The sequence below is a fragment of the Paenarthrobacter nicotinovorans genome, assembly GCF_007670255.1.
In the GTDB taxonomy this organism is placed as follows: Bacteria; Actinomycetota; Actinomycetes; order Actinomycetales; family Micrococcaceae; genus Arthrobacter; species Arthrobacter nicotinovorans_B.
The window spans coordinates 456,543-538,137 of the sequence record NZ_SZVS01000002.1 but is presented as its reverse complement, the minus strand read 5'-3'; the positions used below and the strand labels follow the sequence as shown (position 1 = coordinate 538,137).

Below are 81,595 nucleotides of genomic sequence, written 5' to 3'. Positions count from 1 at the left end.
CGGCCGCCCACCTCGCGCGAGGTGGGCGGCCGCCGTCGTTATTGCCGTACTAGTTGGCCGGGTAGTTGCGCTCCGGCTCCCCTGTGTAGAGCTGCCGCGGGCGGCCGATCTTGGTCTGCGGATCGTTGATCATTTCGCGCCACTGGGCAATCCAGCCCGGGAGGCGGCCGATGGCGAAGAGAACGGTGAACATCTTCTCCGGGAAGCCCATCGCCTTGTAGATGAGGCCGGTGTAGAAGTCGACGTTCGGGTACAGCTTGCGCTGGATGAAGTAGTCGTCCGCAAGAGCCTTCTCTTCAAGGCGCATGGCGATGTCCAGCAGTTCGTCGTTGCCGCCGAGCTTGCCCAGGACCTCGTGGGCCGTGGCCTTGATGATCTTGGCACGGGGATCGTAGTTCTTGTAGACGCGGTGTCCGAAGCCCATGAGGCGGACGCCGTCTTCCTTGTTCTTGACCTTCTCCATGTAGTCCTCGGGCTTGATGCCGTCGGCCTGGATCTGGCGGAGCATCTTGAGTACGGCCTCGTTGGCGCCACCGTGGGCGGGACCAAACAGGGCATTGATGCCAGCCGAAACCGAGGCGAAGAGGTTCGCGTTGGAAGAGCCCACCAGGCGAACGGTGGACGTCGAACAGTTCTGCTCGTGGTCTGCGTGCAGGATGAGCAGGAGGTCCAGTGCCTTGACGACTACCGGGTCCATTTCGTACTGCTCGGCCGGAAGGCCGAAGCTCAGGCGCAGGAAGTTCTCCACCAGGTTCATGGAGTTGTCCGGGTACAGCATGGGCTGGCCGATGGACTTCTTGTGCGCGTACGCCGCGATGACGGGCAGCTTGGCCATCAGGCGGATGGTGGAAACTTCCACGTGCTCTGCATTGAAGGGATCCAGCGAGTCCTGGTAGAACGTGGACAGGGCCGAGACGGCAGAAGAAAGAACCGGCATCGGGTGGGCATCGCGCGGGAAGCCTCCGAAGAAGCCCTTGAGTTCCTCGTGCAGGAGTGTGTGGCGGCGGATGCGCTGATCGAACTCTTCGAGCTCCGTGGGAGTGGGAAGGTTGCCGTAGATCAGCAGGTAGGAAACTTCGAGGAAGCTCGAGTGCTGTGCGAGCTGCTCGATGGGGTAACCGCGGTAGCGCAGGATGCCTGCGTCGCCGTCGATGTAGGTAATGGCCGAGGTGGTGGCCGCTGTGTTCATGAAGCCGGGGTCATAGGCAACGGCGCCCGTCTGCTTCAGCAGCTTGGAAACGTCGTAACCTTCGTTTCCTTCTACAACCTTGATGCGCGGCAGTTCGAGTTCGCCGCCGGCATGGCGCAGTGTCGCGCTGGTGGTCTCAGTCATGGAGTCCCCTTCATGAGGCCTTTGGGCCTCTATCGAACGCTTGTCCAACCACCTTCTGGTGCCGCCGTTGCAAGGCCTGCTGTTGCAGGGCTCCAACGCCCGGAGTGCATTCTTAGAGAAGGCCACCATTGATAGTCAGTTAAAAGCTACCGCCAGTAACCCTGCGGAACTAATCCGTAGCCTCCGGTTACTGGCGGAATGGCGCCATAAGTGGCGCAAGTCACAGCATTGTTATGCGTTGGCGACAAGCCTCTCCACAGCGGCACCGATACGCTCGTCGGTGCCGGTCAGTGCGACGCGGATGAACCCATTGCCGGCGTCTCCGTAGAAGACGCCAGGGCCAACCACGATGCCGAGGTCAGCGAAGCGCGCAACCGTGTCCCAGGTGGCTTCGCCTGCCGTGGACCACAGGTAAAGCCCGGCCTTCGACTCATGGATCTGAAGCCCGAACTGCTCCAATGCCGGAACAAGACGCTCGCGTCGGCCCCTGTACAGCTCCTTCTGGGCCAGGACGTGGCCGGCGTCGCCCAGAGCGACGCGCATGGCTTCCTGGATCGGGTACGGAACGATCATGCCCGCATGCTTGCGGCTGTTGACCATGTTGGCGATGATCGCCGAATCACCGGCAGCGAAGGCCGCACGGTAGCCGGCCAGATTGGATTGCTTGCTCAGGGAATAGACACTGAGCAGGCCATCGGTGGAGCCACCGGTAACCCGGGGATCCAGGATGCTGGGGACGGCTTCTCCTCCGCGCTGGGCATCCCATTCGCCCCAGCCCAGTTCCGCGTAGCATTCGTCCGAAGCGACCACTGCACCAACCTCGCGGGCCTGGCCTACGATCCGGCGCAGGGATTCGACGTCGCGGACACTTCCGGTGGGGTTGCCCGGTGAGTTGATCCAGATCAAGCGGACCTTCGCGCGGGTGGCCGGATCAAGCTCGTCCAGGTCATCGGCGGCAACCGCGGTAGCCCCGGCGAGGGAGGCCCCGATGTCGTACGTCGGGTAGGCAACGGTGGGGCGGACCACAACATCGCCGGCGCCCAGCCCGAGCAGGAACGGCAGCCAGGCCACAAGTTCCTTGGAGCCGACCGTCGGCAGCACATCCTTGGGATCGAGGCCCGGCACCCCGCGACGGCTGGCAAACCAGTCCACGACGGCTTGGCGCAATGGCTCGGTGCCGTGGACTGTCGGGTAGCCGTGGGCGTCCGATGCTGCCGCCAGGGCGTCACGGATGAGTCCCGGCGTCGGGTCCACAGGAGTTCCGATGGAGAGGTTCACTGCCCCGCCCGGGTGCTTGGACGCCGTCGCAACGTACGGAGCCATGGCCTCCCACGGGTAGTCGGGCAGGTTAAGGCCAAAGGCGGGGGCCGCGGAAATCAAGGATGCAACCGCCCTTAGTGGTCTTGGTTCTGCGGGGGAAGGGCGGCAATGAACGGGTGGTCCTTGCCGGTGTTGCCGATCTTCGCTGCGCCACCCGGGGAACCGAGGTCGTCAAAGAACTCGACGTTGGCCTTGTAGTAGTCGGCCCATTCTTCCGGGGTGTCATCTTCGTAGTAGATGGCCTCCACAGGGCACACAGGTTCGCAGGCACCACAGTCGACGCACTCGTCGGGGTGGATGTAGAGGGAACGCTCACCTTCGTAAATGCAGTCGACAGGGCATTCTTCAATACATGCCTTGTCCTTGACATCCACACACGGCTGCGCGATTACGTACGTCACGTCCCAGACCTCTCCACGGTTTGTCCCGGCGATGGCCGGGTAATACTGCCGGCTTCATGCCGGGCACTCAACTTCCGAGCCTATTATCCAACAGTGCGATCACGCCAACCTAGCCCGCGTCTTAGTATGAAACGGTGAATCCGCCACATTTGCCTCCACGCCAATTCCTGCTCAACGCAACGCCGGGCATACGGGTGGTGGTGCGGTACCGGATCGACGACGGGCTCACCGACGCACTGGGCTACCTGCTGGCCAGCAACGACACCGCATGTACCGTACGGACCCGCACCACCGACGTCGAAATTCCCTTGTCGATGGTCATCGCCGCGAAGGAGGTACCGCCGCCACCGCCGCGGCGGCAGGCCCGGTAGATCGGAGCCGACTGGCGACTACGAGCATGACCAGCGTCACTGCGCCGATACCGTAAATCCACACTGTTCCCGGCGTATCGCCGAGCACCAGCTGCTTCCCTGATCCAGCGGACGACAAAACGCCGACGGCGGCATAGGCCACCACGCCTGCCACCGCCGTCGGGAGGATGGAGCGGGACCACGCCGCCAGCCACAGCTGCACTGAGGCGAGCAGCAGCAGCGCGGCGGCAACTCCCCAGAAAATTTCGACGCCGAACCAGAGACCCGACTGCCGGTGCAGCGCCGTACCTGCCGCAGCAACGAAAAGAGCCGCCGGTACGGCCGCAGCAATACCACGGACCGTACCGGCGACTCCCCTCTTCATGAAGCTGTTCCGGGCTGGTTCAGAACCAGTTAGGACTAGGCCTTGGCGCGGGCGCGGTTGGCCTTGGCGCGCTCGTTGGAGTCGAGGATGACCTTGCGGATACGGATATCTTCCGGGGTCACCTCAACGCACTCGTCTTCGCGGGCGAATTCGAGGGACTCTTCGAGGGTCAGCTCGCGCGGCGGCGTCAGGTTCTCGAAGGAGTCGGAGGAAGCAGCACGCATGTTGGTGAGCTTCTTTTCCTTGGTGATGTTGACGTCCATGTCGTCAGCGCGGGAGTTCTCGCCAACGATCATGCCTTCGTAGACCTCGGACGTGGGCTTCACGAAGAAGGAACCGCGTTCCTGGAGGTTGATCATGGCGAACGGCGTCACGACACCGGCACGGTCGGCAACCATCGAACCGTTGGTGCGGTATTCGATGGGACCGGCCCACGGCTCGTAGCCTTCGGAGATGGAGGCTGCGATACCGGCGCCACGGGTGTCCGTGAGGAACCGCGTGCGGAAACCGATCAGGCCACGGGCAGGAACGATGAATTCCATGCGGCACCAGCCGGTACCGTGGTTGGCCATGTTGGTCATGCGGCCCTTGCGGGCTGCCATGAGCTGGGTGACGGCGCCGAGGTACTCTTCCGGAACGTCGATGGTCATGTGTTCCATCGGCTCGTGGAGCTTGCCGTCGATGGTCTTGGTAACAACCTGGGGCTTGCCGACGGTCAGCTCGAAGCCTTCGCGACGCATCTGCTCAACGAGGATGGCCAGGGCGAGCTCGCCACGACCCTGGACTTCCCAGGCGTCAGGACGCTCGGTGGGGAGCACCTTGATGGAGACGTTACCGATCAGTTCCTTGTCCAGGCGGTCCTTCACCTGGCGGGCGGTGACCTTGGCGCCCTTGACCTTGCCGGCCAGCGGGGAGGTGTTGATACCGATGGTCATGGAGATCGCGGGATCGTCCACCGTGATCAGCGGCAGCGGCTGCGGGTTCTCGGCATCCGTGAGGGTTTCACCAATGGTGATGTCCTCAATACCGGCGACTGCCACGATTTCACCGGGGCCGGCTTCTTCGGCAGGCACACGGGTCAGCGCCTTGGTGGCCAGCAGTTCAGTGATCTTGACGTTCTTGACTTCGCCGTTGGCGCGCGCCCAGGCAACCGTCTGGCCCTTGCGGAGGGTGCCGTTGTAGATGCGGAGCAGGGCGAGGCGGCCAAGGAACGGCGATGCGTCGAGGTTGGTCACGTGTGCCTGCAGCACGCCGTCCGGGTTGTACGTGGGAGCAGGGATGTGCTCGATGATGGTCTTGAAGAGGGGCTCGAGGTCCTCGTTCTCCGGCGCCGAGCCGTTGGCCGGCTGCTCCAGGGACGCTCGGCCAACCTTGGCGGCGGCGTAAACCACGGGAACTTCGAGGACCTTGTCCAGGTCGAGGTCCGGAACTTCGTCCGCGAGGTCCGAGGCGAGGCCCAGGAGCAGGTCCATGGACTCGTGGACGACCTCGTCGATGCGGGCATCGGGACGGTCGGTCTTGTTGACCAGGAGGATAACGGGCAGGTGCGCAGCAAGGGCCTTGCGGAGCACGAAGCGGGTCTGCGGCAGGGGGCCCTCGGAAGAGTCGACCAGCAGCACAACGCCGTCAACCATGGACAGGCCGCGCTCCACCTCGCCACCGAAGTCGGCGTGGCCGGGAGTGTCGATCACGTTGATGGTGATGGTCTCGCCGTTGGAGGACGGGCCGTTGTAGGCAACCGTGGTGTTCTTCGCGAGGATGGTGATGCCCTTTTCGCGCTCCAGGTCACCGGAGTCCATGACGCGGTCCTCAACCTCACCGTGGGAAGCGAAGGAGTTGGTCTGCTTGAGCATGGCGTCGACCAGGGTGGTCTTGCCGTGGTCAACGTGTGCGACGATCGCGACGTTGCGCAGATCGCTCCGCGACGCAGTGTTGGTGATGGTTTCAGACATGCGTTTATGACTCGTTTCAGTGGTGAAGTCAGCTGTTTGTATCCGCGCGCATACCTGATCGACTTGATCGGAACACACAGCGAAAAGACCCCGGGACACAGGGCACCTGCATCCAGTCTAAACGCAGATGCATTTATGAGCCTAAAAAGCAAGCTATTGGCCTCCGGATTGTGGCATCAGTCACAGGAGGTCACGTGTTCGTAAACACAAGTCAAGATGCTGGATTTTCCTGAGCCGGTGCTTGATGATTGCAGCAGAACCAGTGCCCCACGGAGACCAATCAATGCGCCAATCTTCGGCCGTGTTCCGCATGATCGCACCGTTGATCGCCGTCGGCGTCCTCGCGGTCGGTTGCGGACCAGCGCCAACCAGTGCCCCTGCTCCATCCGTCGCGCCCGCGCCTGCCCGGACGGCGGCCTCCGACAAACCGCTGAGGGTTGCCCCGGAACCCAGTGCGATGAACCTCCCCGCCGGTTCCCTTTATAAGAATCCAGCGAACAACCGCAATGAACTCGTGCTGGCTGACATCCGCCACACAGCGGTGCTGATCGGAGATTCACAGGCCATGCCTGCAGGGTCCTGGCCCCAGCAAGGCATCGCAGCCCTGGGGTACAAGCTGCATGTTGTAGGCATGGGTGGCACCGGATACGTGGCAACCAACGGCAAGACGGGCAACTACATCGACGCCCTCCAACGCGGCGACTGGGTGCTCCCCTACGGCGAGCCACCTCTGATTGTGGTGGAAGGCGGCGGGAACGACGCCACGCAGCGCGCTACGGATGCCCAAATCACGAGCAATGCCGAACGTTTGCTCGCCGCGCTGAAAACCCGCTACCCCGGTTCGCGCCTGGCCATGATCGGTACCCTGGCACGCGGTGTCAGCAACGGAGGCGGACGCCGGACTGAAGTGGACGCCCTCCTGGGGCGGATCGCGGCCAAACATGGCATCCCGTTCGTCAGTGCGGGCGATTGGTTGACCCGTTACGACGCCATCGGTGACCTCCAAGACGGCGTTCATCTGAAGCCGACCGGGCACGCAAAGCTCGGCGTAGCACTGGCCCGCGAACTCACCGCCCTGGGCCTCACGGCCCGCCCGGACAGTTCTCCGGCAGCCAAGTAGGCTGACCTCGGTTAAGTAGGCAAGAGCCGGTGGTTCCCTTTGAATGGAACCACCGGCTCTTGCTTTGAAATTACGACGCCGGTCAGGCCACCGCGGGCGGCAGGAGCAGCGAACCACCGGGAATCGCGTCCAGGAGGGCCTGGGTGTAGGCCTCGCGGGGATTCTCGAAGACGTCATCGGTGCTGCCCGTTTCCACGAGCTTGCCCTTTTCCATGACGCACACGTGGTCCGCGATCTGCCGGACCACAGCGAGGTCGTGGGTGATGAACAGGTAGGTCAACCCGAGGTTGTCCTGAAGGTCGGCCAGCAAGTTCAGTACCTGCGCCTGGACCAGGACATCGAGCGCGGACACGGCCTCGTCACAGATGATGACCTCAGGGTCCAAGGCTAAGGCGCGTGCGATTGCAATGCGCTGACGCTGGCCACCGGAGAGTTCGTTCGGGTACCGCTGCATCATGGACTGCGGCAAAGCCACCTGGTCCAGCAGCTCGCGTACCTTCTTTTCGCGACTGGCGGCGTTCCCGATCTTGTGGACGCGCAACGGCTCTTCAATGGTCCTGAAGATGTTGTACATCGGGTCCAAGGAACCGTAGGGGTCCTGGAAGATGGGCTGCACGCGGCGGCGGAACTTGAAGAGTTCCTTGCCCTTCAACCCTGCTGTGTCCACACCGTCGAAGATGATCTGGCCCTCTGTAGGCTTTTCAAGCTGGAGCACCATTTTGGCAACGGTGGACTTGCCCGAACCGGACTCCCCCACAATTGCCGTGGTGGTACCGCGCTTCACAGCGAAGCTGACATCATCCACTGCTGCGAAGTCCGTCGCCTGGCCCAGGCCCTGGCGCAGCTTGTAAATTTTGCGCAGATTCTTGATCTGCAGGACGTCATCGGTTGCCCGTTCCTCGACCGCGGCCACAGGAGCAAGCAGGTCTCCCGCTTCCACTCCCTGTTCCTTGGCAACCTGGATGCGGCGCGAGGCCAATGACGGTGCAGACTCGACAAGGCGTCGGGTGTAGGGGTGTTGCGGATTGCGGAGCAATTCCAGGGAAGGCCCTGCCTCCACCACGTTGCCCTGGTACATCACGATGACCTTGTCCGCACGCTCTGCAGCGAGTCCGAGGTCGTGGGTGATAAGCAGCACCGACGTACCAAGTTCGGTGGTCATCTTGTCCAAGTGGTCCAGGATTTTCCGCTGAACCGTGACATCCAAAGCTGAAGTCGGTTCATCGGCGATCAGCAGCTTGGGCTGGCAGCTCAGGCCAATGGCGATGAGCGCGCGTTGGCGCATACCGCCGGAGAATTCGTGCGGGTACTGCTTTGCACGCCGGGCAGCATCCGGAAGACCGGCCTCTGCGAGGACGCGGGCAACATCTTCTGGGCCATCCGGCCGGCCATTGGCCTTAAGGGTTTCCCTGACCTGATATCCGATCTTCCACACGGGGTTGAGGTTGGACATGGGGTCCTGCGGAACCATGCCGATGTGGCTGCCACGCAGTTCGATCATGCGCTTCTCCGGCGCATGGGCGATGTCTTCGCCGTCGAGCAGTATCTGCCCACCCGAGACGCGTCCGTTGGTGGGCAACAAGCCGATGGCGGCCAGCGCCGTCGTCGATTTTCCTGAACCCGATTCACCCACGATGGCGACCGTCTCGCCCGGCATGATGGTCAAGTGCGCGTTCTTTACTGCCTTGACCTCTCCGGAACCGGTCTTGAAGGTGATGGCCAGGTCCTTGATTTCCAGGATTGGCCGCACTGGTGCAGTGGCTTCATCAATTCTGATGTTGGCAGAAGTCATGGTCGCCTCCTTAGCGCTGACGGCTCTTGGGATCAAGAGCATCGCGGACGGCGTCGCCAAGCATGATGAAGCTCAGGACGGTGATGGACAGGGCGGCTGCCGGGTAAAGCAGGATGGACGGGTTGGTCCGGATGGATGCCTGCGCTCCTGCGATGTCGTTACCCCAGGACATGATGCCTGGGGGCAGTCCGATACCCAGGAAGGACAGCGTTGCTTCGGCGACGATGAAAACACCGAGTTCCAGCGTTGCCAGCACGATGACCGGTGCCAAGGCGTTGGGCAATGCGTGGCGAACGAGTGCACCAAACTTGGACACGCCCAGCGAACGGGCAGCTGTCACGAAGTCGGCATTACGTACCTCAATGACCGCGCCACGGGTAATTCTCGCCATTTGTGGCCATGCCAAGAGCGATATCACCAAAACCACGGTCCATACGCTCCGGTTTTCCCGGAACAACGGCAGCTGCGTGATGACGAGTGCACCCAGAATGAGCGGAAGCGCAAAGAAGATGTCACCCAACCGCGCCAGGACGGCATCCAACCAGCCGCCGTAGTACCCGGCCAGAGCACCCAACGTCACGCCGATAACCAGCACGCACAGCACCGAAAGCACGCCTACGGACAACGAGGCCTGAGTACCATGAACCACCCGGGAGAAAACATCACAACCCTGAAGGGTGAAACCAAACGGGTGACCAGCAGTGGGGCCGCCCTCGGAGTTGGCGAGCTGGCAGTCATTGTTGGGAGCAACGTTGGTGAAAACACCGGGGAAGATCGCGACAAAAGTCAGAAAAAGGATGAGCAATGCCGAAACGATAAACATTGGCCGGCGGCGCAGCTTGCGCCATGCGTCAGCCCACAGGCTCAAAGGAGCTTCGTCCACCTTGACAGAGTCGGTGGCCTGAAGAGGGGTTTCGTCGACGGGAGCGACAAAATGTTCTGGGTTACTGGTCATAGCGGATCCTCGGGTCAAGCCAGGCGTACAGGAGGTCTACAAGCAAGTTGGCCGCCACGAAGACGAGCACCAGAACGCTGACGATCGCCACGACCGTAGGTCCTTCGCCTCGCAGAACGGCTTGATACAGCTTGTTGCCAATGCCGGGAACGTTGAAGATGCCCTCGGTGACAATTGCTCCGCCCATGAGCCCGCCAAGGTTGGCACCAAGATAGGTGACCACGGGAATCATCGAGTTGCGGAGGATATGTGCCATCACAACGCGGGGCCGGGACAGGCCCTTGGCAGTGGCAGTGCGAACGTAGTCGGCATTCATGTTTTCGATGACCGAGGCCCGGGTCAGGCGCAGCACGTAGGCAAAGGAGACCAACCCGAGGACGATGGCCGGAAGAAGCAGGTTGCCCCAATCGGCGTTGCCACCGACTGTTGGCTTGGCCCAGCCGAGCTGGACACCGAAGACGAGCTGGAACACGAAGCCGAGCACAAAGGTAGGCACGGCAATGACGATCAGGGACGTCACCAGAACTGTGGAGTCAAACAGCTTGCCCTTGCGGAGCCCCGCGAAAACACCAAACGCCACCCCAAAGACGGCCTGGATAATGATTGCTTCAATCGCGAGCATGGCGGTGACGGGGAATGCCCTGGCCAGCGCTGCTGCGATGGGTTGCTGGGTGAAGTCGACGCCAAGATTGAACGTGAACAGGTTCTTGAGGAAGATCCCGTATTGGACCCAGAACGGTTGGTCCAGGTTGTATTGAGCACGCAAGGCGTCGATCACGCTTTGCGGTGGCTGGCGATCACCAAACAGTGCAGCGATGGGGTCGCCCGGAAGTGCGAAGACCATGTAGTACACAAGGAGGGTGGTCCCCAGGAAGACTGGGATTACCTGAAGCAGCCTCCGAAGAATGTAGCGAACCACAGGGTCACCTCTTTCCGTTGGTTATTCGATGGGGTGTCATTTCTACCTTCCTGCCGCAGCAGGCGAATGGGGGCCCGGCTTCCAAGCCGGACCCCCATTGCCTTACGGCAAGCTCAGATCCTGCGGATTACTTCGCTTCGATGTTGAAGTAGCGAATGCCACCGTTCCAGCCGGTTTCGGCCGAGATGACGTTGTTGCTCCACACGATCGCACGGGCCTGGTCCCACAGGGGCAGACCGGGAAGGTCCTGGAACAGGACTTCCTGTGCTTGGTTGAACTTTGCGTTTGCTTCCTCAGTGGACTTGGCCGCCAGGCCTTCCTTGAGGAGCTTGTCGAACTCAGGGTTCGAGTACTTCTCGTAGTTGGACGAAGCGTTGGTGGCCCACACCGGTCCCAGGAAGTTGTACAGGGACGGGTAGTCACCCTGCCAGCCAGCGCGGGTCAGACCCGGGAGGGACTGCGACTTGCGCAGGTCCAGGACTTCGGCGAACTTCGCGAACGGCTGGATTTCAGCCTCGATGCCGAGGTTGTTCTTGAAACCGTTTGCCACGGCTTCGATCCATTCCTTGTTGCCACCGTCAGTGTTGGAGGCGATGAGCAACGGCTTGGATCCGTCGTAAGGCTTGATCTTCTCAGCCTGGGCCCAGAGGTCCTTGGCCTTGGCAGCGTCGAACTTGAGCACTTCGCTGCCCTTGAGGTCAGCCTTGAAACCATCGATGACCGGCGGAGCGAAGGCCTTGGCGGCAGTACGCGTACCGCTGAAGACAACCTTCGCGATCTCTTCGCGGTTGATCGCGTAGGACAGCGCCTGGCGGCGAAGCTTTCCGGCTTCACCCTGGAAGTTCGGGTTGTACGGCGGGATGTTCAGCGTGGAGTCGGTAGCCACCGGCTTGGTGGAGTTCCGGTCCGGGAAGTCCGTGGTGTAGGTCTTCAGGGCGTTGGACGGGATGACGTCAGTGATGTCAAGGTTGTCGGCCTGCAGGTCCGTGTATGCGGGGCCCGGGTCGGTGTAGAACTTGAAGGTCACGCCGCCGTTCTTCGCAGCACGGGGGCCGCTGTAGTCGGGGTTCTTGACCAGGGAGATGGACTGGTCGTGTACCCAGGCACCTTCCTTCGCCATCTTGTACGGGCCGTTACCGATCGGGTTCTCGCCGAACTTCTTGGAGTCCTTGAGTGCCTCGGAGGGAAGCGGGAAGAACGCCGAGTAGCCCAGACGCAGCGACCAGTCGGCCTCAGGCTGCGCGAGCTTCACGGTAATCGTGGAGTCGTCTTTGGCTACAAGGCCGGACATGGTCTGTGCCTTGGGAGCCGGAGTCGAGGTCTTCTTGCCATCGGCGCCCGTGGTCTCGTTGACTGCGCTGACATCGGCGTAGCCCTCGATGGACTCGAAGAAGAAGCCGTTGTTCTGGAGGTTGGTGCTCAGGGCAGCGAAGTTCCACGAGTCGACAAACGTCTTGGCCGTAATTGCCTCGCCGTTGGTGAACTTGGAACCGGACTTGACCTTGATGGTCCAGTTCTGCGAGTCGGTGGTGTCGATGGACTCAGCCAACGCGTTGACCGGCTTGCCGTCGGCGTCGTACGTGCGAAGGCCCTCGAACAGCAGTTCGACCACGCGGCCGCCATACACCTCGTTGGTGTTGGCGGGAAGCAGCGGGTTCTGCGGTTCGTTGCTGTACGCAGTGATTACTTTGTTCGGATCGACTGCGGCTGAGCTGTTGTTGCTGGTACCGGAGCCGCCGCCGCAGCCGGTCACTGCGAGGGCGATGATCGCCGCTACGCCTAGAGCTTTGGAAGTGCGCGAGAAACGCATTCCGCCTCCTATTAGTCAGGGAGTTGAGCAGGGGAAGTTTCGTGGTTTCCCCCAGCACGGCACAGTTTCCTACTGTGACGTTGCCTACATGTGAGTGTAAGCCTACCCACATTGCGTCCGGATGTTGGAACATGCTGGCCAAACTGTAACCGTTCCGCAACCTCTAGATGCCTAAAACGCCGGGAATTTCAAGTCAAACGTTACTCGGTGGTAGCATACGCTGTCTGACAGCAGGACAGGAAAGTTTTTTGGCAAGAAGGGCCGCGGTTTCGCACCCATGCGGTTAGACAGGCCCGGAACTCGGTAAATGGGAACTAGGTAATTGAGCGGATGAGATTCTGGATCGTTGGCAAGTCGGCGACAAGGGTGTCCCAGACCGCGTCATAGTCCGTGCCCTCATAGTGATGCGCGAGGCGATCCCGCATCCGCTTGATCAGCGACCACGGAACCTCGGGGTGCGAATTGGTCGCGTGAACACTCAAACGTGCTACGTTTTCGCCGATTTTGATAATCAACGATTCAGCCGCCAGCCCAGGAACATTGTCAGCATCGCCGATGTACCAAGCGCGGCCACGCCTGACGAGGGCCGCCGCGACGTCACACAAACGAACGATCTCCCCTAGTGCGGCTGCGTCCCTTTGATTCATAGGGCGACGGCGGTAGTCAGGATTTCGTGATCTTCACGCAATCCGCCGTCGGTGACGACGTCAACTTCCACCCCCAGCAAGTCACTTGCTTCCGCGGCAAACGCCGCGACAGTCAACAATCCAACCCCGGGCGATCGTGTGACCAGGATGTCAAGGTCGCTGCCTGGGCGGTCGGTGCCCCGAATGACTGAGCCGAAGACCCGCGGATTGCTAAGACCGAAGCGACCGGCCAGGCTTGCCAATTCCCGGCGGTGGACTTCGAGGGCTTCATGCGGGAGGGGGCGGGCGGCGGCACGCAGACGCTCAACCATCTGCGCAGATGCCCTACGCCGACCAGCTTCGTAGGCTGCAATGTTGGGCTGAGCCACGCCGGACCGGGATGCCAGCTCTGCCTGGCTGAGTCCGGCCGCTTCCCGAAGTTCCCGCACGACATTGGTCACTCCAAAATGATATCGCGTGATATGTACAACCGGCATGACGGAAGTCAAGTTCTCGCTCATCCGATCAGATACACCATTCCGCGCCCAGTTGTCACAAGGTTCGAGACAAAGCCCTTCGCCTGCTCCAGGTAATGAGCTGCATAGCTCACCTCAGATTCTTGGTCGGCGCGTGGTACAGCGGGTAGCCGCTGCCTCAGATCGTTCTCAGAGATGCGTTTCAGGTCCTGGGACACCGCCGCCATTTCCCCCGGCGTGAGAACGCGCAACCAGGAGTCCCATCCGTCGTGATGCATTGTTACTTGGCCTTCAAACATGCGAAATGCAGGTCTCACCTCCATCCCAGGTGCGGGAGGCGCGGTGCACGCTTGCAGCTGCCGCCACGCCTTATCCAGATAGAGCATGTCGCACTCAGGCACGGACTGTTTGAACGTGGCGATCGTGACCCCGTCCACACATTCAAGGCCCCAAGCGTCGGCTAATGGATCCGACGATAGAAAACGTCTCGGATCGGCAAGCGCAAGGTCGGTGACCTCGCCGTCGAAGGCATAAGCGTAGTATCTGATTCCCATATGCCAAGTGTGCTCAGCCGGATGGTGGAAAGGGACAGCTCAAAAGGCGTATGTGAATAACTCTCACCTGGGCGGCCTCCCGCGAACCGACCCCACTATGCTTGGGCCATGTCCACAGACGAAGAAAAAGATCCCCCGGTTCCTGCCGACGTCGAGGGAAAGATCCCGAAAAAGGTCCACGACGTCCCCGAGCCTGACGCGAAAACAACCGCCGAGGAAGAGCGCGAAAACTCCTAGGAATAACGTCCATCGGCCCCCACCCAACAGCAAAGGCCGCAGGGCATGAAGTGGTGAGACTCCATGACCTGCGGCCCTGTTGAGACGTCGGCGCCGAAATGGCCCCGGTCCTGACTAGACGTTGAAGCGGAACTCCACCACGTCGCCGTCGGCCATTACATACTCTTTGCCTTCGATGCGGACCTTGCCGCGGGACTTCGCCTCGGCCATGGAGCCGGCCTCGATGAGGTCATCGAAGGAGACAACTTCGGCCTTGATGAAGCCGCGCTGGAAGTCGGAGTGGATCACGCCGGCCGCCTGGGGCGCCGTGTCGCCCTGCCGGATGGTCCAGGCACGGGTTTCCTTGGGGCCGGCCGTGAGGTAGGTCTGCAGGCCGAGGGTGTGGAAGCCGACGCGCGCCAGCTGATCCAGGCCGGACTCGGACTGGCCGTTCATTTCCAGCATCTCGCGGGCTTCTTCCTCGTCGAGCTCAACGAGGTCGGACTCGAGTTTGGCGTCAAGGAAGACGGCATCTGCGGGGGCCACCAGGGCACGCAGTTCCTCCTGCTTGGCAGGATCTCCGAGGATGCCTTCGTCGGCGTTGAAGACGTAGATGAACGGCTTGGCCGTCAGGAGACCGAGCTCCTTGAGGTGGCCCATTTCGAGCTTGTCGCTCTTGATGGAGGAGAAGATGGTGTCGCCACGTTCCAGCACAACCTGGGCGGCCTTGATGGCGGCCAGTTCCGCGGCATCGCGCTTCTTGATTTTGACTTCTTTTTCGATGCGCGGGATCGCGTTTTCGATGGTCTGAAGGTCAGCGAGGATCAGCTCGGTGTTGATGGTCTCCATGTCGGAGCGCGGGTCGACCTTGCCATCGACGTGGATGACATCGGGATCGTCGAACACACGGACCACCTGTGCGATGGCCTCAGCCTCGCGGATGTTGGCCAGGAACTTGTTGCCCAGGCCTTCACCTTCGGACGCGCCCTTGACGATGCCCGCGATGTCCACGAAGGAAACCGGCGCCGGCAGCAAACGCTGGGAGCCGAAGATTTCGGCCAGCTTCGCCAGACGGGGGTCGGGCAGGTTCACGACGCCGACGTTCGGTTCGATCGTTGCGAACGGATAGTTCGCAGCGAGCACCTGGTTACGGGTCAGTGCGTTGAAAAGGGTTGATTTGCCGACGTTGGGCAGTCCGACGATGCCAATAGTAAGAGCCACGAGCATTGATTCTACCCGTTGGAGCGGTGTCTCCGCTTGTCGATGCCTGCCAACGGCCCTCCAACCGGGCGCCTCGCTAGAACTGTCGTACCCCTGTGACAGGGTTGCCTCATGGATGGATTTGGATTGGTTTTGGCCCTGCTGATGCTGCTGATCGGCGCCGCGGTCGGTCTCGCTGCCGGTTATGTTGTTTTCCGACGCCGGGGCGCAGGTTTGGAAGAGGACTTCGACGCCGTTTCGTCGCGGCTTTCCGAGGTGACGGCACAGTTGGCAGCGGCCGACGCCGAGCGGCGGCTCTTGTTCACGCAGAACCGCGAGTTGAGCGCGGCCAGGAACTCCGACGGCAGTGTTTTGCGGGCACTGGCTCCAGTCGCTGAGAAGCTGACAGCGGTCCAACAGCAGGTCTCGCTGCTGGAACGCGACCGTGTGGAGCAATACGGGCAACTTGCCCAACAGCTCCAGGATGCCCGCCTTTCCGATGAACAACTATTGAGGTCAACGCATGCCCTGGCCTCCGCACTGCGCTCCAACAGCGCACGCGGTCAGTGGGGCGAAGTCCAACTGCGCCGGGTGGTGGAGGCATCTGGAATGCTGCGGCACGTGGACTTCCACGAACAGGTCCATTCCGGCAAAACCGAGACCACTTTGAGGCCCGACCTCGTGGTTCAGCTTCCCGGAGGCAAGCAGCTGGTGGTGGACGCCAAGGTCCCTCTGGCCTCCTACCTCGCCGCCCAGGAGCAGTTGCACGGAGCTGGCTCCTTGGGAGAATCCGTCACGGCTGCCAGCGGCCAGGACTCCAGAGCTCTCCTGGCACAGCACGCGAAGGCGCTGAAGGCCCACATCGACGCCTTGGCTTCCAAAAAGTACTGGGACATCCCCGGCAACTCCCCCGAACTCGTGATCTGTTTCCTGCCGGCAGAGTCCATCCTGGCCTCCGCACTCGAGGCCGACCCTGCTTTGCTGGAGCACGCCCTGTCCCGGAACGTCGTCCTGGCCTCGCCCGGAACACTGCTGGCGGTCCTGAAATCAGTTGCTTTCACCTGGCGCCAGGATGTGCTCACCGACAGCGCCCACGAACTCTTCGAACTCGCCAAACAGCTCTACGAGCGCATGGGCACACTCGGAGAGAATGTCAGCAAGCTGGGGAGCTCCCTCAAGACCTCCGTGGACCGCTATAACGCCATGGTGGGGACCTTGGAGGCGCGCGTCCTCCCGACAGCCCGCAAGCTCAACACCATGGACGACGCCGGGCTCACAGCCCCGCCGTCTGTCGAAGCAGTCCCCCGGGCCCTGGCAGCCCCGGAACTCCTTGAGGACCGGGAAGACCACGAGTCGGCTGCCTGAACAAAACCGTCTGAACGAAAGACACCCGCAGCGCGCCGCCATGATGGCTGGCCCGCTGCGGGTCTCTTTTCAGCTTCGGGTTGGCCCGGATCCCACCGCTACGACGTCGGCCGGTTCCCACGTCCGCCGAGTGCACGGGAGACGTCGCCGGCCTTCTTCAAGGTGGCGCGCAACTCCTTGGGCAGCGAGAAGAGAAGGTCTTCCTCTGCCGTCACAACCTCTTGGACCTCGCCGTATCCGTACTCGGCGAGCAGTCGCAGAACGTCCTGCACCAGCACCTCCGGTACAGATGCCCCGGACGTCACGCCCACGGTGGCCACGCCCTCGAACCAGGCCTCGTCCACCTCGTTCGCGAAGTCCACCCGGTAGGAGCTCTTGGCCCCGTATTCAAGGGCCACTTCGACCAAGCGGACCGAGTTGGAAGAGTTTGCCGAGCCAACCACAATCACCAGGTCAGCCTGTGGAGCAATCTTCTTGATGGCCACTTGGCGGTTGGTGGTGGCGTAGCAGATGTCGTCGCTGGGCGGATCCTGAAGCGTGGGAAAGCGCTCCTTGAGCAGGCGGACCGTCTCCATGGTCTCGTCGACACTCAGTGTCGTCTGTGAAAGCCAGATGGTCTTCTCAGGATCACGGACGGTGACCTTGTCGACCTCGTGGGGGCCGTTGATGATCTGGATGTGTTCAGGGGCCTCACCTGCGGTCCCCTCGACCTCTTCGTGGCCTTCGTGGCCGATCAGCAGGATGTCGTAGTCGTCCTTAGCAAACCGGACAGCTTCACGGTGGACCTTGGTGACCAAGGGGCACGTGGCATCAATGGTGCGCAGGCCGCGGTCCTCGGCAGATTGGACCACAGCCGGCGAGACGCCGTGCGCCGAAAAAATCACCAATGCGCCCTCGGGAACCTCGTCGGTTTCCTCAACGAAGATGGCGCCCTGTTCTTCAAGGGAGCTGACCACGTGAACGTTGTGGACGATCTGCTTCCGCACGTAAACCGGCGGCCCATAGTGCTCCAACGCCTTTTCAACGGCGATGACAGCCCGGTCGACACCGGCGCAGTAGCCGCGCGGAGCAGCCAGCAAGACCTTCTTGGGACCCACAACCGGGGCCGCCGCCTGTACCTCTTCCGGAGATCGCCGTCTGCGGGGCACCGTTGGCATAGGAATGGAAACTGCTGTGCTGGTCATGCCTCCATGCTACCGGCACGGCCTTTAGCTGCGGGCAGAACGTGACCGTTGTCGCCCTGACACCACAGCAGCTATGACACCGACCACAACAAGTGCGCCGGAGACGACCACCGAGGTACCCACCCATTGGCCGAATCCTGCCCGCGCTGCCGTGAGGAATTCATCCTTGAACAACTCCGCCACGCTGTTGGCGCTGTCGAGGTTCCCCACCACTGACCCGGCGAGATCCGCTCCTGCAGTCCAAAGGGCCGCAAGTGCCAGACCACCGAGGCCAAGGAACACCAACACCAGCGATCGCCGTCGTGCCGCAACGATCGCCAAGAGAGCTGAAACAGCGGCGCCGAGGGTCGCCACCCACCACAAGGGCGCGAAGGCAGCTACGCGTTCGACGAGTTGGCGGTGGGTTGGCTGCCCCAGCGACACGAGGCTTTCGGCCGGAACGTCAATGCGGATAGTTGTGGCCTCGGCGAAGTGGTCCCGGATCAGCCTGACCATGGGAGCGATATCGAGAACCAAAGCGGTACTTGCGCGGTTTTCCTCCGGCTGGTCCACTGTGCCGAAATTGTGCCTGTGGCTGTTCCTGACCGTGTCCTGCCACGCCTGTGGATAGTCACTCCACGATTGCATTCCCGAGGTAGCTTTCCGGAGGGCATCGGACGCAACGGACTGGATGGGCTCAGGCAGATCAACTGAGGACTCAAAGGTTCCTACAGCCGCCGCGGCCAGCCGGCTCTGGAATTCGGGATCGTTGCCCAGGGAGCCAGCCAGGCGGACAAAGCCATCTTCCTTGACGATGTTCTGGTCCACCCACGCTGTGGGAACGGCGACGGCCGTAAGGAGCACGGCGAGGACCACTCCAACTACTGAGACAAAAGTTCGCAAAATCATCCTCGGAGTCGGGGGCAGTGCCACCATCCTAGGTCTGTCCACATGATAGGAAAAATGTCGGTGCCGGGGATCAAGCTATGGATAGAGTTGGAAGGCGGCCGCGATCCAAGGGCGCACCCCTGAACGAGGACCATGAACATGCAGCCACGAACGCAGCGACCGGGACAGGCACGGACCAGCCATGTCCGCTGAAGCCATGCCGGAATCAACCCTCCCCGGAACTGCTGCCGAAACAAGCCCGGACAACCCCTGGCCACTGCAGCTGCTCTCCCGCAAGCTCAAGGCCCACATCGAACGTGCTCCCGCAGCGTGGATCGAGGGCCAGGTCATTGAAATGAACCGCAGGGGCGGCAACGCTTTCCTCACCCTGAGGGATGTGGATGCGGAGATTTCGCTGCCCGCATCTGTGTGGTCCACAGTCTTGGACCGGCAAAAGATACCGCTGGAACGCGGTTCGCGGGTGGTGGCATTGGTCAAGGCGGACTTCTGGGTGAAAACCGGTCGCCTGAACATGTCGGTCAAGGACATCCGTCCGGTAGGCCTCGGTGACCTGCTGGTGAGGATCGAAAGGCTTCGCCAGGCATTGGCCGCCGAAGGCCTGTTTGCCGATTCCCGGAAGCGCAAGCTGCCGCTGCTCCCCCACCGCATCGGGCTGATCACGGGCAGGGATTCGGACGCTAAGAAGGACGTCATGCGCAATGCCGCCCTGCGCTGGCCCGCAGTGGAATTCGACGTTCGGGAAGTGGCCGTCCAGGGCAACACCGCCGTCGCCCAGATCATCGCTGCATTGAAGAAACTGGATGCCGATCCACACGTTGACGTCATCGTGCTCGCCCGCGGCGGAGGCGCCTTGGAAGACCTCCTGCCGTTCAGCAACGAGGACCTCATCCGGGCAGTCTCTGCTGCCACCACGCCGGTGGTCAGTGCCATCGGGCACGAGGCGGACCGACCCATCCTGGACGATGTAGCGGACCTGCGCGCCTCCACGCCCACGGACGCCGCCAAGCGGATTGTTCCGGACGTGGCAGAAGAATTGGCGATGGTCCGCCAAGCAAGGGATCACCTTCGTCGTGGGATCAGCCGACTCGTGGACCGCGAGACGGACAGGCTCCAGTCCTTGAAGTCCAGGCCGGTCCTGGCATCACCGGCCTCCATGGTGGACGCCCGGGCGGACGATATCCACCGTCTGCAGCGCAGGACACATTCGGCCGTCAGCACGGCCGTTGTGCGGGCCCTGGACCAGGTGCACCACTTGCGGGCCCAGGTCCGCGCACTGTCGCCGCAAAAAACCCTGGACCGCGGTTACGCCGTCGTCCAACTCATCGGGGAAGACGAGGCCGGACACCACGTAGTCAGCAGTCCCGAAGAGGCACCGGACGGGACAGCATTGGCCGTCCGGGTCGCTCACGGAAGATTCAAGGCAGCCTCCACAGGCCATGCTGAACGCCTGGACCCCTGAAGCCACTGAACACCGACGTAAGGACATCATGACTGAGAACAACGCAGCATCCCCTGGGCCCGGGTCCCTGGACAGCCTGAGTTACGAAGAAGCACGCGAACAACTTGTGGCCGTCGTCAGCCGCCTTGAGGCAGGTGGCGCCAGCCTTGAGGAATCCCTCGCCCTCTGGGAGCGGGGCGAAGCCCTCGCCAAGCGCTGCGAGGACTGGCTGGAGGGCGCCCGGAAGCGCCTGGCAACGGCCCGGGACGCAGGGAACGACGGCGGTACGTCAGCGGGCGCCGACCAGCAGCAGTAGTCCCTAGGACTTCTCGACGAGCGCCCGCTCCGCCGCGACGTCGAAATCGGCCTTGGGCCAGTCCAAATCCAGGCTTTCCAAGGCCTCCAGCAGCAGCTGTTGAACGGCGATCCGGGCGTACCACTTCTTGTTGGCCGGTACGACGTGCCAAGGCGCGACATCCGTTGAGGTCTTCTCAAAGGCGATGCTGTAGGCGGCCATGTAGTCGTCCCAATAGGCGCGTTCGGCGAGGTCGCCCCGGCTGTACTTCCAGTGCTTGGCGGGATCGTCCAAGCGGGCAATCAGGCGCTCTTTTTGTTCGTCCTTGCTGATGTTCAGCATGACCTTAACTATGGTGGTGCCCTGTTCGGCCAGGCGCGCCTCGAAATCGTTAATGGCCGCATAGCGGCGTTCGAGTTCCTCGGCGTCGGCCCAGCCATGGACACGGTGGATCAGTACGTCCTCGTAGTGGGACCGGTCGAACACCCCGACCATGCCGACTGCCGGGACTTCCTTCTCGATCCGCCACAGGAAGTCATGCGACTTTTCCTCGTCCGTGGGAGCCTTGAAGGCGGCCAGGTGCACACCCTGCGGGTCCATGGCGCCCACCACATGGCTCACGATTCCGCCCTTGCCCGCAGTGTCCATGGCCTGCAGGATCAGCAAGAGCCTCTTGGAGCTGCCGAACTTGCCCTCGGCGAAGAGCTGCTCCTGCAGTTCTGCCAGCCGGTCGTCCTGGGCCTCGAGCAAAGCCTTGCCGTCCGCCTTGGTCCCCGCATAGCCGGGGGTGGACTGAGGGTCGACGCCTGCCAACGAAAATCCGGGCCCGACCTTCAGAACTTCGGCTGGACTCTTGGCGAACTCAACTACAGCAGCCATGTGGCGCCCCCTTCTTCCCCGACCGCGCCCCGATGACGCGGCTGTGAACCTCAGGCTAGTTGCCCGGGTACCTCGACAGGAAGTCCGCCATGCGCCCAATCGCCTCTTCAATGTCCTTCACGTTGGGCAAGGTCACCATGCGGAAGTGGTCAGGGCGAACCCAGTTGAACGCACGTCCGTGGGAGACGAGGATCTTCTGCTCCTTCAGCAGGTCAAGGACAAACTTCTCGTCATCCCTGATGTGGTAGACCTCCGGGTCCAGCTTCGGGAACAAGTACAGGGCACCCCTCGCCTGCTGGGTGCTGACCCCGGGAATGGCGTTGAGGAGGTCGTAAGCCTTGTTGCGCTGTTCCAGGAGCCTGCCACCGGGAAGGATGAGATCGTTGATGCTCTGGTAGCCACCAAGCGCGGTCTGGATGGCATGCTGGGCAGGAACGTTGGCGCACAAGCGCATGTTGGCCAGGAGGTTGATGCCCTCCAGGTAATCCGCGGCGTCCTTCTTGGGCCCGGAAATGGCCATCCAACCGGCACGGTAACCGCAGACCCGGTAGGCCTTGGACAGCCCGCTGAACGTCAGGCAGAGCACGTCGTCCCCGGTCAGTCCGGCGAGGTTGGTGTGGACGGCGTCTTCGTACAGGATTTTTTCGTAGATCTCATCGGCGAACAGCACCAGGCCATGCTTTTCGGCCAGGGCCACAATCCGCCTGAGGGTCTCCTCCGGGTAGACAGCACCGGTGGGATTGTTGGGATTGATCACCACGATGCCCTTGGTCCGGGGGGTAATCTTCGATTCCATGTCATCAAGGTCAGGCTGCCAGCCTGAATCTTCATCGCAGAGGTAGTGCACGGGACGGCCGCCGGCCAGCGCGACAGATGCTGTCCACAGGGGGTAGTCCGGGGTGGGAATGAGGACCTCGTCGCCATCCTCGAGCAACGCCATGAGGGACATGGTGATGAGTTCGCTGACACCATTTCCGAGGTAGATGTCATCGACGTGGATGTTTTGGATACCGCGGGTCTGGTAGTACTGGGAAACAGCGGTCCTTGCCGAGAAAATCCCGCGCGAATCGCTGTAACCCTGGGCATTGGGCAGGTGGCGGATCATGTCCACCAAAATGGCGTCAGGCGCTTCAAAGCCGAAGGGGGCCGGGTTTCCGATGTTCAGTTTGAGGATCCTGTGACCCTCCGCCTCCATTTGCTGGGCGGCCTGAAGGATCGGTCCACGGATGTCGTAGAGGACATTATGAAGCTTGGTGGACTGCTTGAAATTCGCCATTCCTCAAATATGCCACACGGGTGATGTAGTTCAGTTGAGACTTGACTCACATATACGACGACGGCGGTGACAGTCCCGCGCGGGTCCGTCACCGCCGTCGTACGCGGTTTTGTTGTGGGGCTACTTGACGATGCCCTTGTCCTTCAGCCAGGCGGCTGCGGCGTCCTTGGGCGACTGCTTCTGGTCTCCGCTGACGGCCCTGTTCAAGTTGATGAGGTCTTCAGTGGTGAGGATCTTGGACACGTTGTTGAGCGCGTCCTTGGCCTTGTCCGTCATCTTGGACTTGTTGTAGAGCGGCAGGACCTGCTGGGCCTTGAAGTTGTTCTTGGGGTCCTCAAGGACTACGAGGTCGTTGTCGACGATCGACGGCGTGGTGGTGTAGATGTCAGCCACCTGGACCTTGTCCTCCAGCAACGCCTGCAGCGTCAGGTTGCCACCGCCGTCGCTGAACGGCTGCAGGCCCTTGAGCTCGCAGTTGTAGTTCTTCTTCAGGCCCGGGAAGCCGTACGAGCGGGTCTCGAAGGTGGCCGGAGCCGCCATGGTGAAGTCCTTGCAGACCTTGGCCAGGTCCTCAATGGACTTCAACTGGTACTTCTCGGCCGTGGCCTTGGTGACCACCATGGCGTCCTTGTCCTCGGCCTTGGAGGCGTCCAGGACACCCAGCCCTTCAGGCAGCTTGCCGGGCAGGGCCTTGTACACGTCATCGGCCGAAACTTCGGCGGCCTCAGTGTCCACGTAGGAAAGGAGGTTGCCGGAGTAGTCCGGAACGAGGTCGATCGAGCCGTCCTGGACAGCCTTGAAGTAGATCTCACGCGAACCGATGTTCGGCTTGGACGTTGCGGTGAGTCCTGCTGCGTTGAGTGCACCAACGTAGATTTCGGCGATGACCTGGCTCTCGGGGAAATCGGCAGAGCCAACCACCAGGGAACCGCCACCAGAGGAGCCGCTGGGCGCCGCGGAGGAGGGATTGGCCAGGGGGCTGCCGCCGCACGCGCTCAAGGCGAGGGCCACACCCACACCAGCTGCGAGGCCGCCAAGGCCACGGCGTGTAAGGGTCATGGGGACGGGGTTCTTCATGGTGTACCTCCTTGAACGGCAGCCCCGGCTGGAGCCGCGGCTGTGAGATCTTCGGCTGCCTTATGGCCGCCTTTTGAGTCGAGGGTAAGACCTGGTGAAAGGACCAGCCGTTGCACCGCAGCGAGGATCAGGTCCACGGCAATGGCAAGGCCGGCGATGAGCAAGGACCCACCGAGCATCCGGGGAAAATCCTGCAGGACGAGGCCGTCAAAGAGATAACGGCCCAGCCCTCCGAGCGGCAGGTACGCCACCACGGAAACAGTGGCGATGACCTGCAGCACGGCAGTGCGGATGCCACCGAACATCACTTGCAGGCCGTTGGGCAGTTCCACCCGGAAGAGGATCTGCAGCTCGGTCATGCCCACGGCCCTGGCAGCATCAACCACGTTGGCATCAACACTGGAAATGCCGGCGTAGGTACCGGCCAGAAGCGGCGGGACTGTAAGGATTACCAAGGCCCAAACCGGAGGCATCAGGCCGCTGCCTGCCAGCAACGCGAAAAGGACCAGCAAGCCGAGGGTGGGCAGGGCTCGGAGTGCGCCGGCCACAGCCACTGCCACCACTCGCCCCCGCCCGGTGTGACCAATAAAGAGCCCCACGGGAATGGCGATCACGGCGGCGATGAGCAGCACCAGGCCGCTGTACTGCAAATGTTCAAGCAAGCGGGTGGGAATGCCACCGCTTCCGGTCCAGTGCTTGGGGTCGGCGAGCCACGCGAGGGTTTCGGCAAAGATGTTCATGCCGACACTCCAGGATCGGGGCGCAGGCCTGCCTGTGGCACGGCGGGTCCGGTCTTGGGCTCAGTGGCCAAGGTGGTGGCATCGGGCCCGGAAGGTTTACCGCCCGCCGCACGGGTCCATGGCGTCAGGAGCCGCTCCAGCACAACAAGGACAGCATCCATGAGCAATGCCAAAACCAGGATGGCGAGGATCCCCACCACCACTTCGGTGATGAAAGTCCGCTGCAGTCCGTCGGTGAAGAGAACGCCCAGGTTGCCCACCCCCAGCAATGCCGCGACACTGACCAGGGAAATATTGCTGACGGACACTACGCGGAGGCCCGCGAACATCACCGGCAAGGACAATGGCAGGTCCACCTGGAAGAACCGGGCCGCCGGTTTGAAGCCCATGGCCACGGCAGCGTTACGGAGGTCATCGTCCACGGAGTCGAAAGCATCCATCGCCGCCCGGACCAGCAAGGCAACGGCGTAGATGGTCAGCGCCACCACCACATTCAAGGGATCCAGAATCCGCGTGCCCAGAATGGTGGGAAGAATGATGAACAGTGCCAGCGAGGGAATGGTGTAGAGCAGCGACGACGCCGTAGCCACCACCGAGCGGAGCGTGCTGTTCCGTCGGGCAAGCTGCGCCAGGGGAACAGAGATCACCAGTCCCAGAACCATGGGAATGACCGCGAGCACAAGGTGCTGGCCCGCCAGTCCCAGGACCATTCCAATGTTGGCAAGGAACCACTCCATCAGGTGGCGTCCTCCCTGTGGTGCCGCACTTCCTCGATCAAGGCAAGGACTTCCGGCGCCTTCAAAACTCCGGCGACCCGGCCGTCGTCGTCCACTGCCACCCCAAGGCCCGACGGCGAGGACAACGCCGCGTCCAGGGCGCGGCGCAGCGTATCCCCCTTGCGGAAGAGCGAACCACCCGGGATCAGCCCGGCGCCGTCGCGGGGTGAGGACCATCCAAGGGGGCGCGACTCATCGTCCACTACCAAGGCCCACTCCCCCGAGCGACGCCCGGCGCTGTGGCCATCGCTGTGATTGACCATGGTCACCGGGTGCAGGGTCACGGCATCTGCTGCGTTGAAAGCGAGGTGACGGAAGCCGCGATCGCGCCCCACGAAGGAGGCGACGAAGTCGTTCGCCGGCGCCCTGAGGATTTCCTCCGGGGCGGCATATTGGGCCAGCTTCCCGCCCACGGCAAACACGGCCACTTTGTCGCCCAGGACAGTCGCTTCGTCGATGTCGTGCGTGACGAAGACGATGGTCTTGGCAAGTTCGCGTTGCAGGCGCAGCAACTCCTGCTGCAGTTCATCGCGCACCACGGGATCCACGGCACTGAACGGCTCGTCCATCAACAGGACAGGCGGGTCGGCAGCGAGCGCGCGGGCAACCCCGACACGCTGCTGCTGACCACCCGAGAGTTGGCTCGGGTACCGCTTGCCGAGAACAGAGGCCAGCCCGACGACGTCGAGCAGTTCGGCCGCACGCTTGCGCGCGGCCGCCTTGGGCACGCCGTTAAGGCGCGGGACGGTGGCGATGTTGTCCTGCACGGAGCGGTGCGGCAAGAGGCCCGATGACTGCATGACGTAGCCCATGGATCGGCGGAGCTTGGCCGCCGGAACTTGGGACACGTCGTCGCCGGCCACGGTGATGGTTCCGCTGGTGGGTTCAACCATGCGGTTGATCATGCGCAGGGAGGTGGTTTTGCCGCAGCCTGAGGGCCCCACGAACACGGTGATGGCGCCCTTGTCGATGGACATGGTGAGAGCGTCCACCGCAGGTTGCCCGCCCTGGTATTGCTTGGTCACGCTCTGGAACTCAATCATGGCTTCGGCCATACCCGGGCTTACCTATCTGTGGTCGAGAACATCGGTAGAGCCTGATGATCATATGCACTCTTATTACTTGGCTGCAAAGCAATCTTCACCCAGAGTAGCCAGCACCACCGGCGATGTCAGCGGCGGCACGAATTCCGTAATCAATCGGCAATGTTTCATCGTTTCCGGCGCTTCCCTCCCCTGCCCGACCGCTCTGTGGCCTGGTCATGTTTGTAACGTTCGACGGCGCGTTGTCCCCTGTCCGCCGACATCACCTTCTGGTGCCACTCGCGCTGGTAGGCACGGCGGGCAGCGGCATCGTGCTTCCGGTTGAGCGCAGCCAATTCGCGTTGCAGCTTGAGGTAGCTGGCCCAGCGCCGGGGTTCCAGGGTCTGATCGGCGAGCGCCTGTTGCACAGCGCACCCCGGTTCCGCCTGGTGGGCACAGTCGGCGAAACGGCATTGGGCGAAGAGTTCCTCGAGGTCGCCGAACATCTCTTCCATCCCGTCCTCCGCATCGAAGAGCCCGAATCCGCGGACACCGGGGGTGTCCATCAGCACGGCGCCACCGGGAAGGGGCACCAACTCCCTTGACGTGGTGGTGTGCTTGCCTTTGCCGTCTCCTGCACGAACGGCGCCGGTCTGCTGGACGTCGTGGCCTGCGAGCGCGTTGATGAGTGTCGATTTGCCGGCTCCGGACGGACCGAGAAATACCAGCGTGGCGCCGTCGGGAACGTGTCGCATGAGTTCGTCGAGCCCATCGCCGTGTTCGGCCGAGGTGGTGACCACCTCCACGCCGGCGGCTTGCTTGATCACTTCCCCCACAACGTCATCAGCCACGAAGGCCAGGTCGGCTTTGGTGATGACCACCAACGGAGCAGCCCCCGAATCCCACGCAGCCACGAGGGTCCGTTCCAGCCGGTTGTGGGTCAGGGGGCGGTCCACCGGAACTACGACCGCCACGATATCGATGTTGCTGCCAAGGATCTGCTCCTCGGACGAGGCTTCGAAGGCGCGCTTGCGGCTCAGGGCCGAATAGCGGGGCAGGACGTCGACGACGGCGGGTTCGCCGGCGCCGTTGTGGCCGATCCATGCCCAGTCACCCGTCGCCGGAACCAGTCCTTGGGCAGGGTAGGGCAGATGGAGCAGTCCATCGGCGCAAGCCACCAGCACCCGGTTGCGGTCCAGTCGGACCACCCTGCCTGGTGTCGCGTTGTCCTGGTTGCCGGGGGGCCTGTTGGCGACGAAGAGTTCTGCTGTTTTGTCGGTGAAACCATACTCCACAGGTCCGCGAAGTTGCGTGGTGGTGCTGGATGAAGGGTCGTTTGATGAAGCGTAAATATTCAATGGGATGCCTCTGCTGAGGCCCGGTTGCCTGCTACTGGCAGGCGGATGCCGGGACAGGGTGGGTGGTGTGATGACGGTGCGCCGCCGTGTGCGGGGCGCGCGAGGTTTCGGCAATCATCAGAATCCACCCCCTTAGGCATCCAGGCCGGCAAGATCCGCCGGCAACGATGCCCAGCCTAGCCAACCGTCGGCAGCTTGGCTACCCCTGGGCGCTCGGCTTTCCGTCTGCCGGCCGCTCACGGTGAAGGCGCAATGCCGTGTCAACCAAGGACACGCGGTTGAGCTTGTCGACGTCCGGCAAGGGAATCCACGCAGCATGCGTGGTGGTTCCGTCCACTTCGTATGTCAGTTCACCGCCCACCACAGTGGCCTCGTACACGATACGAAGGGCCTGGAAGTCACGCACGGACCCATCCGGCCGCTTCTCTCCCCGCCAGTGTCCGACGTCGATGCCCAACATCCCATCGACCCTGGCCTCATAGCCGGTTTCTTCCATGACCTCCCGTTTGCACCCATCCACGGGATGTTCGCCGAAGTCCAGGCCGCCGCCGGGAAGTGTCCAGCCTTCCTTGTCGTCCTGTTTCCAGTAGGCCAGCAGGATCCGCCCTTCCTTGACGATGACGGCGTAGGCAGCGGGACGGGTATCGAACTGGGGACTCATCGTGCCAGCATAATTCCCTTGCAGTGATCCCTACGGCAGTTCGGCAGCTGCAATGGGCCCGGCCTCTTCCGGACCCAGGTCCGGTTCTTCACGGAGCTCGACGACGGTACCGGGCTTGAGCAGCTCCAGCACCTTGATGTGGTTGCGGCCGGCTTTCAACAACGGTGCCGGCGCGTAGAGCGTCACCTGCGGGCCCTTGTCCCAGTACCGTCCCAGCAGGAAGCCATTGAGCCACACGAAGCCTTTCCCGGAGTCGGGCAGGGCAATGTACGTATCGGCCGGCTCGCCCAGCTCAAAATCGGCCCCGGCAAGCTCTTCCAGCTCTTCGGCCGCCCATTCGGTCAGGGCCACCGGAGTCTGTGTCCAGTGGAAGGTGTAGCGCTGGTTGATGAGGACGCCGCCCAGGATCCCCTTGCCGTGCCCGGTCAAGGGCCCGTAGTTGATCCGGCCAAGGTTTTCCACCAGAATCTCGAGCTTGCCCGGAACTCCTGTGCCTGTGACCGGCAATCCCTCGGCTCCTGTGACGTCATCGAGCACCCCTGCAAATTCGCCGTCCACCCAGAGGTATGCACGGTCATTCAGACCGGCAACCTTGACCCGGCTTTCAGTCGGAGCATCAGCGCGGCCGGGCAGGATGGCGTCGGCCGAGTAGAGGACCATACCCGCGTCGAGGCCCAATTGTTCGAAACTGAGGGGCTTGACACTGCTGACGGGCTTGCCGGCTCTGCGGACAAGCTCCAGCAGCTCCGGGCCAGCGCTCAGCGGCAGCGACTGTGCCGGAACAACGGCAGGGGCCGCCAGCAATTCGACCGGGAGCTCTGGGGTGTCTTCGATGCCCTGTGCCCGGAGAAACTCCTCCCGGAACGCATGGAACTTCGGCGTCAGGGCACCGTTCTCAGCAATGGGAGCATCGGAGTCGTAACTGGTGACCGTTGGCTGAAGTTGGCTGCCATCATGGTTGCTGCCGGATCCGAGGCCGAAGTTGGTTCCGCCGTGCGCCATGTACACACAGACCGAGCCGCCAAGGTCCAGCATCTTGCGGGCTTCCCTAGCCGCATCCGCGGCATCGCGGCGATGGTGGAGTTCGCCCCAATGGTCGAACCAGCCACCCCAGAACTCGACGTTGAAGAACGGCTCGTCCGGCCGGCGTCGTTTCCATGTCCCCACCGCTTCGTCGCCGCGGCTTCCCAGCGTCGCCGTCGCCCAAGTGCCTTCCACTGAACCGCCGTCGAGGAAGTAGTCCGTGCCGCCGTCGGCCGTGAACAGCAGCTCGGTGATACCGCGCTCTTCCAGTGACCGCCGGTTCCAGCGGATGTATTCGTGGTCATCTCCGTAGCTGCCGTATTCGTTCTCGATCTGCACGGCCACCACGGGCCCACCGGCGGAGGCCTGCCGTGAAGCGATGATGGGCAGCAGGTGGTCGAACCAGTCCTCGATGGCGGACGTGAAAACAGGGTCCATGCAGCGCAGTCCAATGCCCGGAATACCAGTCAGCCACGAGGGGAAACCCCCGTTGTCCCACTCGGCGCAAATGTACGGCCCGGGGCGAACGATGACCTCCAGTCCTTCCTCTGCCGCGAGGTCGATGAAGTGTCCCACGTCCCGCCAGCCGGCGAAGTCCGGCGCTTCATCGCGCTTGTGCTGGTGGAAGTTCCAGGCAACGTAGGTGTCAACGGTATTGGCCCCCATGGCCTTGAGCCGACGCAACCTGTCCCGCCACAGATCGGGGTGGACGCGGAAGTAGTGGATGGCTCCAGCGAGGATGCGATACGGTTCACCCGAACGGTAAAGGACGGCGTCGTGGTAGCTCAAAAGGGCGTTGTTCACACGGAACAGATTAGCTCAATTTCCAACATTTATGCACAGGTGATGACACATGACCAATCTTGATACTTCCCCCGCACAGGAAGTCTGCCCCGCGGCCCCGGAAGGCCAAGGTCCTTGTGTCCAGCTGTGGCCTGAGCGCGAAGTTCCGTTGGGCGGCGTGCGTGCCATGAACGTGATGAGGACGCTGCCGCAGCGCGGCCTCCCCACCGTCGGAGCGTGGTGTTTCCTGGACAGCTTCGGGCCGGACCGGGTGGCGATGAGCGTCCTCCCACACCCGCACTGCGGGCTGCAAACAGTCACCTGGCCGATGGAAGGCGCGGTCCGGCACCGTGACAGCGTGGGCAGCGATGTTGTGGTGCGGCCCGGCGAGCTGAACATCATGACTGCGGGCAACGGTATCTCCCACTCGGAATTCTCCGTTCTTCCCACTGCCGCAGATGGGTCAAGCCCGCTGGTGGGCGAACTGCCGGTGTCGCGCGGACTCCAGCTCTGGGTTGCCCTTCCGGATGAGCACCGCCACCGTGCGCCGTCGTTCGAGCAGATCAGGGACTTGCCCGTGGCTGTTGGTGAAGGCTTCACCGCCACGGTCATGGTGGGAGAGTTTGCCGGCCAACGCTCCCCTGCCACCATGTTCAGCCCGATCGTGGGTGCCGACATCGTGGGTTCGGGCCGTTTGGAGCTTCCATTGCGGCCGGACTTCGAGCACGCTGTGCTGGTTCTGGATGGCCACGTCGTTATTGACGGCCAGGACGTTGAGGCCGGGCCGCTGGCCTACCTCGGCGCGGAACGGACAAGCCTCGCCGTGGAAGCCCGGCCCGATACACGGTTCATGCTGCTCGGCGGTGAGCCCTTCGGCGAAGATCTCCTCATGTGGTGGAACTTTGTGGGCCGGACCCATGAGGAAGTGGAACAGGCCCGCGAAGAATGGGAAGCGGAAGGACTGCTCGACGACGACGCTGCCGCACGCTCACGCTTTGGTTTCGTCCACGGACACGGACCCGACGCCGGCCCGGAAGCCGGACGCATCCCGGCTCCCCCGCTGCCGGGCGTCAAGCTTCGTCCCCGCACCCGCGGCTGAGTTTTTGTAGCTAACGCGCCTAAGAGGGCTTCTTAAGGGCATTAGGTGTACAAAATCTCGATCAGGGGGTTTGCTCAGCCACCAGTCGGGGGACGCCGAACACGGGGTCCTGCTGGAGGATTCGGACATCCACGATGCCGTCCTCGGCCAGGGCAGCCTTGAACGCGTCCTGCAGTCGGGGAACGTTCATGCCCAATCCGCTTCCCAGGATCACGGGACCCTTCAAACCCAGCTGGCGGACGGCCTGGCCGGCAAGTTCGGCCAGGTCACGGCCGGCCTGCACCACCAAAGCCTGGCTGACCTGGTCGCCGGCATCGGCTGCCTCAACCACCAGCCGGGCCTGCTGGGCCCAGTAGCGGCGGCCGGTGTCGGGTGAATGGAAGAGTGCGATGAGCTTGCCCGGCTCATCGACACCACACGAGTCCAACAGTGCACGGCTCAGCCGGTCGGGTTCCAGGCCCTGGTTCATCCGCCGCAAACTATGGCGCACGGCTTCCCTCCCCAGCCAATAACCACTTCCTTCATCACCCAGGAGGTAGCCCCAGCCACCCGCCCGGGCCTCCTCGCCGGCGTCGTTCTTTCCCCACGCTGCCGAACCCGTACCGGCGATGACGGCCACGCCTGTGCTCGCTCCCCCGGCGGCGAGCAGCAGCCGGGAATCGTGCACTACCGTGATTCGCGCGCCCGGCGCATGGGGTGCGATCAGGTCGGCGAGCGCCTGGGCGTCCTGCTCGGTATCAATGCCGCCGGCACCGGCGTACACCTGGTCGATGACTCCGCCGCCGATTTTCCCGAACAGCTCAGCCAGGTTGGCCGCTGCCTGCTCCTTGGTGACATTCTGGACGTTGGAGCTGCCGGCCGTTTCGTCCCGTACGGGCTCGCCGTCGTGGAACCTCACGCCGCGCGTCTTGGTCCCGCCGATGTCGAGCCCAATGACGGTGCCGCTCGCGGCCGGGGCGGAGGCAGGGGAATGCTGGGCGGAGTCACGATTGTTCACCGTGAAAGACTAGCTTGGAGCGTCCGGAGGAGGAACCGACCATGCCTGAATCCCTGTTTGGCACCCCATTTATTGCGGCCCCCATGGCGGGTGGGACATCAACGCCGTCATTGGTCCAGGCGGTGCATGAGGCGGGCGGTTTGGGCTTCCTGGCTGCCGGCTACAAGAGTCCCGAGGCCATGACGGCGGAAATTTCCGTTGCCAGGGCACTGGGGGTCAGGTTCGGCATGAACGTCTTTGTTCCGGACCGCGATGCCCTCTCACCAGGGCCCGAAGCCCGGTCCCGGTTGGAGGCATACCGGGCCGAACTGGAGCCGGAAGCTGCCCGCTACGGCGTTTCCCTGCCTCCCCTCAGACTGGATGACGACGACGCCTGGCAGCAAAAAATCGAGGCCCTCGTCAATGATCCCGTGGAAGTGGTCAGTTTCGCCTTCGGCCTCCCCGGATCCGCGGTAGTCGCGTCCCTGCAGAAAGCCGGAACCATGGTCATCACCAGTGTCACCAGCGTTGAGGAGGCCCAGGCGGCGGCCGAAGAAGGGCCTGACGCACTGGTCGTCCAGCACGAATCCGCGGGGGCACACAGCACGGCCTTCCTGCCGGACAGCCCGGGACCGACGGCCATTACGACGGCGGAGCTGGTCACCCACGTGCGTTCCGCCGTCGGCCTTCCGCTGGTAGCAGCCGGCGCGGTGGTGGACGGCACCGCGCTGCGCGGCGTCTTGGCTGCAGGAGCAGTAGCCGCCCAGATCGGTACGGCACTGCTCCGCACCGAAGAAAGTGGTGCGCGGCAGACCCACAAGGACGCCCTGGGAGACCCGGCGTTCACCAGCACCGCCATCACCCGCGCCTTCACCGGGCGTGCGGCACGCTCCTTGGTCAATGACTTCGTGCGCAACCATCAGGACGCACCCGAAGGCTACCCCGCCATCCACCACCTCACGGCCCCGATCCGCGCTGCAGCATCGGCGGCAGGCGACCCACACCGCCTCAACCTGTGGGCCGGAACGGGCTGGCGGCAGGCACGGACGGGATCGGCGCGGGACGTGGTCAGGGAGTTCCTGAGCGGGCTCTGACGAGTTCGGCCAGCAGATCCCCGCCGTCGGTCACCACCAATTCCCGGAACAAACGGACGGCTTCGGGCTCAAAATTCCGCTCCCGCCAGGCAATACCGATCTGGCGGAATGCCAGGTCCGATTCGATGGGCACCTCGACGAGCCCAAGTTCGGCCTCGGGCAGGAACTGGCCCGTCCCTGAACCCGGCCCGGCGGGAGGCAGGATGCTGAAACCCAAGCCGGCGGAGACCAGTCCGCGGGCCGACGTGGACTCCTGGACCTCGAAGGCAATGCGAGGCCGGAAGCCGGCTTCCCGAAGCAGCGCCTCCCCCAACGCCCGCAGCCCGACCCCTGACGGGAGCGTCACATAGGGATCATGCCGCAGCTCTGAAAGGTGCACGCTGGACCGGGCGGCCAGGGGGTGCCGGTAATGCAGTACCGCCCGGAGAGGCTCGCGGTACAGGGGGTGGGAGCGGATCCCCCGCCCTTCCGGCGCTATTGGGGCCGTGAGCGCGAAGTCCATCTCCCCGCTTGCCAACTGCTGCAGGCAATCGTCGCGAGGCCCCTGCCACAGCTCGAAGGCTGCGTGGGGATGCCGTCCGCGGAAGGCGCTGATCAGCAGAGGAAGAGTTGCTTCGCCGAACGTGTGCTGGAACGACACACCGATCCGACCCCGAACAACATCGGATTCGTGGCGTACGCGGTCCAGCCCGGCTTGGAAGTCCTCCAGGGCTGCGTCGATGTAAGGAAGCAACGCCTTGGCAGCGGCGGTGAGCCGGATGCCTCGCCCGTCACGGACCAAAAGGTCCATGCCCACGACGGCGCTGGCCCGGGCTACTGCCCTGCTGACCGTGGATTGCGGGACCCCGAGTATCTCCGCGGTTTCGGTCATGTGCTCCGTGCGGCCCAGCTCGGCCAGTACGGGCAGCAGAGGGAGCAGTTGGACGAGTTGCTGGTGATTCGGTTCCACGATTTCCCTCCCGATGAGCTGCACTTATGCAATGCTGCATCAATTTTATGTAATCCATGCATTGGAATGGGTAGTTGCCGGCGTCTTACTGTTGGCCGGTGAACAACATGACCGTCGAGCCGGAAACCGACAGTTGGCAGGGCCACGCCAAAGGTTCGCGCGGCTATGGCCGCGTGCTGGCGGCCCTGGCGCTTGCCGGCGTCGCAACCTTCGCGCAGCTTTACTCCACGCAGGCCGTTCTGCCCCTCATGGCCGCGGATCTGCACATCACCGCAGCGGAGGCGGCGCTCAGCATCTCGCTCGCCACGGTAGGACTCGCCGTCACGGTGCTGCCTTGGTCCTTCGTTGCCGACAGGATCGGCAGGGTCCGGGCCATGGCGATCGGCATTGCCGCCGCAACCCTGCTGGGATTGCTGGTTCCACTGGCTCCAACGGTTCCCGTCCTCTTGGGGCTCCGCGCGCTTGAGGGCATGGCCCTGGGCGGCATTCCCGCCATCGCCATTGCCTACCTCAATGAAGAAGTCACCAAAATCCACACCGCGTTGGCGGCAGGAAGCTACGTTGCGGGTACAACACTCGGTGGTCTGGCGGGTCGCTTGGTAGCCGGCCCTGTGGGAGAAGTCTGGGGCTGGCGGACAGCGGCCCTCGCCGTCTCCCTGCTCGCCGCCATATCCGCTGTCCTGTTCCTGGTGCTTGTTCCCAAGCAACGGCGCTTTACGCCCTCTCCGGCCACTGGATTCCGTGGCGCCATCCGCACCTTGGGCGGCCATGCCGGCAATCCGAAACTCGTCTCGCTCTACCTGCAGGCGTTCCTGCTCATGGGTGGCTTCGTGGCGGTCTACAACTATCTAGGCTTCCGGTTGCACGCGGAGCCCTTCGCCCTTCCCGCCGCGGTGGTCAGCCTCATTTTCCTGGCCTACCTTTCAGGCACCGTGAGCTCCCGATGGGCGGCAGGTCTCACCACCAGGTTTGGACGGCGGAACGTTCTGGTGGCGGGCATTGTGATTTCGTCGGCGGGACTGGCCCTGACCCTGCTGGAAAACCTCGTTGCCATATTGGTCGGGCTGGTCATCTTCACGGGTGGCTTCTTTGCCGCCCACAGCGTAGGTTCCGGCTGGACGGGTGCCATCGCCACCACCGGCCGGGCACAGGCGGCATCGCTGTACAACCTGTCCTACTACCTTGGCTCCAGTGTTATCGGCTGGGCCGGCGGCCTTGCCTTCCAAGGGTTCGGCTGGACTGCTTTGGTGCTCGGCGTCATCGTCCTCTCATGCACGACGGCGGCAGTCACCTTGGTGGTTCACCGCACCCCGCGTCCGTCCCCCTGATTCCCGCCCGGTCTGGTCCTACAATCGAGGCATGACACAGCTCGCGAGCTCACGGGACCTGTCGTCGCCGGAACGTTTGCAGGCGTTTACCGATGCCGTGGTGGCGATTGCCTTGACCCTGCTGATCCTGCCCCTCATGGAGAGCGTTGGGGAGTTGGCGGACCATGACGGAACCACGGCCCAATGGCTTGTGGAGGAGCAGTACGCCCTCCTGGGTTTTGCCCTCAGCTTCATCCTGATTGCCGTGTTCTGGACGCACCATCACCGACTGTTCCGTCAGGTGCGACAGGTGGATTCGGGGTTGCTGTGGCTGACCGTCGGCTGGATGTTCTTCATCGTGGTGATGCCTGTGGCAACGTCGCTCTCCACGCAAATGGATGCCGACTGGGCCCAGCCGCTGGTGTACATCGGAACGTTGTTCGCAACCAGTTTGATGCTCCTCCTGGCACGTATCTATCTCAGGGCACATCCCGCGCTCCACACCATGAACCCGGGTGAGATGCGCTCCGGAATCCGGGCCGGGACGGTTGTGGCCGCCCTTTTCCTCGCTGCGTTGCTTGTGGCCCTTGTTCTTCCGTCAGCGGGCAACTTCCCACTGCTGCTGATGTTGCTCAGCGAGCCGCTCCAGCGACTGGACCGGCGCAGGGAACCCAGCAAGCCCGCAAAACGATAGGCACCTGAAGAATTCACCGATTAGGATAGGTGAAAGGCAATTTCAGGAGGATCCGTGAGCACCCCCACGAAGAATGTTCGGTCAAGCACGGGCAGCGCAGAGCCGTTGGACGCCATCGATGAGCGGATCCTCGCAGCCTTGGTGGAGGACGCCCGCATTTCCAACAAGCAGTTGGCCGAACTGGTGGGCATCGCCCCCTCCACGGCCCTGATGCGCACACGCGCCCTGTCCGAGCGCGGCATCATTGAAGGCTTCGAAGCGGTCCTGAGCCTGCCGGCCATTGGACGTTCAGTTCAGGCGTTGATCGCCGTACGTCTTCGCGCCCACGACCGCGACCAGATCGACCGCTTCACCGCCCGGGTGCCCAAGCTTCCGGCCGTCATCTCGACGTTCCACACCACTGGCTCCGTCGACTACCTGCTGCACATCGCCGTCGCCAATACGGACGACCTCCGCAACTGGCTCCTGGACAACCTCGCCACCGACCCCGTGGTCGGCCACACCGAAACCACCATGGTGTTCCAACACATTCCCGGCAACCGGGGACCGCTGCCCGAGTAAACTGCAGAGGGACCCTGCGCGTCAGTCCCGCAGGGCATTCTTCAGCGACACAACGGCCAGTGCCAGCGCCGCCGCACCGCAGAGGACGGTGAAACCCACGACGGCGGCCTGCAGGCCCCACGCCGTGACAGCCACTCCCAGCCCAATCACCGGAACGGCGCTGCCCAGGTACGTAATGACGTACACCGTGCTGATCACCTGCGCATGACGGGCAGCCTCCACTTTTCCGGCGACCTCATTGAAGACCTGCCTGAAAGCTATGCCTTGGCCCATTCCTGCCGTGATGCTCGCCGCGACCAGCAGCCAAGGACTGGACCACGCAGCTGCAGCACCCACCATGACCACGGAGACGCCCAGCACTGCCAGAGCCACGGGCACCGCAAAACGCCCGCGGACGCCCAGCAATTGGCTGAACGCTGAAGCGCCCAGGGTGACTCCGGCCAACAGGCCGATCAGCGGCCGGGAGTCCGCGTGGACCACCGTGGCGAAGTAGCCCGGTGCCAGTGACAAACAGAACCCGAAGACCGCGAAGCTCAGGAATCCGGTGGCAGCCGCCATCCAGAAAGCACCCCTGGCGTTACGGGAGATGGACGGTTTCCGCGGAGCCAGGACCCTGTGGGCCCGGGGACCGTCCGCAGGGGCGATCGCGGGCCTGGCCTTGAGCAGCCACAGTGGAACAAGTGCCGCCAACAGCACTGCCGAATGCAGGTAGTAGGGCGTACGGGTGGGCTCCGGAAAGAGCGACAGAAGCCCTCCGATGGCCGGACCTGCCGCCACGCCGCCAGCAGAGGAAAGCAGGGTGAAACGGGAAGCCCAGTCGGGGCGTTGGGGCAGCAATTCCCGAAGGGCTGCCGAACTGGCTCCGGTAGCGAGTCCCACCGCGACCCCTTGAAGGGCCCTGCCCGCGGACAACGACAACAGCGAATCGGCATTGGCGAAGATCACCCCACCCACCAGCCCCACCAGGACTGCGAGCACCAATGCAGCCCGGCGCCCGATGTGGTCCGACCAGTGGCCCGCCAGCATGAGCACCGCCACCAAGGCCAGGACGTAGCTGGAAAAGGCCACGGTCACATCAAGCGATGACAAGCCGATCCTGGCTTGCAGCAAGGGGTACAGGGGCGTGGCCAGGTTTGCGCCAACCAGCAGCGTAAAGATCACAACCCCTGCCAGGACCAGCCTGGCGGTGGTGGAGGCATCCCATCCCCAGCGTCCGGCGGTAGCCGGGCGCATGCGGAGTTCGCTCAAGACAGTCATTTCCATGCCTTCGGACTCGGTGGCTTGCAGTTGATTCCTTGTGGGAGGTACTGCCCGGCCAAGTATTGATGGCAATAGAATGCAGGAGCACTGACCCTTCCAAGCGTCAAAAGGTGCAAAGATTGATCAAAATACTCAAAGAGGCAGCCGCCGAGTGATCCGGAGTGACCATTTGAACACCCTCGACCCCCTGGACCTGAAGATCCTCCTCGAACTCATCAGGGACCCCCGCATCCAGATAGCCGAACTCAGCGAAGGACTCGGCATCGCGCGGAATACCGCCCAAAGCCGGCTCAAGCGCCTGCTCCGCACCGGCGTCCTGCAGGCCGCCGGACGTGAGGTGGACCTCGAAAAGGTGGGGTACGACGTCGTCGCTTTCGTCACGATCGAGGTCACCCACCGCGAACTCGACGGCGTCATTGGCGCCCTGCGCCTCATCCCCCAGGTCCTCGAAGTGCACGAGATTTCCGGCCGCGGAGACCTGTGGTGCCGTGTGGTGGCCACCGACACCCACAACCTGCAGTCCGCGCTGCGCTCGGTCCTGCGAACCAAAGGGGTGATCCGGACCGAAACAGTGCTGGCCCTTCACACGCATATCCCTTACCGCACCGAACCGCTCATCGGACGGATGGCAGCAGCCCCAACACGCAGCAAAAACGAGCAGAGCCCGGGGGCAGAGGCCTGAGGAAACTAGGATCGTAGGCATGGATTGGCTTTCACACATTTCCCAGATCAACTGGCTCGCCGTTCTCCTGGCCTTCATTTCAAGCATGGTGATCGGCTTCATCTGGTACATGCCGGCCGTTCTTGGACGCCGGTGGATGGAGGCGATCGGCAAAACCGAGGACGATCTCAAGAACATCGAAGGCGGCGCGGGAATCTGGGTGCCCATGATGCTCGCAGCCGCCGTGACCAGCATCCTCCTTGCCGTCCTCATCAGCGCACTGGACCTGAACACCTTCTGGGCGGGCGGCTTCTTTGCCCTCATTCTCGCCGTGGTCTTCCGCGCCGGGGGCCATGTGATCCACAACGGCTTCGCAGGCCGTCCGTCGTCCGTGACGGTGATCGATTCCGGCCACGACATCGTGGCAATGACTGTTGCGGGCGTCATCATCGGAGCCATGCAGTAGCGTTCACGTTGTGACCATTATCGACAACGCCGTTTATGTGGACGGCGTCCGCACAGCCACCCCGCGCAGCCTCGAGCAAACCTTCGAGACCTTGGCCCAACACGGTGGCATGGCCTGGATCGGCCTCTATCGCCCCACCCAGCAAGAGATGGCTGCGGTAGCCCGGGAGTTCGGCCTGCACAGGCTTGCTGTGGAGGATGCCGTTTCTGCCCATCAGCGGCCGAAGATTGAACGCTATGACAGCAGTTTGTTCACGGTCCTGCGACCTGCGAGGTACCTGGACGAGACCGAATCCGTGGAGTTCGGCGAGCTGCACATCTTCACCGGCTCCAACTTCGTGGTGACCATCCGCCACGCCGAAACCGGCGGGGTGGCCCGGGTCCGCCACAGGTTGGAAGCCCGGCCGGACCTGTTGTGCCACGGCCCCGAGGCGGTCCTCTACGCCCTCCTGGACCAGGTAGTGGATGACTACGCACCGGTGGTTGCGGGCCTGGAAAATGACATCGACGAGATCGAAGACCAGCTCTTCAGCGGCGACAGCGCCGTGTCCCGAAGGATCTACGAACTCGCCCGCGAAGTCATCCAGTTCCAGCGCGCCATCCAGCCCCTCCCGGACATCATGTCCTTGCTGGAGAAGGGCTTTGAGAAGTACGGCGTGGACATCGAACTGCAGCGCTCCCTCCGCGATGTCGAGGACCACGTGCAACGGGTCATTTCACGGGTGAACTCCTTCCGGGACCTGCTCCAGAACGCCTTGACCCTGGATGGCACTCTGACCGCCAACCGGCAAAACGAGGCCAGCGCCGCCCAAAACGAGCAGGTCAAGAAGATCTCGTCATGGGCTGCCATCCTCTTCGCTCCATCGTTCGTGGCCGGCGTCTACGGGATGAACTTCGACTACATGCCCGAGCTTCACTGGACCTTCGGCTACCCCATGGCCATTGGCCTCATGGTGGGTGCGGCAATGCTCATGTACCTCATCTTCAAACGCAAAGGGTGGCTGTGACGCCCCTTGTGAGGCCGGCTCCGCGCGCTGCGAGGGACACCGCCAAGAGGCTGCTGGAAGGGATAGCCCTCGACGCCGGACGTTCGGGCTTTGCGCTCGAAGAAAGCCAGCGGCAAGCAGCCGAACGGCTGGCGGCCTTGGGCGCGGAGGTGACTGTCCGGCGTCGTACTCTCTCCCGGAAAGTGCCACGAAGCCTTTACCTCCACGGCCCGGTGGGACGTGGCAAAACGTGGTTGATGGACAGTTTCTTCGCCCACTTGGACGCGCGAAAACGGCGGGTCCACTTCCACGACTTCTTCCGCAAGCTCCACACGGGAACCCGTGGGTCCAGTGCGGGCAGCGCAACGGCAATCCAGCATTCGGTGGACGCGTTGCTCGATGGCATTGATGTGCTCTGCTTTGACGAGTTCCATGTCCACGACGTTGGTGACGGCATGTTCATTGCCCGTCTCCTCCGCACCGCAGCGGAGCGCCGCATCCCTTTGGCGGTCACCTCGAACTACGCACCGGATGATCTCCTGCCCAACCCGCTCTGGCACGACCATTTCCTGCCCACCATTGCGGCCATCAAGGAGATGATGGACGTTGTGAAGATTGATGGTTCGTCAGACTTCCGGCGCTTTCCCGCAAACGGGTCAAACGGTCCCAGTGGCTTCGATTCCTTCCGGGCGGGGCAGATCATCGAACCTGGGACGCCCCGCCAGCTGGGAAAGCTCGGCCTGTTCACCCCGCCGGCCTCGCAAAGCCGGGTGCTCACGCCCACCACCCAGGCGATCGTCGTCAAGAACTCCGATCCCGATGTCCTTTGGGTGGGATTCGAGGAGTTGTGTGGCGGGCTGACCTCCACGTCCGACTATCTGGTCCTGGCTGAAACATTCACCACCTGGGTGATCGACGACGTCCCCTCACCGGCGGAGGCAGCGTCATCATCCGCTCCCGCCTGGCAACGCTTCAGCAACGTGGTGGATGTCCTGCACGATCAGGACATCACTCTGTTCCTCATAGGCCGCGGGCCCCTGGACTGGGACATCGAAGCCGGGGGCAACGGCCTGCCCGTGGACCTCGCCCGTATCGCCAGCCGTTTGTCCTTGCTCGGCCGTTCCCAGCCCGAGGATGACGGGGCACGTGAAGAGGCCGCCGGAAGCTGAGCCTCCGGCGGCATCAGGACCGCGTGTAGTCAGGTTCTCCTATAAGGCTCCGCCGGCAGCAGAGGGTGCACCGGCGTCGTGGCCGCCGTCGCCCACGGCTTCGCGGGCCACGTAGTTTTCAATGTCGAAGAGGTTCTCGGCACGCTCGGTGATGTTGAGCAACGTGGTCATCGATGCCACTTCTTCGACCTGCTCCTTCAGGAACCACAGCATGAACTGCTCGCCCAAGGCATCGCCTTCGGCACGGGCAGCACGGAACATTTCCTCGATGTTCCGGGTAACTTCCTTTTCCTGCTCCAGGGCCAGGGCGATGGGTTCCTTGGCGTTGCTGAAGTTGTTGCGCACAGGGGCAATGCCCGGAATTTCAACGTGGACATTACGGTCCAGCATGTACTGGACCATCATCATGGCGTGGTTGCGTTCCTCCAGGGATTGGCGGTAGAAGTGCCGGGCAAGCTGCGGCAGGTCTTCACCGTCAAAGTACACCGCCACGGCGATGTACTGCTGGGAGGCTGCAAACTCGTTGGCAACCTGGGCGGACAACAGTTCATTGAAGGTCTTGTTAGCCATGGCTCGATCCTACAACCGCGCAACTTCGCCCCGCTGGGTGAAATTCAGCCCGGTCTACGGCAGGAGGAAGCTGACGCCCACACCTGCCGCCGCGGCCACGACACTGGCGACCATTGAACCTAAACCGTTGAGAAGGGCAAGTCCGGTCCTGCCACTTTGAACCAGGCGGATCGTTTCCAGGCTGGCCGTGCTGAAGGTGGTGTAGCCGCCCAGGAAGCCGGTGCCCAAGACCAAGTACAAGGACTCGGGTGCTTCACCGCGCATCATCAGCCCCGCCAGGAAACCGAGTACCAGTGAGCCCGAAACGTTGATAACAATGGTGGCCCACGGGAGGGCAGTCTTCACCTTTGCACGAATGAGGCCGTCCACCAGGAACCTGGCAGCGGCGCCCACTCCCCCGGCCAGGCCAAGAAGAAGGACCGTCACGCTCCGGTTCCTGTTCTCAGCCGGTGATGCCAGGCGCCGAGCCAGATTCCGGTGGTCGTGGCTGCGGCCCCACCCAGGAGACTGGCGGCCAAGTAACCAGCAGCGGCAGGGACGGCGCCGGCGCCCAGCAAGTGGACCGCGTCCACTGCGAGTGTGCTGTAGGTGGTGTAGGCGCCCAGGAACCCCGTACCCAAGGCCAGCCGAACGACCCGGCGACTTCCGACGTCGGGCCCTCTGCGGGCGAGTCCCTCAAGAAGGGCGCCAAGGGCCAAAGCCCCGGACAGGTTGATGACCAAAGTGGGAAGGGGCCAGGATCCGGGCGCGGGAATCACCAGTCCCAGGCCATAGCGCGTGAGTGCCCCCACCACCCCTCCGGCGGCAACGATCCCCATGAATCCCCAGTGCAGGTGGACAGGACGTTTGGACTTAGTCGTCGTCATGGTCCTCCGGGACCCGCGGGTTCACGGGTATCACCAGCACGGGGCGGTTTTGTCGGTGCAGCAAATGGCGGGCTACGGAACCGGCCGTCAAGTCCTTGAGTGTCGCCGTCAGGCTGTGCTCGCGCGTGCCCACCACGATCATGGATGCTCCGAGGTCCTCCGCCTCTCGGGCAAGGGCCTTCGCCGGTTCTCCCGCCAGTGGAATGATTGACCACTTGATGCCTGTTCCAGACAGTTGTCCGGCGATGGTTTCTTTCAACGCGCCAACGGCGTCGGGAGCATCATCTTCCATACCGTCAGGATCAATCGGAGCCGCAGGACCGCCGGTGGTACCGTCCACCGGATACACGGTGACATCGACGTAGCCGAACACCAGGGGAAGGTTCGCGCTGAGGGCTACGCGGGCCGCCTGCTCCACCACCACAGGATGTTGTCCAGGCATGACGCCCACCAGGACAGGTCCGTTCATGCCATCGGAGAACTCACGACGGCGGGCAGGAGTCTCAGTCACAGGGCAAGTCTACGGCGCGGCAGGTCAGCTGTTGTTTCGTCAGCGGTTGTGTCGGCGCCCCGTCACCGTGGCGACAAGCAGGGGGACCACCGAGGAAACCATCAGCACATTGCCCAGCGCCACGTCCCCTCCCCGGACCACTGCTCCTGCAATCAACAAGCCACCGAACATCAAGGCGGCAACGCCAGCCCGTGCCAACCGGATCAGCCGCGCCACCTGGCGCTCCAACCGCCGGTTGGAGACCTGCAGCGAGCCCTCCTCCAACCGCGCCACCAGCCCGTCCAGCCTTTTGGGCAGGCGGAAGGCCAGCGTCGCGGCGTCGAGTGTCTGCGAGGCGATGTCATTGAGCAGATTGCCGCGTTCATCGCGCAACAGTTGGGCGGCGTAAGGCTCCACCGAATCCCACAGGTTGAAGCGCGCGTCCAAGGAACTGCAAACACCCGACGTCAGGGACATCGCGCGGATGATCAGCAGGAAGTTCTCCGGCAGTTGGAACGGAAGAGAGCGGATGACGCTTCCGAATTCGGCCCCGAAATCGCGAAACTCCCGCGGGTCCACATCGCGAAGTTCCGCGAAGCCCATGCCGCCAAAGCGGGCAAACAGCTGCGTCATGGCGCGTTCGAGCTCCCCTGTGTCAGCCGAGGGCATCAGCACTCCGATGTCACTGATCGCAGCCACCAGCCCTTTGCCGTCCCGGGAGGCGGCGGCGATCAGGAGCTTGCGAAGCCCGGCACGCGTTTTCGTGGGAACCTCGCCCATCATGCCGAAATCAATGAACGTCAATTTCCAAGGATGCTCCGCGTCGCCACCGTTGGGGGTCACGAAAATGTTGCCCGGATGGGGATCAGCGTGGAAGAAGCCATTCGTGAAGAGTTGGTCAAACATCACCGATGCAAATACGGGTGCCACGTCCGAGGGATCGATGCCAGCCAAGCGGAGCGCCTCGGCGTCGGTAATCTTGATGGCAGTGACGTCCTCGAGGGTGAGCACCCGGCGCGTGGTCCGCTCCCACACCACTGCGGGCACAGTCACCCTGGCATCATGGGCGAAGTCCGCGCCAAAACGTTCGGAGTTGGCCGCCTCATTCAGGTAGTCGATTTCCTCCAGGCTGGTGTGGGCAAACTCCTTGATCAGCGCCGGGACGTCGGCGCGGTCAGAGACGATGCGGATCCGGCTCAGCCACCCTCCCACTTTGCGCAGGGCGGCGAGATCAATGTCAACGATGCCCTGTATGCCGGGCCGCTGGACCTTGAAAACCACACTGCTCAGCCCGGTATCCTCGGCGTTGCCGGGAAGGAGTTTGGCACGGTGGGCCTGCCCGAGGGACGCGGCTGCGATGGGCGTCTCCTCGATCGAGGCGAACACCGATTCCAGAGGTGCCCCCAGTTCAGCCTCGGCAAGCTGGCGAATGGCCGGAAACGGCACCGGTGGCACCTCGTCCTGGAGCCCCTCCAGTTCCGCCGTGATTTCCGGAGGCAGGACATCCAGTCGCGAGGACATGAACTGGCCCACCTTGATCATGAGGCCGCCAAGCTCCACCGCGAGTTGGTGGAAGCGTTGGGCGAAGCGCGTCATTCTCCGGGCACGATTGCGTTCAGTCAGCCGGCGCAGGCCCAACCGAGGCAGGAAAAGCTCGAACCACCACGTCACCGCGAGGTGCCAGGCGGCGAAACGCAGGATACGGCGGTAGCGGGCACTGGCGCTCACTCCGCCCGCCACATCTCCTGCTTGATCACGTCGACCCGACGCCACCCCTCAGTCCTGAGCGAGGATCGAGTACAGCCGGCGGCGTGCTTCTTCCAGCACCGTCACCGCTTCCCGAACCTGTTGCGGTGTCCCTGTCCGGCCCACTTGTGCTGCAGCCTGGGCAAGTTCCATCCCGGCTTTGGGCAGTGCGGCAAAACCCGGGCCCGAGGAGGCACCCTCTGAACTCCAGGGTGCGGACGTCCCGGAACCGGCCACGTCCTCCCGGCCTGCTTCAGTCAAGGAATAGATCTTGCGTCCGCTGGATTCCTCCGAAGTGACAAAACCCTCGTCCGAGAGGAGCTGAAGTGTGGGGTAGACCGAACCTGCACTTGGTTTCCAGTTGCCACCGCTGCGCTCTTCGATTTCCCGAATGATCTGATAGCCATGCATCGGCCGTTCGGCGAGCAGGGCCAGAATTGCGGTCCTTAGCTCACCCCGGCCGGCCCGCCCTCCGGAGCGCTTCTCGAATCTCGACCGGAACTCCTCCACGGCCTGCCACATTCCGTCGAAATTGTTTCCCATAAAGCCGCTTGAATTGTGCATTGAGCCCACCTCATGACATCGCGAACGATACTGAACGATATACCTAACGATATAGCTGGTGCATTGCCAAGACAATGGACATCAACTGGCGGGATCGTACTGGAACGCCCTGACTTCCTGGGCGCAGCGGCAAGCCGCTGCCATCTTCGCAGCCCATTCCAGCGCCGCGTCATGAGATGGCAGCTCCAGGATGGAGTAGCCACCTTCAAGCTGCGATGTCCGGGGGTACGTTTCCTCCCGAACCGCACCACCGCCGTCGACCATTACCGGCGGGACGCTTTCATCGAAGCCCCCGCCGAACACCCACACCCCTGCGTCCTTGGCCTCCTCGCGGCCAGGCTCCGTGTGTGGCTCCGCTTTGCCCGATGGCGCAGATGGCAATAGCGTTGACCATGGCGGAGACGATGAAAGGGCGACGGGTTGATCAGCGTACTGCGAGCCCCAGGTTCGATCGAAAACTTGACCGGAATAGTGGGCATCGCAGCTCAAGTGATTGACGCCTTGGGTGAGTGGGGCGTCGGCCTGATGACGTTCCTTGAGACCGTCTTTCCGCCGATCCCCAGCGAGGTGATACTCCCCCTCGCAGGCTTTCTGGCCCAGCAAGGCAGCATGAGCATCGTTTTGGTCTTCGTCACCAGCACACTTGGCGCTTACGCGGGTGCCTTGTTCCTGTACTGGCTGGGCTACAAGGTGGGCTTGGAAAGGGCGATTACTTTGCTCTCGAAACTGCCCCTGGTGGACAGGGAGGACTTCGAAAAAGCGTCCGCGTGGTTTGAACGCCACGGCAAATCCGCCATCTTCTTTGGCAGGCTCCTGCCTGGCGTAAGAAGTCTCATCTCCCTGCCCGCGGGTGCCGAACGGATGAACCTCCTGACGTTCTCCATTTTCACTATCGCCGGTGCCGGCCTGTGGAATGCCTTACTGATCGGCCTGGGCTCCTTGCTCGGCACGCAGTACCACCTGATCGAACAGTATTCCCGGTTCCTCAACTACGCCGTGTACGCAGCGCTGGCCGTGTTCGTGGGCTGGCTTGTTCTGCGGAGTGTCAGGCGCCGGAAGTCAGCGGAATGCCGGTAGCCCGGACGGTTTCCGCAGAAACACGGCAACCAACAGGGCCATTACCAAGCACAGGCCGGCGTTGACCCAGATGGCAGTGGTCACCCCTCCGAGCACGGCCGGGGCAGCATGGTTGCCGATGGCCACAATCCGCGCAGTAAAAATGGCGCTCATCACCGGTATGCCCAGGGTGATTCCGATTTGCCGGCTCATGGTTGCCAGTCCAGTGGCCAACCCCTGCTCGGTGTCCGTCACTCCCGACGTCGCAGTGACCATAAAGCCCACGATGACCACCAGGTTCGCCACTCCGCCGATGAAGGTCGCCACCAGCAGCAGTCCGATGGAGGCAGGTTCGGCGCTCAGAAGCACCAGCGCACCGGTGGCAATGGCTTGAACGATGAAACCATAAACGATCGCCTTCTTGTTCCCGAGCTTGCCTATGACCTTGGGGCCAAGGACTCCGCCAAGGACCGTACCAAGACCCAGCACAGCAAAGGCCAGACCGGCGCCGAGCGGGGTGTAGCCGAGGACCTGCTGCAGGTACAGGGTCAGGAGGAAAACCAGGGACGTCTCGGTGACGAAGGCCAGGATGCCCGCCGTGTTCCCCCACGCCACAGTGGACCGCTTCAGGATGCCCAAGGGTACCAGCGGCGATGCGGCCCGACGCTCGACGGCTACGAAAGCGATGAAAAGCACGACGGCGGCCACAAGGGAACCCAGCGTCAGCGGATCGCTCCATGAGTGCTCGGCCGCGTTCGTGAGGCCGAAAACCAATGCCAGGAGACCCAGCGTGACCGTGATGGCGCCCGGTACGTCCAAGCGCAGCCTGGTAGCTGGCTTGCTTTCGGACAGAACCATCGGGCCAATAATGAGCACAGCGAGGGCTACGGGGATGTTGATGAGGAATGCCCAGCGCCAACTGAGCAGATCGGTCAGCAGCCCGCCAAGGATGGCACCGGTAGTGAATCCGGCGGCCATGAGGGAACCGTTAAGGCCCAGCGCCTTATCCCTCAACGGCCCTTCCGGGAACGAGGCAAGGAGGAGTGCCAGGGCTGCGGGGACCACCATGGCAGTGGCGATGCCTTGGCCCACGCGGGCGATGAGCAGCACCGCCGGGACCGTGGCCAAGCCACCGGCCAGCGAGGCCACGCCAAGCAAGGCCATACCGAGGAGGAACATCCGGCGGCGGCCTGCGATGTCGGCGGCACGCCCGAACAGCAGAGTCAGACCGGCGGCGCATAAGGCGAACGCCGTCGCGATCCATTGGAGGTTCTCCAAGCCGAAGCCGACGTCGGCACCTATGGCCGGGAGTGCGACGTTGAGGATGGAGAAGTCAACGGCCAGGGTGAAACTGGCCGCTAGCAAGACGACGAGCGCAAGCCTTTGCCGGCCCGTCATCCGCCCGGGTGGAACGGCGGCATCCGAGGGCCGTCCGTCGGGTTCTGCTGCAACGTGCGATGTCATGGGAGTCCTTCCGTGGAGGTGGTGCTGCTGTTGCGCACCATCTGGAATCTCCACTGTCACCGAACGCGGGTGACTCAACCACACCCCCTCGTGCCTACCCCTGACAGGGACAGGACAGCACCCAGGAAGACCGGCAGAATGGGGTTCATGAGCAACTACAGCGAACTTGGGGAGTTCCTTCGCGTCCGAAGAGCCGCTTTGCAGCCGGAGGATGTCGGCCTCATCAACTACGGAATCCGCCGCGTTCCCGGGCTCCGCCGGGAAGAATTGGCGATGCTTGCCGGGGTGAGCAATACCTACTACACGCGCTTGGAGCAGGGCCAGAGCACCAACGCTTCCGAGGCCGTCATTGACGCCATCGCCAGAGCCCTGAATCTGAACAGCGACGAGCGTAAGCACCTTTTCAACCTGGCCCGGCCGTCGGCAACCAAGCGGCGTCCATCGGCACGGCCGGACAAAGCCAGGTCCGGCACGTTGCGGCTCATCCAGTCCATGCCCAACACTCCGGCTGTCGTCATGGGCCGTCGCAGTGAAGTGCTGGCCTGGAACCGGCTCGGGCACCGCTTGGTTGCAGGGCATCTGGCTTTCGAAGCACCCTCCCGGCCCGCGACGAGGCCGAACATGACGCGAATGCTGTTCCTGGACCCCCACACCCGTGAGCTGTATACCCGTTGGCGTGAGGAAGCCGCCCGGGCTGTATCGTCACTGCGCTTGCTCGCCGGGCGCTCAACCGAAGACCCTGAACTGGCCTCCCTTGTTGGTGAGCTGACCATGACCAGCGAAGAGTTCGCCAAACTGTGGGCCCGGCATCCGGTCGAAAACTGCATGTCGGGCATCAAACACATGCATCATCCCGACGTTGGTGACCTTGAGCTCCATTTCGAAGTCCTGGGCCCGCCGGACGAATCGGGTCACCGGATTCTTATGTACTCAGCTGATCCGGGATCTCCTGCAGCTGAGGCGCTTCAACTGCTGGCGTCCACACAGCCAGTGGCCAACCTTGAGGCGGACCGCCCCTTGGAATCCGGCCAGCGGTAGGCCGCGGGGACTAGCTCAGTCGACCCAACTGCTTGTACACCGCAGTGGCGAGTGCCGGGATAAAGTCGCCGTCCTCGCCCCGCACCCAGCGCTTTTCCACGGCGTTCAGGGGGTAGACCAGCATGTTGTTTTGCTCAGCGTGAAGCGCCAACTCCCGCCCGAGGGAGTCCTCCGCAATCACCCAACGCAACGGCGTGGTCCGCGCCAACAGCTCACCATAGGCGACGCCGGCAGCGTTGCAGTACGGCTCTTGAAGCTCCGCGTGGGTGCCCTCCGGGGAACTCTGCCACGTCGCGTACACCAGCTCATAAAACCCGACTACGCTGGCGGGATCCTCGAGGTCGACTTCCGCCTGGTCCGCAAGTTTGATGTGGCCGGCGAGGAAGGCCCTGTGCTCGACGCTTAGCTCGCTGTAAACCGGCTGCTCGAAGTCCTCGACGGGGGTAGCCGTTGTCCGCTTTCTGAAGAATCCCATGGGAAACAGCTAATCAGGTGTAAACGCCTGCGGCGAATCAGTGGGGTGTTGGGCGGTCTCGAAATGAAGGACACCTCGGGTGAAGGGCCTCGATCTTGACCTCACACTGGTCGACGCGCCCAGTTCCCGTCCCTTTCGGATCCGCGGCTAACCCTGTCTTCGGTCGGTCCTACTCTTGGACGCACATCTAGCCGTCCACGCTGGACGCCAGCGAACCGCGCGGAGGCATTCGAGTCGAAGACGTGTGGTCCGAACCCAACACAGCCGTGCCCGGGGAACCCTGTTTGAAGGACGCTCGCCACGTGATTTAGAGCGTCATACGAGCACTAGCGCTTTGGCCAGTGCAATTACTCTGGCGCTAGCCGCGTCGGTTGGTCCGATCATTCGCCTGACCAGCGACTAGGTAAGGCAATGCCAGGGAAAAGGCCGCGAGATCACTGAGACCCTCGGCGTCAAGCCGCGACGACGTGGCATCTGCTTCTTCAACCCGCGGCGCTTCCAGCAGCGCCTTGGCCCACTGGGGAGGATGGTCTGAAAGCGGTACCGGCGTTGGATTTGACCCACTCGTGGGTCGCGGGCAGAACAGACACTCAAGTGGCTGCATCCAGGGAAGGACCTGAGCCGGCGTTGGATCGGTCAAACTAGCGGGAGCGTTGAGTGCCGGGGTAGTCCCGTAAGGGTCGAGAATCACAAGTGCTACCGCGACAGGTGTTCGGTGGTCCGGCAATGCCCAGTTTGGCCACCGCCATCCATGGCACCGCAACGGGGAACTGCAGCAAGCCCCCATCGCGATTCCCGTGGTTCCCGGCGACCCAAACGGAGGCGTGTCGCAGTTATACAGAAGCATGCCCGGTGTCCGATTACCGTGGTTGCTCGCCCATCGTCTGAGAGAATTGTTCTGAGTCTGGTTCCATCCGTCATATCTACCGGTTGAAGGGTTCAACTTTTTCGCTTGGAGGGCAAGGTCCACCCATACGCCCGGGGCCGTTTCCACCGACAATTCGAGATCCGCACCGCTCGGGGGCCTTCCAGTACTTACGTTTCCTCCTTCAAGCGGACGAGAATGGAGCGCGACGTAGTTAGCCCCTTGCCGCGCGTGCCAAAAAGCCAGGCGCCGCACGAGATTGAAAGTTGTGACCTCCTCGGGAGGGACCACGGTTCGCCGACCATGGACACCACGCTCGACCACCGTCGCGAGAGAATCCCGTGTGTCCATTCTTGTCATCGCCGAAGCCCACCAGAATTCTCGATACATTCACGCTCCTCGGCAAGCTAGCCTCCATACCAGTTGCCGGCACGGCAACTGCACTACTCCACCCGGGGTCAACAGCATCGAGACATCGCGGAAAGGCGGCGATCCGGCGCGCCGAGCGGTTCGTCGCCGTGCGCCCCCAACCGGGGTCACCCAATGTCAGGGTTTAAGCATCTGGAAATGTGGAGCTAAGGAGATTCGAACTCCTGACCTCTTCGATGCGAACGAAGCGCTCTACCAACTGAGCTATAGCCCCCGGACCAGGCATTTCCGCCCGACCAGTGTCCCTAGGCTACAAACTTTCCCGGCGCTTTTCCAACCACGACACGAACGTCTCCGTGCCAACCGCGTGCTCCGGGACAAGATTGTGGCCGGCCCGAAGGAAAGCACCCATGGAACCCGGCAAAGGCACGCTGATAATCCTTCCCCGCGACCCAGTAGTGGCCTTCCACTGCTCGGCCATTGAACGCATTGGCAGCACTTCCGGCCCACCCACCGTCCGCACCCGTTCCCCAGTCGCAGGCGAATCCGCCAACGCCACCGCCAGCAACTCCCCTGCGACGTCGGCCGGCGAGATCGACTGGAACGCCACACCCTTGAACACAGGGATCAATCCCACCCGAGCCCCGGCGGCAAAGATCCCGGCGACGAGGCCGTGGAACTGGGTTGCGCGCACCACCGCCGTCTCCAGGGCCGCCTCCGCATACTTGCCTTCCTTGGCAGCCTTGGAAACGTAATACGGGAATGTACTCAGATCGCAGTTGATGATGGACAGCAGCACGGCCCTCCGGACACCCTGCGCCACGGCGGCAGCGAGAAGCCGCCCACCGCCGTCGGCGAATTGTTTTTGCGCCTTCCCGAACTGGCCTTCGAGGCAGTCAATAACGACGTCGGCACCTGCCATCGCGGCCGTCAGGCCAACGCCCGTGGTGACATCGCCGGCGAAGTAGGTGACGCCGTCGTGATGGCCTGCAGAGCCGGCGTCCGGGACATGGCGGCTAAGAACCGAAACCTGGTGCCCGGCATCCACAGCAAGCCGGACGACCTCGCGGCCCACCTGGCCAGTACCACCGGCAACGCAGATGGAACTCATGCGGTCTCAGGCGCGGCGTCGCTGCAGGACGTCGTCCAGGTTGCTCAGGGCGCTTTGGGCCTTGGGGGAAACTGCCGCTGCTTCAGCTTGTCCAGTCGACTGCTTCAGGACCGGCTTGCCCACGGGCTTCGGCGCTTCCGGCAGATCCAGCGGTTCAGGCGCCGGGCGCTGGGCCTTCGCTGCGTCAACGTAGGTAGGCTTCGGAACCTCGACGGGCTGCCAGCTGGCACCCTTGGAGTCTGCGGCGGTCTGCGCCGACTCATCTCCGGCGGCGACAGCAACGGCCAATGCTGCCTGGCGCAGCTCCACCGCCGACAAGCGGGCGTTCTCGCGGCTGTTGGCCTCGGCATCGAAAACGGCAGTTTCCTTGACCTCAACCGCCGGTTCTTTCGGCAGATAACGCGCAGGCGTGGGGATAGGCGATGCCTGCGCTTCGCGGCGGGCGCGCCGTTCGCGAAGGTCGCGCAGGGCCAGTTTGCGCAAAACCACGACGGCGACCACCGCGCCGATGAACGAGACCAGCGGCAACCAGACAGTGCCTGTACCGAAAAGACGCACAATGCCCGAAACTATAGCCGTCAGCAGCAGGACAAGCCCTGACAAGGCCAGAGTGAGCCGCGCATAGCGGATAGTGAAGGGCGTGGGGGCCGGTTTGCCCGCCGAGGACTCGGACACACGGGATTCCTGGGGCGACGCCTGTGCTTTGCTGTGCATGGTCTCCATCGGTTTCTCCTGCTGAGGTGCCAAAGTCAGTACCACCCCTGCCTGCGGTTCGTCTGGTTCGTCGTCGAAAGCCTCTGCTGGAACAGCGGCCGCTTGGACTTGCTGGCGTCTGTTCCGCAGAACATACGGCGCCACCCAGACCATCCACAGCGCGACAGTGACCACAAGTATCACTGAGCTGCTGAGAGGGAAGTCCACATTCAAAACCGTAGAAGCAAATCACCGGGGGTGGCGGCATTGCGGCCGGTGTGTCGTGGTCGAGTCCGCAAATGACTGGAGATAAGGCCGAAATGGCCTATGACCTGCCCGTTTGTCCTTTGAGCCACCTGCGAAGCAGACCCTCCGGAACTTCCTCCGACGTCAGGGCGAAGGAGCGGTGGTCAGCCCACTGTCCATTGATGTGCAGATACCTTTCCCGGTACCCCTCATCGCGGAATCCAAGCTTCTCCACGACCCGAAGGCTGGGCCCGTTTTCAGGCCGGATGTTGATTTCCATCCGATGCAGCCCGAGCACGTTGAAGCAGTGATCCGTCGCCATCGCTACCGCTGTGGGAGCGATGCCGCGGCCGGCCCGCTCCTTGTCCACCCAATAGCCAAGTGTGGCCATCATGGCTGATCCCCAGATAATCGAGGAAACCGTCAGCTGACCCACGATTGCGGGTTCACGGAGGCCGGCTGTGCGTTCAACGATAACAAACGGCAAAGCCGTGGAGTGGCGCGCCTGCTCGTTCAACGATGCAACCATCTGGCGATAGCTGGGGAGGCGGCCACCCGGAGCCGGGTTGGACGCCTCCCATGGCGCAAGCCAATCACTGTTCCGCGAACGGACCTCGGACCATTCCCGCTTATCGCGGTACCGGATGGGCCGCAGTGCCAGGTCTCCGCACTCCAGCGTCACCGGCCAGATCGCAGAACCGTACATCCTTGTTACTGGGGAAGCGTGGCGGTGAAGTTAGGCAGCCACTCGCGAAGCTCAGGACCGAGGTCCTCACGCTCGGCTGCCAGCTCGATGCAGGCTTTGAGGTAGCTGAGCTTGTCGCCGGTGTCGTAGCGGCGGCCGCGGAAGACCACGCCGTAAACGCCGTAGCCCTCTCCTTCGCCGGCTGCCAGGACCTCAAGGGCATCGGTCAGCTGGATTTCTCCACCGCGGCCCGGGCCGGTCTTCTCCAGGACCTCGAAGACAGCCGGGTGCAGCACATAGCGGCCAATTACGGCAAGGTTCGAAGGGGCCTCTTCGGGAGACGGCTTTTCCACCAGCTGCTTGATGCGGACGTAACCGTCCTCGTCGATGTCCTCAACGTCGGCGCAACCGTAAGCGCTGATCTTGGAAGGCTCCACCTCGATCAGGGCCACGACGGAACCGCCGGTCTTCTGCTGGACAGCGATCATTTCGCTCAGGAGGTCGTCGCGGGCGTCGATGAGGTCATCACCAAGGAGGACGGCAAAGGGCTCGTAACCGACGTGCTGCTTTGCACGCAGGACAGCGTGGCCCAGACCGTTCGGATCGCCTTGACGGACGTAGTGGATGTCACCGAGGTTGGTGGCGGACTGGATGGCTTCAAGCTTGGCGGTGTCGCCCTTTTCAGCCAAGGTCGCTTCAAGCGCCGGCACCCGGTCAAAGTGGTCTTCCAGGGCGCGCTTGCTGCGTCCTGTGATCATGAGGACGTCGTGCAGGCCCACCTTGACCGCTTCTTCGACGACGTACTGGATGGCGGGCTTGTCGACCACGGGCAGCATTTCCTTCGGCATCGCCTTGGTGGCGGGAAGGAACCGGGTACCAAGACCCGCTGCGGGGATGACAGCCTTACGGACAGCGTTGTTATCGAGAGTCACCGGACTAATGTAACGGAAGGAACAGATCATCGGCTAAACCCCCGCCGCGCGGCTTGCACATTTTCTTGGCTGCTCAACACCACGCAACAATTCAATCGGACCCCACGAACCTGAGGATTGGACACAGATGGCATCGAAAGAAGACATCCGCCGCAGCCGGCGACTCTACAGAAGGGCCCTGTCCCCGGAGCAGATCGCAGCAGCGGGCGAGGCACTGGCCCAGCATGGCACCGCCTGGGCCAAGGGCATCACCTCCGGCGAACCGGCCAGGTTCGCGGTGTATGTGGGGGTCGCTTTCGAACCACCCACCATGCCACTGCTTGAGGCCCTTCATGACGCGGGCCACGAGGTGCTGCTTCCGGTCTGCGAACCGGAACGCCAACTGAGCTGGGTGTACTGGACTCCGTCGACGGTCTTTGAGCGCTCCACCTACGCACCCATCGACGAACCCCTGGGCGAGCGATTGGACAGTTCAGTGGTGGCCACGGCCGCGGGGATCTTCATGCCGGCAACCGCCGTGGATCGTGACGGGAACAGGATCGGCCAAGGCGGCGGATACTACGACCGGCTGCTGCAGGGCCTCGATGCCTCCGGTCAGCGGCCGCCCACCATCGCGGTGGTGTACGACGACGATTTGTTGCCTTCCGGCTCCATACCCGCCGAAGCTTTTGATCGCCCTGTGCGGGAAGTACTGACGCCGTCCGGCGTCGTCACCCTGGATGACGCCGGAGAAGACGCCTAAAGGGTGGTGAGTTCCGGCACAGGTGCTGGCGAACGCCGCAGGGACGGGTGATAGAATTGGCACTCAGGCCCTGGGACTGCTAATGCGGAAACTCTTCGCTGCGGCGCCACAGGACCTGAACTTTGTCCTAAAGGAGGAACTCAGTGCCCACATACGCATACGCCTGCAAAGACTGTGACCATGCCTTCGACATCGTCCAGTCCTTCTCAGACAGCTCCCTGACAGAGTGCCCGGAATGCAAAGGCACGCTGCGCAAGAAGTTCAACAGCGTTGGCGTCGTCTTCAAGGGCTCCGGTTTCTACCGCACCGACTCGCGTGACACGAAGGGCAGCAGCACCGTTTCGGCAGCGCCCTCCACTCCAAGCGCACCTGCGGCCGCCACGCCCGCTCCCGCCGCCGCGGCAGCAGCGAGCTAAGTCCCGGGACTTTTCCACATAGGGAAGCCGGCCCCTGCCATGGGGCCGGACAAGCTCGTTAGCGTGGCGGCATGCCACCTACTTCCCGAAGCGCCCTCCTTGCCCGCGCCGAGCGTTCGGCAGGAACAGCTGACCGCGAGCCATTTCGGCTGCCCATGCAATACCGCCTGCCCTCCCCCGGGCGCGCCCGCCAAACATTCAGACGTGACGGGCCTCCAACACCACGTCAACAGCCACGACGCACGCCGAGAGCATGGCTTTCGCGGAATCGCCGGCTCTGTATCGCCCTGCTTCTCTGCCTTGCCGCAGGGTTGGCCGTCCAACAGCTGACTCCAGCGTCGGCGGAACGCGTCACCGTCCTTGTGGCAGCACGGGATCTACCGGCGGGTGCCAGTCTTAGGGAATCCGACTTCACCACCGTCGACGTCGCACCCGAACTCGCCGTACCCGCACAGGTGAAGGACCTTGCGGGTCTCGTTGGGCGCCAACTGGCTTCTCCGCTTGGCAAGGGGCAAATCCCAACCGACTCAGCTCTCCTGGGCCCCGGCCTGCTCACCGGCACTCCGGCAGGTTCCGCTGCGGTCCCCCTCCGCATGGCCGACGCCTCCTCAATTCAGCTCCTTTCGCCAGGACAGCTGGTGACGGTGGTCCTCACGGCGTCTGGCTCCTACGATGAATCGCGGCAAAGCCAGGTTCTTGCCGGACCTGTTCCCGTGCTGTGGACCTCGACTCAGGGCGGCAAGGCAGGCGAGTGGCTTGGGACGAGCGACACCGACGGGCTGGTGGTGGTTGCAGCCAACCCCCAACAAGCAGAAAAGCTTGCCGGCGCATCAACGCAGGGCAAGCTTTTCTTTGTATTGGTCAGCCCATGAAGCTTTTCAGGCGATCAGCCCCAGTGCGGGGGCTTCTGCTCCTTCAACCACTGCTCGTGATCGTAGCCGGTCTCGTCGCCCCAGGCGCGGGGGTCGTCCTCCGCGGCTTTCGTGGGCAGGATGCCGCCGGAGCTGTGCTTGGCGGGGGTCGTTTCCGTAGCTTTTTCAGCAGTGGCCTCGTCCTGGCCGCCGGCGTCGCCTTCGGCACCGCCGTTGCCCGTGCCGCTGTCTTGTTCCGTCATTGCTGCTTTCCTGTCCGCTGCCTGGTCCCGCTCGCTGCCATTTTCCCCGGGCTGCTTACCCGAGGCGGCGGCCGAAGGGCGGGTGAACGCTGGCTTTGCCCTGTCCAGATTCAATTGTTCAACATCCATGTCCAGGAAACCATGCTGCGGAGATTCCGTGGAGGTGAGAATGTGGTTCTCCAAGCCGAGGTAGGAACCGATACGGTCCGCGCAGGAGGACGGGTCCGTGAAGACCTCGATCGTCCAGAGGGACATGTACCGCCAGCCCATACGCTCCAAGAGCTGCGGCCGCAACCTGCTGCGTTCACGGACGCTCATGCGCCGGTAGCGTTCCGTGCCATCGGATTCGATGGCCACCGGCGTTGGGATCTCGGCTCCCTCGCGGCCAATCGTGTGCACCGGATCGGCAGCGGCGGCAATGTCCAGGACGCCGTCGTAGAGGTGCCACACCCGCGCACCCCTGGCGCGCAGGCGTTCTCCAAGGTCGGCAACCAAAGGGTCTTCGCCGAGGGCCTGCTCACTGGCAACCGCCCGGGACGCCGGGGTTCCGAGATTGCTGTTGCCGGAGAGTTCCCGGTCCAACAACTCATAGAAGTCCACAGCACCGTGCGACAAACGATCCAGGTCAAGATCCTCGGGCCGGAAGCAGCTCAGTACGTGCATGGAGCGCCGGGCCCTGGTCATTGCCAAGGCAAAGCGGTTACGGCCGCCTTCAGCCGACAAGGGGCCAAAAGAGTGGAGTGCCCGGCCGTGGGGTGTGCGCCCGTAACCGAGGGAGAAGATCACGTGGTCGCGGACCAGACCTTGCGCGCGTTCAAGATCCACCACACGGAAGAACTCAGGGCCGGCCGCGAAGAAGGACGCCAACAAAGGATGGTTCGGCAGTTGAAGCCTGATGGCCTCGCCGATCCTGGCTGCGTGGCGCAGGCTTGCTGTCACCACGGCCAAACTGGTGCGTGGACGCAACGTGGCGTGTTCGAAGACGAGGTCAACCACACGGTTCACTTCGGCGGTGACCGACTCCACGCCCTCGTGGTCGGCTCCGGGGAGTCCGGTGCCGTCGGGAATGTACTCGACAAGGATCGAACGATCCAGGCCAGTGACCGAGTTGCCGTCGGGCAGTCGCTTCAGGCCGCCGTCGTAGTAGTTCTTGCTCAACTGCAGAATCAAGTCCTCGTCAACTGCGCGGTACACCCAGTTCAATTGCCAGGAGGGCAGGACCCGGGACAGAGCCTTGAAGGCACTCTCCACTGTTTCGTGGCCGGCCACGCCGGCCACCGGCGGTTCAACAGCCACGCTGAAGGTCCGCGCGTTGGCGATCTTGGCGTCGCCGAATGCCACCACTTGCTGGGCACGTGCGATCGCGGGAAGGACTGCCTGCAGGGACGTGGACTCGGCGTCGATGACCACCACGGCGTCAAACTTCTGCTCGGCGGGGAGGACTCCGGTGAGCAGATAAGGGCTGACAGACCATACTGGGACGAGCATCGGCACGAGGTCCGGAGCTTGGGCGCTCAGTGCAGGCAAGGTTACCCGCCCATCCTTCAGCAAGGCACGCAGCAGCTCGGCCTGGCGCGGGTGGTCAACCAGCCCCTGGCGCCACCTCTGTGCGAGCTGCCACCGGAGCCGGGCAGCACCACTGGCGATGTGCGCCTGGTCGGCCAACCTGAACTCGGCTTCAAGGCGGCGCAGGGAGTCGCCGTCGGACATGGCGAGGTAGTCGTCGCCGCTGATCATCGCTTCCAGGGCGGACTGCCACCAGGCCAGGTCCAGCTCGGCAGCCACCGAGGACGCGGGGACTTCGCGTTCGGCCAGATCCGCCAGCAGCTCTCCTAGGCCGTGCTCACGCATTTCCTCGATCAGGAGGGTGCGCTCCGGCAACGACTCCAGCGTGTCAGTGTCTGCCACAAGACTCTCAAGGCGCTCCATCAGCTCCGGGTAGGGCGTGCCGTGAAGCGAGCCGCCGGCAGAGGTGTGCTTGAGGGCGTCGCCGAGTCGCCGGAGTTCGGTATCGAGCTCGCGGTAGAGCGCACCGAGGTCGGCCAGGCCGGAGGGAACGGCCGGGTGGCGTTGCGTTGTGGCGTAACCGGCCCAGAGTGCGCGCTGCTCCTGGACAAGAACCAACGAACTGTGGAGGTCGGCAATGTGAACGCCGGGCCGTACATATTCCTTGGCCACGCGCCGCAGCCTGGAGCGCTGCATGGACGGCATCTCGATGTTCCGCTCACGCCGCCATGCCGAGCTGGCAGTGGCCGAAATGAGGTCGTGCACCGGGCGGTCAAAGATGTCCGGCGTGAACTTGTCCAGGCTCTCGCGTACGGCGATCAGCAGTTCGAGCTGGGCACCCCATTCCGTAAAGGTGTCGCCCAGGCGGATCTCGGCGTGATCGGACACCTGCTTCATGCGGTCGCGCAGGACGGGGAGTTTCTCCGCGGCCAGGCGGGCAAGCTGCTGCGCTTCCTCGGTTTCCTTGCGGGTGACCAGGCGGGCGCCGTACCAAGGACTGCTGGTCGAAGCCCGGCTGAAGCTTCCAAGTTCTGCGGCACGCCGGAGCCGTGCAGCGAGTTCCTCGCGGTCCTTTATGTTGTCCAAGACACTGCGCTTCAGACGCACGGTCGTGGAGGGAGCAGGATGGATGGACGTCAGTTCCGCGAGGGACTGCATGGCCTGGTACGGCGAGCAACCCCAGCGTTCGCGGACGTTATGCAAGGACGCTACGTGGTCCATGAGGGCGTGCCGATGCCCGGTCAGCGTCTGGTGGAGGTTGCCGAGCTGGGGTTCGAGCGCCTTCTCGTTGCGCATGATTGCCCGAACCAGCTGCGCCTTGAGCTGCTGCGGAGTGGTTCCGTTACCGGGGCGGAAGAGCAGCGAATCCAGTCCCAGTGATTCCAGGTGCGCGGACAATCCTGCGAGGCTGGACTGGCGGTCCCCCACCACCAAGACCGACTTTCCTTCGCAGACCAACGCACCGATGGCGTTGATGGCAGTCTGGGTTTGACCGCTCCCCGGAGGCGTACTGACCACCAGGGAGTCACCGGCGCGTACGGCGTCAACCACGTATTGCTGGTCCGTGTCGGCATCAAGCAAGAGGAGCTCATCGGCCGGATCACGGAGGTCAAGGCTGGGGAACCTGCCCGCCTTGATGGATTCCGGCTCGATGTCGCCACCGTTGGCTGCAGTGGCCAGCGCGGCCACCGTGGGGTTGTTCAGGTTGATCCACGGATCGTCCAGGTTGCCCGACAGGTCAGCCAGGGTTGTGACCAGGAGGTTGAATTCCACCTCGGCGCCGTGGATGGGCTGAACCAGCGTGGACAAACGGTCCAGGACAGGCTGCGGATCCAACCGCGCGGTGTTGTACGCCATGCGGGCCACTGCGTTGACGTCGAAAACGATGCCGTGGACCGTCTTCAAGTGACGGACCAGGGCGGGGTTCATGCGTGCTTGCTCAGTGAGCTGAAGTTCGAAATCGTCCTCCCCCGGCCGGACCGTGAGAACGATGGAGGTGAGCATGACAGGCGCGGAGACACGCTGCGGTTTGCCGCCGACAGCTGATGTCCACACCACGGTACCGGCGGACAAGTACCCGGCTTCGATACCGCGGTCATTGCTGAGCTCGAAAATCTTCGACCTGATGTTCCGGGCTGCCCGGGCAGCCACGAGATATTGCTGGCGGTCCCTGATCAGGGTGGACAAGCGTGTCCTGCGGCCCGCCAACAGCTGCGCCAACCCTGAGGGATGCGCGTTGCTGAGGTCAATGGCGCCTTCGGGCGTCTTGACGAAACGCAGCATAGTGTCTGCCCCTGTGACGGGTTTGAGACCAGACAGCCATTTGCGGAGCTCTTCAGAGCCCTCTTCCTGGCCTTGACCTACTGACACGACTTCTGCCTTCTTTTCTGTACTAGCTTTAGACGCCTTGGACCATACCGGCATACTTTCGAGGGTAGCGGGAATCCATGGCCAGCCCGCTCCGCAACGCTGTTCCAACGCGAAATTCACCGGTTTTCACAGCTTGCTGCCCTTCTCATACCACGGGGGAACTGCGCCAAATACAAAGTGGCCGGCCTCCCGAAGGAAGCCGGCCACTTCAGAATGCTATTCCCACTCGATGGTTCCCGGTGGCTTGCTGGTGACGTCCAGCACCACACGGTTCACGCCATCCACCTCATTGGTGATGCGGTTGGAGATGCGGGCCAGAAGGTCGTAGGGCAAACGCGACCAGTCCGCCGTCATGGCGTCCTCGGAAGATACCGGACGCAGGACGATGGGGTGCCCGTAGGTACGTCCATCACCCTGGACGCCGACGCTGCGGACATCGGCCAGGAGAACCACCGGCATCTGCCAGACGTCGTTGTCCAGGCCTGCGGCCGTCAGTTCCGCGCGGGCAATGGCGTCGGCCTTGCGGAGCAGGTCAAGACGCTCCTTGGTCACTTCACCGACGATGCGGATACCCAAACCCGGGCCGGGGAACGGCTGGCGGCCCACGATTTCCTGGGGCAGTCCAAGCTGTGCACCAACGGCGCGGACTTCGTCCTTGAAGAGGGCGCGCAGCGGCTCAACGAGCTCAAACTGCAGGTCCTCCGGAAGCCCGCCAACGTTGTGGTGGCTCTTGATGTTCGCAGCGCCCTCGCCGCCACCGGATTCGACGACGTCCGGGTAGAGCGTGCCCTGGACCAGGAACTTGATCTTTTCGCCTTCGGCAGCTGCCTGGGCGATGATGGCCCGCTCGGCTTCTTCGAAAGCACGGATGAATTCTCGGCCGATGATCTTGCGCTTGGTTTCGGGATCGCTGACGCCGGCCAGGGCAGAGAGGAAGCGTTCCTGCTCGTTGGCGACATACAGGTTGACACCCGTAGCGGCGACGAAGTCACGTTCGACCTGCTCGGCCTCCCCCTCACGGAGCAAACCGTGATCGACGAAGACACACGTGAGCTGGTCACCAACGGCACGCTGGACGAGTGCGGCCGCAACAGCCGAGTCCACGCCACCGGAGAGGCCACAGATGACCTTGGAGTCCCCGATTTGCTCGCGGATGCGCTCCACCTGCTCTTCGAGGATGTTGCCGGTGGTCCAGTTCGGGCTCAAACCGGCGCCCTTAAACAGGAAGTTTTCCAGGACGTGCTGGCCAAGGACGGAGTGCTTCACTTCCGGGTGCCACTGCACACCGTAAAGGCGCTTCTCGTCGTTGGCGAAGGCAGCGACCGGCGCGCCGGCCGTCGTCGCCAGCACCTCAAAGCCTTCAGGCGCCTCATGGACAGAGTCGCCGTGGCTCATCCAGGTGTTCTGGGAGGCCGGGACGCCGTCGAGGATGGAACGTGCATCTCCCACAAGGAGCGCCTCGGTGGCGCCATACTCACGCAGGCCCGTCTGGGCTACCTTGCCGCCCAGGGCGTTGGCCATGGCCTGGAATCCGTAGCAGATACCGAAAACGGGAACGCCGGCCTCAAAGAGGTCAGCCTCCACGAACGGGGCACCTTCGGCGTAGACGCTGGAGGGTCCGCCGGAGAGGATGATGGCTGCCGGGTCTTTGGCCAGAAGCTGCTCGGTGGTGAAGGTGTGCGGAACGATTTCCGAATACACATTTGCTTCACGGACGCGGCGGGCAATCAGCTGCGCGTACTGGGCACCGTAGTCAACAACCAGCACCGGCTTCTGTGAAGTCTGGGGTGCGGTGGGAGTAGTCACCAGTCAAGACTACTTTGCCGGACCGCCCCCGTGCACGTTGACAAGGGCGGTCAGCGGCCAAAACAGGCCATCCCGTTAGGGATCTCACATCGGGGATGCCCGCAGGCTCCTAGTAGCGCTTTGACGCCTGGGGGTTGGCGGCCAATTCCGCCTCCACCTCGGCGTGGAACTTCTTCTCCACGATGAAGGACAGCAGGGGAACAACACCGCCCAAGGCCAGCAGGACCATCTTGGAGAAAGGCCACCGCATCAGGGACCACAGGCGGAAGTTGGAAACGAGGTACACAACGTACATCCAGCCGTGCACGATCAGCACGGTGGTGGAAATGTTGAAACCGCCAATGACACCCTTGGGTTCGGATTCGGCGAAACCGAACCCAAACGGCTGGCCGGTGACCGCGTTGGTGCCACCGGCGAAGAGTGAAACGCCGAATCCATAGCGTGCGATCAGTTCGGCACACAGAAGAAGCAGCATGGCGCCGGTGAGGTACGCCATGACCTTGTAAAACTTCAGGGCCGAACGGATCTGGGCTTCCGTCCCTCCGAAACGCCGCTTCTTGGGCTTCGGTCCTGACTGCTCAGGCTGGATGGCCGGTTTGGGCTCAATCATTGCTGCACCTTAGGTTCTGGGTCTTGACTTGCAGGTTCGGTTGCCGCCGGGACGGCGTCGGGTTCGTCCGGAAACCCGTCGGAGTACTCGTAGTCTTCGTCGTCTTCGTCGTCCTCAAGGTCCCGACGGTAATCGTCACGCACCAGGCGCCACCAGATGAAGACGGAGAAACCGGCAAAGACCACCCATTCCACAGCGTAGAAGAGGTTCAACCAGTTGACCTGCTCCGCCGGTGGCTGTGCCGGGATATTGAGTGCCTTGACGTCTCCGTCCAGCGCGATGGTGGCGCCACCGCTGATTTCGGACGTCGCAGCAATGAAGCCGGGGTAGCTGGAAACTTTCCAGGTATTGATCAGTTCCGCGGTGGAGACCGCTGATGCCCGGCCCGGGCCGGCGTCGACATTGGGTACGGGAGCTTCGGAAGGGAGCAGGCGACCGGTCAGCGTCACAGTGCCCGACGGCGGCGGGCCGGCTTGGGCGGCGTCAGCCACCCAGCCGCGGGCTACTGGAATCCAGGTTTGCGGCGAGGCTGCGACACCCTTGAGCACGGGAGCGTCGTTGACCGCGAAGGCCGAGACGATCCAAAAACCCTTCTGGTTGTTGTACAGGCGCCCCTCCACCAGTACTTGCTTGCCGGGGTCATAGCTCCCTGTGGCCGTGACCATCTGGTCCGAAACCGAGCCAGGGAAGAACTGACCGGGCTTGAGAACGTCAACCAGGGGCTTCACTTCTTCGACGCTGGACGGCGCTGGGGCCTCGTGCTGGGTTGACCGGCTGAGCTGCCACTGACTGAGCAGCACAAACACCGCGGACAGCAGAAGCGCAAAGACCAATCCTGCGATCCAGCGGGGTTTCAGGGCAGTTTTCAACACCCCTTAACCGTACTTCGTCCGGCTGTAGAACAACGAAACGGGCCTCTGCGACGTGGCCTGACGGGAGACCGCACCGGCCTTAGTGGTCGAAGAACACCAGGCTGGAATTGATGAGTTCGGAAATGACCTCGGGGTCGTGCGCGCGGCGCAGGGATTCCCTGAAGGATTCTTTCGAAAGGGAGCGCGCCAGGGTGGCCAGGACCTCAAGGTGGTCCGAGAAAGAGCTGGCCGGCGTGGCGATGAGCAGGATGAGCGTTGCCGGGCCGTCGGCGGCACCGAAATCCAACGCGTGCCCAAACTTGGTGACCCCAACCGCGATGGAGATCCGGTCCACGAACTCACTGCGGGCATGCGGAAGGCCGATTCCGCCGGGAAGGCCCGTAGCCAGCTGGTGTTCGCGTGAATGCACCTGCTCCAGGAAGCCCTCGAGGTTCGAAATCCTTCCGGCCTGATGGAGTTTATGGGCCAACTGTGCCGCGGCGTCGATCTTGTCCTCGGCAACAAGCTCAAGAATGACCGTGTCCGGGGTGGTCAGTTCCGCGTCGTATCGGTCCAGTGGTTCAGCCAAGTCGTGTTCCCTCCATGTGGCCTGCCGGCCTCAATTCCCTGGGCCGGTCAGCGGAGCGGAACGATGTCATCCACTCCCATGCGCGCGGCATCGGCCGATTCGTCATCGGGTTGCTGTTGGCTCAGTCGCTCAGCCTCCACCCGTGCCAGGTAGTGTTTGATCTCGCTTTCACGCTGGGCATCGCTCCAGCCAAGGATTTCTCCCATCAGCTTAGCCACTACGGGCGCCGCAGACACACCCCGGTCCCAGGCTTCAATGGAGATACGCGTGCGGCGGGTCAAGACGTCGTCGACATGCCGGGCACCCTCATGGGTGGTTGCATAGACGACTTCGGCGGCGAGATAGTCATCGGCCCCCGGCAGTGGCTCCCCCAGCTCGGGCCGTTCGGAGATCACGGACAGCACTTCCGATGCCATGGATCCGAAGCGGTTGAGCAGGTGTTCGACACGCGCCACATGCACCCCGGCCTGCTCGGCGGACCTGCCACGCCGGTTCCAGGCAGCCTTGAATCCTTCGGCACCCAGCAAGGGAATGGTGTCCGTGCAACTGGACGGGACGCGCTCATCCATGGCCCGGGTTGCTTCGTCCACAGCATCCTTGGCCATGACGCGGTAGGTGGTGTACTTGCCTCCCGCCACCACAACAAGACCGGGAACGGGATGCGCAACAACGTGCTCGCGCGACAACTTGGCGGTGGAATCGTTGTCTCCGGCCAGGAGCGGGCGGAGACCGGCGTAGACGCCCTCGACATCCTCACGGGTCAGCGGACGTTTGAGCACTTTGTTGACGTGCTCCAGCACGTAGTCGATGTCCTTGCTGGAGGCAGCAGGATGGGCCTTATCCAGCTTCCAGTCGGTGTCGGTGGTCCCGATGATCCAGTGCCTGCCCCAGGGGATCACAAAGAGCACGGACTTTTCGGTCCGAAGAATCAAGCCCACCGTGGACTGGAAGCGGTCACGTGGCACCACCAGGTGGATGCCCTTGGACGCACGAACCTTCAGCTGGCCACGGTCGGTGACCATGGCCTGTGTTTCGTCAGTCCACACGCCAGTGGCATTGACCACCTGCTTGGCCCGCACCTCAAAGACGCTGCCGTCTTCCTGGTTTTCCACCTTGGCACCCACCACGCGTTCACCTTCGCGGAGGAAATCCACTACGCGTACGCGGTTGGCGGCGTGGGCTCCGTAGTGCACAGCGGTCCGGACCAGGTTGACCACCAGCCGGGCATCGTCAACCTAAGCGTCGTAGTAGCGGATGGATCCTACGAAGGCGTCGTCCTTGAGGCTGGGAGCCGCACGCAGTGTGCCACGGCGGAAGAGGTGCTTGTGCATCGGTACGCCGCGGCTGTGGCCGGACGTCAATCCCAGGGTGTCGTACAGCATGATGCCCGCACCCACGTAGGGGCGCTCCCAGAAGCGGTGGGTCAGCGGGTAGAGGAACGGCACCGGCCGGACCAGGTGCGGAGCGATCTGCTGGATCAACAGTCCGCGTTCCTGGAGGGCTTCCTGGACCAGGCCGAAATCCAGCATCTCCAGATAGCGGAGGCCACCATGAATGAGCTTGGAGGACCTCGATGACGTACCGGAGGCCCAATCCCTGGCTTCGACGATCCCAACGGTGAGTCCCCGCGTGACTGCATCCAATGCAGCCCCGGCGCCCACCACGCCACCACCGACGATCAGGATGTCCAGTTCCTTGCCGGGCTCGGCAGTGGATTTCAGGACATCGATGGATGCGGCACGGGACTCCGGGCTCAGTGCTCCCGGAGATGCCTGCGGACCGCCTGCGACATTGCTCATCGGACCCCTCCTCAAACGCAACAGCTGGTAATCCCCTACCCTACTTGCTGCCCGTCGAGTTGGGCAGGGCTGCTGTTCCGTCCCGAAGGTTTAGCCGAGATACGGCGAGACGACGACGTCGACCCGCTGGAATTCCTTCAAGTCCGAGTATCCGGTGGTCGCCATGGAACGGCGCAGGGCGCCGATCAGGTTGGATGTTCCGTCCGTGTGGTGACCGGGCCCGAACAGGACTTCCTCGAGCGGCCCAACAGTGCCAACGTTGACACGGTCGCCGCGGGGGGACTCCAGGTGGTGGGCTTCCGGACCCCAGTGCCAGCCGCGGCCCGGGGCTTCTTCGGCGCGGGCAAGGGCACTGCCGAGCATGACGGCGTCAGCGCCCATGGCGATGGCCTTGACGATGTCGCCTGAGCGGCCCATGCCGCCGTCGGCAATGACATGGACGTAACGTCCGCCGGACTCATCCATGTAGTCACGGCGTGCTGCGGCGACGTCGGAAATGGCCGAGGCCATCGGCGAGTGGATGCCCAACGCGCGGCGGGTGGTGGTCGTGGCGCCGCCGCCGAAGCCGACCAGGACGCCGGCCGCGCCGGTCCGCATCAGGTGCAGGGCGGGGGTGTATCCGGCCGCGCCACCGACGATGACGGGAACATCGAGTTCGTAGATGAACTGCTTGAGGTTCAGTGGCTCGTGGTTCTTGGAGACGTGCTCGGCGGAGACGGTTGTGCCGCGGATGACAAAGATATCGACGCCGGCAGCCACCACGGTCTTGTAGTGTTCCTGGGTGCGCTGCGGGGTAAGTGAACCTGCCACGGTCACGCCTGCGGCGCGGATCTCGGCCAAGCGGGAGCTGATAAGTTCCGGCTGCACTGGAGCCTGGTAGAGATCCTGCATGCGCCGCGTCACGGCCGGGCTGCTGGTCTCGTCGGCCAAGCCGGCGATCTCGTCAAGGACCTTCTGCGGGTCCTCGTACCGGGTCCACAGTCCTTCAAGGTCCAGGACGCCGAGACCGCCCAAACGCCCCAAGGCGATGGCGGACTCCGGCGACATCACCGAGTCCATCGGTGCAGCGATGACGGGCATGTCGAACTTGTAGGCGTCGATCTGCCACGAAACCGAGACGTCCTTCGGGTCACGCGTCCGTCGGTTCGGAACGATCGCGATGTCATCCAGGGAGTAGGCACGACGCCCACGCTTGCCACGGCCAATCTCAATCTCATAAGTCACGGCTCTAACTTTACTGGACCCCTCGCGCAACCTGGCACCGCCCCGCAGGCCGGGCAGCTTTCCACATGGGCAGCTGTGCCCATGGCAGCATCCTTTGCGGATCAGATAGCCTGCGGAAAACACACGTACACCATGCAAGGGGGACCCATGGCGCCTGGACTCTACGGAGCCGACATTGAACAGCTTCGGTCGTTATCCAAACAAATGGGACAGGCCGGGAGCCGGCTCCAGAACCAGGAACTCCAGATCAACGGCCTGATCTCCACGGTTGCATGGAAAGGAACCGACGGAGAGCGTTTCCGCCGCGAATGGAGCAGCACCCTGCGGCCCCTGTTGCACAAAGCCTCCCGTTCCCTGGAGGACGTTTCCAAAACACTGCGGACCCAGGCTGACGAACAGCAGCAGGCCAGTACCCAGGGTGGGTCCTCCAGTGGAGGGTCTACAGGGGCCAACAGCCCGCAGACTCCCGGTGGCACCGTCAGCGACGACACTCCGACCACTGGTTGGGAGGGACTTTTGGGCGTCACCGGCAGCCAGGGATGGTGGGCCGGGAACGCACTCGTGACTGCCAACGGTTTGGCTGCGGACTCGATCCTGGCCCGGATGGCCAAGGGCGGGTTGGTTACGGAGCTAACCAAGTGGCCCTGGCTCAGCGCACAGTACGGCCAGGCCGCCGGCGCCGGATATGTCAAGGGCACCCAGCTTCTGAACGGCACTTCCATGCTCGGGCGGCTCTCGGGGGCCTTGGGGTTCGTCACTGGCGGAATTCAGGTCTACCAAGGATTCCAGACGGGACATCCCGGAATGGCGGTGGACGGCGGGATCTCTGCTGCCTTGGCAGTGGGCAGCTTTTTTCCGGTGGTTGGCCCCGCCTGCGCCGTTGCCGGCATCGCTTGGGGTGGCCTGGGCCTGTTGGCTACCAACATGGGCTACGACTCCGCGTCTTCGATGATCGCTGACGGCGCCAAGCATGTCTGGGAGGGTGCCCAGGACGCCGCTGGAGCAATAGCCGACGGCGCCAAGAAGGTCTGGGGATGGCTCACCTGACCGCGCCGCTTCATAGACTGGACAGAGAACCGCACAAAAGAAGGCAGAAATGACCACCCAGACCGAAGAAAACCAGGCACTGCTCATCACCGAACATGAGCTCATTGCACTCATCGCGCTGGCTGGCACCGATGGCGCCCTGAGGTGCCAGACCCTGTTCCGCCTGGACCACGCAGCCGGGTCGCCGCTGGAACAGGCCGGTGTTGCGACGCTGTTGGAACGCGGGTTGATGAAGATAGAAAACGACGCACTCCTTCCGGTTGGGCCGGCCGCCACGGTGACAGCAGTCCTTGCCGATGCCACAGCCTGGTTGGAAACAGCCCTCGTCACCCCGGCCTCGGAGCACGTTTCCTTCATGTTCGGCGCAGAGCAGGGCGCCCTGTTGCTCAATCTGAGCAAGTACGGCGTTCACGAGCTGCACCCCATTACGGGCGCTGAAGGCATGGTCACCACTGCAGTGCAGATGGCCGACTACTACCTGAACCAAGCGCCGGACGGCTTCCCCGCAGCCGCCACCACGCGCCGACACTTTGACGACGGAACCTCCCGCGCAGTGCACGTCAAAGCTGAGGCCGATGGTTCCCTGTCGATCGCCGCCGGCGAAGGCGAAAACCTCGACTCGACGGCCCTTACACGTGATCAACTCGACGCCCGCGTCCGTGCAGGCCTGGAGCGATAACCCGGGTGAGTTACCAGTCAGGCCCCGCACCGCTGTTCCACTCAGACCGCTCCCTGGACTACTGGCTTTCCCCCGAGCTTGCTGCCATCACACCGGCAAATGCACGCTCACGCCTGCGTGAGCTCGCCGGCGCCCGGGGTGCATACATGGGCGCGTGGGCTGCCGGAATCGGCGTCGGCGCCGTCCTTGTCTTTCTGGGCGTAGTCCTGTCAGTCCGGCTCGGCACGCTCGTAACGCTTCCTGCGCTCGGCCTTCCCGGCGCCGCCCTCGGCGCACTGTGCGGAATCTTCTTCGTGCGGGTTCGGAACCGGTTGCCGCGCACAAGCCGGGCCGTGGTCAATCGTGGGCCTGGGAGCCTGCGGGGTGCGCTCTCTTTCGTGGCGTTCGTCCTGCTCGTTTTCATGGGGCTGTTCGCCTTCACGGCCAAACCCTCAACGTGGCAGGATCCTGACGCACTGCTGACTCTGGCCTTGGTTCTCGCCTTTATGGTCTCCCTCCTTGTGGTTGGGATCATCGTCCCGGCCACGATCATGGGCCGTTCGAGGGAATCGCTTCGGCGCAGGGCTGCAGTTGACCCACGCTTCAGGGCGCTGCTGGAACAAGACCTCGCCACCTGGCGTGATCCCTACGGAGAAGCCGGATACGGCCCGCTCTAAGCCTCGGGGGCCGCCCGGCTTGCCTCGTCCACGGAAAGCTGGGATTCGAACATCCGGAAGTAACGGCCCCGGAGCGCGACCAATTCCTTGTGGGTTCCTTGCTCCGCGATGCGCCCATCTTCGAGCATGTAGACGATGTCGGCCTTCTCAATCGTGGCGAGGCGGTGGCTGATGGCGATGATGGTGCTGCTGCGGTCCGCGAAAAGCCTGGTGAAGATCCGGTGTTCAGCCAAGGCGTCGATGGCCGAGGTGGGCTCGTCCATCACCATGAACGAAGCGTCCCGGTAGAAGTTGCGGGCCATTGCCAGCCGCTGCCACTGCCCGCCGGACAGCCCGCTCCCCTTGCGCCCGCGTGGATCCTCCATCCAGTTGCTGACGTGGTTCTCCAGTCCATTGGGCAGCTTGTTGATGAAGTCCATGGCCTCGGCGTCGGCTGCCGCCCTGCGGATGCGGGGATCGTCCCGGGGCAGGTCGACGTCGCCGAGATAGATGTTCTCTGCTGCGGTGGCGAACTCATACTTGAGGAACTCCTGGCTGAGGACCGCCAAGTGCCGGTGCCAGCTGGTCACGTCGATGCCGGCCAGATCCTTGCCGTCCAGCAGGACCTGGCCTGAATCAGGCCGGTACAGCCCGGCCAGTATCCGGATCAAAGTGGACTTTCCCGCACCGTTCTCCCCCACGATCGCGATGTGTTGGCCGGCCCTGATGGTCATGGATATACCTTTGATGACCTCGATGTCGCTGCCGGTATAGCTGAAGTGGATGTCCCTCAGTTCGACGGTGGTGGGCGACGCGGCGAGGGGCTCCTCCTTGCCGCTGGGCACGGGCAAGGCCATGAACAGTTCATAGTCCTTGAGGTTGGCCAGGTCCTCGTCGATGGAACTGAGCGAGGACACCAGGTTGTTGGCCGTGGAGAGGGCCCGGCTCACGATCTGTTGCACATACAGGAATTGGCCCACAGGCTGCGCCCTGGCAATGATCTGACCCACCACCCACACCAAGGAGACCACTTCGGCACCATACTGCAGCGAGTCGGCAGCCAGTTGTTTGGGAATGTACCGCTTTTGGAAATCCAGTCGCCTGCGTTCGTCGGCATCCCGCAAGCGGGAGCGCAAATCCATGAGGTAGCCAACAATGCCGTAAAGCCGCATCTCGGCGATATGTTGTGGCCGGAGCAGGTTCTGCTCGATCATCCTGCGTTGGCGCCGCGAGTCCACTTGGGTGTTCCAGTGGGCTATTTGTTCCCGGGACAACTTGAACTGCAGGTACACGCTGGGCACGATCGCCACGAGGACTATCACCGCGATCCACCAGCTCACCAACAGCAGCGCGCCAACGGCGAGGATCACCGAGACGAGCTGGGTGAAAATCGCCGCGATCCGGTCCAGGACCCGCGCATAGGAATCAGAGAAGCGCTTGGCGCGGTCGTAGAGATCCACCGTCTCTTTGTCGTCATAACGCCAGAAGTCCAAGGCGAGGAACCGCTGGTACATCAGGTCGCCCACAATGGCCCCGACCCTGAAGCTCATCAACTGTTGGATGTAGCGGTCCACGCTGCTGAAGGCGCCCCAGAACAGGCCCAAAGCCGCGGTGATGATGACGTAGAGAACTGCCCGCGGACCGGCGTCGGGGTCTCCTGCGTAGCCGGCCGCCAAGGCCGTGGTGGTCAACGACGCGAAGTACGTGGTGACCAAGGGCAGGGTGGCGGAAATGACCGAGCCCAGGACCTTCATGATCACCGCTGCCGGTGAGGCGTTGAAACTCACCTTCAGCACCTGCCCGACGGCGCGGGCGTACGGCCGCAAAGCCAGCTTGCGGGGCGGTGTTTTGCCGGGTGGGACCGGGTGAAGCGGGACCGACTCCGGGTGCCGCGGTTGTGCGGGCTGCTCTGACATGTGCCCAGCCTATTCCTGTGGGCGGACAGCGAGGGTCGGGTGGTTAAACAACTGATCCCCGCAGAGAATCCGCGGGGATCAGTAAGTGCTTAGCGCGAGTTGTAGTTCGGCGCTTCGACGGTCATCTGGATATCGTGCGGGTGCGATTCCTTCAAACCTGCAGGAGTGATGCGGACGAACTTGCCGCGTGCCTTGAGTTCGGCGATGGTCGGCGCGCCCGTGTAGAACATGGTCTGGCGGAGGCCGCCGACCAGCTGGTAGGCCACCGATGCCAGCGGGCCACGGAAGGCGACACGTCCCTCGATGCCTTCGGGGATGAGTTTGTCGTCGCCGGAGACATCTGCCTGGAAGTAGCGGTCCTTGGAGTAGGAGGTGTTCTTGCCACGGGACTGCATGGCGCCCAGGGAACCCATTCCACGGTAGCTCTTGAACTGCTTGCCGTTGACGAAGATGAGCTCTCCGGGGGACTCTTCACAGCCTGCAAGGAGGGAGCCCAGCATGACGGTGTCGGCTCCGGCAACCAATGCCTTGCCGATGTCGCCCGAGTACTGCAGGCCGCCGTCGGCGATCAGCGGAACGCCTGCGGGGATGGCAGCCTTGGCGGATTCGTAGATGGCGGTGATCTGCGGGACGCCAACGCCTGCAACAACGCGGGTGGTGCAGATGGATCCGGGACCAACGCCAACCTTGATGCCGTCAGCGCCGGCGTCGATCAATGCCTGGGCGCCTTCGCGGGTGGCGGCCTGGCCACCGATGACGTCCACGTGGGCAGCGACGGGATCGGACTTCAAGCGGCGGATCATGTCCAGGACGCCCTGGGAGTGGCCGTTGGCGGTGTCCACGAACAGCGCATCCACACCGGCGTCGATCAGCTTCATGGCGCGTTCCCAGCCGTCACCGAAGAAGCCGATGGCAGCGCCCACCCGGAGGCGGCCTTCGTCGTCCTTGGTGGCAAGCGGGTACTGCTCTGCCTTGGTGAAGTCCTTGGTGGTGATGAGGCCCTTCAAACGGCCTTGCTCGTCCACCAGCGGGAGCTTCTCGATCTTGTTGGTGGCCAGCTTGTGCGAGGCTTCTTCCCGGCTGATGCCCACGTGCCCGGTGATGAGCGGCATCTTGGTCATGGTGTCGCTGACGCGGCGCGTCGGGAACTCGGACTCGGGGATGAAGCGGGTGTCGCGGTTGGTGACGATGCCAAGGAGTCGTCCCTCGGGATCCACCACCGGAAGGCCGGAGACTCGGTAACGGGAGCACAGTTCGTCGAGCTCCTGGAGCGTGGCTTCCGGGTTGATGGTCAGCGGGTTGGTGATCATGCCGGACTCGCTGCGCTTGACGCGGTCTACGTGCTCAGCCTGGTCGTCGATGGCGAGGTTGCGGTGAACCACGCCCAGGCCACCCTGACGTGCCATGGCGATGGCCATGCGGGATTCGGTGACGGTGTCCATCGCAGCGGAAAGCAAAGGTGTCTGCACGCTGATGCGCTTGGAAATCCGGGAGGAAGTGTCCGCCTCGGACGGAATGACATCCGTGTGTCCCGGGAGCAACAGAACGTCGTCGTAGGTCAGGCCAATGAGGCCAAAGGGATTGTGTTCGGGCTGGGTCATGAGTGCGCCTCTTACCTTTGTTCCGGGGGCTTAACTGGTAGGGGTTGCAACTGATGACCAGCCCGTCATTACGGGACTGGCCTGTGCAGAAGTGTTGAATAAATAGTAGAACCTCAGCGGCGATCGCCATATTCCGTAACGCCGGAGTGTGAGCAACAGCACTGGCGGCAGGCCGCCGTCGTCCGATTCCCTGGTGACGGAGACCTAGCTGGCCGTCCAGCCGGTGGCTGCCAGAAGGCGTTGCTCGAACATCGGGATCATGCTTTGCACATACGTCTTGGTGAGGTGGTTGTCGTCCTTGTAGACGTAGACGTTGCCCACCACAGCCGGACACGTTCCTTGCTCACAGATGAAGTCGCTCATATCCATCAGATAAAGGCGATCGACCTTGCCCACGTAGTCATCCAACGGCGACGATTCAGCCAAGGACTCCTGCAAAGGTGCGTTGCAATCGGGTGAGTCCGGGCCCTTCTTCTGCACGCATTCGGGCATGTTGATGCTGAAGCGTGGATTGTCGCGGATTCCCACGACGTCGATCCCCGCATCCGTGAACGGCTTGATACCGTCCAGGTAACCAGGCACCTCCGTTTCGAACGGGGCATCCGCGTGCGTCAGCGAAGCAACCGTGAACACGGCGTCAGGCTTGTGTTCCATCACGTAGTTGGCGCTGGCCTTGTTGAATTCATTGCATTCGTCCGTGCGTTCCGGGGATTCGGCCCCGAAACGGCAGCTGCCTTTGAGCAGCGTCACTACTTCCCAGCCGTGCTGCTTGGCGATGGGGCCCAGGGCCGCCATGTACTGCTGGGCATGCGAATCCCCCAGCACCACGATTTCTTTGGTGACGTTCTCAGGTTCGTCGTTCTGCAGGCAACCCTGGAGCAAGGGATCGCTGGGTACGTTGTCCCCCGTGCACAGGCCGTCGATGTCGGCCCATTCGTCCTTCATGGCTCCCGGAGCGGGAATGATCATGGCTTCCTGCGCCGGTTGTCCCGCGAACTCGGGCGACAACGCTGCGGCACCTGGCGTCAGTTCCTTGGGCTGGCCCGCGATCGCGGCGTCTTCGGCCGCTATGGCACCCTGCCAGACCGTTACGGGCATCGCCAGCAGCGCACCACAGGCGGCAATGACGACGGCGGCACGCCAGGACCGTACGGCCGGCCACTCCCAGCGGCGCATGGGTTCCTCCACGAACCTCGTGGTGCCGACCGCGAGCAGCATGGACACAGCCATGATGCCAAGTCCCTGGAACAGCCCCGGAGCTGTGGTGCCGCTGACCAGCAGGAAAAACACCAGCACCGGCCAGTGCCACAGGTAGAGGGCGTAGGAGTTGTTTCCCACCAGGACCAAAGGTCGCGAGGCCAGGAAACGGTCCGCACCGAATCGGCTGTTGCTTTGCCCAGCGACGATCACCGCCGCCGCGGCCAGCGTGGGCCAGAGCGCGATGAATCCTGGAAAGGAGCGGTCCACTGTCAGCACCAAGCCGCAAGCGAGCATCGCCGTGATACCGGCCCAGCCAAGGAACACCCGGAGCTTGCGTCCCGGTTTCAGGTACGGCAGCGCCAGTGCCAGCAGGGACCCCAGCGCAAATTCCCACAGCCGGGCGCGGGTATCGAAATACGCATACTCCTGGTTGTTGGCTGTCTGGTCGATGGAAAACACCAAGGATGCAAGGAACACAGCGCCAAACACGACGAAGAGCAGCTTCCGATGCGTCAACGCCTTCCCCGGGAAGAACCTGGCCAACCTCGGTTGCAGCAGGGCAACTGCGGCGAAGATCAGGGGCCACAGGATGAACACCTGGCCCTGGACGGACAACGACCAGAAATGCTGGAGGGGACTGGCCCCGGAATGGTTTTGGGCGTAGTAGTCAACGGCGTTGTCCGCGAGCTGCCAATTCTGGCGGTAGAAGAGCGATGCCCAGGCTTCGGCGAGGACATCCGGCCACCGGCTCTGCGGGATGAAGGACCAGGTGGCGGCCAGGACACCCAACAGGACCACGACGACGGCTGGCAGCAGCCGCTTGAACACGTGCAGCCAGTGCCGCAACAGCTTCAACGGCGAACCGGTTTCGAGTTTCCGGGTGAACGATAACGTCAGCAGGAAAGCCGAGATGAGCAGGAAGACATCCACGCCGCCGGACACCTTGCCCAGCCAGATGTGGTAAGCCGCCACCATGAGCACTGCCAGGGCACGCAGGCCCTGGACCTCCGGACGGAAGCCGCGTTCCGGCGTCGTGCCTTGAACCGCGCTGCGCGCGGCCGTGCTGGTACGGATGCTCATCATTGTTGCCACCCCGTAGCGGCAAACCACCTCTCATCAAGCATGTCCGCCATGCTCTTCACATAGGTCTTGGTCAGATGGTTGTCGTCCAGGTAGACGAAGGTATTTCCGATGATCGGAGGACAGTAGATCCCAATGCAGATCAAGTCCGTCATGTCGATCAGGAAAAGGTCCTGGAACTTGCCCGTCACTTCCTCGAAAGGACTTGGGTCGGCCAGGACGTCAGCTTTGAGCGGGCGGCAGTCCGGGCTGTCCACGCCTTTGTTGAGGGTGCAGTCAGTCAGGCTGTAGGTGAACCGGGGGTTGTCCCGGATGGCGATGATCTGGGTTCCGCGCGCGGTGATTTCGGAGACAAGTTCCTCGAACCCGCGGGTCAGTTTCTCGTCAGGCTCGGACGGTTCAGCCTTGGTGCCCACCGTGAAGACAGCGTCGGGTGCATGTTCAGCGATGTGCTGGCGGACTTCCTGGTTGAACTGGTTGCATACGGGTTCGACGTCGGGATCGTCGGTAGCGAACGGACAGGCCCCGTACAGCAAGGCGTACAACTTCCAGTGGTGCTCCTCGGCCAGTTGCCCCAGGGCGGCAAGCCACTGTTGGGAATGCGAGTTACCCACCACGAGCACGGTCTTGGTGGCGTCGGAGCCGACGTCGTTTTGCTGGCAGTTGTCCTGGAGCAGCTGCGATTCGGGCTTGGTATCACCTGAACAGCCGTCCGGGAGCTTGGCCCAGTCACGTCCGATTCGTTCCGCAGAAGGCTGCGTGAGGGCGTTCGGGGCGATCTGGTTCACGTAGCCAGGCAGGAGGGACTTGGCGCCGGGGTTGTCAAAGACCATCCGCGCCTGTGCGGCTTGTTCATCCAAGTCCAGTTTGTACTGGAATCCAAGGAGGGGCGCCGAGGCCACTGCCACGCAGGCCGCAATGGCGACAATCGCACGACGACGCTTCACTTCGGGCCACTTCCACTGGCGGAAGGGCTTCTCAATGTATTTCGTGGTGAGGAAGGCCAACACCAGCGAGAGGCCGATGATCGCAGTACCGGAGAGCCAGCCGGCATGGTCCTTGCCGCTCCAGGCCAGGGCGATGACCAGGATGGGCCAGTGCCACAGGTAGAGGGCGTAGGAGTTGTCGCCCAGGCGGACCAGGAACTTGGAACTCAGAATCCTGTCAACGCCGAAGCGGCTGCCTGTCTGGCCTGCCGCGATCACCGCGACGGCAGCAAGGGTGGGCCACAACGCCACGAAGCCCGGGAAAGCGGTTTGGACCTGCAGCACGATGCCGCAGGTGAGCATGGCGACGACGCCGATCCAGCCCATCACTACCCGGACGGGTTTGGAGAAGTTCAAGCCAGGCAGGATCAGGGCAAGCAAGGTGCCCAAGGCGAATTCCCACAGGCGGGCGAAGGTATCGAAGTAGGCCACTGCCTGGTTGGTCGCCGTGAAAATGATGGAGTAGATGAACGAGGCCAGGAAAATGATCCCGAAGACGTACACCAAGGTGGCCCGGTACCTGAGGGCGAAGCGCCGGCAAACAAGCGCGACGACGGCAAAGATGACCGGCCAGATAATGAAGACCTGGCCTTGGATGGACAGCGACCAGAAATGCTGGACCGGGCTGGCCAGGCTGTGGTCTGTGGCGTAGTAATCCACCGCAAGCTTTTGCAGCAGCCAGTTCTCGTAGTAGAACAACGAAGCCCACGCCTGCTGGACAATCTCCGCCCACCGAGTGGGAGGCAGGAGGACGAAAGTCGCCCCCAAGGTCCCCAGAAGGACAACAACGACGGCGGGCAGCAGTCGCCTGAACAGGTGCAGCCAGTGCCGCAGGAGGTCCATCGGACGGCCCTGTTTGTAACGCCCCGTGAATTGCAGCGTCATGAGGAACGCCGAGATGAGGAGGAAGACGTCCACACCGCCGGAAACCCTGCCGATCCAGATGTGGTAGCTCACCACCATGAGGACGGCGAGGGACCTGAGTCCTTGGATTTCAGGGCGGAACTTTGACTTTCCAACGGGACCGGAAGCCCGCCTACTACGGTGGGCGGCGGGGGTCGTCGTTGGGGTAGTCACGTGAGGCAGTTCCTTAAAGCAAGTGGCACAGCGGGTGGCACAAAGCATCCATAATACGCGGTTTTGGCCCACCGCTCATGTCAATTTGGTTCCCCGCGGGGGCTTCCGCAGGTCAATTAGTCCACCTTCCGCTATGGATTTACCGTGCTGGACCTGTGCTTGGCCTGTGGCTGGCAGAGCCAATGTGGCCATGACGTGGCAAAACGATACTAAGTGTTCTTACTCAATGTGACCGGCGAAAATGTGATGCATCCCACCGAAAATCACCGGCGGAAGGGCAGCAAAAAGCCCCGGCCACTTCGAGAGCAGCCGGGGCTTTCCGGAACAGGCAGCCTAGTGCTGGTGGCCTGCGTGCGCGTCTTCTTCCTCAGCCGGCTTCTCGGCAACCAGGGTCTCGGTGGTGAGAACCAGGGCAGCGATGGATGCGGCGTTGCGCAGTGCCGAACGGGTGACCTTGACGGGGTCGATCACACCCGCGCCGATCAGGTCCTCGTACTCGCCGGACTTGGCGTTGAAGCCGTGGTTGGCTTCGAGCTCGGAGACCTTTGCAGCAACGACGAAGCCGTCGAAACCGGCGTTCTGGGCGATCCAGCGCAGCGGCTGGACCAGGGCGCGGCGGACGATGCCGACAGCAGCGGCAGCGTCGCCTTCGAGGCCCTTGACGGCCGGGGACTCATCCAGTGCCTTGAGGGCGTGGATGAGGGCCGAGCCGCCACCGGAAACGATGCCTTCTTCGAGGGCTGCACGCGTGGAGGACACAGCGTCCTCGATGCGGTGCTTCTTTTCCTTCAGCTCAACTTCGGTGGCTGCGCCAACCTTTATGACGCCGATGCCGCCGGCCAGCTTGGCCAGGCGCTCCTGCAGCTTCTCACGGTCCCAGTCGGAGTCGGTGCGGGTGAGCTCTGCACGCAGCTGTGCAACGCGGTCTGCAACGTCCTGCTCGGTTCCGGCACCGTCCACAATGGTGGTGTTGTCCTTGGTGACCGTGATGCGGCGTGCCGTACCCAGTACCTCGAGGCCAACGGTGTCCAGGCTGAGGCCGAGGTCCGGGGAAACAACTTGCGCACCCGTCAGGGTGGCGATGTCCTGGAGCATGGCCTTGCGGCGGTCGCCGAAGCCGGGAGCCTTGACGGCAACAACGTTGAGCGTGCCGCGGATGCGGTTGACGATCAGCGTCGACAGGGCTTCGCCTTCAATGTCCTCTGCAATGATGAAGAGGGGCTTGTTGGCCTGCAGGGCCTTCTCCAGCAGCGGCAGGAAGTCCTGCAGCGAGGAGATCTTGCCCTGGTTGATCAGGATGAGGGCGTCCTCGAGGACAGCTTCCTGGCGCTCTGCGTCGGTGACGAAGTACGGGGACAGGTAGCCCTTGTCGAACTGCATGCCTTCGGTGAGGACCAGCTCGGTCTGGGTGGTGGAGGACTCTTCGATGGTGATGACGCCATCCTTGCCCACCTTGCCGAAGGCTTCGGCCAGCAGTTCGCCAACTTCATCGCTCTGCGCGGAGATGGCTGCAACGTTGGCTACCTGGGTGCCTTCGACTTCGCGGGCGTTCTCCAGCAGGCGGGCAGCGACAGCCTCAACCGCAACTTCGATGCCGCGCTTGATCTCACCCGGTGCGGCGCCGGCCGCAACGTTGCGCAGGCCTTCCTTGACCAGGGCCTGTGCAAGCACGGTGGCAGTGGTGGTGCCGTCACCGGCGACGTCGTTGGTCTTGGTGGCGACTTCCTTGGCCAGCTGTGCGCCAAGGTTCTCGTAGGGGTCGTCGAGCTCGACTTCACGGGCGATGGTGACGCCATCGTTGGTGATCGTGGGGGCGCCCCACTTCTTGTCCAGGACGACGTTGCGGCCGCGCGGGCCCAGCGTCACCTTGACAGTGTTGGCGAGCTTGTCGATACCGGCCTCAAGCGACCGGCGGGCAGCATCGTTAAAAGCAAGCTGCTTTGCCATGGTTGTGTCCTTTCGAGACAGAAAACCCGCACCGCTGACGCTCGGAATGATTCCAACGCGACGGCGGTGCGGGGCTCCAGGAAGTTACTTTACGACGATCGCGAGGACGTCGCGGGCGGACAGAACGAGGTACTCGCTGCCACCGGTCTTGACTTCGGTTCCACCGTACTTGGAGTAGATGACGACGTCGCCGACAGCTACGTCCACCGGTACGCGGTTGCCGTTGTCATCGAAGCGGCCGGGGCCGATTGCAACAACTTCGCCTTCCTGCGGCTTCTCCTGTGCGGAGTCCGGAATAACCAGGCCGGAAGCCGTGGTCTGCTCTGCTTCGAGCGGGCGAACAACAATACGATCCTCAAGAGGCTTAATCGAGACCGACACTCGGACTCTCCTTTTCATGAGCTGATTCATGGACTAAGAACTAGGGTGCCGTGGCGTTCAACCGTCGTCGCGGTGCCGGTGGACGCCTGGCGGGATTAGCACCCTCACGGGGAGAGTGCTAACTAGACTCTATGTAAGGCGTTAGCACTCGGTCAAGGTGAGTGCCAGCATTTCGTCATCGGTGAACCGGAGTTACTGGTCCCGGAGGTCGTCGAGGTCGTAGTCTTCGCCGTCGTCGTCTCGGTCCAAGGAGCCGCTGCCGCGATTGACGTACAGGACCACCGCGGAGGCCACCGCCACGACGCCGGAGATCACCAGCGCGATGACGCCACCCAGGCGCGCACCACTGTAGAGATCGCGGATGTCCCGCGCCTCATCCGTGGCGTCCCTGACGCTCTTGCCGGTCACGGAATAGGCCGCGGCGTTGAAGGAGTCCAGCGCGAAAATGACAATCAACAAACCGATGCAGACCACCGCGATGACAGCTCCCGCGATCAGGGCTGGACGGGCGTACTTGATGAGGCGGGAGGGCGGCGGGGCTGCGTTGTCTTCCATAAAAACAACCCTATCCGGCTGATTCCACAGTCACACCGCCATGACGCGCGACGTTAGGCTTGTACGCATGCCTCACGCACCGCAGGAACAGATCGCGCCCTTGCTGACCACTGAAGGATGGGAACTTCTTGCCTCGCTGGGGCCCTACCGGGAGGCCGATGCTTTCAGCACCAACGCCGAGCTCCGGAAGGCCGGCCACTCCCCCGAACTTGTTGCCGCCGTCCTGACGCAATCGCGCCTCCGGACCCGCGCCGAGGCCAAGTTCGGTGAATTCGCCCGCCAGATGCTCTTTACCCAGGCTGGCTTGGAACAGGCAACCCGATTGAATGTCGCCGCCCGCCACGCTGAACGATTCGCCCAGGCCGGCATCAGCCACGTCGCAGACCTCGGTTGCGGCCTGGGTGCCGACTCCATGGCGATGGCTTCCATGGACATCGCGGTCACTGCCGTGGAGATGGATGAAACCACCGCGGCCTGCGCCATGATCAACCTCATGCCTTTTCCGCATGCGAGCGTTGTGCACACGGACGCGGAGTCGGTGGATCTTGAAGGGATCGACGGCGTATGGCTGGATCCCGCCCGACGCACCACCTCCACCTCGGGAACCAAGAGGATCTGGGATCCGGAAGCCTTCTCCCCGCCCTTGTCGTTTGTTGAAAGCCTCGCGGCTACGGGGCGTGCGGTTGGCGTCAAGATGGGCCCGGGCATCCCCCACGACTCCGTTCCATCGGGTTGCGAGGTCCAGTGGGTCTCCGTCGGCGGCGACGTCACCGAAGCCACGCTGTGGTTCAACGCCGTTGCACGGCCCGGCGTTCGCCGCGCGGCATTGGTCCTCGGCAGCCAGGGGGCCGCAGAGATCACCAGCGGCGAGGACTTCAACGGCGGCCCGGTCGCCGCCG

General features: G+C 63.1%; 77 protein-coding genes, 1 tRNA gene and 1 pseudogene (1 of these 79 running past the window's edge). 24 read left to right on the top strand and 55 right to left on the bottom strand.

The features are described 5' to 3' along the window. Positions 1 to 49 precede the first annotated feature (49 nt). The 3 genes from FDP28_RS05360 to fdxA form a co-directional block, all read right to left on the bottom strand. Entirely contained in the window at positions 50 to 1,333 is a 1,284-nt protein-coding gene (locus FDP28_RS05360; RefSeq protein WP_018776553.1) for a citrate synthase, read from the bottom strand. A gap of 231 nt (positions 1,334 to 1,564) precedes the next feature. Continuing rightward, a complete protein-coding gene (gene dapC / locus FDP28_RS05355) occupies positions 1,565 to 2,713 on the bottom strand; it encodes a succinyldiaminopimelate transaminase (RefSeq protein WP_144659645.1) in 1,149 nt (382 codons plus the stop codon). A gap of 14 nt (positions 2,714 to 2,727) precedes the next feature. After that, positions 2,728 to 3,054: a ferredoxin gene (gene fdxA, locus FDP28_RS05350; RefSeq protein ID WP_018776555.1), complete on the bottom strand. Its 327-nt coding sequence runs from the start codon at positions 3,052 to 3,054 to the stop codon at positions 2,728 to 2,730. Positions 3,055 to 3,188: 134 nt separating this feature from the next. Between fdxA and FDP28_RS05345 the strand changes: the two genes are divergently transcribed. Then, entirely contained in the window at positions 3,189 to 3,425 is a 237-nt protein-coding gene (locus tag FDP28_RS05345) for a putative acetyltransferase (RefSeq protein ID WP_144659643.1), read from the top strand. On the opposite strand, the gene FDP28_RS05340 is transcribed toward FDP28_RS05345, so the two are convergent. Then, positions 3,373 to 3,789 (bottom strand): hypothetical protein, encoded by a 417-nt coding sequence (locus tag FDP28_RS05340; RefSeq protein ID WP_144659640.1) that lies wholly within the window; start codon positions 3,787 to 3,789, stop codon positions 3,373 to 3,375. The genes FDP28_RS05345 and FDP28_RS05340 overlap by 53 nt on opposite strands. 35 nt (positions 3,790 to 3,824) lie before the next feature. Next, positions 3,825 to 5,741 (bottom strand): translational GTPase TypA, encoded by a 1,917-nt coding sequence (gene typA / locus FDP28_RS05335; RefSeq protein ID WP_144659638.1) that lies wholly within the window; start codon positions 5,739 to 5,741, stop codon positions 3,825 to 3,827. Between the two features lie 283 nt (positions 5,742 to 6,024). Between typA and FDP28_RS05330 the strand changes: the two genes are divergently transcribed. Then, complete coding sequence (locus tag FDP28_RS05330; protein ID WP_260842343.1) at positions 6,025 to 6,861, top strand: SGNH/GDSL hydrolase family protein; 837 nt, start codon at positions 6,025 to 6,027, stop codon at positions 6,859 to 6,861. Positions 6,862 to 6,943: 82 nt separating this feature from the next. Here FDP28_RS05330 and FDP28_RS05325 read toward each other — a convergent pair whose 3' ends face one another. The 7 genes from FDP28_RS05325 to FDP28_RS05295 all read right to left on the bottom strand — a co-directional run bounded on the left by FDP28_RS05325 (position 6,944) and on the right by FDP28_RS05295 (position 13,993). Next, the gene (locus tag FDP28_RS05325; protein ID WP_144659632.1) at positions 6,944 to 8,653 is read right to left on the bottom strand and encodes a dipeptide ABC transporter ATP-binding protein; all 1,710 of its coding nucleotides are present in this window, start codon (positions 8,651 to 8,653) and stop codon (positions 6,944 to 6,946) included. A gap of 10 nt (positions 8,654 to 8,663) precedes the next feature. Then, positions 8,664 to 9,608 (bottom strand): ABC transporter permease, encoded by a 945-nt coding sequence (locus tag FDP28_RS05320; protein WP_144659630.1) that lies wholly within the window; start codon positions 9,606 to 9,608, stop codon positions 8,664 to 8,666. After that, a complete protein-coding gene (locus FDP28_RS05315) occupies positions 9,598 to 10,527 on the bottom strand; it encodes an ABC transporter permease (RefSeq protein WP_144659627.1) in 930 nt (309 codons plus the stop codon). Before FDP28_RS05315 ends, FDP28_RS05320 begins: the two co-directional genes overlap by 11 nt. A 127-nt stretch (positions 10,528 to 10,654) precedes the next feature. Further along, positions 10,655 to 12,337: a peptide ABC transporter substrate-binding protein gene (locus tag FDP28_RS05310; protein WP_144659625.1), complete on the bottom strand. Its 1,683-nt coding sequence runs from the start codon at positions 12,335 to 12,337 to the stop codon at positions 10,655 to 10,657. A gap of 314 nt (positions 12,338 to 12,651) precedes the next feature. Further along, positions 12,652 to 12,984, bottom strand: coding sequence for a HepT-like ribonuclease domain-containing protein (locus FDP28_RS05305; protein ID WP_144659622.1), 333 nt, complete (start codon positions 12,982 to 12,984; stop codon positions 12,652 to 12,654). Continuing rightward, positions 12,981 to 13,424 (bottom strand): helix-turn-helix domain-containing protein, encoded by a 444-nt coding sequence (locus tag FDP28_RS05300; RefSeq protein ID WP_186313513.1) that lies wholly within the window; start codon positions 13,422 to 13,424, stop codon positions 12,981 to 12,983. The genes FDP28_RS05305 and FDP28_RS05300 overlap by 4 nt, the downstream gene beginning before the upstream one ends. 56 nt (positions 13,425 to 13,480) lie before the next feature. Beyond that, the gene (locus FDP28_RS05295) at positions 13,481 to 13,993 is read right to left on the bottom strand and encodes a DUF1877 family protein (protein WP_144659618.1); all 513 of its coding nucleotides are present in this window, start codon (positions 13,991 to 13,993) and stop codon (positions 13,481 to 13,483) included. Positions 13,994 to 14,101: 108 nt separating this feature from the next. On the opposite strand from FDP28_RS05295, the gene FDP28_RS20745 reads away from it, so the two are divergent. Beyond that, the gene (locus FDP28_RS20745; RefSeq protein WP_260842342.1) at positions 14,102 to 14,230 is read left to right on the top strand and encodes a hypothetical protein; all 129 of its coding nucleotides are present in this window, start codon (positions 14,102 to 14,104) and stop codon (positions 14,228 to 14,230) included. A 114-nt stretch (positions 14,231 to 14,344) separates the two neighbouring features. Here the strand turns inward: FDP28_RS20745 and ychF are convergent, their stop codons facing one another. Beyond that, the gene (gene ychF, locus FDP28_RS05290) at positions 14,345 to 15,430 is read right to left on the bottom strand and encodes a redox-regulated ATPase YchF (protein ID WP_144659616.1); all 1,086 of its coding nucleotides are present in this window, start codon (positions 15,428 to 15,430) and stop codon (positions 14,345 to 14,347) included. A gap of 111 nt (positions 15,431 to 15,541) precedes the next feature. On the opposite strand from ychF, the gene FDP28_RS05285 reads away from it, so the two are divergent. Then, positions 15,542 to 16,774, top strand: a complete 1,233-nt coding sequence (locus FDP28_RS05285) for a DNA recombination protein RmuC (protein WP_144659613.1) — start codon at positions 15,542 to 15,544, stop codon at positions 16,772 to 16,774. A 98-nt stretch (positions 16,775 to 16,872) separates the two neighbouring features. Here the strand turns inward: FDP28_RS05285 and FDP28_RS05280 are convergent, their stop codons facing one another. Beyond that, positions 16,873 to 17,958, bottom strand: coding sequence for a 4-hydroxy-3-methylbut-2-enyl diphosphate reductase (locus tag FDP28_RS05280; RefSeq protein WP_144659611.1), 1,086 nt, complete (start codon positions 17,956 to 17,958; stop codon positions 16,873 to 16,875). A gap of 24 nt (positions 17,959 to 17,982) precedes the next feature. Further along, a complete protein-coding gene (locus FDP28_RS05275) occupies positions 17,983 to 18,846 on the bottom strand; it encodes a hypothetical protein (RefSeq protein ID WP_144659608.1) in 864 nt (287 codons plus the stop codon). A gap of 181 nt (positions 18,847 to 19,027) precedes the next feature. Here FDP28_RS05275 and xseA point away from each other — a divergent pair, with 181 nt between their 5' ends. Together xseA and FDP28_RS05265 are read left to right on the top strand one after the other, a co-directional pair. Beyond that, complete coding sequence (gene xseA, locus FDP28_RS05270) at positions 19,028 to 20,305, top strand: exodeoxyribonuclease VII large subunit (protein ID WP_144659605.1); 1,278 nt, start codon at positions 19,028 to 19,030, stop codon at positions 20,303 to 20,305. Positions 20,306 to 20,333: 28 nt separating this feature from the next. Then, positions 20,334 to 20,600 carry an exodeoxyribonuclease VII small subunit gene (locus FDP28_RS05265; RefSeq protein ID WP_144659602.1) on the top strand — a complete coding sequence of 89 codons (267 nt, stop codon included), beginning with the start codon at positions 20,334 to 20,336 and terminating at the stop codon, positions 20,598 to 20,600. Between the two features lie 3 nt (positions 20,601 to 20,603). Here FDP28_RS05265 and FDP28_RS05260 read toward each other — a convergent pair whose 3' ends face one another. From FDP28_RS05260 to FDP28_RS05220, 9 genes are all read right to left on the bottom strand, one after another. Then, positions 20,604 to 21,458, bottom strand: a complete 855-nt coding sequence (locus FDP28_RS05260) for a polyphosphate kinase 2 family protein (RefSeq protein WP_144659599.1) — start codon at positions 21,456 to 21,458, stop codon at positions 20,604 to 20,606. Positions 21,459 to 21,513: 55 nt separating this feature from the next. Further along, entirely contained in the window at positions 21,514 to 22,734 is a 1,221-nt protein-coding gene (locus FDP28_RS05255; protein ID WP_144659597.1) for a pyridoxal phosphate-dependent aminotransferase, read from the bottom strand. Positions 22,735 to 22,854: 120 nt separating this feature from the next. Further along, positions 22,855 to 23,811 (bottom strand): ABC transporter substrate-binding protein, encoded by a 957-nt coding sequence (locus tag FDP28_RS05250; protein WP_144659595.1) that lies wholly within the window; start codon positions 23,809 to 23,811, stop codon positions 22,855 to 22,857. After that, positions 23,808 to 24,551 carry an ABC transporter permease gene (locus tag FDP28_RS05245; RefSeq protein WP_144659592.1) on the bottom strand — a complete coding sequence of 248 codons (744 nt, stop codon included), beginning with the start codon at positions 24,549 to 24,551 and terminating at the stop codon, positions 23,808 to 23,810. The genes FDP28_RS05250 and FDP28_RS05245 overlap by 4 nt, the downstream gene beginning before the upstream one ends. Continuing rightward, positions 24,548 to 25,288 carry an ABC transporter permease gene (locus tag FDP28_RS05240; protein WP_144659590.1) on the bottom strand — a complete coding sequence of 247 codons (741 nt, stop codon included), beginning with the start codon at positions 25,286 to 25,288 and terminating at the stop codon, positions 24,548 to 24,550. Before FDP28_RS05240 ends, FDP28_RS05245 begins: the two co-directional genes overlap by 4 nt. After that, positions 25,288 to 26,382 carry an ABC transporter ATP-binding protein gene (locus FDP28_RS05235; RefSeq protein ID WP_144659588.1) on the bottom strand — a complete coding sequence of 365 codons (1,095 nt, stop codon included), beginning with the start codon at positions 26,380 to 26,382 and terminating at the stop codon, positions 25,288 to 25,290. The genes FDP28_RS05240 and FDP28_RS05235 overlap by 1 nt, the downstream gene beginning before the upstream one ends. Positions 26,383 to 26,537: 155 nt before the next feature. Then, the gene (gene rsgA / locus FDP28_RS05230; RefSeq protein WP_144659585.1) at positions 26,538 to 27,707 is read right to left on the bottom strand and encodes a ribosome small subunit-dependent GTPase A; all 1,170 of its coding nucleotides are present in this window, start codon (positions 27,705 to 27,707) and stop codon (positions 26,538 to 26,540) included. Positions 27,708 to 27,906: 199 nt separating this feature from the next. Further along, a complete protein-coding gene (locus FDP28_RS05225; RefSeq protein WP_144659583.1) occupies positions 27,907 to 28,368 on the bottom strand; it encodes an NUDIX hydrolase in 462 nt (153 codons plus the stop codon). 30 nt (positions 28,369 to 28,398) lie between these two features. After that, a complete protein-coding gene (locus FDP28_RS05220; protein WP_144659580.1) occupies positions 28,399 to 30,195 on the bottom strand; it encodes a glycoside hydrolase family 35 protein in 1,797 nt (598 codons plus the stop codon). Between the two features lie 49 nt (positions 30,196 to 30,244). On the opposite strand from FDP28_RS05220, the gene FDP28_RS05215 reads away from it, so the two are divergent. Then, positions 30,245 to 31,273 (top strand): pirin family protein, encoded by a 1,029-nt coding sequence (locus FDP28_RS05215; protein WP_144659578.1) that lies wholly within the window; start codon positions 30,245 to 30,247, stop codon positions 31,271 to 31,273. 61 nt (positions 31,274 to 31,334) lie between these two features. Here the strand turns inward: FDP28_RS05215 and FDP28_RS05210 are convergent, their stop codons facing one another. Beyond that, the gene (locus tag FDP28_RS05210) at positions 31,335 to 32,270 is read right to left on the bottom strand and encodes an N-acetylglucosamine kinase (RefSeq protein ID WP_144659576.1); all 936 of its coding nucleotides are present in this window, start codon (positions 32,268 to 32,270) and stop codon (positions 31,335 to 31,337) included. Positions 32,271 to 32,311: 41 nt separating this feature from the next. Between FDP28_RS05210 and FDP28_RS05205 the strand changes: the two genes are divergently transcribed. Next, a complete protein-coding gene (locus FDP28_RS05205) occupies positions 32,312 to 33,343 on the top strand; it encodes a nitronate monooxygenase (RefSeq protein ID WP_186313511.1) in 1,032 nt (343 codons plus the stop codon). Here the strand turns inward: FDP28_RS05205 and FDP28_RS05200 are convergent. Continuing rightward, entirely contained in the window at positions 33,318 to 34,292 is a 975-nt protein-coding gene (locus tag FDP28_RS05200; protein ID WP_144659698.1) for a LysR family transcriptional regulator, read from the bottom strand. The two genes, FDP28_RS05205 and FDP28_RS05200, sit on opposite strands and share 26 nt — an antisense overlap. A 107-nt stretch (positions 34,293 to 34,399) precedes the next feature. Here FDP28_RS05200 and FDP28_RS05195 point away from each other — a divergent pair, with 107 nt between their 5' ends. From FDP28_RS05195 to FDP28_RS05185, 3 genes are read left to right on the top strand one after another with little or no spacing between them, the layout of a single operon-like run. Beyond that, positions 34,400 to 35,620 carry an MFS transporter gene (locus FDP28_RS05195; RefSeq protein ID WP_144659697.1) on the top strand — a complete coding sequence of 407 codons (1,221 nt, stop codon included), beginning with the start codon at positions 34,400 to 34,402 and terminating at the stop codon, positions 35,618 to 35,620. Between the two features lie 31 nt (positions 35,621 to 35,651). Further along, a complete protein-coding gene (locus tag FDP28_RS05190) occupies positions 35,652 to 36,293 on the top strand; it encodes a TMEM175 family protein (RefSeq protein ID WP_144659572.1) in 642 nt (213 codons plus the stop codon). A gap of 54 nt (positions 36,294 to 36,347) precedes the next feature. Continuing rightward, positions 36,348 to 36,854: an Lrp/AsnC family transcriptional regulator gene (locus FDP28_RS05185; protein WP_144659569.1), complete on the top strand. Its 507-nt coding sequence runs from the start codon at positions 36,348 to 36,350 to the stop codon at positions 36,852 to 36,854. A gap of 21 nt (positions 36,855 to 36,875) precedes the next feature. Here FDP28_RS05185 and FDP28_RS05180 read toward each other — a convergent pair whose 3' ends face one another. Beyond that, positions 36,876 to 38,111: an MFS transporter gene (locus FDP28_RS05180; RefSeq protein WP_144659567.1), complete on the bottom strand. Its 1,236-nt coding sequence runs from the start codon at positions 38,109 to 38,111 to the stop codon at positions 36,876 to 36,878. Between the two features lie 172 nt (positions 38,112 to 38,283). On the opposite strand from FDP28_RS05180, the gene FDP28_RS05175 reads away from it, so the two are divergent. From FDP28_RS05175 to zapE, 4 genes are read left to right on the top strand one after another with little or no spacing between them, the layout of a single operon-like run. Further along, entirely contained in the window at positions 38,284 to 38,796 is a 513-nt protein-coding gene (locus FDP28_RS05175; RefSeq protein ID WP_144659565.1) for an Lrp/AsnC family transcriptional regulator, read from the top strand. 19 nt (positions 38,797 to 38,815) lie between these two features. Then, positions 38,816 to 39,241: a DUF1761 domain-containing protein gene (locus FDP28_RS05170; protein WP_144659562.1), complete on the top strand. Its 426-nt coding sequence runs from the start codon at positions 38,816 to 38,818 to the stop codon at positions 39,239 to 39,241. A 10-nt stretch (positions 39,242 to 39,251) separates the two neighbouring features. Further along, the gene (corA, locus tag FDP28_RS05165) at positions 39,252 to 40,247 is read left to right on the top strand and encodes a magnesium/cobalt transporter CorA (RefSeq protein WP_144659560.1); all 996 of its coding nucleotides are present in this window, start codon (positions 39,252 to 39,254) and stop codon (positions 40,245 to 40,247) included. Beyond that, positions 40,244 to 41,395: a cell division protein ZapE gene (zapE, locus tag FDP28_RS05160; RefSeq protein ID WP_260842341.1), complete on the top strand. Its 1,152-nt coding sequence runs from the start codon at positions 40,244 to 40,246 to the stop codon at positions 41,393 to 41,395. Before corA ends, zapE begins: the two co-directional genes overlap by 4 nt. A 39-nt stretch (positions 41,396 to 41,434) precedes the next feature. Here zapE and FDP28_RS05155 read toward each other — a convergent pair whose 3' ends face one another. The 7 genes from FDP28_RS05155 to FDP28_RS05125 all read right to left on the bottom strand — a co-directional run bounded on the left by FDP28_RS05155 (position 41,435) and on the right by FDP28_RS05125 (position 46,012). Continuing rightward, entirely contained in the window at positions 41,435 to 41,965 is a 531-nt protein-coding gene (locus FDP28_RS05155) for a ferritin (protein ID WP_144659557.1), read from the bottom strand. 54 nt (positions 41,966 to 42,019) lie between these two features. Then, positions 42,020 to 42,391: a fluoride efflux transporter CrcB gene (gene crcB, locus FDP28_RS05150; protein ID WP_144659555.1), complete on the bottom strand. Its 372-nt coding sequence runs from the start codon at positions 42,389 to 42,391 to the stop codon at positions 42,020 to 42,022. Continuing rightward, positions 42,388 to 42,831 carry a fluoride efflux transporter FluC gene (locus FDP28_RS05145; protein ID WP_144659552.1) on the bottom strand — a complete coding sequence of 148 codons (444 nt, stop codon included), beginning with the start codon at positions 42,829 to 42,831 and terminating at the stop codon, positions 42,388 to 42,390. Before FDP28_RS05145 ends, crcB begins: the two co-directional genes overlap by 4 nt. Then, positions 42,818 to 43,342, bottom strand: a complete 525-nt coding sequence (locus FDP28_RS05140; RefSeq protein WP_144659550.1) for a universal stress protein — start codon at positions 43,340 to 43,342, stop codon at positions 42,818 to 42,820. The genes FDP28_RS05145 and FDP28_RS05140 overlap by 14 nt, the downstream gene beginning before the upstream one ends. Positions 43,343 to 43,381: 39 nt before the next feature. Further along, the gene (locus tag FDP28_RS05135; RefSeq protein WP_144659548.1) at positions 43,382 to 45,094 is read right to left on the bottom strand and encodes an ABC1 kinase family protein; all 1,713 of its coding nucleotides are present in this window, start codon (positions 45,092 to 45,094) and stop codon (positions 43,382 to 43,384) included. A gap of 3 nt (positions 45,095 to 45,097) precedes the next feature. Next, positions 45,098 to 45,631, bottom strand: coding sequence for a PadR family transcriptional regulator (locus tag FDP28_RS05130; protein ID WP_260842340.1), 534 nt, complete (start codon positions 45,629 to 45,631; stop codon positions 45,098 to 45,100). An 81-nt stretch (positions 45,632 to 45,712) separates the two neighbouring features. Further along, positions 45,713 to 46,012: a YciI family protein gene (locus tag FDP28_RS05125; protein ID WP_144659545.1), complete on the bottom strand. Its 300-nt coding sequence runs from the start codon at positions 46,010 to 46,012 to the stop codon at positions 45,713 to 45,715. 39 nt (positions 46,013 to 46,051) lie between these two features. Here FDP28_RS05125 and FDP28_RS05120 point away from each other — a divergent pair, with 39 nt between their 5' ends. Next, a complete protein-coding gene (locus tag FDP28_RS05120) occupies positions 46,052 to 46,708 on the top strand; it encodes a DedA family protein (RefSeq protein WP_144659543.1) in 657 nt (218 codons plus the stop codon). Here the strand turns inward: FDP28_RS05120 and FDP28_RS05115 are convergent. Beyond that, positions 46,691 to 48,085: an MFS transporter gene (locus FDP28_RS05115; protein WP_144659694.1), complete on the bottom strand. Its 1,395-nt coding sequence runs from the start codon at positions 48,083 to 48,085 to the stop codon at positions 46,691 to 46,693. The two genes, FDP28_RS05120 and FDP28_RS05115, sit on opposite strands and share 18 nt — an antisense overlap. A gap of 213 nt (positions 48,086 to 48,298) precedes the next feature. Here FDP28_RS05115 and FDP28_RS05110 point away from each other — a divergent pair, with 213 nt between their 5' ends. Next, a complete protein-coding gene (locus FDP28_RS05110) occupies positions 48,299 to 49,189 on the top strand; it encodes a helix-turn-helix domain-containing protein (protein WP_144659541.1) in 891 nt (296 codons plus the stop codon). A 10-nt stretch (positions 49,190 to 49,199) separates the two neighbouring features. On the opposite strand, the gene FDP28_RS05105 is transcribed toward FDP28_RS05110, so the two are convergent. From FDP28_RS05105 to galU, 6 genes are all read right to left on the bottom strand, one after another. After that, a complete protein-coding gene (locus tag FDP28_RS05105; RefSeq protein ID WP_144659538.1) occupies positions 49,200 to 49,664 on the bottom strand; it encodes a DUF3806 domain-containing protein in 465 nt (154 codons plus the stop codon). A 1,435-nt stretch (positions 49,665 to 51,099) separates the two neighbouring features. Continuing rightward, positions 51,100 to 51,172: transfer RNA gene (locus FDP28_RS05100), tRNA-Ala, on the bottom strand. A gap of 36 nt (positions 51,173 to 51,208) precedes the next feature. Further along, the gene (locus FDP28_RS05095; protein WP_144659536.1) at positions 51,209 to 52,009 is read right to left on the bottom strand and encodes an SDR family oxidoreductase; all 801 of its coding nucleotides are present in this window, start codon (positions 52,007 to 52,009) and stop codon (positions 51,209 to 51,211) included. 6 nt (positions 52,010 to 52,015) lie between these two features. After that, on the bottom strand, positions 52,016 to 52,897 hold the full coding sequence (locus FDP28_RS05090; RefSeq protein WP_144659693.1) for a hypothetical protein: 882 nt from the start codon (positions 52,895 to 52,897) through the stop codon (positions 52,016 to 52,018). A gap of 130 nt (positions 52,898 to 53,027) precedes the next feature. Beyond that, complete coding sequence (locus FDP28_RS05085; RefSeq protein WP_144659533.1) at positions 53,028 to 53,654, bottom strand: GNAT family N-acetyltransferase; 627 nt, start codon at positions 53,652 to 53,654, stop codon at positions 53,028 to 53,030. Between the two features lie 5 nt (positions 53,655 to 53,659). Beyond that, complete coding sequence (gene galU, locus FDP28_RS05080; RefSeq protein ID WP_186313510.1) at positions 53,660 to 54,595, bottom strand: UTP--glucose-1-phosphate uridylyltransferase GalU; 936 nt, start codon at positions 54,593 to 54,595, stop codon at positions 53,660 to 53,662. Between the two features lie 97 nt (positions 54,596 to 54,692). Here galU and FDP28_RS05075 point away from each other — a divergent pair, with 97 nt between their 5' ends. From FDP28_RS05075 to cpaB, 3 genes are all read left to right on the top strand, one after another. Next, positions 54,693 to 55,307 carry a 5-formyltetrahydrofolate cyclo-ligase gene (locus FDP28_RS05075; RefSeq protein ID WP_144659528.1) on the top strand — a complete coding sequence of 205 codons (615 nt, stop codon included), beginning with the start codon at positions 54,693 to 54,695 and terminating at the stop codon, positions 55,305 to 55,307. 143 nt (positions 55,308 to 55,450) lie between these two features. Then, entirely contained in the window at positions 55,451 to 55,723 is a 273-nt protein-coding gene (locus FDP28_RS05070; RefSeq protein WP_144659525.1) for an FmdB family zinc ribbon protein, read from the top strand. A 71-nt stretch (positions 55,724 to 55,794) separates the two neighbouring features. Then, positions 55,795 to 56,595 (top strand): Flp pilus assembly protein CpaB, encoded by an 801-nt coding sequence (gene cpaB, locus FDP28_RS05065; protein WP_144659523.1) that lies wholly within the window; start codon positions 55,795 to 55,797, stop codon positions 56,593 to 56,595. 14 nt (positions 56,596 to 56,609) lie between these two features. Here the strand turns inward: cpaB and FDP28_RS05060 are convergent, their stop codons facing one another. The 7 genes and pseudogenes from FDP28_RS05060 to FDP28_RS05030 form a co-directional block, all read right to left on the bottom strand. Then, on the bottom strand, positions 56,610 to 60,767 hold the full coding sequence (locus tag FDP28_RS05060) for a DUF4011 domain-containing protein (RefSeq protein WP_144659521.1): 4,158 nt from the start codon (positions 60,765 to 60,767) through the stop codon (positions 56,610 to 56,612). A gap of 162 nt (positions 60,768 to 60,929) precedes the next feature. Continuing rightward, a complete protein-coding gene (gene guaA / locus FDP28_RS05055; protein ID WP_144659519.1) occupies positions 60,930 to 62,519 on the bottom strand; it encodes a glutamine-hydrolyzing GMP synthase in 1,590 nt (529 codons plus the stop codon). Between the two features lie 109 nt (positions 62,520 to 62,628). Beyond that, the gene (locus FDP28_RS05050) at positions 62,629 to 63,129 is read right to left on the bottom strand and encodes a DUF3817 domain-containing protein (RefSeq protein WP_144659516.1); all 501 of its coding nucleotides are present in this window, start codon (positions 63,127 to 63,129) and stop codon (positions 62,629 to 62,631) included. Then, a complete protein-coding gene (locus tag FDP28_RS05045) occupies positions 63,126 to 64,001 on the bottom strand; it encodes an SURF1 family protein (protein ID WP_144659514.1) in 876 nt (291 codons plus the stop codon). Before FDP28_RS05045 ends, FDP28_RS05050 begins: the two co-directional genes overlap by 4 nt. Before the next feature lie 79 nt (positions 64,002 to 64,080). Further along, positions 64,081 to 64,569, bottom strand: a complete 489-nt coding sequence (locus FDP28_RS05040) for a PTS sugar transporter subunit IIA (protein ID WP_144659511.1) — start codon at positions 64,567 to 64,569, stop codon at positions 64,081 to 64,083. A gap of 47 nt (positions 64,570 to 64,616) precedes the next feature. Beyond that, positions 64,617 to 66,368, bottom strand: a pseudogene (locus tag FDP28_RS05035) (glycerol-3-phosphate dehydrogenase/oxidase). 90 nt (positions 66,369 to 66,458) lie between these two features. After that, positions 66,459 to 67,592 carry a GuaB3 family IMP dehydrogenase-related protein gene (locus tag FDP28_RS05030; RefSeq protein ID WP_144659509.1) on the bottom strand — a complete coding sequence of 378 codons (1,134 nt, stop codon included), beginning with the start codon at positions 67,590 to 67,592 and terminating at the stop codon, positions 66,459 to 66,461. Between the two features lie 147 nt (positions 67,593 to 67,739). Between FDP28_RS05030 and FDP28_RS05025 the strand changes: the two genes are divergently transcribed. Genes FDP28_RS05025 through FDP28_RS05015 form a run of 3 tightly spaced genes read left to right on the top strand, consistent with a single transcriptional unit; the run spans position 67,740 to position 69,974 of the window. After that, complete coding sequence (locus FDP28_RS05025) at positions 67,740 to 68,639, top strand: WXG100 family type VII secretion target (protein WP_144659507.1); 900 nt, start codon at positions 67,740 to 67,742, stop codon at positions 68,637 to 68,639. A 49-nt stretch (positions 68,640 to 68,688) separates the two neighbouring features. Beyond that, positions 68,689 to 69,318, top strand: coding sequence for a hypothetical protein (locus FDP28_RS05020; RefSeq protein WP_144659504.1), 630 nt, complete (start codon positions 68,689 to 68,691; stop codon positions 69,316 to 69,318). Between the two features lie 5 nt (positions 69,319 to 69,323). Continuing rightward, the gene (locus FDP28_RS05015; RefSeq protein WP_144659501.1) at positions 69,324 to 69,974 is read left to right on the top strand and encodes a hypothetical protein; all 651 of its coding nucleotides are present in this window, start codon (positions 69,324 to 69,326) and stop codon (positions 69,972 to 69,974) included. On the opposite strand, the gene FDP28_RS05010 is transcribed toward FDP28_RS05015, so the two are convergent. From FDP28_RS05010 to FDP28_RS04980, 7 genes are all read right to left on the bottom strand, one after another. Beyond that, on the bottom strand, positions 69,971 to 71,869 hold the full coding sequence (locus tag FDP28_RS05010; protein ID WP_144659500.1) for an ABC transporter ATP-binding protein: 1,899 nt from the start codon (positions 71,867 to 71,869) through the stop codon (positions 69,971 to 69,973). The genes FDP28_RS05015 and FDP28_RS05010 overlap by 4 nt on opposite strands. An 89-nt stretch (positions 71,870 to 71,958) precedes the next feature. Continuing rightward, positions 71,959 to 73,470, bottom strand: a complete 1,512-nt coding sequence (gene guaB, locus FDP28_RS05005; protein ID WP_144659498.1) for an IMP dehydrogenase — start codon at positions 73,468 to 73,470, stop codon at positions 71,959 to 71,961. 204 nt (positions 73,471 to 73,674) lie between these two features. Continuing rightward, positions 73,675 to 75,753, bottom strand: coding sequence for an acyltransferase family protein (locus FDP28_RS05000; protein ID WP_397320884.1), 2,079 nt, complete (start codon positions 75,751 to 75,753; stop codon positions 73,675 to 73,677). Beyond that, positions 75,750 to 77,861 (bottom strand): acyltransferase family protein, encoded by a 2,112-nt coding sequence (locus FDP28_RS04995; RefSeq protein WP_144659495.1) that lies wholly within the window; start codon positions 77,859 to 77,861, stop codon positions 75,750 to 75,752. Before FDP28_RS04995 ends, FDP28_RS05000 begins: the two co-directional genes overlap by 4 nt. Before the next feature lie 285 nt (positions 77,862 to 78,146). Next, positions 78,147 to 79,760, bottom strand: a complete 1,614-nt coding sequence (groL, locus tag FDP28_RS04990; RefSeq protein ID WP_144659493.1) for a chaperonin GroEL — start codon at positions 79,758 to 79,760, stop codon at positions 78,147 to 78,149. 84 nt (positions 79,761 to 79,844) lie between these two features. Then, entirely contained in the window at positions 79,845 to 80,141 is a 297-nt protein-coding gene (gene groES / locus FDP28_RS04985) for a co-chaperone GroES (RefSeq protein WP_018776625.1), read from the bottom strand. 192 nt (positions 80,142 to 80,333) lie between these two features. Beyond that, entirely contained in the window at positions 80,334 to 80,696 is a 363-nt protein-coding gene (locus FDP28_RS04980) for a hypothetical protein (RefSeq protein WP_144659491.1), read from the bottom strand. A gap of 67 nt (positions 80,697 to 80,763) precedes the next feature. Between FDP28_RS04980 and FDP28_RS04975 the strand changes: the two genes are divergently transcribed. Continuing rightward, positions 80,764 to 81,595, top strand: the 5' portion of a protein-coding gene (locus FDP28_RS04975) for a THUMP-like domain-containing protein (protein ID WP_144659488.1). Its footprint extends 398 nt past the window's final position; the window shows 832 of its 1,230 coding nt (coding positions 1–832); its start codon is at positions 80,764 to 80,766; its stop codon lies beyond the right edge, outside the window.

Bases quoted from the DNA above. Each gene is read 5' to 3' on its own strand.
- FDP28_RS05360 (WP_018776553.1), bottom strand. From the start codon at position 1,333: ATGACTGAGACCACCAGCGCGACACTGCGCCATGCCGGCGGCGAACTC.
- FDP28_RS05340 (WP_144659640.1), bottom strand. From the start codon at position 3,789: ATGAAGAGGGGAGTCGCCGGTACGGTCCGTGGTATTGCTGCGGCCGTA.
- typA (WP_144659638.1), bottom strand. From the start codon at position 5,741: ATGTCTGAAACCATCACCAACACTGCGTCGCGGAGCGATCTGCGCAAC.
- FDP28_RS05330 (WP_260842343.1), top strand. From the start codon at position 6,025: ATGCGCCAATCTTCGGCCGTGTTCCGCATGATCGCACCGTTGATCGCC.
- FDP28_RS05325 (WP_144659632.1), bottom strand. From the start codon at position 8,653: ATGACTTCTGCCAACATCAGAATTGATGAAGCCACTGCACCAGTGCGG.
- FDP28_RS05320 (WP_144659630.1), bottom strand. From the start codon at position 9,608: ATGACCAGTAACCCAGAACATTTTGTCGCTCCCGTCGACGAAACCCCT.
- FDP28_RS05310 (WP_144659625.1), bottom strand. From the start codon at position 12,337: ATGCGTTTCTCGCGCACTTCCAAAGCTCTAGGCGTAGCGGCGATCATC.
- FDP28_RS05305 (WP_144659622.1), bottom strand. From the start codon at position 12,984: ATGAATCAAAGGGACGCAGCCGCACTAGGGGAGATCGTTCGTTTGTGT.
- FDP28_RS05295 (WP_144659618.1), bottom strand. From the start codon at position 13,993: ATGGGAATCAGATACTACGCTTATGCCTTCGACGGCGAGGTCACCGAC.
- FDP28_RS20745 (WP_260842342.1), top strand. From the start codon at position 14,102: ATGTCCACAGACGAAGAAAAAGATCCCCCGGTTCCTGCCGACGTCGAG.
- FDP28_RS05285 (WP_144659613.1), top strand. From the start codon at position 15,542: ATGGATGGATTTGGATTGGTTTTGGCCCTGCTGATGCTGCTGATCGGC.
- FDP28_RS05280 (WP_144659611.1), bottom strand. From the start codon at position 17,958: ATGACCAGCACAGCAGTTTCCATTCCTATGCCAACGGTGCCCCGCAGA.
- FDP28_RS05275 (WP_144659608.1), bottom strand. From the start codon at position 18,846: ATGATTTTGCGAACTTTTGTCTCAGTAGTTGGAGTGGTCCTCGCCGTG.
- xseA (WP_144659605.1), top strand. From the start codon at position 19,028: ATGTCCGCTGAAGCCATGCCGGAATCAACCCTCCCCGGAACTGCTGCC.
- FDP28_RS05265 (WP_144659602.1), top strand. From the start codon at position 20,334: ATGACTGAGAACAACGCAGCATCCCCTGGGCCCGGGTCCCTGGACAGC.
- FDP28_RS05260 (WP_144659599.1), bottom strand. From the start codon at position 21,458: ATGGCTGCTGTAGTTGAGTTCGCCAAGAGTCCAGCCGAAGTTCTGAAG.
- FDP28_RS05255 (WP_144659597.1), bottom strand. From the start codon at position 22,734: ATGGCGAATTTCAAGCAGTCCACCAAGCTTCATAATGTCCTCTACGAC.
- FDP28_RS05250 (WP_144659595.1), bottom strand. From the start codon at position 23,811: ATGAAGAACCCCGTCCCCATGACCCTTACACGCCGTGGCCTTGGCGGC.
- FDP28_RS05245 (WP_144659592.1), bottom strand. From the start codon at position 24,551: ATGAACATCTTTGCCGAAACCCTCGCGTGGCTCGCCGACCCCAAGCAC.
- FDP28_RS05240 (WP_144659590.1), bottom strand. From the start codon at position 25,288: ATGGAGTGGTTCCTTGCCAACATTGGAATGGTCCTGGGACTGGCGGGC.
- FDP28_RS05235 (WP_144659588.1), bottom strand. From the start codon at position 26,382: ATGGCCGAAGCCATGATTGAGTTCCAGAGCGTGACCAAGCAATACCAG.
- FDP28_RS05225 (WP_144659583.1), bottom strand. From the start codon at position 28,368: ATGAGTCCCCAGTTCGATACCCGTCCCGCTGCCTACGCCGTCATCGTC.
- FDP28_RS05215 (WP_144659578.1), top strand. From the start codon at position 30,245: ATGACCAATCTTGATACTTCCCCCGCACAGGAAGTCTGCCCCGCGGCC.
- FDP28_RS05205 (WP_186313511.1), top strand. From the start codon at position 32,312: ATGCCTGAATCCCTGTTTGGCACCCCATTTATTGCGGCCCCCATGGCG.
- FDP28_RS05195 (WP_144659697.1), top strand. From the start codon at position 34,400: ATGACCGTCGAGCCGGAAACCGACAGTTGGCAGGGCCACGCCAAAGGT.
- FDP28_RS05190 (WP_144659572.1), top strand. From the start codon at position 35,652: ATGACACAGCTCGCGAGCTCACGGGACCTGTCGTCGCCGGAACGTTTG.
- FDP28_RS05180 (WP_144659567.1), bottom strand. From the start codon at position 38,111: ATGACTGTCTTGAGCGAACTCCGCATGCGCCCGGCTACCGCCGGACGC.
- FDP28_RS05170 (WP_144659562.1), top strand. From the start codon at position 38,816: ATGGATTGGCTTTCACACATTTCCCAGATCAACTGGCTCGCCGTTCTC.
- FDP28_RS05155 (WP_144659557.1), bottom strand. From the start codon at position 41,965: ATGGCTAACAAGACCTTCAATGAACTGTTGTCCGCCCAGGTTGCCAAC.
- FDP28_RS05145 (WP_144659552.1), bottom strand. From the start codon at position 42,831: ATGACGACGACTAAGTCCAAACGTCCTGTCCACCTGCACTGGGGATTC.
- FDP28_RS05130 (WP_260842340.1), bottom strand. From the start codon at position 45,631: ATGCACAATTCAAGCGGCTTTATGGGAAACAATTTCGACGGAATGTGG.
- FDP28_RS05115 (WP_144659694.1), bottom strand. From the start codon at position 48,085: ATGACGGGCCGGCAAAGGCTTGCGCTCGTCGTCTTGCTAGCGGCCAGT.
- FDP28_RS05110 (WP_144659541.1), top strand. From the start codon at position 48,299: ATGAGCAACTACAGCGAACTTGGGGAGTTCCTTCGCGTCCGAAGAGCC.
- FDP28_RS05105 (WP_144659538.1), bottom strand. From the start codon at position 49,664: ATGGGATTCTTCAGAAAGCGGACAACGGCTACCCCCGTCGAGGACTTC.
- FDP28_RS05095 (WP_144659536.1), bottom strand. From the start codon at position 52,009: ATGAGTTCCATCTGCGTTGCCGGTGGTACTGGCCAGGTGGGCCGCGAG.
- FDP28_RS05085 (WP_144659533.1), bottom strand. From the start codon at position 53,654: ATGTACGGTTCTGCGATCTGGCCGGTGACGCTGGAGTGCGGAGACCTG.
- galU (WP_186313510.1), bottom strand. From the start codon at position 54,595: ATGATCTGTTCCTTCCGTTACATTAGTCCGGTGACTCTCGATAACAAC.
- FDP28_RS05075 (WP_144659528.1), top strand. From the start codon at position 54,693: ATGGCATCGAAAGAAGACATCCGCCGCAGCCGGCGACTCTACAGAAGG.
- cpaB (WP_144659523.1), top strand. From the start codon at position 55,795: ATGCCACCTACTTCCCGAAGCGCCCTCCTTGCCCGCGCCGAGCGTTCG.
- FDP28_RS05060 (WP_144659521.1), bottom strand. From the start codon at position 60,767: ATGCCGGTATGGTCCAAGGCGTCTAAAGCTAGTACAGAAAAGAAGGCA.
- FDP28_RS05050 (WP_144659516.1), bottom strand. From the start codon at position 63,129: ATGATTGAGCCCAAACCGGCCATCCAGCCTGAGCAGTCAGGACCGAAG.
- FDP28_RS05025 (WP_144659507.1), top strand. From the start codon at position 67,740: ATGGCGCCTGGACTCTACGGAGCCGACATTGAACAGCTTCGGTCGTTA.
- FDP28_RS05020 (WP_144659504.1), top strand. From the start codon at position 68,689: ATGACCACCCAGACCGAAGAAAACCAGGCACTGCTCATCACCGAACAT.
- FDP28_RS05010 (WP_144659500.1), bottom strand. From the start codon at position 71,869: ATGTCAGAGCAGCCCGCACAACCGCGGCACCCGGAGTCGGTCCCGCTT.
- guaB (WP_144659498.1), bottom strand. From the start codon at position 73,470: ATGACCCAGCCCGAACACAATCCCTTTGGCCTCATTGGCCTGACCTAC.
- FDP28_RS05000 (WP_397320884.1), bottom strand. From the start codon at position 75,753: ATGATGAGCATCCGTACCAGCACGGCCGCGCGCAGCGCGGTTCAAGGC.
- FDP28_RS04995 (WP_144659495.1), bottom strand. From the start codon at position 77,861: ATGCTTTGTGCCACCCGCTGTGCCACTTGCTTTAAGGAACTGCCTCAC.
- groL (WP_144659493.1), bottom strand. From the start codon at position 79,760: ATGGCAAAGCAGCTTGCTTTTAACGATGCTGCCCGCCGGTCGCTTGAG.
- FDP28_RS04980 (WP_144659491.1), bottom strand. From the start codon at position 80,696: ATGGAAGACAACGCAGCCCCGCCGCCCTCCCGCCTCATCAAGTACGCC.